Origin of the sequence: Agarivorans sp. OAG1, from assembly GCF_037076485.1 — a bacterium.
Classification (GTDB): domain Bacteria; phylum Pseudomonadota; class Gammaproteobacteria; order Enterobacterales; family Celerinatantimonadaceae; genus Agarivorans; species Agarivorans albus.
In genome coordinates this window covers 713,328-828,670 of record NZ_AP028990.1, presented here as the reverse complement: position 1 = coordinate 828,670, position 115,343 = coordinate 713,328, and the positions used below count along the sequence as shown (strand labels likewise).

Annotated in this window: 100 protein-coding genes, 2 tRNA genes and 2 pseudogenes (1 of these 104 only partly in view); 47 read left to right on the top strand and 57 right to left on the bottom strand. The window is 44.1% G+C overall.

The genetic code is table 11. The annotated features are described in order from the left end of the window. The first annotated feature begins 188 nt into the window (after positions 1 to 188). On the top strand, positions 189 to 1,781 hold the full coding sequence (locus OAG1_RS03875; protein WP_338624119.1) for a glycoside hydrolase family 16 protein: 1,593 nt from the start codon (positions 189 to 191) through the stop codon (positions 1,779 to 1,781). 77 nt (positions 1,782 to 1,858) lie between these two features. Here OAG1_RS03875 and OAG1_RS03870 read toward each other — a convergent pair whose 3' ends face one another. The 5 genes and pseudogenes from OAG1_RS03870 to OAG1_RS03850 all read right to left on the bottom strand — a co-directional run bounded on the left by OAG1_RS03870 (position 1,859) and on the right by OAG1_RS03850 (position 7,337). Beyond that, positions 1,859 to 3,910, bottom strand: a complete 2,052-nt coding sequence (locus OAG1_RS03870; RefSeq protein ID WP_338624117.1) for a glycoside hydrolase family 16 protein — start codon at positions 3,908 to 3,910, stop codon at positions 1,859 to 1,861. A gap of 459 nt (positions 3,911 to 4,369) precedes the next feature. Continuing rightward, complete coding sequence (locus tag OAG1_RS03865) at positions 4,370 to 5,734, bottom strand: glycoside hydrolase family 30 beta sandwich domain-containing protein (RefSeq protein ID WP_338624114.1); 1,365 nt, start codon at positions 5,732 to 5,734, stop codon at positions 4,370 to 4,372. Positions 5,735 to 6,052: 318 nt separating this feature from the next. Beyond that, positions 6,053 to 6,256 (bottom strand): annotated as a pseudogene (locus OAG1_RS03860) (glutathione S-transferase C-terminal domain-containing protein); the annotation flags it as partial. Between the two features lie 384 nt (positions 6,257 to 6,640). Further along, positions 6,641 to 7,015 carry an integrase arm-type DNA-binding domain-containing protein gene (locus OAG1_RS03855; protein WP_338624112.1) on the bottom strand — a complete coding sequence of 125 codons (375 nt, stop codon included), beginning with the start codon at positions 7,013 to 7,015 and terminating at the stop codon, positions 6,641 to 6,643. Positions 7,016 to 7,250: 235 nt separating this feature from the next. After that, positions 7,251 to 7,337: transfer RNA gene (locus OAG1_RS03850), tRNA-Leu, on the bottom strand. Positions 7,338 to 7,545: 208 nt separating this feature from the next. On the opposite strand from OAG1_RS03850, the gene OAG1_RS03845 reads away from it, so the two are divergent. Beyond that, positions 7,546 to 8,016 (top strand): RDD family protein, encoded by a 471-nt coding sequence (locus OAG1_RS03845; RefSeq protein ID WP_338624110.1) that lies wholly within the window; start codon positions 7,546 to 7,548, stop codon positions 8,014 to 8,016. Positions 8,017 to 8,018: 2 nt separating this feature from the next. Here the strand turns inward: OAG1_RS03845 and lptG are convergent, their stop codons facing one another. Both lptG and lptF read right to left on the bottom strand, forming a co-directional pair. Continuing rightward, on the bottom strand, positions 8,019 to 9,086 hold the full coding sequence (lptG, locus tag OAG1_RS03840) for an LPS export ABC transporter permease LptG (protein ID WP_338624107.1): 1,068 nt from the start codon (positions 9,084 to 9,086) through the stop codon (positions 8,019 to 8,021). After that, complete coding sequence (gene lptF / locus OAG1_RS03835; protein WP_152784291.1) at positions 9,070 to 10,185, bottom strand: LPS export ABC transporter permease LptF; 1,116 nt, start codon at positions 10,183 to 10,185, stop codon at positions 9,070 to 9,072. Before lptF ends, lptG begins: the two co-directional genes overlap by 17 nt. Before the next feature lie 192 nt (positions 10,186 to 10,377). Here lptF and pepA point away from each other — a divergent pair, with 192 nt between their 5' ends. The 4 genes from pepA to OAG1_RS03815 all read left to right on the top strand — a co-directional run bounded on the left by pepA (position 10,378) and on the right by OAG1_RS03815 (position 16,108). Beyond that, positions 10,378 to 11,886, top strand: a complete 1,509-nt coding sequence (pepA, locus tag OAG1_RS03830; RefSeq protein ID WP_016401647.1) for a leucyl aminopeptidase — start codon at positions 10,378 to 10,380, stop codon at positions 11,884 to 11,886. 125 nt (positions 11,887 to 12,011) lie between these two features. Further along, positions 12,012 to 12,458, top strand: a complete 447-nt coding sequence (locus tag OAG1_RS03825; RefSeq protein WP_040307119.1) for a DNA polymerase III subunit chi — start codon at positions 12,012 to 12,014, stop codon at positions 12,456 to 12,458. A gap of 14 nt (positions 12,459 to 12,472) precedes the next feature. Beyond that, positions 12,473 to 15,346: a valine--tRNA ligase gene (locus OAG1_RS03820; RefSeq protein WP_338624102.1), complete on the top strand. Its 2,874-nt coding sequence runs from the start codon at positions 12,473 to 12,475 to the stop codon at positions 15,344 to 15,346. A 60-nt stretch (positions 15,347 to 15,406) separates the two neighbouring features. After that, positions 15,407 to 16,108, top strand: a complete 702-nt coding sequence (locus OAG1_RS03815; RefSeq protein WP_338624100.1) for a DUF445 domain-containing protein — start codon at positions 15,407 to 15,409, stop codon at positions 16,106 to 16,108. Positions 16,109 to 16,285: 177 nt separating this feature from the next. Here the strand turns inward: OAG1_RS03815 and OAG1_RS03810 are convergent, their stop codons facing one another. The 10 genes from OAG1_RS03810 to nudF form a co-directional block, all read right to left on the bottom strand. Further along, the gene (locus OAG1_RS03810) at positions 16,286 to 17,032 is read right to left on the bottom strand and encodes a transporter substrate-binding domain-containing protein (protein ID WP_338624098.1); all 747 of its coding nucleotides are present in this window, start codon (positions 17,030 to 17,032) and stop codon (positions 16,286 to 16,288) included. An 84-nt stretch (positions 17,033 to 17,116) separates the two neighbouring features. Continuing rightward, on the bottom strand, positions 17,117 to 17,488 hold the full coding sequence (rraB, locus tag OAG1_RS03805) for a ribonuclease E inhibitor RraB (protein ID WP_152784283.1): 372 nt from the start codon (positions 17,486 to 17,488) through the stop codon (positions 17,117 to 17,119). Then, on the bottom strand, positions 17,485 to 18,267 hold the full coding sequence (locus OAG1_RS03800) for a 1-acylglycerol-3-phosphate O-acyltransferase (RefSeq protein ID WP_152784281.1): 783 nt from the start codon (positions 18,265 to 18,267) through the stop codon (positions 17,485 to 17,487). The genes rraB and OAG1_RS03800 overlap by 4 nt, the downstream gene beginning before the upstream one ends. Positions 18,268 to 18,341: 74 nt before the next feature. Further along, positions 18,342 to 20,633 carry a DNA topoisomerase IV subunit A gene (parC, locus tag OAG1_RS03795; RefSeq protein ID WP_338624094.1) on the bottom strand — a complete coding sequence of 764 codons (2,292 nt, stop codon included), beginning with the start codon at positions 20,631 to 20,633 and terminating at the stop codon, positions 18,342 to 18,344. A 14-nt stretch (positions 20,634 to 20,647) separates the two neighbouring features. Continuing rightward, a complete protein-coding gene (locus tag OAG1_RS03790; protein WP_016401655.1) occupies positions 20,648 to 23,050 on the bottom strand; it encodes a GGDEF domain-containing phosphodiesterase in 2,403 nt (800 codons plus the stop codon). Positions 23,051 to 23,064: 14 nt separating this feature from the next. Next, the gene (gene parE, locus OAG1_RS03785; RefSeq protein ID WP_016401656.1) at positions 23,065 to 24,957 is read right to left on the bottom strand and encodes a DNA topoisomerase IV subunit B; all 1,893 of its coding nucleotides are present in this window, start codon (positions 24,955 to 24,957) and stop codon (positions 23,065 to 23,067) included. An 11-nt stretch (positions 24,958 to 24,968) separates the two neighbouring features. Then, positions 24,969 to 25,553, bottom strand: coding sequence for an esterase YqiA (yqiA, locus tag OAG1_RS03780; protein WP_338624090.1), 585 nt, complete (start codon positions 25,551 to 25,553; stop codon positions 24,969 to 24,971). Continuing rightward, on the bottom strand, positions 25,554 to 26,378 hold the full coding sequence (gene cpdA, locus OAG1_RS03775) for a 3',5'-cyclic-AMP phosphodiesterase (protein ID WP_338624088.1): 825 nt from the start codon (positions 26,376 to 26,378) through the stop codon (positions 25,554 to 25,556). 20 nt (positions 26,379 to 26,398) lie between these two features. After that, entirely contained in the window at positions 26,399 to 26,839 is a 441-nt protein-coding gene (locus OAG1_RS03770) for a DUF1249 domain-containing protein (protein ID WP_152784276.1), read from the bottom strand. Continuing rightward, positions 26,829 to 27,479, bottom strand: coding sequence for an ADP-ribose diphosphatase (gene nudF, locus OAG1_RS03765; protein WP_338624084.1), 651 nt, complete (start codon positions 27,477 to 27,479; stop codon positions 26,829 to 26,831). Before nudF ends, OAG1_RS03770 begins: the two co-directional genes overlap by 11 nt. A 245-nt stretch (positions 27,480 to 27,724) precedes the next feature. Here nudF and tolC point away from each other — a divergent pair, with 245 nt between their 5' ends. Further along, the gene (tolC, locus tag OAG1_RS03760) at positions 27,725 to 29,050 is read left to right on the top strand and encodes an outer membrane channel protein TolC (protein ID WP_016401661.1); all 1,326 of its coding nucleotides are present in this window, start codon (positions 27,725 to 27,727) and stop codon (positions 29,048 to 29,050) included. A gap of 66 nt (positions 29,051 to 29,116) precedes the next feature. Here tolC and hldE read toward each other — a convergent pair whose 3' ends face one another. Further along, positions 29,117 to 30,550, bottom strand: coding sequence for a bifunctional D-glycero-beta-D-manno-heptose-7-phosphate kinase/D-glycero-beta-D-manno-heptose 1-phosphate adenylyltransferase HldE (gene hldE, locus OAG1_RS03755; RefSeq protein ID WP_338624080.1), 1,434 nt, complete (start codon positions 30,548 to 30,550; stop codon positions 29,117 to 29,119). A 118-nt stretch (positions 30,551 to 30,668) separates the two neighbouring features. Between hldE and lpxL the strand changes: the two genes are divergently transcribed. After that, entirely contained in the window at positions 30,669 to 31,595 is a 927-nt protein-coding gene (gene lpxL, locus OAG1_RS03750) for an LpxL/LpxP family Kdo(2)-lipid IV(A) lauroyl/palmitoleoyl acyltransferase (protein ID WP_338624077.1), read from the top strand. 65 nt (positions 31,596 to 31,660) lie between these two features. Here the strand turns inward: lpxL and glnE are convergent, their stop codons facing one another. Further along, on the bottom strand, positions 31,661 to 34,522 hold the full coding sequence (gene glnE / locus OAG1_RS03745) for a bifunctional [glutamate--ammonia ligase]-adenylyl-L-tyrosine phosphorylase/[glutamate--ammonia-ligase] adenylyltransferase (RefSeq protein ID WP_338624075.1): 2,862 nt from the start codon (positions 34,520 to 34,522) through the stop codon (positions 31,661 to 31,663). A gap of 225 nt (positions 34,523 to 34,747) precedes the next feature. On the opposite strand from glnE, the gene OAG1_RS03740 reads away from it, so the two are divergent. Next, complete coding sequence (locus OAG1_RS03740; protein WP_338624073.1) at positions 34,748 to 35,494, top strand: potassium channel family protein; 747 nt, start codon at positions 34,748 to 34,750, stop codon at positions 35,492 to 35,494. 12 nt (positions 35,495 to 35,506) lie between these two features. Here OAG1_RS03740 and OAG1_RS03735 read toward each other — a convergent pair whose 3' ends face one another. Continuing rightward, positions 35,507 to 36,271 (bottom strand): ElyC/SanA/YdcF family protein, encoded by a 765-nt coding sequence (locus OAG1_RS03735; RefSeq protein ID WP_338624071.1) that lies wholly within the window; start codon positions 36,269 to 36,271, stop codon positions 35,507 to 35,509. 3 nt (positions 36,272 to 36,274) lie between these two features. After that, complete coding sequence (locus OAG1_RS03730; RefSeq protein ID WP_338624069.1) at positions 36,275 to 37,762, bottom strand: CYTH domain-containing protein; 1,488 nt, start codon at positions 37,760 to 37,762, stop codon at positions 36,275 to 36,277. A gap of 183 nt (positions 37,763 to 37,945) precedes the next feature. On the opposite strand from OAG1_RS03730, the gene OAG1_RS03725 reads away from it, so the two are divergent. The 3 genes from OAG1_RS03725 to OAG1_RS03715 all read left to right on the top strand — a co-directional run bounded on the left by OAG1_RS03725 (position 37,946) and on the right by OAG1_RS03715 (position 40,637). Then, on the top strand, positions 37,946 to 38,623 hold the full coding sequence (locus OAG1_RS03725) for a TIGR00153 family protein (protein WP_016401668.1): 678 nt from the start codon (positions 37,946 to 37,948) through the stop codon (positions 38,621 to 38,623). A 26-nt stretch (positions 38,624 to 38,649) separates the two neighbouring features. Continuing rightward, complete coding sequence (locus OAG1_RS03720; RefSeq protein WP_016401669.1) at positions 38,650 to 39,915, top strand: inorganic phosphate transporter; 1,266 nt, start codon at positions 38,650 to 38,652, stop codon at positions 39,913 to 39,915. 110 nt (positions 39,916 to 40,025) lie between these two features. After that, positions 40,026 to 40,637, top strand: a complete 612-nt coding sequence (locus OAG1_RS03715; protein WP_338624064.1) for a TIGR04211 family SH3 domain-containing protein — start codon at positions 40,026 to 40,028, stop codon at positions 40,635 to 40,637. A gap of 64 nt (positions 40,638 to 40,701) precedes the next feature. Here the strand turns inward: OAG1_RS03715 and OAG1_RS03710 are convergent, their stop codons facing one another. Then, complete coding sequence (locus OAG1_RS03710) at positions 40,702 to 41,514, bottom strand: general secretion pathway protein GspB (protein ID WP_338624062.1); 813 nt, start codon at positions 41,512 to 41,514, stop codon at positions 40,702 to 40,704. After that, positions 41,514 to 43,136 (bottom strand): AAA family ATPase, encoded by a 1,623-nt coding sequence (locus OAG1_RS03705; protein WP_338624059.1) that lies wholly within the window; start codon positions 43,134 to 43,136, stop codon positions 41,514 to 41,516. Before OAG1_RS03705 ends, OAG1_RS03710 begins: the two co-directional genes overlap by 1 nt. Before the next feature lie 134 nt (positions 43,137 to 43,270). Here OAG1_RS03705 and OAG1_RS03700 point away from each other — a divergent pair, with 134 nt between their 5' ends. After that, positions 43,271 to 44,512, top strand: coding sequence for a multifunctional CCA addition/repair protein (locus OAG1_RS03700; RefSeq protein WP_338624057.1), 1,242 nt, complete (start codon positions 43,271 to 43,273; stop codon positions 44,510 to 44,512). Between the two features lie 90 nt (positions 44,513 to 44,602). Here the strand turns inward: OAG1_RS03700 and OAG1_RS03695 are convergent, their stop codons facing one another. The 3 genes from OAG1_RS03695 to folB are packed head-to-tail and all read right to left on the bottom strand — an operon-like array spanning position 44,603 to position 46,281. Next, a complete protein-coding gene (locus OAG1_RS03695) occupies positions 44,603 to 45,403 on the bottom strand; it encodes an undecaprenyl-diphosphate phosphatase (RefSeq protein WP_338624054.1) in 801 nt (266 codons plus the stop codon). Between the two features lie 24 nt (positions 45,404 to 45,427). Beyond that, complete coding sequence (folK, locus tag OAG1_RS03690) at positions 45,428 to 45,916, bottom strand: 2-amino-4-hydroxy-6-hydroxymethyldihydropteridine diphosphokinase (RefSeq protein ID WP_016403349.1); 489 nt, start codon at positions 45,914 to 45,916, stop codon at positions 45,428 to 45,430. Beyond that, entirely contained in the window at positions 45,916 to 46,281 is a 366-nt protein-coding gene (gene folB, locus OAG1_RS03685) for a dihydroneopterin aldolase (RefSeq protein WP_338624051.1), read from the bottom strand. The genes folK and folB overlap by 1 nt, the downstream gene beginning before the upstream one ends. Before the next feature lie 123 nt (positions 46,282 to 46,404). On the opposite strand from folB, the gene plsY reads away from it, so the two are divergent. Continuing rightward, a complete protein-coding gene (plsY, locus tag OAG1_RS03680; protein ID WP_338624049.1) occupies positions 46,405 to 46,998 on the top strand; it encodes a glycerol-3-phosphate 1-O-acyltransferase PlsY in 594 nt (197 codons plus the stop codon). A 33-nt stretch (positions 46,999 to 47,031) separates the two neighbouring features. Here the strand turns inward: plsY and tsaD are convergent, their stop codons facing one another. Continuing rightward, on the bottom strand, positions 47,032 to 48,054 hold the full coding sequence (tsaD, locus tag OAG1_RS03675) for a tRNA (adenosine(37)-N6)-threonylcarbamoyltransferase complex transferase subunit TsaD (RefSeq protein ID WP_338624047.1): 1,023 nt from the start codon (positions 48,052 to 48,054) through the stop codon (positions 47,032 to 47,034). A gap of 221 nt (positions 48,055 to 48,275) precedes the next feature. On the opposite strand from tsaD, the gene rpsU reads away from it, so the two are divergent. The 6 genes from rpsU to OAG1_RS03645 all read left to right on the top strand — a co-directional run bounded on the left by rpsU (position 48,276) and on the right by OAG1_RS03645 (position 53,442). Beyond that, the gene (gene rpsU, locus OAG1_RS03670) at positions 48,276 to 48,491 is read left to right on the top strand and encodes a 30S ribosomal protein S21 (RefSeq protein WP_016403353.1); all 216 of its coding nucleotides are present in this window, start codon (positions 48,276 to 48,278) and stop codon (positions 48,489 to 48,491) included. Positions 48,492 to 48,507: 16 nt separating this feature from the next. Further along, positions 48,508 to 48,951, top strand: coding sequence for a GatB/YqeY domain-containing protein (locus OAG1_RS03665; protein WP_016403354.1), 444 nt, complete (start codon positions 48,508 to 48,510; stop codon positions 48,949 to 48,951). A gap of 87 nt (positions 48,952 to 49,038) precedes the next feature. Then, complete coding sequence (dnaG, locus tag OAG1_RS03660) at positions 49,039 to 50,799, top strand: DNA primase (RefSeq protein ID WP_338624042.1); 1,761 nt, start codon at positions 49,039 to 49,041, stop codon at positions 50,797 to 50,799. A gap of 147 nt (positions 50,800 to 50,946) precedes the next feature. Then, complete coding sequence (rpoD, locus tag OAG1_RS03655) at positions 50,947 to 52,770, top strand: RNA polymerase sigma factor RpoD (RefSeq protein ID WP_016403356.1); 1,824 nt, start codon at positions 50,947 to 50,949, stop codon at positions 52,768 to 52,770. Between the two features lie 112 nt (positions 52,771 to 52,882). Next, positions 52,883 to 52,959: transfer RNA gene (locus OAG1_RS03650), tRNA-Ile, on the top strand. A gap of 258 nt (positions 52,960 to 53,217) precedes the next feature. Then, positions 53,218 to 53,442, top strand: a complete 225-nt coding sequence (locus OAG1_RS03645) for a helix-turn-helix domain-containing protein (protein WP_338624039.1) — start codon at positions 53,218 to 53,220, stop codon at positions 53,440 to 53,442. Between the two features lie 1,166 nt (positions 53,443 to 54,608). Here OAG1_RS03645 and OAG1_RS03640 read toward each other — a convergent pair. From OAG1_RS03640 to OAG1_RS03630, 3 genes are all read right to left on the bottom strand, one after another. Beyond that, on the bottom strand, positions 54,609 to 55,850 hold the full coding sequence (locus OAG1_RS03640; RefSeq protein WP_338624037.1) for a type II toxin-antitoxin system HipA family toxin: 1,242 nt from the start codon (positions 55,848 to 55,850) through the stop codon (positions 54,609 to 54,611). Further along, the gene (locus OAG1_RS03635; protein WP_338624035.1) at positions 55,843 to 56,118 is read right to left on the bottom strand and encodes a helix-turn-helix transcriptional regulator; all 276 of its coding nucleotides are present in this window, start codon (positions 56,116 to 56,118) and stop codon (positions 55,843 to 55,845) included. The genes OAG1_RS03640 and OAG1_RS03635 overlap by 8 nt, the downstream gene beginning before the upstream one ends. 311 nt (positions 56,119 to 56,429) lie before the next feature. Continuing rightward, entirely contained in the window at positions 56,430 to 56,819 is a 390-nt protein-coding gene (locus OAG1_RS03630; RefSeq protein WP_338624033.1) for a helix-turn-helix transcriptional regulator, read from the bottom strand. Positions 56,820 to 57,267: 448 nt separating this feature from the next. Here OAG1_RS03630 and OAG1_RS03625 point away from each other — a divergent pair. Further along, a pseudogene (locus tag OAG1_RS03625) lies at positions 57,268 to 57,852 on the top strand (recombinase family protein). Between the two features lie 137 nt (positions 57,853 to 57,989). Here the strand turns inward: OAG1_RS03625 and OAG1_RS03620 are convergent. The 6 genes from OAG1_RS03620 to dpdA (OAG1_RS03595) form a co-directional block, all read right to left on the bottom strand. Next, entirely contained in the window at positions 57,990 to 58,190 is a 201-nt protein-coding gene (locus OAG1_RS03620; RefSeq protein ID WP_338624031.1) for a hypothetical protein, read from the bottom strand. A 156-nt stretch (positions 58,191 to 58,346) separates the two neighbouring features. Beyond that, on the bottom strand, positions 58,347 to 58,976 hold the full coding sequence (gene folE / locus OAG1_RS03615) for a GTP cyclohydrolase I FolE (protein ID WP_338624029.1): 630 nt from the start codon (positions 58,974 to 58,976) through the stop codon (positions 58,347 to 58,349). Between the two features lie 5 nt (positions 58,977 to 58,981). Then, on the bottom strand, positions 58,982 to 59,665 hold the full coding sequence (gene queC, locus OAG1_RS03610; protein ID WP_338624027.1) for a 7-cyano-7-deazaguanine synthase QueC: 684 nt from the start codon (positions 59,663 to 59,665) through the stop codon (positions 58,982 to 58,984). A 9-nt stretch (positions 59,666 to 59,674) separates the two neighbouring features. Beyond that, positions 59,675 to 60,340, bottom strand: coding sequence for a 7-carboxy-7-deazaguanine synthase QueE (gene queE / locus OAG1_RS03605; protein ID WP_338624025.1), 666 nt, complete (start codon positions 60,338 to 60,340; stop codon positions 59,675 to 59,677). After that, positions 60,327 to 61,439: a DGQHR domain-containing protein DpdB gene (gene dbpB, locus OAG1_RS03600; RefSeq protein ID WP_338624022.1), complete on the bottom strand. Its 1,113-nt coding sequence runs from the start codon at positions 61,437 to 61,439 to the stop codon at positions 60,327 to 60,329. Before dbpB ends, queE begins: the two co-directional genes overlap by 14 nt. Next, positions 61,436 to 62,653, bottom strand: a complete 1,218-nt coding sequence (gene dpdA / locus OAG1_RS03595) for a tRNA-guanine transglycosylase DpdA (RefSeq protein ID WP_338624020.1) — start codon at positions 62,651 to 62,653, stop codon at positions 61,436 to 61,438. Before dpdA (OAG1_RS03595) ends, dbpB begins: the two co-directional genes overlap by 4 nt. Before the next feature lie 114 nt (positions 62,654 to 62,767). Between dpdA (OAG1_RS03595) and OAG1_RS03590 the strand changes: the two genes are divergently transcribed. The 4 genes from OAG1_RS03590 (at position 62,768) to OAG1_RS03575 (ending at position 67,433) form a co-directional block, all read left to right on the top strand. Beyond that, positions 62,768 to 63,700 carry a DUF6884 domain-containing protein gene (locus OAG1_RS03590; RefSeq protein ID WP_338624018.1) on the top strand — a complete coding sequence of 311 codons (933 nt, stop codon included), beginning with the start codon at positions 62,768 to 62,770 and terminating at the stop codon, positions 63,698 to 63,700. Continuing rightward, the gene (gene dpdA, locus OAG1_RS03585) at positions 63,693 to 65,093 is read left to right on the top strand and encodes a tRNA-guanine transglycosylase DpdA (RefSeq protein ID WP_338624016.1); all 1,401 of its coding nucleotides are present in this window, start codon (positions 63,693 to 63,695) and stop codon (positions 65,091 to 65,093) included. The genes OAG1_RS03590 and dpdA (OAG1_RS03585) overlap by 8 nt, the downstream gene beginning before the upstream one ends. Positions 65,094 to 65,098: 5 nt before the next feature. Further along, complete coding sequence (locus tag OAG1_RS03580) at positions 65,099 to 66,298, top strand: DGQHR domain-containing protein (RefSeq protein ID WP_338624014.1); 1,200 nt, start codon at positions 65,099 to 65,101, stop codon at positions 66,296 to 66,298. 250 nt (positions 66,299 to 66,548) lie between these two features. Then, positions 66,549 to 67,433, top strand: coding sequence for a 6-carboxytetrahydropterin synthase (locus OAG1_RS03575; RefSeq protein ID WP_338624012.1), 885 nt, complete (start codon positions 66,549 to 66,551; stop codon positions 67,431 to 67,433). Positions 67,434 to 67,491: 58 nt separating this feature from the next. On the opposite strand, the gene OAG1_RS03570 is transcribed toward OAG1_RS03575, so the two are convergent. Both OAG1_RS03570 and OAG1_RS03565 read right to left on the bottom strand, forming a co-directional pair. Next, positions 67,492 to 67,857, bottom strand: a complete 366-nt coding sequence (locus tag OAG1_RS03570; protein WP_338624010.1) for an Arm DNA-binding domain-containing protein — start codon at positions 67,855 to 67,857, stop codon at positions 67,492 to 67,494. A 373-nt stretch (positions 67,858 to 68,230) separates the two neighbouring features. After that, positions 68,231 to 68,680, bottom strand: coding sequence for an Lrp/AsnC family transcriptional regulator (locus tag OAG1_RS03565; protein ID WP_016403387.1), 450 nt, complete (start codon positions 68,678 to 68,680; stop codon positions 68,231 to 68,233). Between the two features lie 141 nt (positions 68,681 to 68,821). Between OAG1_RS03565 and OAG1_RS03560 the strand changes: the two genes are divergently transcribed. Both OAG1_RS03560 and OAG1_RS03555 read left to right on the top strand, forming a co-directional pair. After that, positions 68,822 to 69,793, top strand: a complete 972-nt coding sequence (locus tag OAG1_RS03560) for a DMT family transporter (protein WP_338624007.1) — start codon at positions 68,822 to 68,824, stop codon at positions 69,791 to 69,793. A 2-nt stretch (positions 69,794 to 69,795) separates the two neighbouring features. Beyond that, on the top strand, positions 69,796 to 70,980 hold the full coding sequence (locus OAG1_RS03555; RefSeq protein WP_338624005.1) for an amino acid aminotransferase: 1,185 nt from the start codon (positions 69,796 to 69,798) through the stop codon (positions 70,978 to 70,980). Positions 70,981 to 71,061: 81 nt separating this feature from the next. Here the strand turns inward: OAG1_RS03555 and OAG1_RS03550 are convergent, their stop codons facing one another. After that, the gene (locus OAG1_RS03550; protein WP_338624003.1) at positions 71,062 to 72,867 is read right to left on the bottom strand and encodes a hypothetical protein; all 1,806 of its coding nucleotides are present in this window, start codon (positions 72,865 to 72,867) and stop codon (positions 71,062 to 71,064) included. 341 nt (positions 72,868 to 73,208) lie between these two features. Here OAG1_RS03550 and OAG1_RS03545 point away from each other — a divergent pair, with 341 nt between their 5' ends. Both OAG1_RS03545 and OAG1_RS03540 read left to right on the top strand, forming a co-directional pair. Continuing rightward, the gene (locus OAG1_RS03545; RefSeq protein ID WP_338624001.1) at positions 73,209 to 74,423 is read left to right on the top strand and encodes a hypothetical protein; all 1,215 of its coding nucleotides are present in this window, start codon (positions 73,209 to 73,211) and stop codon (positions 74,421 to 74,423) included. A 163-nt stretch (positions 74,424 to 74,586) separates the two neighbouring features. After that, entirely contained in the window at positions 74,587 to 76,479 is a 1,893-nt protein-coding gene (locus OAG1_RS03540) for a RimK/LysX family protein (protein WP_338623999.1), read from the top strand. Between the two features lie 44 nt (positions 76,480 to 76,523). Here OAG1_RS03540 and OAG1_RS03535 read toward each other — a convergent pair whose 3' ends face one another. Beyond that, a complete protein-coding gene (locus OAG1_RS03535; RefSeq protein ID WP_338623997.1) occupies positions 76,524 to 78,287 on the bottom strand; it encodes a phospholipase D-like domain-containing protein in 1,764 nt (587 codons plus the stop codon). Between the two features lie 204 nt (positions 78,288 to 78,491). Between OAG1_RS03535 and OAG1_RS03530 the strand changes: the two genes are divergently transcribed. After that, on the top strand, positions 78,492 to 79,220 hold the full coding sequence (locus tag OAG1_RS03530) for a transporter substrate-binding domain-containing protein (RefSeq protein ID WP_338623995.1): 729 nt from the start codon (positions 78,492 to 78,494) through the stop codon (positions 79,218 to 79,220). 25 nt (positions 79,221 to 79,245) lie between these two features. On the opposite strand, the gene OAG1_RS03525 is transcribed toward OAG1_RS03530, so the two are convergent. The 6 genes from OAG1_RS03525 to focA all read right to left on the bottom strand — a co-directional run bounded on the left by OAG1_RS03525 (position 79,246) and on the right by focA (position 88,538). Then, positions 79,246 to 80,517 carry a sodium:proton antiporter gene (locus OAG1_RS03525; RefSeq protein WP_338623993.1) on the bottom strand — a complete coding sequence of 424 codons (1,272 nt, stop codon included), beginning with the start codon at positions 80,515 to 80,517 and terminating at the stop codon, positions 79,246 to 79,248. A gap of 222 nt (positions 80,518 to 80,739) precedes the next feature. Then, a complete protein-coding gene (locus OAG1_RS03520; protein WP_338623991.1) occupies positions 80,740 to 81,924 on the bottom strand; it encodes an AGE family epimerase/isomerase in 1,185 nt (394 codons plus the stop codon). Positions 81,925 to 81,926: 2 nt separating this feature from the next. Further along, entirely contained in the window at positions 81,927 to 82,913 is a 987-nt protein-coding gene (locus OAG1_RS03515; protein ID WP_338623988.1) for a carbohydrate kinase, read from the bottom strand. Between the two features lie 152 nt (positions 82,914 to 83,065). Continuing rightward, positions 83,066 to 83,479, bottom strand: a complete 414-nt coding sequence (gene arfB, locus OAG1_RS03510) for an alternative ribosome rescue aminoacyl-tRNA hydrolase ArfB (RefSeq protein WP_338623986.1) — start codon at positions 83,477 to 83,479, stop codon at positions 83,066 to 83,068. A gap of 106 nt (positions 83,480 to 83,585) precedes the next feature. Further along, the gene (locus OAG1_RS03505; RefSeq protein ID WP_338623984.1) at positions 83,586 to 86,033 is read right to left on the bottom strand and encodes an EAL domain-containing protein; all 2,448 of its coding nucleotides are present in this window, start codon (positions 86,031 to 86,033) and stop codon (positions 83,586 to 83,588) included. A gap of 981 nt (positions 86,034 to 87,014) precedes the next feature. Beyond that, positions 87,015 to 88,538: a formate transporter FocA gene (gene focA / locus OAG1_RS03500; RefSeq protein WP_338623982.1), complete on the bottom strand. Its 1,524-nt coding sequence runs from the start codon at positions 88,536 to 88,538 to the stop codon at positions 87,015 to 87,017. Positions 88,539 to 88,726: 188 nt separating this feature from the next. On the opposite strand from focA, the gene OAG1_RS03495 reads away from it, so the two are divergent. Then, positions 88,727 to 89,632, top strand: coding sequence for a LysR substrate-binding domain-containing protein (locus tag OAG1_RS03495; RefSeq protein ID WP_016403401.1), 906 nt, complete (start codon positions 88,727 to 88,729; stop codon positions 89,630 to 89,632). Positions 89,633 to 89,984: 352 nt separating this feature from the next. Here OAG1_RS03495 and OAG1_RS03490 read toward each other — a convergent pair whose 3' ends face one another. Further along, the gene (locus OAG1_RS03490) at positions 89,985 to 91,040 is read right to left on the bottom strand and encodes a glycosyltransferase family 4 protein (protein ID WP_338623979.1); all 1,056 of its coding nucleotides are present in this window, start codon (positions 91,038 to 91,040) and stop codon (positions 89,985 to 89,987) included. A gap of 149 nt (positions 91,041 to 91,189) precedes the next feature. Here OAG1_RS03490 and OAG1_RS03485 point away from each other — a divergent pair, with 149 nt between their 5' ends. Both OAG1_RS03485 and OAG1_RS03480 read left to right on the top strand, forming a co-directional pair. Then, positions 91,190 to 92,287: a glycosyltransferase family 4 protein gene (locus OAG1_RS03485; RefSeq protein ID WP_338623977.1), complete on the top strand. Its 1,098-nt coding sequence runs from the start codon at positions 91,190 to 91,192 to the stop codon at positions 92,285 to 92,287. Positions 92,288 to 92,298: 11 nt separating this feature from the next. Next, entirely contained in the window at positions 92,299 to 93,303 is a 1,005-nt protein-coding gene (locus OAG1_RS03480) for a hypothetical protein (RefSeq protein WP_152784182.1), read from the top strand. 44 nt (positions 93,304 to 93,347) lie between these two features. Here OAG1_RS03480 and OAG1_RS03475 read toward each other — a convergent pair whose 3' ends face one another. The 3 genes from OAG1_RS03475 to OAG1_RS03465 form a co-directional block, all read right to left on the bottom strand. Beyond that, entirely contained in the window at positions 93,348 to 93,683 is a 336-nt protein-coding gene (locus tag OAG1_RS03475; protein ID WP_016403508.1) for a DUF3634 family protein, read from the bottom strand. Between the two features lie 336 nt (positions 93,684 to 94,019). Then, positions 94,020 to 94,598, bottom strand: a complete 579-nt coding sequence (locus OAG1_RS03470) for a YceI family protein (protein WP_338623974.1) — start codon at positions 94,596 to 94,598, stop codon at positions 94,020 to 94,022. Positions 94,599 to 94,614: 16 nt separating this feature from the next. Then, positions 94,615 to 95,166 carry a cytochrome b gene (locus tag OAG1_RS03465; protein ID WP_220718969.1) on the bottom strand — a complete coding sequence of 184 codons (552 nt, stop codon included), beginning with the start codon at positions 95,164 to 95,166 and terminating at the stop codon, positions 94,615 to 94,617. Positions 95,167 to 95,615: 449 nt separating this feature from the next. Between OAG1_RS03465 and OAG1_RS03460 the strand changes: the two genes are divergently transcribed. Together OAG1_RS03460 and OAG1_RS03455 are read left to right on the top strand one after the other, a co-directional pair. After that, positions 95,616 to 95,783, top strand: coding sequence for a hypothetical protein (locus tag OAG1_RS03460; protein ID WP_016403511.1), 168 nt, complete (start codon positions 95,616 to 95,618; stop codon positions 95,781 to 95,783). A gap of 72 nt (positions 95,784 to 95,855) precedes the next feature. Further along, positions 95,856 to 96,269 (top strand): VOC family protein, encoded by a 414-nt coding sequence (locus OAG1_RS03455; RefSeq protein ID WP_016403512.1) that lies wholly within the window; start codon positions 95,856 to 95,858, stop codon positions 96,267 to 96,269. 17 nt (positions 96,270 to 96,286) lie between these two features. Here OAG1_RS03455 and OAG1_RS03450 read toward each other — a convergent pair whose 3' ends face one another. Continuing rightward, a complete protein-coding gene (locus OAG1_RS03450) occupies positions 96,287 to 96,718 on the bottom strand; it encodes a DUF3859 domain-containing protein (protein ID WP_338623969.1) in 432 nt (143 codons plus the stop codon). Positions 96,719 to 96,889: 171 nt separating this feature from the next. On the opposite strand from OAG1_RS03450, the gene OAG1_RS03445 reads away from it, so the two are divergent. Next, positions 96,890 to 97,333: a DUF2059 domain-containing protein gene (locus OAG1_RS03445; protein WP_016403514.1), complete on the top strand. Its 444-nt coding sequence runs from the start codon at positions 96,890 to 96,892 to the stop codon at positions 97,331 to 97,333. A 59-nt stretch (positions 97,334 to 97,392) separates the two neighbouring features. Here the strand turns inward: OAG1_RS03445 and OAG1_RS03440 are convergent, their stop codons facing one another. Beyond that, positions 97,393 to 98,046, bottom strand: coding sequence for a 7-cyano-7-deazaguanine/7-aminomethyl-7-deazaguanine transporter (locus OAG1_RS03440; RefSeq protein ID WP_016403515.1), 654 nt, complete (start codon positions 98,044 to 98,046; stop codon positions 97,393 to 97,395). 311 nt (positions 98,047 to 98,357) lie between these two features. Here OAG1_RS03440 and OAG1_RS03435 point away from each other — a divergent pair, with 311 nt between their 5' ends. The 5 genes from OAG1_RS03435 (at position 98,358) to OAG1_RS03415 (ending at position 105,835) form a co-directional block, all read left to right on the top strand. Further along, positions 98,358 to 102,077 carry an ATP-binding protein gene (locus OAG1_RS03435; protein ID WP_338623966.1) on the top strand — a complete coding sequence of 1,240 codons (3,720 nt, stop codon included), beginning with the start codon at positions 98,358 to 98,360 and terminating at the stop codon, positions 102,075 to 102,077. Further along, positions 102,074 to 102,733, top strand: coding sequence for a hypothetical protein (locus OAG1_RS03430; RefSeq protein WP_152784175.1), 660 nt, complete (start codon positions 102,074 to 102,076; stop codon positions 102,731 to 102,733). The genes OAG1_RS03435 and OAG1_RS03430 overlap by 4 nt, the downstream gene beginning before the upstream one ends. After that, positions 102,730 to 103,944, top strand: a complete 1,215-nt coding sequence (locus tag OAG1_RS03425; RefSeq protein ID WP_338623963.1) for a phosphoenolpyruvate carboxylase — start codon at positions 102,730 to 102,732, stop codon at positions 103,942 to 103,944. Before OAG1_RS03430 ends, OAG1_RS03425 begins: the two co-directional genes overlap by 4 nt. A 169-nt stretch (positions 103,945 to 104,113) precedes the next feature. Next, positions 104,114 to 104,794 carry a MaoC family dehydratase gene (locus OAG1_RS03420; protein ID WP_016403519.1) on the top strand — a complete coding sequence of 227 codons (681 nt, stop codon included), beginning with the start codon at positions 104,114 to 104,116 and terminating at the stop codon, positions 104,792 to 104,794. Between the two features lie 54 nt (positions 104,795 to 104,848). Then, positions 104,849 to 105,835, top strand: a complete 987-nt coding sequence (locus OAG1_RS03415) for an alpha/beta hydrolase-fold protein (protein ID WP_338623961.1) — start codon at positions 104,849 to 104,851, stop codon at positions 105,833 to 105,835. A 4-nt stretch (positions 105,836 to 105,839) separates the two neighbouring features. Here the strand turns inward: OAG1_RS03415 and OAG1_RS03410 are convergent, their stop codons facing one another. After that, positions 105,840 to 106,181: a hypothetical protein gene (locus OAG1_RS03410; RefSeq protein ID WP_040307593.1), complete on the bottom strand. Its 342-nt coding sequence runs from the start codon at positions 106,179 to 106,181 to the stop codon at positions 105,840 to 105,842. A 183-nt stretch (positions 106,182 to 106,364) separates the two neighbouring features. Here OAG1_RS03410 and OAG1_RS03405 point away from each other — a divergent pair, with 183 nt between their 5' ends. Further along, on the top strand, positions 106,365 to 106,970 hold the full coding sequence (locus OAG1_RS03405) for a GPR1/FUN34/YaaH family transporter (RefSeq protein ID WP_040307594.1): 606 nt from the start codon (positions 106,365 to 106,367) through the stop codon (positions 106,968 to 106,970). Here the strand turns inward: OAG1_RS03405 and OAG1_RS03400 are convergent. Beyond that, on the bottom strand, positions 106,903 to 107,853 hold the full coding sequence (locus OAG1_RS03400) for a DUF6279 family lipoprotein (protein ID WP_152784173.1): 951 nt from the start codon (positions 107,851 to 107,853) through the stop codon (positions 106,903 to 106,905). The genes OAG1_RS03405 and OAG1_RS03400 overlap by 68 nt on opposite strands. Positions 107,854 to 108,005: 152 nt before the next feature. Between OAG1_RS03400 and OAG1_RS03395 the strand changes: the two genes are divergently transcribed. From OAG1_RS03395 to OAG1_RS03385, 3 genes are read left to right on the top strand one after another with little or no spacing between them, the layout of a single operon-like run. Next, positions 108,006 to 108,461, top strand: coding sequence for a hypothetical protein (locus tag OAG1_RS03395; RefSeq protein ID WP_338623954.1), 456 nt, complete (start codon positions 108,006 to 108,008; stop codon positions 108,459 to 108,461). After that, positions 108,458 to 109,069: an SCO family protein gene (locus OAG1_RS03390; protein ID WP_338623952.1), complete on the top strand. Its 612-nt coding sequence runs from the start codon at positions 108,458 to 108,460 to the stop codon at positions 109,067 to 109,069. The genes OAG1_RS03395 and OAG1_RS03390 overlap by 4 nt, the downstream gene beginning before the upstream one ends. Before the next feature lie 14 nt (positions 109,070 to 109,083). Beyond that, complete coding sequence (locus tag OAG1_RS03385) at positions 109,084 to 109,530, top strand: copper chaperone PCu(A)C (protein ID WP_152784167.1); 447 nt, start codon at positions 109,084 to 109,086, stop codon at positions 109,528 to 109,530. Positions 109,531 to 109,593: 63 nt separating this feature from the next. Here the strand turns inward: OAG1_RS03385 and OAG1_RS03380 are convergent, their stop codons facing one another. Together OAG1_RS03380 and OAG1_RS03375 are read right to left on the bottom strand one after the other, a co-directional pair. Beyond that, positions 109,594 to 110,787 carry an HD-GYP domain-containing protein gene (locus tag OAG1_RS03380; protein ID WP_338623947.1) on the bottom strand — a complete coding sequence of 398 codons (1,194 nt, stop codon included), beginning with the start codon at positions 110,785 to 110,787 and terminating at the stop codon, positions 109,594 to 109,596. Positions 110,788 to 110,940: 153 nt separating this feature from the next. Next, complete coding sequence (locus tag OAG1_RS03375) at positions 110,941 to 111,363, bottom strand: GAF domain-containing protein (protein ID WP_016403527.1); 423 nt, start codon at positions 111,361 to 111,363, stop codon at positions 110,941 to 110,943. 99 nt (positions 111,364 to 111,462) lie between these two features. Between OAG1_RS03375 and OAG1_RS03370 the strand changes: the two genes are divergently transcribed. Together OAG1_RS03370 and OAG1_RS03365 are read left to right on the top strand one after the other, a co-directional pair. Next, positions 111,463 to 112,260, top strand: a complete 798-nt coding sequence (locus tag OAG1_RS03370; protein ID WP_338623945.1) for a sterol desaturase family protein — start codon at positions 111,463 to 111,465, stop codon at positions 112,258 to 112,260. Between the two features lie 147 nt (positions 112,261 to 112,407). Beyond that, positions 112,408 to 113,316 carry a lysine exporter LysO family protein gene (locus OAG1_RS03365; RefSeq protein WP_227981511.1) on the top strand — a complete coding sequence of 303 codons (909 nt, stop codon included), beginning with the start codon at positions 112,408 to 112,410 and terminating at the stop codon, positions 113,314 to 113,316. On the opposite strand, the gene arcB is transcribed toward OAG1_RS03365, so the two are convergent. Then, on the bottom strand, positions 113,313 to 115,343 hold the 3' portion of the coding sequence (gene arcB / locus OAG1_RS03360) for an aerobic respiration two-component sensor histidine kinase ArcB (protein WP_338623942.1). Its footprint extends 312 nt past the window's final position; only the last 2,031 of its 2,343 coding nucleotides appear in the window; its start codon lies off the right edge, out of view; its stop codon occupies positions 113,313 to 113,315. The two genes, OAG1_RS03365 and arcB, sit on opposite strands and share 4 nt — an antisense overlap.

The following is a 115,343-nucleotide window of genomic DNA, read 5'->3' as shown; positions in this document are numbered from 1 at the left end:
AACTAAGCAAGCAAAACCAACACTATGCCAAACTCGCCCAAAACCCCTTTAAACACTAGGTTTTGTGAAGCGATACGCAAATATGAATGACAATTAAGCAGATCCCAAACGACGATATTTAAAGCAATACACACAAATGCTATAAAGAAAGCGCTTACAAAATGATTTTAGCTTAGCAAGGAAGAATAATGATGATTAAGCCGAGTTCTGTTGGAAAACTCTCAGCACTAGCGCTAGCCACCACACTTACAGCTTGTGGTTCCACTTCGTCTTCTTCAGACGGAAGTAGTGGCTTGGTTCAAACTAAACCAGCCAAACAAATTACTGGCGAGCCAGTCACTCCAAGCGACAAATGGAAACTAATTTGGAGTGACGAATTTGACGGTGACGAAATTGATACCCGCAAATGGGGCTTTGAAGAAAACTGTTGGGGTGGTGGTAATAACGAGCAGCAGTGTTATACCAACCGCAAGGTAAATGCCTTTGTTGAAGATGGCAAACTTAACATTGTTGCCAAGAAAGGAAACTTCACTGGTCCAGACAATCCCGACGGTAAAAAAGGCTTAAACAAAACCCTTCCATTCACTTCTGCCCGTTTACGCACCCTAAACAAGAAAGAATGGAAATACGGTCGCTTTGAGATCCGTGCTAAGTTGCCATCGGGTCAAGGGACTTGGCCAGCTATTTGGATGTTACCGTCCGACTGGGTATATGGCGGCTGGGCTGCATCGGGTGAAATTGACATCATGGAAGCAGTAAACCTAAAAGCTAAATCTGATGAAACGGGCGCTATTGGCGAGCCTGAATCACGCATTCACGGCACCCTACACTTTGGTAAAAAGTGGCCCGATAACGCCCACGTAGGCCAAGGTGTAAAATTGCCGAATGGTGCTAACCCAGCAGATGATTACCATACCTATGCTATTGAGTGGGAAGAAGGTGAAATTCGCTGGTACGTTGATAACTACCACTACGCAACACAAACTCACGAGGGCTGGTATAGCCAATATGAGAAAGATGGCATGCTGGTTAATGCAGAATCAGAAGCGCCGTTTAACCAAAAATTCCACTTACTGCTTAACCTCGCCGTAGGCGGTAACTGGGCAGCTAAGGCCAATGAAGGCGGCATTGATGAATCAATCTTCCCTCAAACCTTCTCGATTGATTCAGTAAAAGTATATCGCTGTACCGTGGACCGCTGGAAAGGCAAAGGTTGTGCTGCAAGATCTGACGATGCAGTGTTAGTTGCTGGCGTAAAACCACCAGCTATTTTGGCAGTAGATGATGCCTATGCAGATGGCCCACTATTAGACATTTACAGCGATAGTCTAAACAAGTCTCTAGCCTTTGAAAGCTACAACCCGGTAGACACAGTTAAGTATTCGGAAGTTGACGAAGCGAGTCGCGGTAAAGTGATTAAAGTGAGTAAGAGCAGTGGAGCCGGCAATATTTACTTTAGAGCACCTCTTACCGATTTAAGCCACTGGCTAGAAAGCGGCCAACTCATCTTTGATATTAAAGTTGAAGAGCAAGCCAGCAACGCCAAACTACTGGTGAAACTCGATAGCGGTTGGCCCCACACCAGTGATGTTGAAGTACCATTACCAGCAGAGGGTGAATGGAAAGAAGTTCGCTTAAATATTAAAGATATTCTCGCTGGCGGAAATAGCCATGCAGCAGGTAAGAAAGCTGATATTGCTGCAATCAGCAATCTATTGGTATTTGAACCAAGCGACAAAATGACCTTCAAATTAGATAACATTCGATTTGAGAAAAAATAGCCATGTAAACTGGCACAAAAAAGGGGGGAGAAGCTTAGGCTTCTCCCCCCTTTTTACTTAATAGCATTCAAGCAATGTTAGCTGCCTACCTTGAGTTGATCCCAGTAGAAAACTTGTTCTCCAGCTTCTGCTCCGCGTACACCGTAGTTAAAAAATAAAGTCACTTTGTTGTAGCGAGTATCACTCTGCCAACTTGGCGTGGCTTGGCTAAAGTCAAATATTAGCTGCTCCCACTGCCCTTGGCTTTGAGTAAGCACTTCAACTTCGGCAAAACTATCTGGCTGCTTACTGTCGGTTATCTTTAACCTTACTGGGGTTGCTGCAGCAGGAGAGTACACCCACAGGCTCATGGTTGGCTTAAGCTCATCTAATTGGATAGCCTGGCTAAAACCGGCTCCCTCTCCCAAGCTGGTTCCTGCCCAACCTGCTGCATTGGCTGATTTACGAGTAAGCGCCACACGGCTACGCTGCTTGCTAGGATCTTGGATTAGTTGACTATTATTGCCGCCGAAATCTGAGAAGTAGTAAGCCAAGCCACGTTGGCCAAAGTTAAAGGGCAAACTTGCTTCAGGGTACTCAAAGCGTAGTTTGTCAATTTGCAGATCCATACTGGCTGTTGGCTCGATAACAAACAGATTAACCACTTTGGTCAAATCTACCGACTTGCCAGACACTAAGCTGTTTCCACGAGCGGCTAGATCTGCCACGTTTATCCTCACTTCAGTCCACGTATCTAGCGCTGGTAACTCTACTTCATAATCGCTAGCATTAGGCCAGCCGCTATCCATTTTCACCAACAATTTAGCGCCTTTAGCATGACTAAGTAGCTTTAAATCAAAGATGAGTTGTCCACCCTCCTGCCAATGGTTCATGTTGGTTTCAGGTGCGGTCAAATGCACATTACCGGCTTTGCCTGCTTTACTAATCTCAATCACCTGCCCGCGGTAAGGATCGGCAGTTAGTCGATAGCGCATCGCATTTCTTGGGTCATAACTGTTCAACATTAAGCTGTAGTCCAGTTCATCATCAAATAAGCTAAATCGAGGCCCTTCTGCAAATTGCGTATCCACAGCTACTGTAATCGGAGGCCTAAAGCCTTCAACTAGGTTTGCTTCTTGCGGTACGCTATTGCAACCTTTGCCACTACTTCGCTCCACAGTGCACTGATATACCCGCACATAGTCCACTTCTAATGCCTGCGGAAAAATATCACCATCTACACCTGTGGCATTAGCGTTTTCAGCCCAAGAGCCGCCAATATCGAGATTCAAGCCTAAGTAAAATGCTTGGTCAAAAGGAGCAGCTCCTTCGGCGGTAACCAAGTGACCATTGTTGAGGTATTGGCTATACCACTCATCCTGTCGCTGAGTTGCATAGTGCACATTATCAATAAACCAGCGGATCTCTCCTTCTTCCCACTCCACTGTGTATGTGTGAAAACCATCAGCCGGGTTAATGCCATTAGGCAACTGATAGTCTTTTCCAGAACGTAAATTTTCAGGCACCGCTCGTCCATAATGCAAACTGCCATACAAACGGTCCTCTAAAGCAGAGCTATCAACTCCCTTAGCATCGCTAGGCGTTTTTAAGTTTACTGCCTCTACAATATCAATCTCGCCAGATGCGGGCCATTGTCCGTACTTTTCTTCAGAGGGTAACATCCAGATGGCAGGCCAAGTACCTTGTCCTTGTGGAAGTTTTGCGCGCACTTCAACTCGACCATAACGCCAATCGACCTTACCTTTAGTGCTCAATTTTGCCGAGGTATAAGCTTGTGTTCTTGTAATTCGTTTATCACCACTGGGTAAGCTAGGCCCAGTAAAACTGCCCTTTTTTGCCAGCAGTTTTAAGCTACCGTCAGACACCTGTATATTGGCTTTTCGTTTGGTATAACATTGCTGGCTAGCGCCTCCACCACCCCAGCAATGTTCTTCTACATTCCATTTACGCTGGTCAATCTCATCGGCATCAAACTCATCATTCCATACCAATTGCCAATAGGCTGCCGGGCTGCCTATTGGCTGTGGTAAAGCCTCTGCCGATTGCTTAGCTTGCTCTGTAGATCCACAGGCAAGCAACAATAACGGCACAGGAAGCGCCGCCACCTTACAACAAAACTTAACATTCATTTTGTCATCCTTGTCTTGTTAATTTTGAAAGCGCTTTCTTTATAGCATTGTTGATATCGGCTTAAAACCATACAATCAACACTAGCCTAACCTCTCTGCATATATGCGAACAAACTCACATTTAACAACAACTTGAACAAAATACCGCCTTCCTAAAATAGAACAAACAAGAAAGAAGAAACTAACAATCTAGGCGAGGAAAAATAGAAAGCGCTTACTAAAATAAGTAAATATTGCTTTAGTAACAGTGAGTAAATTGCAGGTGTATCGGTATATTCCTACTCGTTGTTGACTGACAACTATCAGAACGCACTGGCGTAGAGGATAAATAGAATATTGAAAAATCAATTACTTGCTTAAGTACAAAACGCCCGAATTACATCGAGCGTTTTAGTCAATCAAGTGCCAATTAGTATCCGGATGCATCTCAGCGATAAAGCTCACTAACCCAACAAGTGACTATGCTTTTAACACAAAAGTGCTGATCGAGTTATTCGCTAAAGACAGCTCCGCACCTAAGCCATCCACCACCAAAGTAAGCTTGGCCACATGCCCTTCATTTTGCACTACGACGACTCGATCTCCATTGCCATTTTCAAAACTCACCGCATGCAAATTTTCGCCGATCACTTGAGTTTTAATTCGCCTAGCGCCAATCTCAACATAGCGAGATAAATGGCCAATGTAGTAGTATGAGTTATTATAAATCAGTGACTTAGCCTGGCGATTATACATAATGGGAGCCTCGCAGAAGTTCTCTACGTGATTTGGACCACCCTGTTCATTTAACAACAAATTCCAGTCAATCCAACCTTCAGAATAATTATTAAAATCTCCAATTATGTTTCTGCCATAACGCTCACCATTACCCCAAGCGCCTAAGTAGCCACTTTTGTCATTCTTATCTACTGAGGTATCGGTTAGCTCCACACAACCTTCGGTAAAGATAATATGAGTATCTGGGTAAAGGTGATGCACCATAGAAAGGTTTTCGAAATCTTCACTCACATACCAATGATTGCCCACGCCCCATACATATTTAGCGGCCTCTGGGTCACTTAATACAATGGCTGTTCGCTGAACCATAACATCACGATTATGATCCCAAATGACAATCGCTTTATCTTGGTAGCCTGCAGCATGCATAGTTGGGCCTAGGTAATCTTTTATAAAATCGCGCTCTTCCTCTGCGGTATAAAAACATGAGTCCCAGATTTGGTCGGCTTCTGGCTCATTTTGAATACTAATGCCCCAAATAGGTACGCCACGCAGCTCCATTTGCTCGATGAATTTGGTGTAATAATTCGCCCAAGACTGCTGATATTCGGCCAACAGTTTTCCTCCGTAATTCATTTCACCGTTAGATTTCATAAATGCCGGCGGACTCCAAGGCGATGCCAACATAGTGATCGGCTCACCAGCCTGTTCAGCCGCCCTCTTAATCATGGGAATAACCCATTGCTCTTCGTGAGAAAGATCAAAGCTATTAAGCTCACTATCCCCTTCTTCGATATAGGTATAGTTGCCTAAGGCAAAGTCGCAGGAATGAATAGCCACGCGCCCTAATACGTAACCCAAGCCATGTTCTTTATCAAAGTAAGCCTTAATAAATTCCTCTTGTAAGGCCTCTGGCATCTCATAGAAAGTGCTGGCAGCCGCCTCAGTAAATGCGCCACCAAAACCGATATGGCTTTGAAATTTTTCTTTCGAGTTAACCGCAATCATCGATTGCTGCACTTTATAATGAGGCTTAAATTGCACTGGCGCCTGTTCTGCCCAACGCTCTCCTGTGCGCTCAAGTGTTCTATAGTGTGTTGCTTTCATTTACTCACTCAACCTTGTTTATCTAAACTGAGCACAGGTTACAATGAAAGCGCTTTCTTTTTCAATCTACCTAAATCACAAAATAAGAAAACCCAAAAGAAAGAAAAACCACCCGAAAAGCCATTTAAATAAAGGGTCTTTATACAACAGTTATGAGTATATTTTTATATTACCCCTGTATTTTAGCCACAACATAAAAGGAAGCGCTTACAAAATAGGTGTGTATAAATCCTGCTCAGTTTAAGCAATAACACTAGGCTAATGCCGCCATCATGCGATCAATATGCGCAGGCCCTATTGGCCGCACACCAGAAGGATTTAAAGCCTTAATCGAATAATATGGTCGATACTCACCGCCTCAGCCACACCAGGAATGGCTAATATTCGCTGCATATACGCTGTTAACTTGGGGTAATCGGCAACTTGTTTGCGATTGGTTTTAAACAAACCGTAATAAGCAACATCAAAGCGTATTAGCGTTACAAAAGTGCGAATATCGGTTTCGCTAAGCATATCCCCAACTAAGTATTGCTGCTTTACTAGCCTTTTCTCGAGCTCCTCTAATACTTCAAATACCCGTTTACCGTCTGTTAATTAGTACACTTTTCACGATTCTAACTTTAACAACAGTAATCAACATACTGATTATATTTAATTATTTACCTAGTGCAGTTTGCCCAACTCAAACAATAGAGCTCTGTAAGAGGCTGAGCCAATCATTTTAGACTTTCCCTTTTTTTTCAAATGACACTCAATTGAAAAAAACAAAAAGTAGATTGATGTTAGCTGTGCGTCAAATAGTGATTAATTGAGGAAAAGTGAAATTCAATTGCAGAAACTGGATAGGTTGATGACGCGTAATTGAACTCATAACGTTGAGAATCAATTCGGGGAGCTAGTGTATATCTATAGAAGGATTATGAGTATTGTGAATACATGTAACTCTAATAAGCGCCACGCTTTGTTAGCCGTAAGCTCTCCAATGCATTTTTGCTGCTTCCAACGTTCAAACCAGTGTTTAGCAACCACCTTTAGAGTGTGGTTATATTCCTGTTCTGCCTCTTTTCTCATATGTTGACTATGAACTTTAGGATCTCCCCCTGCCGCCGCCAATGCTCTTGCTTCCGCTACTTTCCGGCGGGCATCTGCAAGTGAAACTTCGGGATACTGACCAAAACTAATTATAAAGCGTTTGCCACTGACTGGTGCAACATAATCAAAAAACCACCATTTACTGCCATTGGGTCGTATTCGCAATGGCAAACCACCTCCGTCCGCCAAGGAATACTCTTACTTCTTGGCTTTGGCTTGCTTAGCTTGAGTGTTAGTTAGGGGGTACAGCTGTTCTGGCCATTCGTTCAAGTCTCCATTGACATGGGGTTCCTTGGAATTTATCAGGGGTTACATAAAGATCTGGATTTAACAAGACGACAAAAACGTCTCGGGACTAATAACGGAGGTAAACGTTGATTTTAAAACGCAAAAAAGCCGTCACTAGGACGGCTTTTTCTAAATATGGTACCAGAGGCCGGACTTGAACCGGCACGCTATCACTAGCGGGGGATTTTGAATCCCCTATGTCTACCAATTTCATCACTCTGGCATTTTTTTACCCGCCTTGGCAAGTGATTGGCATTATAAGCTGCGTTTTTAGATTGGCAAGCGCTTTTTGTTTTAAAGCCCACTAAGTGTTTAAGAATTGTGCTAGCAGCCTGTTAGTTAAAGAAAGTCGATGATTTTGCTGCTCAGACTAATTCTCAGCCAGCGCAGATTTGCTACCATACAAGAAATTTCTTAGGGGCAACAAAACCATGGCTAACGCTAGCGCTACCACTTCACTGCCAACCGCAGGTTTCTTTCGTCGTTTAGGGGCTTATATTTACGATGCTTTAATGGCCATTGCTATTGGCATGGTAGCCACCATGCTTGGTTTAGCTGCAGTAGCCATAGGTACCAGCATAGGACTTATTAAGCTTCCTGAAGGGGTTGAACACTCTACTTACCTAGTTGGTCAAATTTGGTTTCAGGGCTTAATTTGGGGCAGCATAATCATGTTTTATATTTGGTTTTGGCATAACCATGGCCAAACCATTGGAATGCGAGCTTGGCGTTTACGGGTGCAAAATAAAGACGGCTCGAACATTTCTTACACCCAAGCACTTATTCGTTTATTCACTTCGGCACTTGGGGTAGGAAATTTGATGGTAATAGTCACCAAAGACAATACTGCTTTCCAAGATATTTGGGGCAGATGCCAAGTGGTGACCTTGCCTAAAAAGTAACGCTAGGTTCTACGATTAATCAAAAAGAAGGCAATACCTAGTACGAGTACACTAGGTATTGAAGCACTGATGTAAGGATGTACCCCGTAAACTAGGCTCATTGAACCAAGCACCTGATCTAAGATGTAATAGCTAAAACCAGCCACCACACCCAACATGATTTTTGCTCCCATACTCGAGCTACGCAGTGGGCCAAATACAAACGACAAAGCCAATAGCATCATAATACCGGTAAGTACCGGCATCATTAACTTACGCGCCAATGCTAGCTCGTACCGTGCTGGATCTTGGCGGTTTTGCTTTAAGTAGCCAATGTAAGAGTACATGCCAGAGATAGACAGATCGTGAGGTTTAACGGTTACTACACTCAGTTTATCGGGAGTTAAGGTGCTGCTCCAAGGGTAGTTCTCATAGCGAGTCTCAATTACCCCATCATCACTAAAGTCGATAACTTTGGCGTCTTTAATCAACCACCGGTTGGTATCATAAACCGCCTGGTCACCTTCAACCTGCTGGTACAACTCTGCATCATCATTAAAGCGATAAATGGTGATGTTAAATAGCTCTTTACTCTCTTGTACTTCGCCAATATTTACAAAGCTTTCACCATCTTTAGCCCACACACCACGCTGCACTGCAACCATGGCTCCGCCCGACATTTTACTGGAGCGCAACTCTTTAGCGGCCATGTCTGCGCGAGGAGCGACGTACTCACCCAGCAACATCATCACAATCATCATTGGTACTGCAGTTTTTAGAACTGCTACCGCAATATTAAACCGTGATAAACCCGAGCTTTGCATGACCACTAATTCACTAGTGCTAGCTAAAGAGCCTAAGCCAATCAATGAGCCAAGCAGCGCCGCCATGGGGAAGAAGATTTCAAGCTCGCGAGGCACGCTAAGTAATACATACCAAAGGGCATCGGCAATTTGGTAATCGCCTTGCCCCACGCTACCCAGCTGCTCAACAAATTTCACGATCATGCTCAAGCTTTGCAAAGTCACAAGAACTAGCAAGCTAGACATGATGATGGTGCGGCCTATATACCAATCAAGAATCCGAAACACAGGCCTTTCCTTTAACTTTTCCGCGAACTTTCAAATAATACTCACTGCGTATAAACAAATAGCTGAGCGAAATAAACAACATCAAGGCATGTACCGACCACAAACCGACTTCTGGCGGTATTTTACCTTCTTCTAGCGCACTTCTTGCAGCGCTCAGCATTAGGTAATAACTTAGGTACAACAAAATAGCAGGCAGCAATTTGGCATAACGGCCTTGGCGTGGGTTCACTGCCGCTAAGGGCACTACCATTAAGGTTAAAATAGGAATAGTAAGCGGCAGAGAAATACGCCATTGCAACTCGGCAATTTGGGTTAAGTCCTCAGAGCCAATTAACTGTTTTGTGGGTAAAGACCACAAGCGGCGCTGCGATTGATTACCTTCTTGTTCGCGTAAATACACTCGATAACGTTCGAAGTGTAGGATGCTGTAATCCAGTTCCTCCGGTGCTTGCTCATAACGTTTACCATTGCTTAGCACCATCCATTGAGAGCCATCGGTTCGCCGCTCAATGCCTCCTTCTTCCGCCATAACCACTGAAGGGCGAGTATCGCTGCCCTCGGCAGGCGTATGCGCTACAAATACTTTTTCAAGATGTTGGCCTTTGTTTTCAATTTGCTCCACAAAGGTCACCACCCCGCCGCCCAAAGACTCAAAGCGCCCTTGAACCAACACCGATATGCCAGCTTCAGCATCCATTTGGTCAAATAGCTGTTGCTCTAACTCGTTGGTATATGGGCTTAAATACAAGGTGTTAAAACCTGCGGCCGCAGTAGACAGCAAACCCAGCACCATAGTATCGCGCAGCAACTGGGCGGTACTATAACCACAGGCTTGTAGCACCACCATTTCACTGTCTGCGTATAAACGGCCATGAGCCACCAAAACGCCGATAAACATACTTATTGGTAGGATAAGAATCAAAAAGGCAGGCATGTTCAATAACATGACCTTGGCGATAATTTCACCCGCAACGTTGCCTTCGGCAGCTTGAGATAAGACTCGAACAAACTTTTGCGAGGTAAAAATCAATAACAAAACAGCCAACACCGCCAGTTGGGTTTTTGCTGTTTCTCTAAATAAGTAACGGAATATTAGCACTCAGTCATTCACTTCAAACATAGAACTTTGCTGGTAATAGCAAAAAATTCAGATAAACTTTCTATTTTTTACAGTTTCACATAGCAATATGTGCCTGTATAGCTCATATTTATTTAAACAGTAGATAGAATCGGCCACCCGTTCTAGCAGGTTAGCTATCTTAACCCAGTTTTGGAGATTGTAGGAGTATTCATGGAGTTTAGCGTAAAAAGCGGTAGCCCGGAAAAGCAACGTAGTGCGTGTATAGTTGTAGGTGTGTACGAACCACGTCGTTTATCGCCCGTTGCCGAACAACTCGACAAAATTAGCGACGGCTATATTAGCGCTTTATTACGTCGCGGCGATTTAGAAGGCAAAGCCGGCCAAGTACTGTTGTTGCATCATGTACCTAACGTATTAAGCGAGCGGGTATTATTAGTTGGCTGTGGTAAAGAGCGCGAACTAAACGAGCGTCAGTACCGTCAAATTATTACCAAAACCATTAATACCCTAAACGAAACGGGTTCTATGGAAGCAGTATGTTTCTTACCAGAGTTGCATGTTAAGTCTCGCAACACCTACTGGAAAGTTCGCCAAGCAGTAGAAACCACTCAAGAAACGCTCTACAGCTTTGATATGCTGAAAAGCAATCGCGAAGAAACCCGTCGCCCACTGCGCAAAATTGTATTTAATGTGCCTACCCGCCGTGAGCTCACCATTGGTGAAAGCGCCGTTCAACACGGTTTAGCAGTAGCTCAAGGGGTTAAACACGCTAAAGACCTAGCCAACTTACCCCCCAACATTTGTAACCCTGCTTATTTAGCCGAACAAGCTAAAGAGTTACAAAGCAACTACGACAACGTAAAAGTAACCACCTTAGGTGAAGCGCAAATGGCGGCACTTAAAATGGACTCATACTTGGCTGTAGGTCGTGGTTCAGATAACGAATCAATCATGAGTGTGATTGAGTACTGCGCACCAGGCTGCGAAGACCAAAAACCAATTGTATTGGTGGGTAAAGGGCTTACTTTTGACTCAGGCGGTATTTCACTAAAACCAGGCGCAGGCATGGATGAAATGAAATACGACATGGGCGGTGCTGCAGGTGTTTATGGCACCATGAAAGCGCTGGCCGAATTACAGTTACCGCTTAAAGTTACCGGCATTCTTGCCGGTTGTGAAAACATGCCTGGCGGCAACGCCTATCGCCCAGGTGATGTTATCACCACTATGTCGGGCATTACTGTAGAAGTGCTAAATACCGACGCTGAAGGCCGCATGGTATTGTGTGATGTGCTCACCTATGTAGAACGTTACGAGCCAGAGCTAGTGATTGATGTAGCCACCCTAACCGGTGCCTGTGTCATTGCGCTAGGCCATCACACTACTGGTTTAATGACGCCGCACAACCCACTTGCACACGACTTACTTAATTGTGCTGAGCAAAGTGGTGACAAAACCTGGCGACTACCTTTAGGCGAAGAGTATCAAGAGCAGCTAAACAGTAACTTTGCCGACATGGCCAATATTGGTGGTAAAACCGCAGGCTCTATCACTGCAGCTTGTTTCTTGTCGCGCTTTACTAAAAAGTACAACTGGGCTCACCTAGATATTGCCGGTACAGCTTGGAAGAGCGGCGGCGAAAAAGGCGCAACTGGTCGCCCAGTACCATTGCTTACTCAATTCTTAATTAGCAAAACTGATCAAGAAATAGAAGAATAAGCCAATACGCTTATTCACTAGAAGGGAGCATTTGCTCCCTCTTTTCTTTTCAGAGCAAAATTTCTTGCTCAAAGGCCTAAAACTAAGCATTGCCGTGCATATTTCAAACAAGTAGTCTCTAGCGTATGAAAGCGAAATTTTATATCATGCCCGATTCTGTCATCACTGACAGCGAAGCGTTCGATAAAATAGTGTGCGATGTGCTTGCACAATACTATCGAAACGGGGAGCGCATACAGGTGTATACCTCTTCCAAGCAGCATGCAGAGCGGATTGACGAAGTGCTTTGGCAATTTGAAGCCGAGCAATTTGTGCCGCACAACCTCAGTGGTGAAGGCCCCCAAGGAGGGGCGCCTGTCGAAATATCGTGGCAGGCACCTAGGCAACGTCGCCAGTGTTTAGTGAACCTCACTGAAACGGCACCAGATTTTGCTAGAAATTTTCAACATATTATCGATTTTGTGCCAGCAGATGAAACCGGCAAGGCTGCGGCTAGAGAACGTTATCGAGTGTATCGCCAACAGGGTCTACAATTAGACACCGCAGCGTACACAAACCCAGAAATTATATAGAGTCAGTACATCCAATGGAAAAGACCTACAACCCAAGCGCAATTGAACAAGCGCTATATCAAGAATGGGAACAACAAGGCCACTTTAAGCCGCATGGCGATACCACTAAAGACGCCTACAGCATTATGATCCCACCGCCAAACGTCACTGGCAGCTTGCATATGGGACATGCGTTTCAAGACACCATTATGGATACCTTGATCCGCTACCAACGCATGCAAGGTAAAAACACCTTGTGGCAAGTGGGTACTGACCACGCCGGCATTGCAACCCAAATGGTGGTAGAGCGTAAAATTGCCGCGGAAGAAGACAAAACCAAACACGACTATGGTCGTGAGGCTTTCATCGACAAAATTTGGGATTGGAAGGCAGAATCTGGCGGCACAATTACTAAGCAACTACGCCGTTTAGGTGCCTCGGTCGATTGGGAGCGAGAGCGCTTCACCATGGACGACGGCATGTCTAAAGCCGTAGAAGAAGCCTTTGTACGCCTTTACGAAGACGATCTTATTTACCGCGGTAAACGCCTAGTTAACTGGGATCCAAAACTGCACACTGCTATTTCTGATCTTGAAGTTGAAAACAAAGAAAAGAAAGGCCACATGTGGCACCTGCGCTACCCGCTAGCCGATGGTGAAACCACCAGTGAAGGTAAAGATTATTTGGTGGTTGCCACTACTCGTCCAGAAACCATGTTAGGTGATACGGGTGTTGCGGTTAACCCAGAAGATCCTCGCTACAACGCCCTTATTGGCAAGTTCATCGAGCTACCATTAGTCGGTCGCCGTATTCCTATCGTAGGTGACGAACACGCCGATATGGAAAAAGGTACTGGTTGTGTAAAAATCACTCCCGCTCACGACTTTAATGACTGTGAAGTTGGCAAGCGCCACAAACTTCCAATGATCAACATTCTTACCTTGAATGCAGACATTCGCGACGCAGCCGAAGTATTCACTAGCAATGGTGAGCCATCTGAAGTTTATTCAACGGATATTCCGGCAGAGTTCCAAGGTTTAGAGCGCTTTGCTGCACGTAAAGCCATTGTGGCCAAGTTTGACGAGTTAGGCCTGTTACAAGAAGTAGCCGACCACAACAACACTGTACCTTACGGTGACCGAGGCGGCGTAGTAATTGAGCCAATGCTGACCGACCAATGGTATGTACGTGCCGCGCCGCTAGCTAAAACCGCTACCGAAGCAGTAGAAAATGGCGACATCAAATTTGTGCCACAACAATACGAGAATATGTACTTCTCTTGGATGCGAGACATTCAAGATTGGTGTATTTCACGCCAACTTTGGTGGGGCCACCGCATTCCCGCTTGGTACGATGAAAGCGGCAAAGTGTATGTTGGTCGTAACGAAGCAGAAGTGCGTAGCAAACACAGCTTAGGTGATGAAGTAAATCTACGCCAAGATGACGACGTACTAGATACCTGGTTCTCTTCAGGTTTATGGACATTTGCTACTCAAGGTTGGCCAGAGAAAACGCCAAACCTTGCTACCTTCCACCCTAGTGACGTATTGGTAACCGGGTTTGACATCATCTTCTTCTGGGTAGCCAGAATGATCATGATGACAATGTACTTCATCAAAGACGAAAACAACAAGCCTCAAGTACCTTTTAAAACGGTATACGTAACGGGGCTTATTCGTGATGAAAATGGCGACAAGATGTCGAAGTCTAAAGGCAACGTACTTGACCCTCTAGACATGATCGACGGTATCGATTTAGAAAGCCTAGTGACTAAGCGCTGTGGCAACATGATGCAGCCACAACTTGCTAAAAAGATTGAAAAAGATACCCGTAAAACTTTCGAAAACGGCATTGAAGCCCACGGTACCGACGCCTTACGTTTCACCCTAGCCGCTATGGCGACCACCGGTCGTGATATTAACTGGGACATGAACCGCCTTGAAGGTTACCGGAACTTCTGTAACAAGTTATGGAATGCCAGCCGCTACGTATTAATGAATACCGAAGAGCAAGACTGCGGCCTCTCTTCACAAGAGCAGGGCGGAGAAATGGAATTTTCTCTAGCAGACCGCTGGATCGAAGGCCAATATCAGCAAACCATCAAAGCTTACCGTGAAGCATTAGATACTTACCGCTTCGACATTGCTGCCCAGCTAATTTACGAGTTCACCTGGAACCAGTTCTGTGGTTGGTACTTAGAACTAACTAAGCCAGTGCTGTTTAAAGGCAACGAAGTGCAGCAACGTGGTACTCGCTTTACTTTGCTAAACATTTTAGAAAGCTTACTGCGTTTAATGCACCCAATCACGCCTTACATTACCGAAACTATTTGGCGTCAAGTTGCGCCATTGGCCGGTAAAGCACAGGCCAGTGATAGCATTATGCTGCAAAGCATTCCAGAGTTTGATGCCTCGCGTATTGATGAAGCAGCGGTAGCCGATTTAGAGTGGCTTAAACAATTTATTTTGGCGATTCGAAATATTCGCGGTGAGATGGACATTAGCCCTAACAAACCGCTTAACGTTCTATTGAAAAACGCCTCAAGCGAAGACTTGCGCCGCTTAAACGATAATGCACCGTTCTTGGCTTCTCTAGCTAAACTAGAAAGCACCACCGCATTGGCAGAAGGCGAAGCGGCTCCGGCCTCAGCAACTGCAATTTTAGGCGACATGGAGATACTTATCCCTATGGCTGGCTTAATCGATAAAGATGCAGAGCTAGCACGTATTGGCAAGCAACTTGAGAAACTAGAAAAAGAGCTAGCAAAAGTGTCTGGCAAGCTATCAAATCAAAAGTTTGTCGCCAATGCACCTGAGCAAGTTATTGCTAAAGAACGTGCCAAACTAGACGAAATGGAAAGTGCTAAGGCTAAGTTAGTGGCCCAGCAAGGGACCATCGCCGCCCTTTAGTTTGTAACTTATGACAAAGTCCTCCAGTGGAGGACTTTTTTATTTGTGAAAGGATAAACAATGAACAAGAGTTTACTCACTAACTTAGCCACTTTGCTACTGGTAGCTGTAGGCTATTTTACTGCCAATGACTTAATCTTCTCGATTGGTTTGTTTGCTCTATCCGGCGCATTTACCAACTGGATAGCGGTGCATATGTTGTTTGAAAAAGTGCCCGGTTTATATGGCTCTGGAGTTATTCCTGCGCGCTTTGATGACTTTAAAGCAGGCATTAAACAGTTAATGTTGACCCAGTTTTTTACTGCAGAAAACATCGACCGTTTTCTTTCTGATGCGAGTGGAAAAGCGGTGCAATTAAATCTGCGCCCAGTGATTGATAAAACTGACTTTAGCCCCGCTTATCATGCCTTGGTAGATACTATCGAAAACTCATCTTTTGGCGGAATGCTAGCGATGGTTGGTGGCAAAGAGGCACTCACTCCACTTGAGCAGCCTTTTGTAGAAAAACTCAAAGATGCTGTTATTGAAATTAGCCAAGATGAGCAGTTTAGCGAAGCACTCAGAGAAGAATTAGAGCAACCTGAACACCTAGGTGATGTGCAACAAAAAATCACCTTAATCATCGAGCAGCGGCTTGCTGAGCTCACTCCGCAATTGGTTAAACAAATCATCCAAGAGATGATTCGCAAGCACCTAGGCTGGCTGGTCGTTTGGGGCGGTGTTTTTGGTGGAATGTTTGGCCTAATACATGGCTTAGTGTAAGTTGTAATAGCAATCACCCTAAGTAAGTGACCAGAAACAACGCAGGAAAAATACTCGAGAATAAGGGCGGATTTTTCGACAAGTAGTTATTCTACAGTCAAAAATTCTAACGCAGTTATCGAGTATTGTAACCAAATAGAATGAACAGTTACTTAGTATGATTGGTGTACCATCCAGCTAGTTGCTGCCAGCTAGCTGTTTTCCTGCTATCAAGGCGTCTATCTCTCCACTATCTAACATCGCTTGCAGTAAGTTTGAGATTTCTTGCTGACGCTCAACTAAGGGTGACAGCTTTGAGATAGCCAAATAAACAGGGCGCTGTGTTTGCTGGCGATAATCAGCATGTTTAAACCATGAAGCAATGCCCTGCTCTTTTAAGAAATAATCCCCTTCCACGCAAGACATCACCACGGCATCAACTCGCTGACCTTTGAGTAAACGAAACGCCGACAGGTCATCAATAACCTCATGTTTGCTCAGCCCTTGGTCTTGGTCGAAACGCTTGAAATAAGCCACCTTGCTTTGTACCGCGATAGTCAAGGAGTACAAGTCTTGATAGCTATTTAGATCAAATTGGCTGTCACGCTTCAAGTAAAAACAATTACTTTGAAAGCTTCGATAAGCAGGCTCCACAAACGTCATATACTGTTCGCGCTCAGCATTTCTATAAAGTCCGGTCATTACGTCGCTTTCGCCCATCAGCATGTGCTTTAAGCAACGCTTCCAGCCACACCCTTTGGTATTTAATTGTAAATCCAGACGCGCACTTAAAACCTTAAGCAGCTCTATTTCTATCCCAGTCAAGCTACCGTCGGATTCAATGGTTCGCCATGGCGGCCAATGCGCATTTGCGGTAGTGAGGGTTTGTTGTGCCCAAGCTGGGTAGCTAAGCAGCAAACACAGAAAAATGCGCAACCAAGTCACAGCTAGTCCTTTAAGCTTATGTTGTTAATAGTGTAGTCAAAAAAAAGGCGCTAAATGCGCCTTTTAATAATGAATAGTTAAAGCTTATTGCTCGTCTTCTTCACCAGATTCGAAGTAGGTACCCCAACCATCGTAAATCACTTTATGTTTGTCAGCGATTTTGGCTAAGGTTTCTATATCTTCTTTAATCCCATCGGCTTCAAGAGAGGCTTCAACAATCACGTCGAAACACCATACTTTTCCGCCATCTTCTAATTCAGCTTCTTCGGCATCACTTACTTCAAAACCTGCTTTAAAAACGTCTACAGCAGCTTTTTCAAGCACTTTAAAGTCTTTACTAGCGATGTGATGCTCAATGGTATATTCGGCGTCAGGATCGCTGCCATCGGCCAACAACTCTTGGATAATCAGATCGGTTTCTTCTTGCCAATCACTGATAATTTGCTGCATGCTCATGCTTGCTCTCCCACCGCGGCTTGATTTAAATCGACTTGTTTTTTATGAACTTCTTGGTAATCGGCGGCTTCGCCACGCGCTTCCATGGTCAGCTCATAGATGCGTTGTTCCATAGTATCGTGCAACTGGCTAATTTCGGCACGTAAATTGTCTTTCCATTGGCTCACATCTATCGGCTTACCCACTTCTACAATCACTTTACCGTTATTCCAACGGTTCAGCTTTACTTGGCCATGAGTAGACGAGCAGCAAATCGGTAACATTGGTACCTTAGCTTGCATGGCAAGATGAAAAGCGCCGGTTTTAAAGGCTTGTAAACCGCGACCGTAGCTACGTGTCCCCTCAGGGAACATCCATACCGAAAGATGGCGTTTATCGATAGCTTCGGCGGCTTGTTTAATCGTATCAGCGGCTTTGCTACGGCGGTCACGGTCAATAAGAATGTTACCGGTGATCCAGTAAATTTGGCCAAAAAATGGAATTTTAGCCAAACTCTTCTTACCAATCGATACTACCCCTTTGCGCAAGGCAAAAGGCAGAGTGAACATGTCGTAGCTGTTTTGATGGTTGGCGATCCACACTGCTTTATCGGGAATATCATCGCTTAAATATCTAAGCTCTACTTCAATACCCACAAAGCGACCACATTTTGCGATAAGTACACCAATTTGATGCACTAAGTCGGGATGGCGAGGCCGCGTTAAACAGTACAAAATCACAAACGGAAATGCCGTCAGCATTACCAAGGCAATAAACAAAATTCGAATTACGGCTAACATGGCACCCCCATTAAAACAGCCCGCAGTATACGCGCTGTCATTTAGGTGAACAAGTGTAAGCTGAAAAACTTAATCTAAGCGTCATCTGTTGTTGGCTCGTCATTTTCTAAGGCAATGGCCTCAATTTCAATGCCATCAACACGTTGCAAACCACGCGGCAGTTTATTACCACGACGACCTCGCTCGCCACGGTAATGATCTAAATCGCTAGGTTTTAGGGTAAGTTTACGTTTACCGGCAAACAAGGTGACCGATGCATCGGCGGGCACCACTTGCAACAGGGTGACGTATTCTTCGCGATTTTTAACCCGCGCCGTTGGAATGCTTATTAGTTTATTACCTTTACCTTTTGCTAGCTCTGGCAGGCTGGTAAGTGGGAAGACTAACATGCGCCCTTCGTTGGAAATGGCTAAGCAGCTATCGGTATCGTAACTGCGCACTTCAATCGGCGCGAGTACCTTGCTGCCCGCTGGCAGATTTAGGTAAGCCTTACCGTTTTTGTTTTTGCTAAGCATGTCGGCATATTTGCCAATAAAGCCATAACCAGCATCCGAGGCAATTAAATAGCGCTGTTCATCATCGGCCATCACCACATGGCTAAACATTTCACCAGGTGCAGGATTAAAGCGCCCAGTTAAAGGTTCGCCCTGGCTACGTGCAGACGGCAGAGTATGTGAATCTAATGCGTAACTTCGCCCTGCGGTATCGAAGAATACCGCTTGTTGGTTACTTCGCCCACTAGCACTACCAAGGAAGCTATCGCCCGCTTTGTAGCTTAGGCCCTGCGCATCTACGTCGTGACCTTTAGCAGCTCTTGCCCAGCCTTTTTCCGATAAGACCACGGTAATGGCTTCGTTAGGCATGAGTTCTTTTTCGCTTAAGGCTTTAGCTTCTGAGCGTTCCACTAAAGGTGAACGACGCTCATCACCATAGGTTTCAGCATCGGCTATGAGTTCTTTCTTAAGCAATGTGCTCATACGACGCTCACTGCCTAATAGCTTTTCAAGCTTATCACGCTCTTCAGCAAGTTCGGCTTGTTCGCCGCGAATTTTGATTTCTTCAAGTTTGGCAAGTTGGCGCAACTTGATTTCAAGAATCGCTTCCGCTTGTTTATTAGATAAACCAAAGCGTTCCATTAAGGCGGCTTTAGGTTCATCTTCGGTACGAATTATTTCAATCACTTCATCAATATTAAGGAAGGCAATCAACAAGCCATCCAAAATATGTAAGCGTGCCAGCACTTTATCTAAACGATACTGGAGGCGGCGGCGCACTACATCACGGCGGTAGCGTAGCCACTCACTTAATATTTGCACTAAACCTTTCACTTGTGGGCGATTATCTAAGCCCAGCATGTTGAGGTTAACTCGGTAATTACGCTCCAGATCTGTAGAAGCAAACAAGTGATTCATCAGCTGATCAACATCTACTCGGTTTGAGCGAGGAACCACTACGATACGGGTGGGGTTTTCGTGATCTGATTCATCACGTAAGTCCACCACCATTGGCAGCTTTTTAGCCTGCATTTGCGCGGCGACTTGCTCCAAGACTTTGGCACCAGACACTTGGTGTGGCAGTGCCGTAATCACTACCTCACCATCTTCGGTATGAAATACTGCACGCATCTTCACCGAACCACGACCAGTTTCGTAGATTTTACGAATGTCTTTGGCTGGCGTGATAATCTCAGCTTCGGTGGGGTAATCAGGTGCTTGAACGTGCTCTAGTAAGTCTTCAAGTTGCGCTTTTGGATTATCTAGCAAATGCACACAAGCATTAGCGACTTCTTTCACATTATGTGGCGGAATATCGGTAGCCATGCCCACCGCAATGCCGGTAACACCATTTAGCAAAATGTGTGGCAAGCGCGCTGGCAGCGTCTTAGGCTCATTCATTGTGCCGTCAAAGTTAGGGATCCAATCACAAGTTCCCTGACCTAACTCGCTCAGTAATACTTCTGAGAACTTAGATAGCTTGGCTTCGGTATAACGCATTGCCGCGAAGGATTTTGGGTCATCTGGCGCACCCCAGTTACCTTGCCCATCCACCAGAGGGTGGCGATAGGAGAATGGCTGAGCCATTAATACCATGGCTTCGTAACAGGCCGAGTCACCGTGTGGGTGATACTTACCCAGTACATCACCCACGGTACGTGCCGACTTTTTGTATTTCGCATTGGCCGATAAACCTAGCTCCGACATAGCGTAAATAATGCGTCGTTGCACCGGTTTTAAGCCGTCACCAATATGCGGTAAGGCGCGATCCATGATGACGTACATGGAATAGTTTAAATACGCCTGCTCAGTGAAGTTACTCATTGATAGGCGTTCTACGCCCTCTAAACTGAGTTCATTGGCATCACTCATGCTTTAATAACCTTTTATGTTCCTTGCAAAGCTAGCACTGCTGATGCTTTGTCAAATTGCCAGAAATAGCGTGCGCTAGCTGGTTTACCGATGTAATAGCCTTGCGAGTAATCCACTCCCAAGTTGATAAGTTCGTTGTTTAATGCTTCCGACTCTACAAACTCGGCTACCGTTTTATGGCCAAGCTGATTGGCAATATCAACCAGGGCTTGAATAAATACTTTGTCTTCATTCTGATTAAGAATTTCACGGACAAATGAGCCGTCGATTTTTAGGTAATCAAAGGGCAAATGCTTCAACGAATGAAAAGATGAATAGCCGACACCAAAGTCGTCCAGCGCGATGGCGCAGCCTAAAGCTTTAAGACGACGAATATGCTCTTCTGCTTGCTTCATGTTTGGCAGCGCGGCGGTTTCGGTAATTTCGAAGATAATCATATCACCAGCGATATTGCGGCTAACAAACTCGCGAGCAATGCGCGCAATCACCTTTTCGCTACAGAAAGAGCGTGCCGACAAGTTAATTGCAAGTTTATCGGTAAAGCCGTTACGCAGGTTAGTTTCCATTTGTTGCAGGGCCTGCTGTACAACCCACAAATCAATTTTGTCAATTTGGCCGTTTTTCTCAGCAGCCAAAATAAGTTGATAAGGCGAATGCAATTGCTCGTTTTCATCACGCACTCGCAATAGCACTTCGTAGTGTTCAACCTTGTTCAGCTTGTTATTCATGATTGGCTGATAGTGCAGCTCTAGGCGGTCACGCTCAATGGCGTTTTGTGCTAAGTCTAACCAGTAATGTTTTTTAGCCAGTTCTGTATCACTGTTTTCTGCTTGGAAGGTAACCACACAGTTTTTACCTAGCTCTTTTGCTTGGTTGTTACAAATATCTGCCTTGGCCATTAAGTCTTCAAAGCCGTTACCATGTTCAGGGAAGGCAACGATGCCCACACAGGCCGACGCGGTATGAATAATGTTATGTCCTGGTACACTCACCTGCGCCAACATGCTAATGATTCGCTGAGCCACCACTTCGGAATAGGCAAGGCTGGTGCCTTCCAAATAAATTGCAAACTCGTCACCACTAATACGCGCCAATAAAGTATCGTTTGGCAATAAGCGCTCCAAGCTTGAAGATACTTGGCGCAGCATTTCATCACCCGCGCCGTGACCACTGATGTCATTTACATATTTGAAATTATCAAGATCCACCATCAACAAACAGCCGTAGCGCTTCTCTTTAACCATTTGGGTAATGACTCGCTCAAATTTACGGCGGTTAGGTAAATCGGTTAAGTTATCGTAATTGGCTACCCACTCTAGTTCTTCGGCGCGGCTTTTAAGCTGCTGCTCCAAAGCTTCTAGCTGGTAGGAAAGACGAATTAAGGTGTGATTAAGCTCGTCAGATTCATCTTGTAAGAAACGCTTGCTGTTGCTTTCTAGGTTTCGACGGAAAAGGTTATGTGACGAGCGAGCTAATAAGGGCAGATTATCAATGGTGCGGCGGATCCGCCTAAGTGATGGACTCAGTGCAAATACAACAATCGCGCCGGCAAAAAACAACGCGCCAATACCAAACAGTAGGTTGTTGTAATCGGCACGCTTAAGCTGATTTAGCTGAGTATTTATGTCGTTCACAATGGCGTAGTAAACAGGTTTTTGCTGACTGGTATTATTTACCTTAAAAGCATGCAGCTCGGTAAGGCCCATCTCAGTATTAAACTGCTCCACCCCATGTATTATATTTTCAGCGTTTAAACCTACTAATAAGTCTTGAACCATTTCACGAAAAGCCGACTCTGCGTAAAGTAATTCAAGGCTGTTATCGTCGTTAAGCTCAACTAAAAAGTGATGGCTGCCTTGGCTTGCCGGGAAAAGCTCCAGCAATCGTAAGGAGTCGATACTGTAGAAAATTCGATAGCTGCCCTGCTCTTCCATTTTATCTAGGTCAGTTGCGATGATAATGCGACAGCTTAAGGGACAATCGAGTATCCATTTTGCTTGCACGTCGTCGGGATCTTTTAGCATCCACTCTAGCGCTTTCTCGCTATGGGCAATGTAACCAAATTCGTATTTTAAACCCTCTAGAGGGTCTACCACTGCAATGCTACGCACTGGTAGCTCGGTATTAGCCCGTAGGTCTTGCCAGAAAGAATCGAATATCGCAGGGAGGTTTTCTTGTTGGTAAGAATCAAAACGGTAAGACTGGCTTGAGGTTACGCCTTGTAAGCGCGCAAACACATCGCGGTAGTATTTTTGCAACTGGTATTGTTGGTTGTCGATAACTTGCGCACGGCCAAGCTGGAAAAAGCTTTTTAAGTTGTCATGGTTAAAGCTGATTAAGCCCACCAAGGTCACTAACAAAACACCGCATAACAGCAGCAATGCTTTACTGGCTAAACCTAATCGCAAATCGCGCATGCTCAATCTGTTCCCTATACCAAGTCTGAGGCCATATCGCCTTTGGTCTCTAGCCATTGTTTACGATCGCCCGAGCGCTTCTTGGCTAACAACATGTCCATCAGCTGCACAGTAGCTTCTTCCTCTTCAACGGTAAGTTGAACTAGGCGGCGAGTATTTGGATCCATGGTGGTTTCACGCAGTTGCAAAGGGTTCATTTCACCCAAACCTTTAAAGCGCTGTACATTAACTTTACCGCGTTTTTTCTCGGCCTCAATGCGATCTAGTATGCCTTGTTTCTCATCTTCATCGAGTGCATAGAAAACTTCCTTACCCACATCAATTCGGTACAAAGGCGGCATAGCAACGTATATATGCCCCTGCTCAACCAACGGTCGGAAGTGCATCATAAACAAGGCGCACAGCAGCGTGGCAATGTGTAAGCCATCGGAGTCAGCATCCGCCAAAATACAGATTTTGCCGTAACGTAATCCACTTAAGTCATTACTGTCTGGGTCAATACCAATAGCAACCGAGATATCGTGAACTTCTTGTGAACCCAATACTTCTGTCGCATCAACTTCCCAAGTGTTTAGAATTTTTCCGCGCAGTGGCATAACAGCCTGAAACTCACGTTCTCGAGCCTGCTTAGCACTACCGCCCGCAGAATCACCCTCCACTAAAAACAGTTCACCAGTTAACGGGTCTTGACTCGTACAATCGGTGAGCTTGCCGGGTAATGCCGGGCCAGAAGTGACCTTTTTACGAGCAATCTTTTTAGTTGAGCGAAGTCGGCGCTGGGCATTACTAATAAACACTTCGGCCAATAGCTCTGCTTGATCGGTATGGGTATTCAGCCACAAACTAAAGGCATCTTTAACAATCCCTGACACAAAGGCTGCTGATTGGCGCGAAGATAATCGCTCTTTAGTTTGTCCGGCAAATTGTGGATCTTGCATTTTTACCGACAACACATAACAACAGCGATCCCATATATCATCAGGCGTTAGTTTTAAGCCTCGCGGTAAAATATTACGAAACTCACAGAACTCACGCATGGCATCGAGTAAACCTTGGCGTAAGCCGTTTACATGCGTACCGCCTTGCGCTGTAGGAATAAGGTTTACATAGCTTTCGGTAATGCTTTCGCCACCTTCTGGCAACCAGCTTACTGCCCAGTCTACAGCTTCGTCCTTACTCGAAAATGCACCAGTGAAAGGATCTTCTGGCAGGCTTATGTAGTCTTTAAATGATTGGCTTAAATAGTCTTTTAGGCCGTCTTCAAAAAACCACTCGTCGTTTTGTTTGTTAACTTTGTCGACAAACTTAATGTTTAAGCCAGGACAAAGTACCGCTTTAGCGCGCAGTAAATGACGTAAACGAGAGACTGAAAATTTAGGGCTATCAAAGTAGCTGGCTGTTGGCCAAAAACGTACTCGCGTTCCGGTATTGCGCTTGCCTACCGTACCCGTGACCGTTAGTTCTTGAACCTTATCGCCGTTTTCAAAGGCCATTTCAAATAGCTGGCTATCGCGGCGCACTTGAACTTCAACTCTTGAAGACAAGGCATTCACCACGGAAATACCCACACCATGCAAACCACCAGAAAACTGGTAGTTATCGTTAGTAAACTTACCACCAGCATGTAATCGGGTGAAAATAAGCTCTACCCCGCTTACTTTTTCTTCTGGGTGAACATCGGTAGGCATACCACGGCCATCATCAATAACTTCGATGGACTGGTCTTCAAATAAGGTAACGGTAATAGCACGCGCATGGCCAGCTAAGGCTTCATCGACACTGTTGTCGATAACTTCTTGGGCTAAGTGGTTGGGGCGAGTGGTATCGGTATACATGCCAGGACGGCGCTTAACCGGGTCTAAACCACTTAATACTTCAATAGAGTCTGAATTATATTGATCAGCCATGATAGAAATTGTTACCTAAGTGCCAAAAAGTCGAGAATGGCAGCACAGTGATTTTCAAATCCTTGAAAACTGTGGTCGCCGCCTTCTTCAATGGTGAAAGTTGCTCCCTTATATTCTGTGACTGCTAAATTAAAGTCCAGCACTTCATCTGCGGTTTGTAGCATCACCCAAAGTCGCTGCTGACAACTTAATTGGCTTACTTCTAATTGCTTTAACTGCTCGATGTGCTGTTGTTCTAGTTGATAATGCTGCTGAGTATAAGGGTTTTGTTGCTCGCCTAAATAGTCTTTTAGCAGTTCATAGGGTTTAACTGCTGGATTAACCAGCACCGCTTTAGCTGTAGTTTGCTGAGCCACTCGGGTTGCTAAAAAGCCGCCCAAAGAGCTGCCCACTACACCGAGTTTTTTGCCACGGTGTTGATTGAGAATGTCTTCAATCTGCTGCCAAGCATCGTTGGGATAACAAGCAAGTTGCGGGCATACCAGCTGAATTTGATCTTGATATGGTTCAAGATATTGGGCCATTGCTTGCGCTTTAGCCGAATTAGGAGAGCTATTAAATCCGTGTAAATACAATAATACTGAAGGTGGCTCCACTCAATAACCTTTCGATTTAGGATCAGGAAGAAAACTGCGCTCAGATAGACGCCGCAAGCGAGTAGCAATGCGTCCTTCAGCTGTTAATTGCAAGTAACGCCAACCAGGTTGCTGATGATCTAAGGCAAAATTAGCCGATAAAGGCAAAAACTGAATACAAGTGCTGGGCGTTGCGATAAAAGCAATACCGTCGAACTGGAACTCATAGTTTTGATGAACGTGACCAAAGATCACCCCACGAACATTTGGAAAATCAGCAATAACCGCAAAAAACTCATCAGCATTTTTAAGGTTATGTTGATCTAACCATTTGCTGCCCACCGGAATCGCTTGATGGTGCATAGCAATCAACACATGTTTGTCGGGATACTCAGCCAAGGCTTCAGCTAGGTTATCTAACTGACGTTGACTCATAATTCCGTGAGGCTCACCTTCTAGCTGGGTATCCAACATAATGATTTGCCAATGCTCACTCACCAATTGCTTTGCAGCCAGCACCCCATGCTGCTCAAGCGTCAGCATGTTTTCTTGCATGTCATGATTACCCGGTAACCAAACACAAGGACGTTCTAACTCGGCAATTCGTTCGGCAAAACGTTGATAAGAGCGCTTGGTGTGATCTTGAGATAAGTCACCCGTTGCAAGAATATAATCGAAGGGGATATTGTCACTTTTAATGTTTTCTATGACTGCACCGAAACTGTCGTTGGTATTAACCCCCAACAAGCCTGTTTGCTCATCGGCAAACAAATGCGTATCGGTAACCTGCAATAAGTGCACACTTCCGTCTGGTGCTGTGTTTATGTTTAATTTATTAAATGCCACAATTTTTTCTTGTAGTTTGCTTAAGCAAACTCAACTTTAATCCGCTGTTTTAAACAAAATACTAACCAGTCATTAAGAAACTGATTTGTTTGATGCTTTTCATCTTGATGATGCATCTTTTTATTCGGGTAATCATACCTTGGTTTAAGCTTATAAATCTGCTGACTAGCACACACTTCCGCCAACCGTGCATCGTGATACAAACGCACCAACAGCTGCGGCTGCAGGTAATTATAGGCTTGAGCACTGGCTTGCCTTATCTCGTAAAGCGCCGTGTAGCGAGTAAGTTCTTTGCTTTCCAGTAAATAATCTTCACCCAATTTGGGGATCAAACGTAAAATTTGTCCCACTTCAAGTGGCCCTGGAAATAAACGCGTCATCAAGCTGTAATTGGCAGCATATAGCTGCATCAATTCGTCGAGATTGACTCGATAACGGGTGGGGCCAGTATTACTGGGCATCACCATCGCCATCATTTTGCCACTGCTGGCGTACCTTCTGCAAATTCAACTGCAACCACTGAATAGCAATAACCGCTGCTGCATTGTCGATAATACCTTGCTGCACCCACTCAAAGGCCTGCTCACGACTCACCACTTTAACCAATATGTCTTCGTTTTCTTTATCTAGACCATGAACACCGCCCGCTTGGCTGGCATCCACTTCACCTATGTACAAATGAATACGTTCACTTAAGCCACCAGCGCCCGGCAAAAAACTGTTGCAAGAAAATACCCGATTTACGCTTAAGCCCGCCTCTTCTTCGGCTTCGCGCACTGCCACCTCTAAAGGTGGTTGGCCGCTGTCTAGCATGCCGGCAACAATTTCCAGTAACCAAGGGCTAGCACCAGTTTCAATAGCGCCAATTCTAAACTGCTCCACCAACACCACTTGATCTAGCTTAGGGTCAAATAACAAAATACCGGCAGCGTGACCACGGTCCATCATTTCACGCTGAATCCAGTTACTCCAACCGCCTTGATACAAACGATGGCGCAGAGTATAGCGCTGCATCTTAAAGAAGCCTTGATATACATCTTCTACATCTTTGATTTCCACATCTTGATGAGAGAATTGACTACTATTGTGCAACTTTGTCATATTGACCAAGACTCCTTTTTGTAACGGTTGGTATAAAAATTGTCAGAACTTATTGATCAAACACAAGATTGACCGTAAATTTATGCTTTTTCTTTGTTATCTAGGTCTTACTCTAGAAATAAAGCTGGTATAGACTAGCATTAATTAAACTGTGGTAGTTTTAAACTATTAAGATTTAGTCTACACAAAGTAAATATCTATTCCCGAAATAACCTCGCTAACACAGCGACCAAAGGAAAGGCGTAATGAAGCTGAAAATCAAATCGTTAATATTAGCTTGTGGAATGAGCTCTTTAGCATTCCAAGCCCAAGCTGATGATTTATTGCAAATTTATCAACTCGCTCAAGAAAAAGATCCTGTAATTTTGCAAAGTAAAGCTCAGCGTGACATCGCCTTTGAGCAAATTACCGAATCTCGTGCATCACTGCTTCCACAAATTGGTTTTGGTGCCGGTGCTAAATACACTACTACCAGTAACGACACCATCGACAGCATTACCAACACCAATGCATCGGTTGGCCTTAGCCAGTCGCTTTACTCTAAAACCAACTGGACCAGCTTAAGTATCTCTGAAAAGAATGCGACACGTTCTGAAGCCGTATATGGTAATGACGTACAAAGCTTGATTATTCGTGTAAGTAATGCCTACTTCAATGTACTACGCGCCATGGATAACGTTACTTTTGTTGAAGCTAACAAAACAGCCGTTGGTCGTCAGTTAGAGCAAACTAAACAACGCTTTAACGTTGGTCTTACTGCGATTACCGATGTACACGAAGCCCAAGCTGAGTATGACCGTACCCTTGCCCAAGAAATTCAAGCACGTAACGACTTGTCTAACAGCTACGAAGACTTACGAGAGCTAACCGGTTTAGAGCACCGCGAGCTTAACATTCTTAATACCCAGCGTTTTGAGCCAAACCCACTTGAGCAAGGCTCAGACTTTTGGTTAGCTACTGCGACCGACCGCAACCTAGAGCTAAACGCTCAGCGCATTAGTAAAGAGATTGCTCAAGAGCAAATCGAATTAGCACAAAGTGGTCACTTACCAACCTTAGACCTAACTGCAGGTATTGGTTATGACAATAACCAATACGGTAACGACGCCTATGATTCGCTTCAAGGTGGTAGTTCAAATGCTGGTAATATTGGTCTTGAGTTCAACTGGCCTATCTACTTAGGTGGCAGCATTGATTCACAAGTACGACAAGCGCAGTTTAGCTACATCGCCTCTTCAGAAGCGCTAGAGCAAACCTTCCGCACAGTGCAAAGCACGGTTAACTCGGTAGTGAATAACGTAAGTGCCAGTATTGGTTCGGTTAAAGCCTTTGAGCAGACAGTAGTGTCTTCACAAAGCGCACTAGAAGCCACCGAAGCAGGCTTTGAAGTAGGTACTCGTACCATTGTTGACGTACAAGACGCCACACGTAACCTGTACTCTGCAAAAAGTGATTTAGCTAACGCCCGTTATGATTACATTCTTAACATGCTAGCGCTTAAACAAGCAGCCGGCACCTTAACTGAAGAAGACGTAGCACTGGTTAACTCTGGCTTAATGCCTCCCCAGTAATACCGTTGGTAAAGATTTGAAATAAAAAAGGCGCCAATTGGCGCCTTTTTTGAATCAACGACAAAACTAGTCGATTTGATTTTGACGAATAGACTTAATGATTTCTGAAGTTGAACAACCATCTTCGAAGTTAAGCACTCGCACTTCACCGCCATTGGCAATCACTTCTTGCCCACCAGCAATCTCTTCTGGCTTGTAATCGCCGCCTTTCACCAATAAGTCTGGCAATAAGTTGGCAATTAAACGCTGTGGCGTATCTTCACTAAAATCAACCACCCAATCAACCGCACCTAAACCAGCAAGCACCGCCATACGGCGATCTACACTATTTACTGGGCGCCCTTCACCTTTTAGGCGCTTCACAGAATCATCATTGTTTACTGCAACAATTAAACGGTCACCCAAAGTGCGTGCGTGATTAAGGTAAGACACATGACCGGCATGCAAAATATCGAAACAACCGTTGGTCATCACCACCGTTTCGCCGCGACGCTTAGCAGCCTCCAAAGAAAACTTAAGCTGTTGTTCACTTAACACGCCAAAGCCAGTTTCCTGCGAACCATATACTGCGTTGGCAAGTTCAATGGTAGACACCGTAGACGTACCTAGTTTTCCAACCACAATGCCCGCAGCGGCATTGGCTAAGGCACAAGCATCATCTAAGCTCGAGCCAGCCGCTAGTGAGCTAGCTAAAGTAGAAATCACCGTATCACCAGCACCGGTTACATCGTAAACCTCTTGTGCTAGCGCGGCTAAATGCAACTCTGGTTGGCCCTTACGGATAAGCGTCATACCATGTTCACTGCGTGTCACAAGCAATGCTTCAAGGTCTAACTGCTCGATTAGCGCTTCGCCTTTGCTAATAATTTCGTCTTCATCTTTACAGTGACCAACCACCGCTTCAAACTCAGAAAAGTTAGGCGTGAGCAAAGTTGCACCGCGATACTTATCAAACGCGCTGCCTTTTGGGTCAACCAATACAGGAACACCGGCATCGCGTGCCAGAGCAATTAAATCGCCAACTTGGTTTAATGCGCCTTTGTTGTAGTCAGATAAAATAACCACTTGATGCTGCTTCACCTGTTCAGCAAAACTAGCGCTTAAGTCTTTACTATCTACTTCATGAAAATTTTCTTCAAAATCTAAACGAATTAATTGCTGGTGACGGCTTAGTACCCGTAGCTTTGTAATTGTTGGGTAATCAGCAAACTTAGTAAATTGGCACTCTACACCAACCGCTGCCAACTTATTTTCTAAGGCTATGCCTGCTTCGTCTTCGCCGCTCATACCTAATAACGTAGAGCCTGCACCTAAGGCCACGGCGTTTAAGGCTACGTTAGCCGCGCCGCCAGGGCGTTCTTCAATTTGTTCAACTTTAACCACTGGAACCGGGGCTTCAGGCGAGATGCGCCCGGTAGGTCCATGCCAATAGCGGTCTAACATTACATCGCCAACTACTAACACCTTAGCTTGGGCAAACTCAGGGAGGGTTATTCTCATTGTTCACTCTCATCGAAAAATAATTATTAACAGTTTATCATAGTTAAACTTATGGTCTGCGGCATAATCTCTTGATATCCAGTAGACTTTACACATTATTACAGTGACAAAGTAAAATATGGCGAAAATTTCATCACCCAAGCTTAACGCACAATCTTTTCACCCAAAGAACTGGGGGGCCTGGGTATTAATTGGCTTTATGTTCAGCATCAGTTTGCTGCCTTATCGCGTTCAGCATTACTTGGGTTTAGGAATCGGCCGCTTAGGCCGAGCATTGATGAAATCACGCGTACATATTACCCGCCGCAATTTGGAAATCTGTTTTCCAGACAAAAGTGAAGCAGAGCTAGAGCAACTGGTTGAAGGCTGTTTTCGGCATTTAGGGCATTCGGTAGTGGATACCGCCAATGCTTGGTTTTGGCCACAATGGCGCTTTGCAAAACACTTTAAAGTAGAAGGCCTTGAACACCTTAAAAAAGCGCGTGAGCAACAAGGGGGGATTTTATTAGTAAGTGCCCACTTTTGGACCTTAGAAAGCCATGCTCGCGCTTATGGCACCTTGGATCCTGGTGTTGGGATCTACCGTCCTAACAAAAACTCGGTTTATGAGTACTATCAATATCACGGTCGCACTAAGTCTAATAAATACTTAGTAGATCGCACCGATGTGCGCGGTATGATTAAAGCTCTGCGCCAAGACAATGCGGTGTGGTACGCACCTGATCATGACTACGGTACCCACGCCGCGGTATTTGTACCGTTTTTTGCTCAAGATAAAGCTGCCACTATTACCGGTACCGCCACCTTAGCTAAAGTGAAAAACGTGCAAGTATTGCCAACCTATGCACTACGTAATGAAGATGGCTCAGGCTTTACTTTGGTTATTGAACCAGCCCTAGATAACTACCCGCAAGGTGATGATGAACAAGATGCACACACCATCAACCAAGTGGTAGAAAAAGCTATTCTACGCGCGCCCGAGCAATATATGTGGATCCACCGCCGCTTTAAATCTCGCCCAGAAGGTGAACAAGGCGTTTACTAATAAAAAGGCGCTGACTTTAACTTAAACGCAGCGCCTTTTTTAAGCCTTAAAACTGTTGTTTAGTACTAAGTAAACAGCTGTTGCCAAGTATCGGTCACTACACTTAAATCTTGCTTAAACTCGGCTTTGTTGGCCAAACGTGGCAAACCTTGCAGACCACAGCGATGACACTCATCACGAATATCCAAATAGCTTTGGCTTAGCCCCTGCGCTTGTTCAGGCTTTAACAAATCAAGCTCGGCACAGCTTTCAAATATTCTTACGTTGTCAGTCCATTTACTTAGCTGAGGATATTCTTGGGTATGCAGTAATACTAGGTATTGAGCAATGAACTCAATGTCTACCATACCGCCAGGAGATTGCTTGAGATCCAGAACGTCTTCTGTTTCTCGGCTTAAGTGTCCCTGCATTTTGCTACGCATCTCTTGCACTTGTTTGGCCAGCTCTGCAGCTTGGCGTGGCTGAGCCAAAATTTTATGGCGAACTTGGGCGAAACTCTCAGCGAGTTCTGCATCGCCATAAATTACTCTGGCGCGCACTAGCGCTTGGTGCTCCCAGGTCCACGCTTCCTTCACTTGATATTGCTCAAAAGCTTCAATGGCGGAAACCAATAAACCAGAAGCACCGGAAGGTCGTAAGCGCATATCCAATTCATACAGTACACCTGAGGCGGTGCGTGTATTAAACAGGTGCATAATTCGCTGTGCAAGCTTTAGATAAAACTGCTTACTGTCGATTTGCTTTGGGCCATTGGTATAGGTGCTACTGTCGCTATTGTGCAAAAAGACCAAATCTAGATCGGAGCTATAACCTGTTTCAATACCACCAATTTTGCCGTAACCCACTACCGCAAAACCACGTTGTTGTTCACCTAAATGCTCTGGGTAACCATGGCGCTCAACCATCTGGATCCAGGCTTGCTCAACCACCGCGTTTACTATCACTTCGGCTACCGCGGTTAAGTGATCACTCACTTTCATTAGCGGCAATGCACCAGCAATATCGGCAGCAGTAATACGTAACTGCTGAATTTGTTTGAACTGACGCAGCGCCTCCATTTGCTGTTCCATGTCATCGGGTGGAATACGCAACATAAACTCACGGAGCTGCTGGGCGTAACTGTCTTCGCTGGCCGGGTTGTACAGTAGCTTAGGATCGAGTAATTCATCCAAAAGAATAGGAAAGCTCGCCAGCTTTTGCGCCAACATGGCGCTGCCTGCGCAAAGCCTTAATAGTTGCTGCAACGAAGCTGGGTTTTCGGCTAACAGCTCTAGGTAAGCGGTTCTTGATAGAATCCGCTCAAGCAATACCATTACCCGCGGCAATACCAAACTGGTTTGAGGATGCTCAAACAGTTGCTGCAGTAAACTTGGCATCATCCGCTCTAGGGTTTGGCGACCGCGCTGACCAATTTGGCGCTTCTCTACGGCGTGCATAAAGTGGTACATGGTTTCTACGCGGGCTTTTTGTTCTTCCTCGCTACAAACATGTTTACTCATCAAGCTAGCAAGGGCTTCTCTATCAGCGCCGCAATGCCACAAATCATCATATTCTTGGCCTGCTTGGTGCTCTTCTTGTTCCTCTTCACCAATGGCAGATTGGAAGCAGGCGTTTACCTGAGTAAGTCCTTGCTGCAATTGTTGGTAGAAACTCTCCCAATTGTCATGACCCATTACCCAAGCAACGCGCTGCTGGTCACCGCTTGTATCCGGTAGGGTTTGAGTTTGCTGATCATCTATTTGCTGCAGAATGTTTTCCACTTGGCGTAAATACAAATAGTGTTCGCGCAGCATCTTGGTTTGAGCTTCACTCAACTCACCGTGCTCACTTAACTGCGACAAAGCCTGTAGTAGTGAACGGGTTTGTAGCACCGGCTCGCGCCCACCACGAATAAGCTGGAAAGTTTGTACAATAAACTCAATTTCGCGAATGCCACCCGAGCCCAGTTTGATATTGTCGCGCAAGCCTTTACGACGGATTTCAGAGTTAATCATAGCCTTCATCGAGCGCAGTGCTTGAATAGCACTAAAGTCGATGTAGCGACGATAAACATAGGGCTTAAGCATGGCCTGAATATCTTGGTCAAAGCGCAAGTCTTGGTTAATCACTCGCGCCTTAACCATGGCGTAGCGCTCCCAATCTCGGCCATGATGTTGATAGTAATCTTCAAAGGCTGCGTAACTAACCGCCAAGGGACCAGACTCACCAAATGGCCGCAAGCGCATGTCTACCCGAAATACAAAGCCATCTACAGTGGTTTGATCAATCAGTTGAATAAGCCGCTGCCCCATGCGAATAAAGAACTGCTGATTGGCAATACTACGGCGGCCACCTTGGGTTTCTCCGTTCTCGGGAAAACAAAAAATCAAATCGATATCGGATGAAAAATTTAGCTCTCGCCCGCCCAGCTTGCCCATGCCAATTACCACTAATGGCTGCGCATTTCCTTCGGCATCACTGGGTGTACCAGACTCACTGCAACAGCGTTTGTATAACCATTGATTAGCACAATCTACGCAGCTATCAGCCACAGCCGACACTTGGGCAAAGCTGTCTGTTACGGCTTGCTTTAGAAGCAAATCACGCCAAGCAATAAGCACCATTTGCATGCGGCGGAACTGACGCAGTACCTTTTTGGCACCGTCGTCGGTAATTTGCTCGGCCAACGTGGCACTTAACTGCTCACGCATTTGCTGTTCGTTTAAAGGCTGCTCTAACAATTGCTGTTGCCAAATATCAGAGAGAAGACCTGGCTGGCTAATGCAGCTTCGGGCGATAAAATCACTCAAAGCAAAGGCGGTTTTACTCTGCAACTGTTGTTGGGGATCTAGTTGCTCTAATAAATTTGGCGCTAACTCGATAAGGCGCTCCCAAGATTGCTCAGCAATAGTAGAAAGCTCGCTAGGGACAGGAAGAGTACTTGGCATGATGAAGAAAACCCGAATCCAAAATTTGGCTTAATATCATCATGATTCATGCTTAAGCACAAGCTGGATCGCAGGGAGTGTAAGCCATATCAAACTGGTGATTAGCTGATAGCAAAAAACCAAGCAAAAATTGACTTCATCTGCCATTTTTAAGCACCAAAAACCGTTGTTTGATAAAACTGGCGTATAGTAAAATCAGCCGTTCTTATCCTTCGGAATTAATAAATGAAAACGCACATCAATGCCTTCGACTTAGTGATGCTGTCTCTGTCGCTAATAGCCATTGTGATTGTTAGCAGCTTGTTCTTTTACCCTGCAGATTCTCAACTTAAAGCCTTACTGATCAATCTAGATACGCTTATTTGCGTTGTATTTATTGCGCACTTTATTGTGAGTGCTGCTCGCAGCAAATCTCCACTTGCTTATTGCAAACATCATTGGATAGACCTACTAGCGAGCATTCCTATGGTGGAAGCGCTACGCCTATTGCGCTTTTTCCATGCAATAAAACTGATTAAAGCCTTAAGCGAGCAGCGCCATTTGTTAGCGAGCTTAAAACATCGTCGAGTAGAATCCGCCGCGGCAACCGTTTTGTTCAGCTTGCTGGTGATAATTCTGCTGGGTTCTATTGGCATACTGCTGGCCGAGCAAGACCAAGCAGGCAGCCAAATAAGCAGCGCAGGCGAAGCCTTGTGGTGGGCAATCGTTACAATTTCTACCGTAGGTTATGGTGATTTTGTACCGGTTACAGATGCCGGTCGCATTATTGCTGGAGTGATGATTTTAACCGGCGTTGGCTTTTTTGGTGCGATATCAGGTTTGATGTCTACTTTTTTACTTCGTGGAAAATCTAATTCAGAGCATCAAATTCAGCAGTTGATCGTAGAGCAACAAAAAGAGCATCAGCAACTCAAACAACAGTTGAGCAATATTCAGCAACAGTTGAGTGAACTACAAAAGAAGTCTCATTGAAGCGCGGTCTAATTAATTACCTCGCAGCTTAAGCCAAACATGAGCTAGCGCTTCGTATGCCGCGGTATCAGCCTTGCCTATATGGCTAAGCCGCGGAATAAAGCTTTGCCAGGTAAAGCCTGCATGCCAGTTTTTCACCTGATAATAAGTAGGAGCGGCAGTAGGATAAAGCCCCTGCATGGCAAATAGGCGCATCGCTCTTGGCATATGAGAAGCTTGAGTAACTAAGGTTAATTGAGTATTCGGGTAAAGCTTGGCAATGTTAGCAGCTTCTTCAGCAGTGTCTTTAAGCTTATAACTACGAATTAATCGAGACTCAGGCACCCCTAAAGACAAGGCCAGTTTGGCAAGCATATCGGCATGCTGTACTCCACTGCCTTCATTATCACCACCCGATAATAATATTTTCACTTGCGGTTGTTGGCGCCATAAACGAGCCGCTTCCACAACTTTAACTGCGCCACAAGGCAGCACTTGACTAGATAGCGGCTGATTTTCATCTTGATAATGCAAACAGCCCAACACCACAATTATTTGCGTATCTGGTGGTAGAGAATGTAATCCGTTGTATTGTTTTTCCCAATGATAAAGAAGTGCACCGCTTACCGGATACAAGCTTAAACAAAACATCAGCAACAAACTAATTACGGCGCAGCTGCGGGCTAGTAGCTTATGACCGCGCAGTCCAAAAAAGAGAGCCAACAACAACAGCAGCCATAGTGAGGTACTAGGCATAGCCAGCACGGTGAGTAGTTTTTTTAAAGCAAAGCCGTCCACGACTTACCAATACACCGCTTGTTGCAGCGCTTGCTGGCGAGAAAACTCTAAGGCATCCAGTAAGGAGCGCTCTTTACGCTGCACCCATTTTTCAATGGCTTGCTGTAACTCAGCATCCAGCTCGGGCAATAGTTCTCGCATAGGTTTAAACAAACTCAGTTCTTCAATGCCCGATAAAATATCTACCCAAGGCAAGCGGAATTCTTGGCGCAGCTCTTGATCAAACAATTCACCAACACACATGCCCACCAGCAGGTTACGTCGCAGCTTAGTGGCCTGTTTCATATAAGCATTACAATCAAGCTGGGGCTCAGCCAAAGGCGATTGTTGCAAGTAATCCCAACTAGTTTGCAACATAGCTTTGGCTAAATGCTGAATATTCTCTTGTTGCAGAGCTTGGCTGTGCTGCCATTTAGCTTGATAAAGCCAACGGGTTATTTTTAACATCAAACTACAATAGCGGGCGCTATGCATTAATTGATAAACATCATCAGGTTGCGGCAAATCATGCTGACGCTGTTGCAGGGTTTTCAACAAAGAGCGTTGCTGAGGTAACTTCTTAATCAATGCACCTCGTTCAGCAGTCAGTTTATTTAAACTGGCAGCTTGGGTTAACCACGCAAACTGTCGGCGCAGCCAACGTAATTCATTAAGCCAAGCGCATTCTACTAAATCGCGCTCACTAAACATTTTGCAGGCTTGAAACAACATTTGCACCGCTAGAGAGACTTGCTCCAAAGCGGCAAAACTTCGCTGCTCCACAAATAGCTGTTCGTGGTATTGCCAATGTTCGAGTGCACCAGCAAAAATTCGATTTAAGCATTCACTAGTACTATCAGCATCACTAAGTTTAACTGCGCTTAGGGTTTTAACTTGTTGTACGTGAGCGGTAGCCAGCATATATCCACGCTGAGCTTTGCTAATGTTTGCTAAGCGTAAACCTTCTATTGAAGCAATGTCGCTGGCGAGTTCGAAAAGCTGACTAATGTCACCTTTCACAAACTCCAGCTCAATTTCGCATATGGCTTCGTGCTCGCTTCCTGCGGTAAGCGAACCTTGATCGAAAGCTACTTCAATTAGGGTATCGTTAGGTAAATCAACCAACCAAGTTTGTCTATCAAAGGTGGTAGTAAATAAAGGGCTTAGCTGATTATTAAGACTGGAAAGTTCGGCGCCGGCTGGCCATTCAACTTCTTCAAATAAGGCTAATTGTGGTTGGTTAGATTGAAGCACACAATTGTATTCGGGACGCTGGTGTAAACCGCCTACACTTAATCCATCGGTTTTAATGGTTTGAACATTGTCGCCATCGCCACTGCGAATACGTAAGCCCATACCCCAACGCATCAGTTGGCGGTCATCAGTATCAAAATAAACACTGGTGAGGGTTTTCACTTCGGTTTGCAGCACACTATACTGATTGAGCCGAGCCAATAACACCGACGCGCATTGAGGTGTAGCTAAGAGCTTGATTTCAATTTCATTGTTCATGGTTTATCCATGTAGGCTGATGCAGCGACCTGCTCCCTCTGTTCAGTTTTCATACAAAACCTTTGATTCAGCTCAAGTAAAAAGCAACAAATTGTAAGATAAATGCTTGCACTTAAGCTCCGCTACGTTACCATGCGCCTCGCAAAAAATATATCCTTTGCATAGCTAATTGGAACAGAGATTATGTCCGGAAATACAATTCTAGGTTTGTTCGCTAAATCGCCGATTAAACCTCTAGAAGAGCATATCAATGTAGTACACGAATGCTGTGAAGGTCTTGTACCTTTTTTTGAAGCAGTACTTAATAAAGATTGGAAAACTGCGGCAAAACGTCGTAGAGACATTTCAAACTTAGAAAAAGAAGCTGATCGCATGAAGCGTGAAATTCGCCTGAATCTACCTGGTGGTATTTTCATGCCAGTTGAACGTTCAGACGTACTCGAGCTGCTTACTCACCAAGATCGAATTGCCAATAAAGCAAAAGACATTTCAGGTCGCATGTTAGGCCGAAAGATGGAGTTACCACCTAAACTTGCTGAAATGTTCATGACTTACTTAGCACGTTGTTTAGATGCAACCGGTAAAGCTAAAGAAGTGATCAACGAACTGGAAGATCTACTAGAAACAGGCTTTAAAGGCCGTGAAGTAGACCTAGTGAAAAAAATGGTACACGAACTCGATATCATCGAAGACGATACCGACGCACAGCAAATCAAAATTCGTCGAAAATTACAAAAGCTAGAGAAGAAACTAGATCCTATCGACGCAATGTTCCTATATTTCATCATTGAAGCTATCGGCGAATTAGCCGACCAAGCGCAGCGCGTTGGTGCTCGCTTAGAACTGATGATCTATCGCTAAACAAAGAAAATACTTAGGTAACTCCAATGGAAATTCTTGCAACTTACGGCACTACGCTGATTATTATTGCGGCCGTTTTTGGCTTTGTTATGGCGTGGGGTATTGGTGCCAACGACGTAGCCAACGCTATGGGTACATCGGTAGGCTCTAACGCTATTACCATTAAACAAGCGATTATTATCGCGATGATCTTTGAATTTGCCGGTGCTTATTTGGCCGGTGGTGCGGTAACCAATACCGTACGTAAAGGTATCATTGATTCTGGCGCGTTTGTTAACACTCCCGAGCTATTAGTATTCGGTATGATTGCCGCGCTGCTTGCTGCTGGTACGTGGCTATTAATTGCCTCTTACAACGGCTGGCCGGTATCAACCACTCACTCTATTATTGGTGCCATTGTTGGTTTCGCCGCAGTAGGTGTAGGCACAGAAGCTGTAGAATGGGCCAAAGTGGGCGGCATTGTAGGTAGCTGGATTATCACTCCGGCTATTTCAGGTGTATTTGCTTACTTAATCTTTGTGAGCGCCCAGAAGCTTATTTTTGAACACGATAACCCACTAGAAGCCGCTAAGCGCTACGTGCCAGGTTACATGTTCTTAGCTGGCTTTATGATGGCGCTAGTAACCATCAAAAAGGGTCTTAAACACATTGGTTTAGAGCTAAGCAGTGTTGAAGGTTACGTTTGGGCAGTAGCCGTTGGCGTATTGGTTGCTATTGTAGGTAAAGTGATTATTAGCCGCCTAAAAATCGACCCTAAAGCCGACCGTCAAATGCACTACACCAACGTAGAAAAAGTATTTGCGGTACTAATGGTAATCACCGCTTGTTGTATGGCTTTTGCTCACGGTTCAAACGACGTAGCAAATGCTATCGGTCCATTGGCGGCAGTAGTTAGCGTAGTAAATAACAACGGTGAAATTGCCGCTAAAGCCTCACTAGCATGGTGGATTTTACCACTAGGTGGTTTAGGTATTGTGGCCGGTTTAGCCCTGTTTGGTCACCGTGTAATTGCCACTATTGGTAAAGGTATTACCCACCTTACACCTAGCCGTGGTTTTGCTGCTGAACTGGCTGCTGCAACAACAGTAGTAGTAGCCTCGGGTACTGGCTTGCCAATCTCTACCACACAAACCCTAGTAGGTGCGGTGTTAGGTGTGGGTATGGCACGTGGTATTGCCGCGCTTAACCTCGGTGTAGTACGTAGTATTGTAGTATCTTGGGTAGTAACACTACCTGCTGGTGCAGCACTGTCTATCGTGTTTTACTACATTATGTTGGCTATTTTTAACTAGTTACCCACTAAACTAGTTAACTTTACTCACATTAACAACGTTGCTGGTTGAGACTAGCAACGTTGTTTCGTACACTAACGGCGAAACTATTCTAAATAAAGAGATACGCCGTGATTGTCAGAACATTATCTGCTGCTTTTTTGTCGCTTGCCCTCGCCTTCCCTGCTCTTGCTCAAACTCGTTACATCTCTGACGACTTATATGTCTTCATGCATTCAGGTCCTAGCAACCAATTTCGAATTGTGGGTAGCGTTAACGCAGGTACTAAAATCAATCAGGTTGAATTCAACCAAGAAAACAAATACGCCAAAATTGTTTTAGAGAATGGCCGCGAAGGCTGGGTAGAAGCTAAATACCTTAATCGCTCTCCAGGCTTAGCTGCTCAATTAGAACAAGTGAAAAGCCAGTTAGAAAAAAGCCAAACTGCGCTTAAGCAGCAACAGCAAGACAGCGGCGCAGCCTCTGCCGAACAAGCTGAGCAAATTGATGCCCAGCAACAGCAAATTGAACAACTTCAGCTTACTAACGATCAATTGAACGAACAGCTTACTCAAATTAGCCAGCAAAATAATGCCATCCAACATGAGCTAGACACCAAAGATGAAGCGGTGCAAATGCAGTGGTTTATGCGAGGCGCAGGTGTAGCGGGTATTGGTTTAATTCTAGGTATATTGCTGCCAATGATCCCTCGTCGTAAAAAGCGCGATAATCAGTGGATGTAATCGCTGTTATTTTCCCATTAAAAAAGGCGCTTAGTGCGCCTTTTTTGTTAGCCCCACTTTTTTGTTAACCCCAATCTGACAAAGCATTCAGTCGACATAAGTTACCGGCAACCCGCAGCACAATGTCATCAAGACGAATCGCCACCAACTCGATGTTCTTGGTAACAAAATCCCCTTCAACCAACTCTTTATCATTAAGGGTGACATAACGACGGTTCGGATCTGACGAAAATACGTGCGAGTTAAAGGTAATGGCTGGTACCAATTTTTGCACCTCTGGGTCGAGCGCACCAACCATGGGTGCGTCGTCATAAGTACTAGGGTCAAGCTCAGCGTCCCAGCTTAAGGTATTGGTTGCTTGCACAGCCGCAGCAAAGCGTTGCTCTAAGCCCTTTTCCTCTGCCGAGCTAGGCTTGGCAGGTGTTGAATGCTGCACTGGCGCAGGCTTACTGGCCACCACAGTAGAGCGGTCGTTTGGCGTAGCCACTGGCTCTGGCGCTTGATACTGCGGAATAGGTGCATTTAATAAGGTTTCAAACTGCTTTTGGCGTAGCGCTAGCAAATCAACCTTTTCTAGTCCTTCTAATTGAGGCAAAGGCAACAGCTCAATCTCTAACTTAGGCTCAACCACCCGAGAGACCCGCATTATAGGTTTAGTTTCTAGCTCTTTAGTTACAGGCTGAACCGCAGCCTCCACTTTAGCCGGCGCGGTATCCTTGTTTGATTGCTGCCACAGCCAAAAACCACCAGCGCCTAAAGATAAGGTGAGAACCGAACTTAGCACTGCGGTTAATACTGGATTAACTGACGAGGGCGCAACTAAAGCAACAGCTTCGTTTGGCTGACTGCGGCGCTGTGCGTCTAAAATACTGGACATTAGTTCAACTCCTGCAAGCGCGGTTGATCAACGTAAATCTGTTGGTTAAGACGTAATAAAGTAAACACACCAGCTATGCCATCGGCACTTAGGCGATTTTGCTGCTGGAACTGCTGCACTTGGCGGCTTAACTGGGCATCAAAATTAAAGGTTTTGCGTGGACGCTGCCCTTGAATTAACGACAAGCTTTGTTCCAACCAATAAACGGCTTCGCCTTGGTTGCCCTGTTTAAGCACCCCAGTAAAGCCTGGGGGTTGCTTCCAGAGAACTTGAAACTCACCGTTCCAACGTTGGCCAAACCAAGATCGACTAACCATAATTGCGCGATCACCCATCCACAGTTCCAATTTAGGCCCCCAATGGCGCACCACCGCATAAAAGTAATGACCGTCTTCTTCTAGCTCAACTACCGCGGGAAGGTTCACTTCTCGCAAAGCCCGCTCGCCGCCTGTAAGGTTTAAACAATATAAATCTAAGCTTGTTACTAGGTTGCAGTTTGCTTGCGCATTCGCCACATCGTAACCCCAAGTACGCAACAATAATTGCCAAGAGCGCGCTGGCAAACTGTTGTTCGCTCGTAGTTGCTGCCACTCTTGCTTAATTGCTTGAATGTCATCTTCGCTTTGTTCCAACACTGGAGCAGGTTCTACAGCAACAATCTCGGCTGGGCGCTCAACAACTGGCGCAGCTATCGGCTGGTTGTCTATTTCAACTGCTGGCGTTTGCTGCAAGATAAACCAAGCCGCCACAATCAAGCAGCCTAATAAAGCACCACTCAATACATAGTTAAGGTTAAAGCCTTGAGACTTAGGCTCGCCCAAGGCCACTTCTTCAATCGCTTGGTTAAGCGCTTTTTTGTCTACCTGCATTTGGTCGCGGCCGTAGGCGGCTAACAGCGCACGGTCGCATAACAAGTTAATCACTCGCGGAATACCGTCAGCGGCCTTAAACAACTGCTTAATCACCGAGGGAGCAAATAGAGGGCGCTCACACCCCGCCACCATTAAGCGATGGCGCACGTAGGCTTCTACTTCATTTACGGTTAATGGCAGCAAGTGATAGCGAGCGGTAATACGCTGAGCCAATTGGCGTAAAACAGGTTGCTTAAGCTTTTGCTGCAGTTCGGGTTGGCCAATTAATACCACCCGCAATAACTTGCGTGTATCGGTTTCAAAATTGGTTAATAGCCGTAATTGTTCGAGGACTTCTACCGACAAGTGCTGCGCTTCATCAATCAGCAGCATAGTATTGCCGCCTTGGAAGTGGTTTTCTAACAAGCGCTGGCGAATCGCGTCACCAAAATCTTTTACGCTAAAAGAGTCACGGTCATATTCTATACTTAGCTCGTCACACACTGTGGCTAACAACTCTAGTTCGGTAAGGCTTGGGTTTAACACCAAGGCCACTTGGGTGTTTTCGGGCACTTGTTTAAGCAAGGCGCGCGACACCGTGGTTTTGCCGGTACCTACCTCACCAGTAAGCAATACAAAGCCACCAGTCTCGCCCAAACCAAAGGTAAGGTGAGCCAAGGCTTCTTTATGACGCTCGCTCATAAACAAGAAATCAGGGTTTGGCGCTATCGAAAAGGGACTTTCCTTTAAGCCAAAGTAATCCAAATACATTAAACCGCTATCCTTTCACCGATTATGGCTGCCACTTATATTACAAGTCGCAATCCAAGCCCTATTGAGCATTGATAGGTGTATAATACCCCCACGCAAGGCGTTTGTGGATATTAGTTAACGAGGAGTGATAAGTGGAAACCTATTTAGTCGGCGGAGCAGTACGAGATCAACTACTAGGTTTACAAGTAAAAGACCGCGATCACGTTGTGGTTGGCGCAACTCCCGAACAAATGCTGCATCTTGGCTACAGCCAAGTAGGCAAAGATTTCCCAGTATTTTTGCATCCTCACAGCCAAGAAGAATATGCATTGGCGCGCACCGAGCGTAAACAAGGCACAGGCTACACCGGCTTTAGTTGTGATTTTTCCGATGATATTCGCTTAGAAGACGACCTCTTACGACGCGACCTTACCGTAAATGCCATTGCCCGCGCAGAAAATGGTGAGCTAATTGACCCTTACGATGGCCAACGCGACTTAGACGCGAAGCTACTACGCCATGTATCGCCCGCCTTTGTAGAAGATCCGCTGCGAGTATTACGAGTAGCCCGCTTTGCCGCGCGTTTCCATCACCTAGGATTTAAAGTTGCCGATGAAACCATCGAGTTAATGCGAGAAATTGCTCACTCGGGCGAATTAGCGAGCTTAACCCCAGAGCGTATTTGGCGAGAACTAGAAAAAGCGCTTGGCAGCCAATCACCACAAGTATTTTTTGCGGTATTGCGAGAAGCGGACGCACTGGCGGCCTTAATACCAGAACTGGATGACTTATTTGGAGTACCAGCCAGTCCCAAATGGCACCCAGAAATAGACACCGGTATTCACACCTTAATGGTAATAGAGCAAAGTGCTAAACATGGCTATAGCGACCTAGTGCGCTTTGCAGCCTTGTGCCACGACTTTGGCAAAGCCTTAACCCCTGAAGAAAAGCTACCTTCTCATCCAGGCCACGGACCTAAGGGTGTAAAGTTAATCAAAGCCTTTTGCCAACGCATCAAAGTACCTAACGAGTACCGAGATTTAGCGCTACTTGTCGCTGAGCACCACATTACCATTCACAGCGCTTTGGAACTTCGTCCCGAAACCGTATTAAAGCTGTTTAACCGCTGCGATGCTTGGCGCAAGCCAGAACGTTTTACCCAAATATTAGAAGCTGGCGTGGCCGATATTCGTGGTCGTTTAGGTTTTGAACAAAACGATTACCCTGCTTACAACTATTTGCTATCGCAACTCGAGGTAGCCAACAGTGTGAACATTCAAGCCATTGTGCAACAAGGTTATAAAGGTGAAGAGATTCGCGAACAGGTGCACCTAGCGCGGCTTAAGCTGATTAAGCAAGAAAAACAGCGTTATTTACAGCATCTTGAGCAATAAGCTGATTGAACAGTAACCAAGCCAAGCAATTCATTACAATAAAAAAGCACGCCCATTGGCGTGCTTTTTTTTGTTCGAACTAAAGGTCGTTTAACTTAAGGCTAAAAAGGCAAACAAAGTAATACCCAGTAGCATTCGGTAGATAACAAACGGCTTCATACCTACCTTGTTAACCCACTTAATAAACAAGTGAATACAAGAATAAGCACTGATAAACGACACCAATATACCCAGCGACATCGCCGACCAATCAATATCCACCGGATTATCAGCCATGTCTTTGCCCATAAGAACACAAGCGCCAACAATTACTGGAATAGACATTAAAAATGAAAAACGCGCCGCGGCTTCGCGGGTTAGGCCCAACATTAAGCCTGCTGTAATTGTTATACCACTCCGCGAAGTACCAGGAATAATCGCTATGGCTTGTGCAACACCCACAAACAGCGCTTGTTTCCAGCCAATTTTGTACTCGTCGTGCACTAACTTAGCTTGCGAATCGGCCCACCATAACAAAGCACCAAATACGATGGTGGTTGTCGCAATCACATACGCAGAGCGCAAGTACTCTTCAATCAACGATTTAAACAAGCCGCCAAACAGTACCGCAGGAATAGTGGCTAAGATAATTAACCAAGCAAGCACAGCCTCGGGGCTGCGGTTACCAGTAAACGAGCTTAGCCACGCTTTAAGCATGGCCCATACTTCTTTTCTAAAGTAACCCAATACGGCAAACAAACTACCTACATGCACCGCAACATCAAAGGCAATCCCCTGATCATCCCAACCAAATATCTGCGAGGGCAAAATTAAATGGGCAGAACTGGAAATAGGTAAAAACTCGGTCAAACCTTGGATCAAAGCCAAAAAAATGGTCTCAAATGTACTCATTCTTGGTTCCTTGCTGCTAAAAAATTAAAAGTTGAAACTCTCTACAAGAGTGAGCACTTGGCTACTATGATCAAAATCTTGCCATAGTTGCGTGTAAGTTTGATGAAGTGTTGGATGTACCAACTCGCCAGCAATATCTGCCAGCGGCTTTAATACAAAAGCACTTTTACTTATCTCGGCTCTGGGTAATACACAGGGTGAATCTACCACTAAGTGGTTATATAAAAGAATATCGATATCTAAGGTGCGTGACGAGTACTTTTGCGCATCCATTGCCCGCCCGTGTTCAAATTCTATCCGTTTAATCGCTTCAAACACCGCTTGTAAGGATAAAGGGCTAGTAAATTTAGCCACCAAATTGTAGAACTCGGGCCCATCAAAACCCAAGGCTGGGCTTTCATAAACTGGGCTTAAAGTTAACTCGCCAAATTGTGCGCGTAATGCAGCCACACCTTGTTGGATGTATTGCTCACGTTCAATGTTACTGCCAATGCCTACAAAAATATCGGCCATTACGAAGCGTAATCCTTTTGCTCACGTTCAATCTGCACACCCACGTTGCTAGCAAATGGAACGGCTCCGGGTTTATTGATAGTGACCTTAATCCACGGCACAGAAAACTGCTGAATCACTAAGCTCGCCACTTTTTCAGCCACGGTTTCTACTAACTCGTGAGCTTGCCCAGTAACGAGATCACTCACCGCTTGACTCACCGAGGCGTAATCGAGCGCTAGCGATAAATCATCATTTTGGGCGGCAGGTTTGTTATCCCACGCCATTTCTAAATCGATAAGCAACTTTTGCTTAATCTCTTTTTCCCACTCGTAAGCACCGATGGTGGCTAATACGGTGAGATCTTTAATAAATACTTTATCCATAGTTCTGGCTGCTGTGCTGCAAACGTGCTTATTAGCCTTAGCTAAAAAAACAGCGTATGATTTGACCTTTGAGAGAGCGCGATAATACCGCAATTCGGCAATTGGTGGAATGCTTCTAAGCTAATGGGTTTACTCGGTTTATTTTTTATTACGGCAGCTTATTTGCTGGGTTCTATATCCAGTGCCGTACTAATATGTCGAATTTATCGCTTACCCGACCCTCGCCAACATGGCTCAAACAACCCAGGCGCCACCAACGTTTACCGCATCGGTGGCAAAATTCCTGCAGCATTAGTATTAATATGTGACCTATTAAAAGGCATGGTGCCGGTTTGGGTGGGTTACTACGCAGGGCTAGCGCCAGTAGTATTAGGATTTGTGGGTATAGCTGCATGCTTAGGCCACATGTACCCCATCTTCTTTCATTTTGAAGGTGGCAAAGGTGTCGCAACAGCCTTAGGTGGCGTACTGCCAATTGGCTTAGACTTAGCAGCTTTACTGATAGTAACTTGGATTATTACCTTAAAACTGCGCGGCTATTCATCGTTAGCCGCTATTGTGAGTGTGAGTTTAGCGCCTTTATACACTTGGTTAATCAAACCTGAATACACTCTCCCCGTTGCGATGCTAGCCTGCCTTATTATTATTCGCCACCAAGGCAACATTACTCGTCTGCGCAATCACACCGAAAGCAAAGTAGTCAATAAAGACCAATAAAAAAGCGCCTATTTAAGGCGCTTTTTTTAACATCTAAATCACTTTAGCGGGCGGTAATTCATCAAGCGGCCAACGAGGCATCGCTTTTACTGATAAACCTTCGGTTTGCCCTGCTTTAAAACGCTGCATACCTGCGTAAGCAATCATAGCGCCATTGTCGGTACAAAATGCTGGCCGCGGGTAATACACTTTACCCCCACGCGATTCTAGTAACTCACCGAGCTGCTCACGCAATGATTTATTGGCGCTTACACCACCGGCAATCACTAAGCGTTTTAAGCCAGTTTGCTTTAAGGCGCGACGGCACTTAATGATTAAGGTTTCAACCAAGGCTTGTTGAAATGCTAAGGCAATATCTGCTTGGGTTTGTTCATCTTTACCTTCAGCATCGATGGTATTTTTAGCAAAGGTTTTAAGGCCTGAAAAGCTCATATCTAAACCAGGACGATCAGTCATTGGTCTAGGAAAAGTAAAGCGGCCTGGTGTGCCCTTTTCAGCCAAACGGCTTAGAGCTGGGCCACCTGGATAATCTAAACCTAATAACTTGGCGGTTTTATCAAAGGCTTCACCGGCTGCATCATCAATAGATTCACCAAGAATTTGATATTCGCCAATGCCGTCCACTTCTACTAATAGCGTGTGGCCACCGGAAACCAGCAAGGCTAAAAAAGGAAACTCTGGCGGATTGTCTTCTAGCATTGGGGCTAACAAATGCCCTTCCATATGGTGCACTGGCACAGCAGGTTTGTTCCACGCCATCGCAATACTGCGCGCTGTTAGCGAGCCAACCAATAAAGCCCCTACTAAACCTGGGCCTGCGGTGTATGTTACTGCATCAATATCATCTGCCGTGCAGTTGGCATTCGCCATCGCTTCTTTTATAAGAGGAATGGTTTTACGAATGTGGTCGCGCGAGGCCAATTCTGGCACTACTCCACCATAATCGGCATGTAATTTAACCTGGCTGTAAAGAACGTCGGCCAATAAACCTTGTTGGTCATCATAAATGGCCACGCCCGTTTCATCACACGACGTTTCAATACCTAGTACACGCATAATCTTGCTTTTCCTGCTTAGTTACTGGCTTAAAAATTGGTGTTTTTAATGCTTAAGCCCGCTTAAAATCGCAGCTATATTACTTGCTAGCGGCTTATTTCACCAGAGGATTACAAATAGGCTTTACATTGCCCCCTAGTTCGGCTTAAAATTCCGCACCATTTTTAAACACTCAGGCTGATTTTTGTTCGGCCGTTAATAAACCGGAAGGTGATAGGCATATGCCAATCGTTAAAGTACGTGAAAACGAACCATTTGACGTAGCTCTACGTCGTTTCAAGCGCTCTTGCGAGAAAGCAGGTATTCTTTCTGAAGTTCGCCGTCGCGAGTTTTATGAAAAACCAACTACAGCTCGTAAACGTGCTAAAGCGTCTGCTGTTAAACGTCACGCTAAGAAATTGGCTCGTGAAAACGCACGTCGCGTTCGCTTGTACTAAGCGCTGTTAATAACCTATGTCATTAAAAGCAACCTTACAAGATGAGCAAAAAGCAGCAATGCGCGCCAAAGACAAGTTTCGTCTTGGCACACTGCGTATGTTGCTTGCGGCTGTTAAACAGGTAGAAATTGACGAGCGCATTACTTTAGATGATGACCAGATCCTGAGCATCATTGTTAAACAAGTAAAACAGCGTAAAGACGCAGCTGAACAATTTACAGCTGCCGAACGTCAAGACTTAGCTGATAAAGAACTTGCCGAGATTGAAATCTTGGAAGCGTTCCTTCCTCAAGCGCTTAGCGAACAAGAAGTAGCCTCGTTAATCGAAGCTGCTATTGCTCAAACAGGCGCTGCTGGAATGCAAGATATGGGTAAAGTGATGGGCATCCTGAAACCTCAGGTACAAGGCCGTGCAGACATGGGTGCTATTAGCGCCGCTGTCCGCAGTAAACTAGCCTAAGCTCGTCCCTTAGAATACTCGAACAAGCCGTGTTCTCATTGAGTTCACGGCTTGTTTGTTTTTAATTTTCGCTGAAGATGGTAGTGAATGGCTGGAAGAATACCGCAACAGTTTATCGATGATTTATTGGCTCGTACCGATATCGTAAGCCTTATCGACCAACGTGTGCGTTTAAAAAAAGCCGGCAAAAACTACTCAGCGTGCTGTCCTTTTCATAATGAAAAATCCCCCTCTTTTACCGTAAGCCAAGACAAACAGTTTTATCACTGCTTTGGTTGTGGTGCCCACGGCAATGCCATCAGCTTTTTAATGGAATACGACAAACTGGAGTTTGTAGATGCCATTGAAGACTTGGCCAGCCAAATGGGTGTGGAAGTAGAGCGAGAAAACAGCAACAACAGTAAATTTGATAAAGAAAAAAGCCAACAACAACGCCAAGCCAGTAAAGACTTATACGAACTGATTGGCCACGCCAGCCGCTTTTTTCAGCAGCAACTACGTACTAACCCCAACAAACTACAGGTTATCGACTACCTAAAAAGCCGTGGCTTAAGTGGCGAGGTGGTACAACGCTTCTCCATTGGTTATGCGCCCGATGAGTGGGATGCGCTAGGTAAAGCCCTTGGTGGCTCTAAGCAGGCCAGCCAACAACTTGTCGATGCCGGATTATCGATAGAAAACGACAAAGGCCGCCGCTACGATCGTTTTCGCGATAGAGTGATGTTTCCAATTCGTGATAAACGTGGTCGTTATATTGGCTTTGGCGGGCGAGTATTTGGCGACGGCACACCAAAGTATCTAAACTCACCAGAGACCAGCGTATTTCATAAAGGGCGTGAACTCTACGGCCTTTACGAAGTGCGCCAAGCGCATAAGCAAATACCACAAATATTGGTAGTAGAAGGCTATATGGATGTGGTGTCATTAGCCCAGTTTGAGATTGACTACGCAGTTGCCTCACTAGGTACCTCTACCACCCCAGAGCACCTACAAACGCTATTTAGAACCAGCAACCAAATTATCTGTTGCTACGATGGCGACCGTGCAGGCCGCGACGCAGCATGGCGCGCCCTAGAAAATGCCCTACCGCATTTACGCGACAACGTAGAACTTAAGTTTATGTTTTTACCCGACGGGGAAGATCCAGACACTTTGGTTCGCCAAGAAGGTAAAGACGGCTTTGAACAACGCATGCGCGACGCCATGCCGCTATCGCGCTTCTTGTTTGAGCGCTTAAGCCAAGAAATCGACGTCACTACAGATGCGGGAAAAAGCCATTTAGCAGCCCGCGCTTCTGAGCTAATTAAGCCGGTTCAAGCTGAATTTTATCGCGAAATGCTCAAGGGCGAATTGGCCAAATGGTTGCGCTGGGATAGTAACCGCTTAACCAAGTTTTTTGCCGCAAGCGACCCCAAGCCCCAAAATACGCAGGCCAACACACTCAAAATCACCCCAATGCGAAAAGCTATTGCGATGATTTTGCAACGGCCTGATATTGCTAACGAATTGCCGCCTTCAGAGCAGCTTAAGCAAGTTAACATTAAAGGCATGCCACTGTTATTAGCGCTCATTGGCGAAATACACAAAAAACCCGAGATAACCACTGGCCAGCTAATCGAACGCTGGCGCGAACAGCCTGAGCAAAAACATTTGAGTGCACTGGCAGGCTATAATTTAGAAATTGACGAATCAGGCTACCCAGACGAGCTGCAAGATATTATTGCCAGTTTTGTGGAGCAACTGCTGTTGCAGCGTTACGAGCAACTCAATGTTAAGTCACTGCAAGGTACACTTAGCGTAGAAGAGAAATACGAAATGCAGCAATTGGTAGTGGAATTAAAGCCTTAATTGGCTTGTTTAAGGAATAAACAAAAAGTTTTTGGTTAAATGCCCTTGATATAGAAATTTTAACCCATACTTGATATAATTCTTCGTTTGCGCTTGCAGCGCTTACGTTTATGGTTTTGCTAGCTTAATCTACTTCGGATGACATCTATGGAACAAACCCCACAGTCTCAACTCAAACTCCTTCTCGCAAAAGGTAAAGAGCAAGGCTACTTAACTTATGCAGAGGTAAACGACCATTTACCTGCTGATATCGTAGATTCCGATCAAGTTGAAGATATCATTCAAATGATCAACGACATGGGTATTCAGGTACATGAAAATGCACCCGATGCCGATGACTTATTGTTGGCCGAAAATACTACCGACGAAGACGCCGCCGAAGCGGCAGCCCAAGCACTTGCTACGGTAGAATCAGAATTAGGCCGCACCACCGACCCAGTGCGTATGTACATGCGTGAAATGGGTACCGTTGAACTACTTACCCGCGAAGGCGAAATCGACATTGCCAAGCGCATTGAAGAAGGTATTAACGAAGTTCAACGCAGTGTTTCTGAGTATCCAGAAACCATTTCTATCTTGCTTGAAATGTACGACCAGTACCAAGCAGAAGAACTAAAAATTAGCGATATTGTAAACAGCTTCATCGACGAAGACGAAGTAGCCGAAGCCGCACCAACTGCGACGCACATCGGCTCAGAGCTTGAAGAAAAAGATCTTGAAGACGAAGACGAAGATGAAGACGAGGAAGAAGAAGACACTGGTCTTGACCCAGAATTGGTAAAAGAGCGCTTCGACACCTTACGTGAGCAGTACGAAAAAACTCACGCAGCTATCGAAAAGCACGGCCGTATGTCTGCCCGTGCCACTAAAGAGATTTTTGAGCTAAGCGAAATTTTCCATACTTTCCGCCTAGTACCAAAACTGTTCGACAAGCTAGTAGCCAGCATGCGTACCATGATGGAACGTGTGCGTACTCAAGAACGCCTAATTCTTAAGCTGTGTGTAGAGCAAGGCAAAATGCCAAAACAAGCATTTGTAAAAGCCTTCTCTAAAGACGAAACCAGTGAAGAATGGTTTAACGAGCACAAAACCTCTGCTAAAGATTACGCTCCGGCGTTAATGGAAGTAGACGAAGAAGTGCGCCGTTGTATCTTCAAACTAAAAAGTGTTGAAGAAGAAACCGGCCTAACCATTAACAACATCAAAGACATCAACCGTCGCATGAGCATTGGTGAAGCAAAAGCTCGCCGTGCTAAGAAAGAAATGGTTGAAGCTAACCTACGTTTGGTAATTTCTATTGCGAAGAAATACACCAACCGTGGTTTGCAATTTCTAGACCTTATCCAAGAAGGTAACATTGGCCTAATGAAGGCCGTAGATAAATTTGAATACCGTCGTGGTTACAAATTCTCTACTTACGCGACTTGGTGGATCCGTCAGGCTATTACTCGTTCTATTGCGGACCAGGCACGTACTATTCGTATTCCGGTTCACATGATCGAAACCATTAACAAGCTAAACCGTATTAGCCGTCAAATGCTTCAGGAAATGGGTCGCGAACCTACTCCAGAAGAGTTGGCAGAGCGCATGTTAATGCCAGAAGACAAGATCCGTAAGGTACTTAAAATTGCTAAAGAGCCAATCTCCATGGAAACACCAATTGGTGATGATGAAGATTCGCACTTAGGTGACTTTATTGAGGATACCACCCTGTCGATGCCAGTAGATGCAGCAACAGGCGAAAACCTCAAGTTTGCCACTCAAGAAGTACTAGCAGGCCTAACCCCGCGTGAAGCTAAAGTACTGCGCATGCGTTTTGGTATCGGTATGAACACCGACCATACTCTTGAAGAAGTTGGCAAACAGTTTGACGTAACCCGTGAGCGTATTCGTCAGATTGAAGCCAAAGCACTGCGTAAGCTTCGTCACCCTTCTCGTTCTGAGCAGCTACGCAGCTTCTTAGACGAATAGGCGAGCTAAACGGCGAATAAATAAGCGCTTAGTTTCAAACGCATAGACAAGGCTGATATGATTTTTTATAATCCAGCCTCGTTGTTTGAGCTAAGCTCTCAACACCCAATTTGGCCCTTTAGCTCAGTTGGTTAGAGCACACGACTCATAATCGTTAGGTCCACAGTTCAAGTCTGTGAAGGGCCACCATATACAAAGGCGTAGAAGGTTAGTAACCACTACGCCTTTTTTCTGTGCCGGCCCTGTGCCGTACATCACCCGTAAAGACCTATTCTCAATACCAATACCCTAGTGAGATCATAGAGAGATTTTCCTTATTTTTCACTCGAAAAGCTCAAAACAAATACTTTCAACCTCTAGGCTAAAGTGTGATCAAAGTCACACTGTGTGCCAGATGAATTTACCCTTTTCATAAGCAAATCTTAAAAATCTATTGGAGAATTTGTTTTGAAAGAAAAATCATTCGGTACTCAAATATTGGCTAAAGCCGGTTATTCAGCTGGCGAAAAACTAACACCCTCACAGACTGCTGACATCTTATCTTTACAAGTGAGCACATTAGCAACTTGGCGCTGCAACAAACGTTATACGTTGCAGTACATGAAAGTTGGCGGACGCATCTACTACCCTGCAGAAGCGGTCATTGCTTATCTTGATAGCCAAATTAGGTAAGATTAATACCCAGGAGGGCTTATAGAGTTGATACGGCTCTATAAGCTTTATTTGCATTATTCCATTCAAGCCTAGATACACTAACCACCTCAGCAAAAACTAGTTAAGCCTGCGCTTCCACTAAATAAGCCAAAATAGTAAACAAACCAAAATTGTGATCAGTGTCACACCGAAGAACCCAAAACATTACCCCATGAGTTTTGACCTTATAAAAACAACCTAAGGACCACCCATGGAAAATAATACTTTCGGTACAAATGCATTACTCTCGGCAGGCTTTCATTCAGGAGACATTCTCACCCCCGCGCAGGCAGCTAGGGTTTTATCGGTTCGCATAAGCACCTTAGCCAATTGGCGATGTGCAAAACGCTATGACTTGCACTACTTAAAAGTGGGTTCGCGGATCTATTATCCCGCTGATGCATTGATCGCATTTCTGGATAGGCAAACTCGAGGAAAGACGCATAAAATCTATCGAGCTTTTAGCTCGATAGATTTTATTCATTGAAGTATCACCCTGAGCACAATCTATCGATTCAAACTGTTTCTTGGCTTAATTCGAATAATTTTTTTTTGGGGCCTTGAAAAAGATAAATTTCCAGCTGAAAAATAGCCCTGCACAATCCCCCTGCACAATCCCCCCCAGGATTTAACTTGAGCACATTTTTCTCATTACTTGGGACTAATTTGACTGTGTTTTTCTCATGGGTGTGCAGGGGGGATTGTGCAAATCGGTTAGAACAGCGATAAAACTGTCGTCTATTTTTGTATCCAAAATCGATAAGGAATTTGCAGACAAAAAAGCTCGTTCAACAGATTAACGCTATTCAACGATTTACATGTGTTAGAGTTTGATTGTTGCTGTAAAAAGCTTTTTACTTAGAACTAAATCGTTCAATCGATATCAGTTCAATTTTCTAAATAATGAGATTTTAGTTAGTAATTGCGCGACTAAAAACTCAACTATTCGTATACCAGAATCAAAGCCTATTAGCGCAAACTGAATCCGTTATACTTTTTAATCTGATTTGCAAAACAGGCATAACATACTTTTGGACAAAAGCTTGTTACGAACTTTATATTACAAAGTTAGCTCGAATAACCTCGGCTACTGTACCCGCCCCCTCAAAATCGGCCCCAAAGCCATGGCAGATATGATTTATCCACTACACTGATAGCGCTTTAAATTTTTCTAACATATCCTTATCAATCTCTTTGATTAGATTAGGTGACAAGCCCAAATGTTTGGCCTCATGACTAAACGAACGTGTTGTTTCAAATATTTCCTCAGCCATAACCATAATTGCTTTCTTTGAAGATAATCCCGACTGAGCAGCTAACTGGTCTAATGCGCTCTTTGGCGTTCGCCCATTACCACCGAATGCCGTCATATGCTCTTTGTAAGAGTTAGGGCTGTAAACAATGTCGTAGAAAGGCGATAGAGTCCAGCTATCGGTGTCACTGGCAAGGAAGCTGAAGTTCTTGCTGTGATCATCTTGGTTAACAGTTAAATAGTTAAACATGCAGCGCTTAATGAGCTTCTGAGATTCAGTGACACTACACATGATGCGCGTAGCTTTAAGTAAATCCACATAGTCCAAAGAAGGCTCTCGAAACGGTGCATCTAACAACCCACACGCAGAAATCATATGGACTCGACCGTCTTGCTCGGTGCAATCAAATCGTTCCTGTTCTAGCCAAAATCGTCCATTACCCACATCTATCAAATCAAAGTTAGGAACTTCAATGCCGACGTCGCGGGCCATCTGCATGTAGCAATATTCGACTAATGATTCAGAGTGCTTCAAGTCAAACTTTTCAGATGTAAGCTTTACGATAAGCTTTGTTCCTGGTGAGTCATCTAATGTTGAATATTGCCCATTGAATAAACGTGTAACGTTCATTTTGGGCCTAGCACCACCCGAACCACCAGTCTTCATCAAGTGTTCAAGCAAAGCAGATTCGGTACCTTCAAACTCTTCAATCGCAGCTCGTCCAAGGGTAATGATATCAATCGACTGCTTTAACTCATCAAGTAAATCTAATTCTGGCTCATAGCTCAACGCCCCCATACATCTGTCCCCTAGGTAAGCCAAACGCTCTAGGGCGGTGACTTCCTTTGGGTTATGATCGTTCTTTCTAAATACACGATCCATGAGATAAAGGCCCCAACCATCAGGAAGACTATCCCCAAAAACTCCATGAATACCGTAATGCGGCCCTCTAGGCGCAACTTGCAGGCTTGTATCAGCCTTTAAATTGAATGGAGCCAAGGAGGTTGAGTGATTACTTAAATAAGACTCATCAAACTGAAAGAAGCTTTGCGTACTATTTTCAACGAGCTTTCCGACCAGTACCTTTTCACCTGTGCTAAGTGTTCGTTTTACGGTTAGGGCAGATTTAAGCATGTCGAAGCACATCCTCAATTGACTTAAATTCAGGCTCGGACGGTTTGGTCAGCTCTTTCACTTTTTTCAAGTCTCCGACTGCCTCATAAAGCATGAGGAACTGACGTAGTGAGATGTTGCCAGATGACTCAAACTTTCGGATCGTCGCGTAAGGTACGCCTGAGAGATCGGCCATCTTTTGAACACTGAGTTTATCTTTCTTCCGAGCAGACTTGATAAACTCTTTTAGCTCCATCTGCAAATCATAAGCGGTATAAAGAGATAACACACACACCTCAAAATTGTCACAATAATAGCAATTATAGCAAAATACATGACTTATTTGCTATCCTTGTAACAAACTAAAAGCACTAGTAGTCATTAATTCAGTAACACGAAGGATAAAAGCCAACAGATGGGCATTTATAGCTACCATAATGACAATTAAACATTGTTTTGGCATTAATTGCTATCATGGTAGCAAATCAATAAAGGCTGACATCCTTCAGATATACGTACTTTCCACAGCACTAATAGACTCCCTAATGATGCAATAGCAGATATGCTACAAGTCCCAGCCTTTCATGTTTACATTTAGTATCAGTCTTTTGGCTTGTATTTATTTGAAGGCGTAAGCAAGGCGTCGCGCAGAACATCCTGATGACGAGGGATAATCCCAACCTGTAGCCCCACCGGCCTAAACACTTTATTAAGGATCGAAAAAGAGAAATTCCCTTTATCATTTTCTATTTGCGATAGCACCTTACGACTCACCCCAACCATACTAGCGTATTGTTCTTGCTTTAGATTAAGCACCCTAAGGCGCAATTCTTTTAAAGCCTGTCCTTGGGTTAGATGTCCCTCTAACAAACCGGAAGTCACTTGTTTGAGAAAAAGATCACGCCCAGCGGCATCAACTTCAGGTCTACCTTTAGTAGGCTTAACACGTTCTGAAGTAATCTTTGCTTTTTTAATCTGAGTGTTTGCCATTACATACTCCTATCAAAAACTAACTTGGAACAATTCAACTGTTAACTCTTCCCCGGTCATATGTAATAAACCACATTAATGAGTCTATATTGGCCACATTAATCAAAAAAACCCACATTAACGTACCTTATATTACACATAAATTAACTCAGGTTTATTTGCAAATTCGCGCGTCTAAAATGCAAAGCGATACATTGGAGAGTACTCCCTCGAATGAAAGTATCAAAAATCAAAGGAGCTATATAAGGCAGCCTATGCAAGTGGCTAAATTATCCGGTAGAACAACATTTGTTTGCTCTAATCTGTTCCTAAACATTCACCTTAAAAGCCTATCACTTGGGCATGGTCTTAGAAGAGAACACCAGAAAGCTATCATATGACTCATTAGTCAGCCTAAAAGATAGGATTATCATATAAGCCCCTAAATGATAGATCTGGAGTACCTGCGATGAAGTACATTTATGCTAGAACCTCTACAAAGGAACAAAATGTTGACCAACAAGCGGAACACTTACTAACACTTCACGGAGATGCTGAAGTATTTAAAGAGAAGACGAGTGGAAAAACTCTCGATAGGCCAATACTCAATAAACTCACTAACAAAGTCTCGGCCGGAGATATCATCATTGTTTTGTCGGTGAGCCGACTTGGTCGTAATACTGAAGAAATGTTGGCTTTCATCTGATTAATGAAAACTAAGAGTGTATCAGTGCTTGTGGAAGACTTAGGCGGTATTGATGTTACCAGCTCAATGGGCAAGCTAGTACTAACTACGCTTGCTGCAGTGGCTGAAATGCAACGTGAAGATACCCTTGATAAACAACGCATCGGTATTGATCGCGCTAAAGCTGAGGGTAAATACAAAGGCAAACAGCAATCATTAGAAACGATTCAAAAGTGTAAAGAAGCAATTACCTATGTTGAAAAAGGACTAAGTAAAGAAAAAGCAGCTAAGGCTGTGGGGATTGGTGTTGCAACGCTGTATAGGCATATTAAACAAGGAAATAGTACTGGAATGAATAACTCTGATTAAATGTACTTAATTCTCACAATGCCCGCGCGGAGACAAATACACGGCAACCTTAATGAACTAAAGTGGAAACTATCTAGTTTTCAAGTAGAGTTATCAGATCTAGTCAAAACCAATAAACTGAAACGATCAGAAGAGGATTAATCTCCTAGCAAAGCGACAATTCTTTGAATATCGTGCTCACTAATGCTATTCATCATCTCTCTCAAGTCATTGTGTTGAAAATCAATACCAAGTGCACTTTTTGCTATATTGCAAGCTTCTTGCTTACAACCATGATGATCATTCTCAAGTGTCAGTATAATTTTTATCAATACTTCCTTTATATTTTGCTCATACATAATGATCTCCTTACCAAGGTTAACTTTCTCCGCCCATTAAATTTAAAAGTCTTTATACTCTATCTATATACACTTATCCGACTAATTAAGGTAGAGACTAACTCAGTAACTTTCTCCGAACAAGGCTATATTGAAATGCTGCCGCTCCCCCAACAATTATATATTTGAAGGTTCCAATTTAAACCTTCCCCCTGACTTCACTGTAGTCGTCAAACTAGTTGAATCTTGTATGCCTCTACTTTTTACACAATAGTGCGTTGCTTTTAATTTCACATAAATATCGTCCACATCGAGTAGCGCTCTTAATGCAACGTGAATTTGGGCTGTTAACCTCTCTTGTACTTGAGGTCTTTGCGCAAAAAACTGTACGAGACGATTTATCTTAGATAACCCAATCACCTTAACCCCCGGTACATAACCAACTGTTGCCATGCCATCGATGACAACCATGTGATGTTCACAGGTACTAGTGAATGAGATGTCTTTCACCACAATTGGTTCGTCGATATTCATCTTATTTTCAATCGTTGTTATTTTGGGAAAGTTCACATAGTTCAAACCAGAAAAAATTTCATCTACGTACATTTTAGCAATTCGGTTTGGCGTCCCAGCGAGGCTGTCATCATTTAAGTCCAGTGACAAAGTAGTCAGTATATCTCTAGTTGCATTGGCTATAGTAGCTAGCTGGTCACTGCGTTTTATATTTTGCGCATTAATAGGCGTTTCGATACCTTGTTCTTTTAGGGCTCGCATAACAGTGCGGGCTTCGTCAGAAAGTGTGACCATAATACTTACTGACCTAACCTAAGTGATTCTAAGTAATGTTCTTTATTGTTTAGGTACTGCGCCAAGCCAGCACTTCTTAGTTTACAAGACGGGCAGTCTCCACAACCGCTGCCAATTACCCCGTTGTAGCAAGTTAGTGTTTTATTCTTAACAAACTCTAACTTACCGTATTGATCCGCAAGACCCCATGTTTGCGCTTTGTCTAACCACATTAACGGCGTTACTATCTTTTGTTCGCAATCCATACCTAGCTTTACAGCCTCTTGCATAGCTTTAATAAAATCGTTTCTACAATCGGGGTAGCCTGAAAAGTCAGTTTCACACACGCCAGTAATTACCGCGGTTGCACCGATTTGATAAGCATAGATACTCGCTAGCGTAAGAAACAGAATATTGCGGCCGGGCACGAACGAGTTTGGCAAGCCGTTACTTTGTAGTTGATGTGATACTGGAATTTCATCTCTTGTGAGTGAACTAATGGCTAATTCATTGAGTAAAGAGACGTCCATTACTTTGTGAGTCACAATGCCAAGATCTTTGCAAAGCGATTTTGCCACTTCAATCTCGAGCCTGTGACGCTGGCCGTAATCAAAAGTTATAGCATGTACTTCATTGTACTGAGTTAACGCTTGCACTAAACACGTAGTCGAATCCTGACCTCCACTGAAAACCACAACAGCTTTTTCCATGTTGACTCCTTAAGCAATATGTAAATATTTATGAGTTTGAACTGACAAACGCCAATTATTTTTGATACAGGCGTCTATACACAACTTTGTCGCTCTTTGTTTCTGACTAATAGGTTGAAGACCAACAATAAGACCTTCGCTAGTTGCAAAATCATCTAATAATTCAATGAGGTCAACGATATCTTTTTGAGTTCCCACAGGATGCTTAATTTCATTAGCGCGCACAATAGCTTGTGCCTTCAAACCATATCCACCTTTCATCCCCACTTTAGGAGATACTGTTACCCAGGTATTGTCACTCGCTTTAACTTCGAATGTACCACTTGTTTCAATTTGGCACTTAAACCCTTCTCTTTCTAAAGCAGTCGTCAAAGAAGTTAAATCGTACATACAGGGTTCGCCGCCAGTAATCACAACATGCTTGGCCTTGTATCGATTAAGACACTCCTCTATGACCTCATCCGTCAATGTTGTGCTCCATTGCTCACTATCAGTCAATTTCGCTTTCACTGTTTCGAATGATACCTGATGCTCTAAGTTAATATCCCATGTATGCTTTGTGTCACACCACGCGCAACCAACAGGGCAACCTTGCAATCTCAAAAAGATTGATGGAACTCCTGTAAATACACCTTCACCTTGTATCGTTTCGAAAATCTCATTAATCCTTAACAATCGCTCCTCCCCTTTCTAATTTGTCGTATATTGAGACCAAATAACGAGTCACCATCGATATATCTTGACTTAAGTTCTGCAATTGGTTCCATTTTCGTACCACTCTTTCTCCATCTGAATCGGTCATAAACTCCCAATAACCATTGCTCCATGAGCAGTATGGTTTTATACGGAACAATTGTTTAACGCAATACTCAAAAAACACATCCTGATGCTTGATTCTCTTATAGGAATAATGAATCTCATCAAAGAGTTGCCCCAAAGCAATGATTCCAACACCATGAAATAAACGCGACTCTTTAGGTTTTTTCCCCCAATCATCATAAAAGACCTCTCGAACAGCTCTAAAAAATAGACTCAATAACTCGACTGCTTTTTCGCAATGAATGGTATAGCGTGCATCCTCTTTTATCTCACAAACATCATACAATGCTCCCTCTCTAAGACTATTATCAATCATCTTCATTAGAGAATTATCAGCAATTAATCCTTCTGGATTAGTTGTTAATTTAACTAAGCCATTTAGCGAAGAGCTTGGTTCATAGTTCAGTAGTTGAGTTATCAACGATGGTAAACGTTTCCTTGTGAGCTCTTCATTAAATACGCCGCTTGCATGGGGAAGTAATTCGTAAATAAGGCTACGAGATAGCGGTTTGGCGGAGTTAATCAACAAAAATTGCTGTCGTTCAAACTCTGTATCCCTAGAAGCTAAAATACAGACTGAATAGTAAAAGTCTTGTCGCCCTGATTGCTTCAATGCAGCTACTCGTTGTTGTCCATCAACCAGCACCGCACTATTAGACTCATTGGGAATCATTAATTCATATGAACCATTGCTTTTTAGTTTGACCTCCGTTCTTGACCTAAGGCACATAATAATTGAATTAGGAATCACTGAATTATCAGACTCAATGTACGCGGTTATATTATCTACGTGCTGACTTAGTTCTGGTCGCTGATACCCCCCTAGTGAGTTATCCTCTGTTCGGAATATTCTTGAAATGGTACAAATTGACTCTATTTCAGTTATATTCATAGTCGTAACAAATAAGGAAACATCACTGCCTTGCTCTACTTTTAACGCTATCTTCTTGATCATTGAGTATTCCTAAGTAGATTGTTATAAAAGTCATAAAGATTATGAAATCCTCGGCGTTTATTTCTTTCCGCCCCCCTATAGATCATAACTTCAATCCCAAGTGTCTGGCATATAGCACACCTACATAACCTCCAAGGCTTTTCCTTTAATGTTCTTTTGTATTCAGAATAGGACGTTTCTCGGTGGTTCATTAATAGACTTTCATATGTCAATACTCTTTTTAGAGTCGTCTCTATATCAATACTATTCATATCGTAATCACGTAAAGCTTGCATTGCTTGCTTTTCTAGAGCTCTGACCTGTAGTTGATCGAGTCGACCAGATGAAATTGCGCGTTTGACCATCTGGTTGCCACTCGATTGGGGGACACGCAATGCGCTGTATGTTTTAGCGCCCATCCGGTAGTTTTTCTTTCGATTCATAAAGGCTTGCTTAAGTGGTGTTGTGGTATCAATGCTAAACACATTCAATGATTTCAACTTATTTACCAACTCAAGCCTACCGATACCCAATAAATGGATTTTCGTGTCACGCTTTAAGTAGATGTTAATCTGTTCTAACAACATACAGATTTGTGTGGATTCAAGAGTAACTAAACCACCAAGGGTAATGAATTTATAGCCAATTTTTTGCAAACCGATAACGGAACTAACATAACTATTTATGTCCCACCCTTGTGCAACTCCATAAGGTGTAAAGTTTTGCCCTTTGGCATACTTATTAAAAATGTACGCATTTTCTAGGGTCATTTCGACACGCGCTTCCTTATCTTTCGGTAGAGACTTTTTATCCCTACTATTTTCATCGCGATACCCAAATACTACATGGTCAAGGGAAACTCCCTGGCTAACCTCTGCTTTTACATAGAATTCAATCAGATCATCTACCGAGTATGGAGGCTCTGCCTCTTTAAAATAAGAAAATGCTCCGCTATCTCCCATAACTTGGTAACTACTACCCATGCGGAAAAAACTATGTGCACCTTCGCGAAAAAGCCGATACTTTTGGCCCTCGCTATACTTAGCAGTATTAGGCTGGCCAGGTATTCCTTCCACGATAGCTTTTGAAATTAATAATCCATCATAAGGACGTTTAAAAATTTCATGTGCGTACAGGTCATCTCGCTGCCTCACATGACAACTGTTTTTGCTTTCTGAAACAAAATCGAATGTTGGATTTACGAAATCTTGACTATCTGGAAAGAAAAGCTTCATATGAGCACCCCCGAATCTAAAGCATATACGAATTCACCACCATCAGCTAGTCGCGTTAGAGTGGAGAATAGAGCGAGCAGAAGATAGAATTCCGTTTGCTAGTAGGAGAGACTCATGCCAGACATACATTTATTGGTGCCTTGTAGTGCACAAAAAACTAACCCAGCATCGAAGAAGATGTGTATCAGTACCCATAAGACTCCTGATTTAAATCAGTCTCTTAATGCTTGGTCAATAGCATTCAACCAAACTCCTGAGAGGTACTCATCTTCTAGTCTATACACTGGTCAGGCATTCAAGTTTGCCAAAAAACTTGCCAAAGAAAATGAATTCAAGCTAAGTATTTTATCCGCAGGGTTCGGGTTGGTAGAAAGTAACACCAACTTGCCCTGTTATAATGCTACATTCGCATCGAACGTCAACCGAGTTCCTAGCCCTCATCCTGTTTGGTGGTCTTCGGTGTGTGACACCCATTTACCAGGGATATCCATTAGCAAATATGTGGCAGCCCACCCTGAAGAGCGATTTGTGTTTTGTCTCAGTAAAGAGTACATAAATGCGGTTCAAGAAGATTTGAGACATACCTTAGATAGTCAGGCCTTAAATAGTGAAAAAATCATTATTATTACCTCTAGCATACCTAGGACACTACAACCGTTTAAGTCTCAGTTTGTTAAAGTATCTCGAAACATACTGAACCATCCCAAAGCTAAAGAATGTGGTCTAGCATTGACTGACAGAAACATTATTTACATTGCAACCTATTTGTTTGTTGAGCAATTAAGACTTACAAAAGCTTCTTTCAATGGTATTATCCAGACCCTAACTAAAGATTTACGCAGTTTGTCCGCTCCGAAGCGTCCAATTCGAGTCAAACGTGATAATAGCTTCATCCTTACATTTATTGAAAAAGAACTCGATAAGCACCATGACGCCAGTCAAACTCTTCTATTCAAACTCTATAAAGAAGAAGGCAACGCTTGTGCTGATACCCGCTTTCGTTCTCTTTACCACAAAATAAAACTAACAAAGGCTCAACGTGACTAAGTTCCGCTTTTACTTTCCCGACAATAAAGATTTCGTTGACCCAAACTTCGACGGTCGCTCAAACAATCGCACAAAGTATCATCGCCAGTATGATGATGATCACTACCCACATCAGATTCTGGCCGAACTTCCTTATGATGGTATGCTTGTCTCGCTTGCTGGCGTGGGTACAATGCAAAAACGTGGTAAATACTACGATCAAGAATTGACCGAGGACTTCTACTTCAGCGGCGCACGTAAATTCCTTCGTCTCGATTCTTCAGAATATGAAAGGATAAGACTAATGGGCGATTGTGGTGCTTTCGACTACCACAATGAATACGAACCACCTTTTACAGTCGACGAACTTATAGAATTCTATGATAGAGGTGGATTTGATTACGGTATTTCGCTTGACCACATCGTTTTCCCATATTTTAAAGATGAAGAAGCAAAGGATGTTGCGGCTGAGAAATGTGACCTGCACGAGTTGATTGCAGAAAGCGAACGTCGCATTGACATCACCTTGAAAAATGCAAAAGAGTTTTATGTAAAATCCCAAAATTATCAATTTGAGGCTTATGGTGTTGCGCATGGGTATGACAAGAATTCATTTATTCGTTCAGTCAAAGAGTTGCAAGAAATAGGATACCGACGAATAACCATCGGCGGAATGATAAAATCTAAGACAGATGAGTTACTCGAACTCCTTGAGTGCTTAAACAGAATCCGAGAATCTGACACGCAGTTTCACTTACTTGGTATATGCCGTTTTGAAAACATTCCAGCTTACATAAATGCCGGAGTGACAAGTGCGGATAGTACCTCACCGCTTATGCAAGGGCTGAAGGCAGGTAAGTACTATTCAGTCAATCCAAACTCTATTCGTTTTAGTGAATCTTTGATGATCCGAGTCAGACAGTATGATCATGATAATGTCCAAAAGCACATCGATAAGTATAGAGATGAGTTACGTCAGTACATCTCTGAACTTCAAGACAACAACGGTTTTGATATTGACCTATCAAGTGCGGCATTATCGGTGAATGAATGTGTTAAACGATTAGAAATAGACTGCCTTAAAAAACTTCAACAATATGATGAAACCGGGCTTGATCTTGATGTAACCTTAAAAGCATTAATTGCCTACGAAAGAGTAACGAACGAAAATTATCTTCCGTCCAAATCAACAGAATCTAAGCAAATGCAGTTAAAACGCAATGAAGATAAATACCATCAGTTTCTTTTGGCAAGAGAGTGGCGCCAATGCACCTGTGGAATTTGTAAAGGTGGATTGATGAACATCATATTTCGTTCGAACCAATCTAATCGACGCCGAGGTATACACAACTTGGCTATCGTTACTAAACATAAAAACAATGTGCTAAAAAGCATCAACCCTGCAGCTAAGTAGAAACTATGTCAGAAGTTTTAAAAATTAAAGCTATTCAAGAAGTCGTAAATGGTGTGACTGTATACACTGGTTGGGTGGAAGGGAAAAAGGTCCGAGACATAGCAAAGATTGTACACATTACTCGGGATGGTGAATATATTCACGGATACCAACGCAACGAATTACCTAAACACATAGATTCCATAACTGATTATGTTGAATCAAAAAACTCGACAATTTTGGCAAACTTAGTTATTGGATTCAATAAGTCGGTGAGGTTTGAGCCAATAATGCCAGGCTCAGAGTTTGGCTACTTGCAAGTACCCTACGATCCAGAGAAACCATCCAGTGAACTGCCTGGCGCTATTGTAGATGGTCAACAACGTTCAGGAGGTGTAAAGAACTGTCATCATAAGAGTTACCCACTACCTGTTACTGTTTTCATATCGGAAAATCAAGCTGACTATATTCAGCAATTCTTGATCTTGAACTTAGGTAAACCGCTCACATCAGTGCAACTCAATGCTTTAGCCTTATATGATGATATCTATAAGCCTCCAGCTTTGGCCGAGAAAGCCTTCCCTCTTTCAATGTGCGAAGAGTTAGGCTTTCGTAATCCTAACTCCCCCCTATTTGGACTCATCAAATCCAACGGCAATAAAGATGGTATTATTGCTGAGTCATCCATGACAGAATTTGTAACCAACGTACGGCGCCAAATTCTAAGTACCCTCGACGTGCGTGTTTATCAAGACTTGGATGACAAGACAAGGGTAGAGTTTATACAGATCCTTAATAACTTTTGGCAAGCAGTTTCAGAAGTTTTTAAAGTCGATTGGGCGAATAAGTCTCGTGACATGAAACGTTCTTACATTACTCACGGTACCTCTATTATCGGTCTATCTTACTTATGCCGTCACATGTTACGTGTATTTCAAACCGAAACTAGAAAAATAAGGAATAATTCTAATCCTTCAGAAAGACTCCCTTCGCCTGATTTCTTTGTCAACGAGCTGTTGCTTGTTAAAGATCATTGCCACTTCAATAACGGGTATTGGACTCTAGGTCTAGCCCGCAATCCTGATGTCAAAGACTTACCTTACAGTAGGCGTTGGAATGATTTCCAAAACACCACTTCTGAGAAGCAGTTATTTGCTACTAATATATTGCGTCTATATGAAATTCAGAAAGGTTGGCGTAAGGATTACCCAATCTACATTGACTAAATAAAAGAGAAGTCTTTTTCTCTTTTCTTTATTAGATTTTAAACGATATATCAACAAGATGAAGGCTGAATGTGCTTAGCTATGATAATAGACTGATACCCCCAACCGCATCGTGGATAAGCAAATGACTACTGACTTGGTTAGCAACGCCCTGATAAATTTCGAGAGTTAGCCTATTCTTCATGCATGTTTATAAGGTTTGAGTATAATGTCTTTTAAAAATGATAATTAATACCATTAAGGTTTTATTTTGAATCTATTTGTCAAAGCACTAACCGTCATCGATGCTTCGTATCTATCAGATAAACGTGGGATGGTGGGGGAAAGTTGGATTTTAGATGTGGCCCTTTCTGGCCAACTTAATGAAATGAGTATGGTTCTCGATTTTGGTAGGGTTAAATCAAAAATCAAGAATCTTGTTGACCAATTTCTCGACCATCGGTTACTTGTTCCAAAACGCAATCCACAAATCCGCTCAGCAACAACTAAACCTGGCTACACCAGTGTAGATTTGATGCGCGGAGATAAAAGCCTCCACTTAAACTGTCCAGATGAAGCGTACTGTTTTATAAATACCGATGAAGTCACGATACAAAGTGTAACAGAGCATCTTTATCTTCTGCTCAGAGGACATTTACCAGAAAATATCGAAGGGTTAGATCTTACACTTCGCACTGAAAAAATTGACGGCGCGTATTACCACTATTCGCACGGCTTGAAAAAGCATGATGGGAATTGCCAGCGTATAGCTCACGGACACCGCTCATCAATTGAGTTGATTATTGATGGTAAACGAGATCACGTACGTGAACATGCTTTTGCTAAGCGATGGGAAGACATTTATCTCGCTTCATTAGAAGACAAAATAGAAATAGGGAACTTAGCACTGAGTCAACATTCAAACGCAATCACAGATGAAACTCATTGTGGGTTCAGTTATGTTTCGGAACAAGGTAAATTCGAACTCGCTATTGCTCAAGCAGAAACAGAGATCATAGACTCCGATACGACAGTAGAATTGTTGGCAAATCACATAGCAAATGAAGTTCTAAAGACACTTAGCAGTGCACAAACCTTGAAAGTAGTTGCCTATGAAGGTGTTGGAAAAGGTGCGGTAGCCCACCGCACTATGTAAGCGCTAGTTGCAAAATATATAAAGAAATTATACACACTGTTCTGTTATTACAGCATCATTATACAGTACGCGCTTGAATTTTTCCTTCTCTGCATTCTAGATAATGGTCTAACGCCTCTTGCAGAGTTACGCCTAAAGACGCTTGCTTGCGCTTTTCATTATTTGGGTTAACTCCAGTAGCTAACTGCCCTAAAATAATGCTTGCTTGCGATTTAGCCTGCTCGGGTGAGAGCTCTGGATAGCGGCCCAAAGTAACAGTGACATCTTTGCCATGAAGATTTTTTCGCACTCGAAAAATAGACATGCCAGTTGGCATTTTCTCTAAAATAAGTCCATTTACCGACTTATCTCGATATCGTGTGCGACGCTTAGGTCTCTCTAAGTTATCAATCGTACGTTTGGTAAACTTAATATATTCGCTCATGGGGAAAATCCTGTGCCGTATTGGCCATCAAAAACAGGGTATAAGCATCTATTTTGAATTGCACGAGAGTGAAGACAAGCGTCGATAAAATACTATAAAATCATATAATTAAGTATGTTCATCAAACTTTATCAAAGTTGTCCGGCTTGCCCTCATAATCGTTAGGTCCACAGTTCAAGTCTGTGAAGGGCCACCATATACAAAGGCGTAGAAGGTAAATACCTTCTGCGCCTTTTTTGTAAGGTCTGTTCAGCACACAACAAGCTATTGATAGTAGCTGTTAACTATCACGCCCAAACTTAAGCGTAATAGTGTAGCCTTGTGGTGTTAGTTATTATCTAGGATTACAAACAATCAGCCATCTTACAGAGCTTTAAACCGGCAAAGGCTGATGATTTTTTACTTCGCGTATAGCAAAGCTACTATCTAGCTGGCTTACCATAGTTAAGCGTTGTAGCTCCCTCACCCACTTTTCATAGGCCGCTAAGTCTGCGGTTAATACTTGAAGCAAGTAATCAAAAGCGCCTGAGACAGTATGGCAACTGACCACTTCCGGCATGTCTTTTACTGCCGCTTCAAAGGCCATTACCGGTGCATCTTGGTGCTCCTTTAAACGCACGTGCACAAAGGTGGTAATTTGCAGGCCTAGCTTGGCCTTGTTGAGGTGAGCGCGATAAGCCTCAATATAGCCTTGCTGCTCAAGTAAGCGTAAACGCCTAGCTACCGGAGACGCCGACAAGCCTACCTGTTCCGCCAATTCTGCTGTGGTAAGCCGACAGTCTCGCTGAATCAAATGTAATAACTCTCGATCAACTTTATTCATCCCACACCACCAGTATTAAAAACCAACATTTTCTTAAAGATTAGCAATCTGAGCTAACAATAAGGCCAAACTTCATTTATTAAGCCTCCTTTAACTAGCCATCATTAGCAACAATACCTTATCTCCATAAGGATATGAATCATGGCTACAACAAGCACCCCAGCAGGCTTAGCTAATTTGCAGGTTATTCCACTCTTATGCTCCCGCCAACAAAGGCGCTCAGGCTTTATTGCAGCAATTACCACCATTGTTATTTGGTCCACTTACTTTCTATCTTTGCGCAGTAGTGCTTTGTCACCGCTTAGCGTGCTTGAAATAAGCTTGTTTCGTTATGTCATTCCAGCAATCCTACTATGCCCACTGTTGATAAAACGTTGGTCTAAAATCACTGGGGTAGCTTGGCCTTATTTGTTGGGAATGATTGCCGGAGCTGGATTGCCATTTTTCTTGTGCTCCGCCGTTGCGATGTCTTATACGCCGGTAGCTCAAGGCAGCACACTTGTGCCAGGTGTTGCTCCACTTTTTGTTACCGCCATTGCGGTATTGGTATTTAAGCAGCCCTTTGAGCGTTATAAGAAAATGGGTTTAACCGCCATCTTTGTTGGAGTATTGCTGCTGTTAGCTAACAGCTTTAGCCAATCCAGCAACCAGCAGCTGCTTGGACAAGCAATGTTTTTATGCGCGAGCTTGTTGTGGGCAATTTTTACTTTGTCTGCCCGCCAAAGTGGTCTTAGCCCACTAGAGACAGCAGCGGTAATTACCGTTCCTAATGCCCTCATACTTATAATTTATACTTGGCTCACCCTAAACCATAACTGGGGTGCAGGCCACGTTCCTATTGCCGAATTGCTCAGTCACATGCTGATTCAAGGTATTATTGTTGGGCTACTAGCAAGCTGTTGTTATAGCTTTGCCATTAGCCGCTTAGGTGCAGAATTAAGTTCGGCCTTGGGCTCACTCACCCCAGTATTAGCATCGCTGCTGGCCTTTTGGCTGTTTGCTGAAAACCTCGACCCACTAACAATATTCGGTATTATAAGCACTGTCATTGGCGTTGTGATTGCCAGTGGATATAAGCCAAGCAAAGCGCCTGCTTTACACCTTAAGGAATAACCATGTTTGCTAATCTTCCAGCCGCAAAAGATGATCCTATTTTGTCATTAGGCTTAGCCTTTAAAGATGACCCTCGCAGCGACAAAATTGATCTAGGCATCGGAGTTTACCGTAACGAACACGGCGCTACGCCGGTAATGAAAGCGGTAAGTATTGCTCAGCAACGTTTATTGGATCAGCAAACCACTCAGGCCTATATTGGCTTAGCGGGGAATGCCAGTTACAACCAAGCCATGTTAGGCTTATTGCTCAAGGGCTCCGACGCTTTTTCACGGGCGATAGCCATGCAAACCCCAGGGGCCAGTGGCGCATTACGTTTACTGGCCGATCTTATCGCCAGTGCCAAACCGAACGCCAAAGTATGGCTGTCTAACCCCAGCTATGTGAACCACCAACCCATAATGCAAGCAGCAGGTTTGGATGTGGGCTTTTACCCCTATTTTGACCCTGACAGCAAGCAAGTTGACGAGCCAGCTATGTTAGAGCAAATCGCTAAGCTAGGGCCTGATGACGTATTGCTATTGCATGGCTGCTGTCACAACCCCACTGGCGCTGACATCTCTTTTTCTGCTTGGCAAAGCATTACTGAACTTGCACTCAAAAATGGCTTTTTGCCTTTTGTTGATTTGGCTTACCAAGGCTTTGGCCAAGGTTTAATCGAAGATATCCAAGGCTTACAACATCTCGCTCAACAAGTTCCAGAGCTGCTGATTGCCAGCTCAAACTCAAAAAGCTTTGGTTTGTATCGTGAACGCAGTGGTGTAGCCATAGTAGTGGGAGAAACCTTACAACAAGCCACCAATGCCCGCGGAAAACTATTTGAGCTTGCACGTCGCAGCTACACCATGCCACCCAACTGGGGCGCAGCTATTGTTGCCGAGATCCTAAACGATGCTCAGCTAAGCCAACAATGGCAGCAAGAGCTAAATCAAATGAGCCAACGCATGCGTGATTTACGCCAATGCTTAGCGCAGGAGTTTGCCCTGCAATCGGGCAGCGAGCGCTTTAGTTATCTAACCCAGCATCAAGGCATGTTTTCATTAACCGGCTTTAACCAACTACAACTTGAGCAACTGCGCGAGCAGCACGCTATTTACATAGTGAGTGGTGGCAGAATAAACGTGGCAGGTTTAGCCAAAACCTTTATCCCGCGTTTAGTGGAGTCCTGTTTAGCGGTGGGTGTTTAAGGCTTTAGCAAACAGCGAATATCCACCAGCTATAAACGAAAAAGGCTAGCAAATTGCTAGCCTTTTTTATAAAGCAAAAAACTAAGCGGGAGATTTAGCCTTGGCTTTTAAAGCTAACTCCAACTTGTCATTGAGTGTTACGTTCGCTTGGCTAAGTTGACTAATATCTTGGTGCGCTTCAGCTATTTCTCGTTGTAGCTGACGATTAGCTAACTCACCGGCTTTTAGCTTGTCTTCCAACTCGTTTAATTGGCCCTGCAAGTTGCCGCTGTCAATTTGAGCATCAAGGATTTGTTCATCTAACTGGCTCAAGGCTTGTTTAGTTAATGAGTGTCCCTGCTGCTCTTTACGGTAGTTAGATTCGAGCGTCACCAATTGCAGCTTAAGCTCTTTAAGTTGATGTTCCTTGTCCAGTAAGCGGCTATCGGTATCAGCCATGCTATTGCTTAACTCAAGCTGAGAGTTAGCTGCTGCAAGTTGCTTACGAATTTGATCTAACTCGGAAGTAGCTTCTAGGTATTTTGATTCTACTTTTTCTACTCGCTCACGCAGCTCTTGTTCTTGTTGCTGCGTTTTCTCTAGTTCTGGAAGTACTTGCTCTAGCTGAGCTTCTGCGCTTCGGCTCACAGTATCTAAAGCCTGTTTATCACCACGCAACTCTTCTAGCTCTTGGTTCACAATCTGTTGTTGCAGAGTTAACTCTTGAATTGTTTGGGCATCTTCTAAACAACGCTGCTCTAATGCAATCAGCTTTTGAGAAAGCTCTTCTTCACGTTCCGCTGCGGCTGCTAATTCACTGCCATCGGCAGCTTGTTCTTGCAGCTCAGAATGAGCTTGCTTAGCTGCGGCTAACTCTTGGCTTAGTTGCTCGACTTGTTCAGTTAGTTGCTGCTGCTCTTTACGCTGTTGGTCACTTTGCTGCTGTAATGTTTGGCTTTGCGTATCCTGCTCTTTCAATTCTTTCTGTTGTTGCTCAAGCCTTGTTTGTAGCTCTTGATTAGTCGCCTCTAAGCCTTGCTTAGTTTTCACCAAGCTAGTCATTCGTTCACTTACATCACAGTGTTCTTCGGTAAGCTGTTTGGTTAGCGCTAACTCTTTGTCTAGAGCTTCACTCATTTCTCCCAATTGCTTGCGCAAAGCCTGTTCCACTTCAGTTTGCTGTTGCTGGGCTTCTTTACCATTTTGCTGGTAAGCCTCTAGCTCTTGTTGATTCTCTTGTAGCTGCTGCTCAAGTTCTAGCTTTGCTACCTGCAAGGTCTGTAAGGTTTGTTGGTCATTTTCTGCTACTTGTAGCTCAGCTTGAAGGCTTTGAACTTGTTGCTCAAGCTGTTGATACTGCTCCTGGTAGCTTTGAGTGCTTTGTTCACTATCATGTAGGGCTCGCTGCGCGTCTTTAAGCTGCTGAACCTGCTCTTCACTTTGTTGTTTAGATTTATCTAGCTCACCAAAAAGCTCGCTAGTTTTGGCTGCCGCTTGCTCTAATTTTGCTCTTAGCTCTTGGCATTCTTGCTCGGCACTTGTTTGTAGCTTTGCCGCTTCATCAAGTTGCTGGCGGTGCGCAACAATAAGAGCCTCACGGCCTTCTTCCCAGCCTTGCTGTTTTTCTTGAGTAAGCCGCTCGATTCTTGCTTCTGTGGATTGCGCCAACTGCACAAACCAATCATTTAGGGAATTAGCGAAACCGTTCGGCAATTGCGCAATGGCATGTTGCTGCTGATAAGTTTTAGTGAGCTGTTTTTGAGCACTGGCTTTAGCCTGCTCAATAAGCTGCTGAGAGGGGGGCTCTCCATTATGCTCGGTTAAAAAATCCACCAAGAATGCTTCATCAAATGAGCCGCCTTCAGCGAGCATTTGGTGAACCAAGAAATCTATATTTTCAGCGTCCATGACCTTTCCCTTTGAGCTTGTTCGCAACAAACCCAACACTGCTATGTTGGTGGCAATCATAACCACCTATCACTATTGATTAGCGGCACTATACCAATCAGCCAATCTAAGGTGCAATCAACAGGCATTAAAACAGTTAAGGTAATCATACTATTGTGGTACTAACTGAGCTAAATCATGCTCAACCCGCAAAAAGCACGCCTTCAAAACAACTTAAAAGCGCAGCAATTATTTGTATTTACAAATCCATCACCTAATATTTAAGCTGAAAGGTTTATATTGAGTTATTCATTTAGAAATAAGATCAACAGTTAAGCTAAAGGTGACTCTATGGTGTTGGTATGACTGATAAAGATCTCATAAAGCAATTACAGGGCTTTCCTCTCGCCTGGCACTGGATTCGAAACAGCAGCCAAGTACATTGCGATAGACCTTTAATTGATGCCTTAGCTTACCCCAGCGAACAGCAATTAAGCTTAAAACAGCTAATTAGCCGTTTAGAAGCCGAGCAAATCACTTATTTGCAGCGGGCGATTTTTGATTCTCAGAACCAGCAACAAACTTTAGAGCTAAACCTGATTTTTAACATCAAAGGTAAACGCTATATTGGCCAAGTATTAATTTGGCGAGAACAAATAAACCAAGTAAACGGCTCCATCGAATTTATTCTGCCGTTACTGAGTAAAGCTGAAGAACGAGAACTAGTTCAAGAACACTTAAGCGCAGAACTCATTCCGGCGGTTATCTGCAATCAAAATGATACGATCATTTGGCTCAATCAAGCTGCTTGCACCTCGTTACAACAAACCAGTTACCAATTGCTTGCTAGTAAAGTGATTCACTCCGATGCCGATGAAAACGGCAAGGTTAAGCACTACATTAAAAGCCTTGGTGGCCAGCGAGTACCGCTAGATGCTCGTTTAAAAAGCATCCATACTAATGCCCCTAAAAGACGCTTTACCCTTTATCAACTGGTTGCCGAATTAGCCCCTCAACAACAGCAGGTTTGGAATAGCGAAGCTAAATTTGCTCAACAACTGGCACTGGCTCAAAAGAAACTATCAAGGCAAGAAACGTTAATCGTTTTTGCGCTAAAACTAGAACATCAAAATGAAGAAGCAAGCCTACGCCTTAAACAGCTATTGCTGGGTAATTTAAAAAAACTCAACCAAGCCATATCAATAGGTTTTTTAGGCAAAGGAGCCATTTCTGGCTTCTTAAGTGCGCCCAAAAAGCTACAACTTATTCAGCAACGTTTAAATCAAGCTATCACCCAATTGTTGAAACCCAACGATCAAGCCAGCTTGGGGGCTATGCAAAGCCAAATGGGGGTATCGGTAATGGGTATCGATGCCAGCAATAGCCAACAGGCTATCAATCATGCACAAAAAGCAATGATAAACGCCGAGCCAAAACCGCTAGACCAACTTGCCCAACAAGCCAGCTTTTTTGACTCACGCCTAAACCAAGCTCGAGACAAGCTCAATCAATCTGCAATTCCGAAGAATAGTAAGCCAAGTAATAAAGGCGACCTATACATCGATCTCAGCGACTAATCTTAGCCGCTCGCACTCTACTTTTGATGATCCTGAACCTACCAAGTAGTTTGCTATCTAAATACGGCAACTTATTAAAAAAACTCACTTTATTTGCTACATGGCGCTATGATTAAAGACATTAAGTGCTATAACAAATATAACTTTATTGAAAGAAAGGCCAATGATGAAATTTATTTCCAGAACTCTCATCTCTTTGCTGTGTATATTCGCCACTCAATCTCACAGCTTAGCTACCTCTCTAGAACAAAGTCCTTTCTACAATAATGGACCGCATTACCATCTAGACAACAAACTGGTAATGGGTCGAATCGAGTTCATTTACTATGCTAATGTTGACTCACTCAAGGGAGTGGGAGTACCCGCTAAAATTGACACAGGTGCCGATACCACCTCGATTCACGCACTTAACATTAGCATTCAAAGTAGCAACCCCAAATTTGCCGATTTAGAAGGCGAAGCCTTACTTAAAAGTATCGCAGAAAGCTTTGGCGATCCAGATAGCGAATGGTGGCTAGACAGTTTTGATACGCCTGAGCGCAATATCAATGCCACAGTAAAGTTTGATTTAATTCACCCGTATACTGGTGAAGCAATTACTTTAGAGCGACCACTTGCTAGGCTCAGTGGTATTCAAGGGCGCGGAGACCACGGCATACTCTACCGCCCAGTAGTTGAGCTTGCTTTGTCGTCGGGTGATATTACGGTAAACACAGCGGTAAACCTTACCGATCGCAGCGCCTTCTCCTACCCCATCTTAATTGGCAAAACCTTTTTGCGAGAGCAAGCTTGGGTGGACTCGAGTTATGACTACTTGCAGCAAGAACCTGAAGCAAAAATCATCAGCAATAAAGAAACCGCCTATTTAGACGACCTTCCTTTAGCAATAAGTGTATCTTTGGCTAATCGACGCACCAGCCTAAATGCCGCGAGTATAAAGGTAGATAAAGACAAGATGCAGGTGAGTTTTGAGGCAATAAGCAAAAACAATAAATCCAAAGCTTATACGCTACCACTACTTAAAATGTTGAAAATTGGCGATAAACATCATCCAATGGTGAACATGCCTATTAGTATTGGCCAAGAACTAAAACATATAGAGTTATTGCTGCGTGATCGTTCTAAACGCTCTACTCAGCTGCGTCTTGGTACCGAAGCACTAAACCAGTACTTCCTCATTGATTTAAGTGCTGAGTTTTTAGCTGACAAAGCGCTTAAATCTGCCATGGACTTTGCAAATAAGCCACCTTTAATGATGAGCCCAGAAGAGCGGATCACCATTGATGATGTTACTTTTAAAGCCGAACCCTCTTTTGCTGTTAATACTTCTCTAATGAGGGTGAAAAGCTTAAAAACGCTAGAACGAAGCGAGCAAAATAAACCAATAGCAGCGTTTTCAGCCACTGACATCTACAACAAGGTTTATGTATTTGAACAGCCCATTGACCGTAACATTGTTGTTGGTGAAGTTACTCGCCCAGTGATCACTCCCAAAATTGCCCTAGCAGGCAAAAACTACCAAACTGACATTGCACTAGAGCTAGCCAGTAAAGACGATCCTGAAGAGCTGCTCATCGGCGAGAGTTTTGCTGATGGCCCGGTATGGGTGAATACACGTACCAACAATATTTTTGATAAAAGAGCGGTAATTCGCGCTGGTTATGTAGAACAAGCCAAAGTAGAAGACTTATCGATTTCAGTAAAACTGGATACCGGTGCAGATGTCAGTTCGATGCATGCTGAGCAAATAAAACGCTTTGAAAAAAATGGCAAACCCATGGTGACGTTCACCTATCGCAATAGCGACGGTTTAGAGCAGGAGTTCACCCGAGAAGTGGTTGACGAAATGACCATTAAGGCGCGAGTAGGCGAAAAAGCCAACTCTCGTCCGGTTGTAATGATGGAAGTTAAACTAGGAAACGTAACAGAGACAGTACGGGTTAACTTGCAAAACCGAGAGAACTTTAGCTATAGCATGATTTTAGGTAAGAACTACTTACGTAATGGCTTTGTAGTAAGCAGCGACGGCCGTTTTATTCTTACCAAACAGCCATAATTTGCAGATTAAAAACGGCCCTTGGGGCCGTTTTTTTGTTTCAACTAAAACTGATACTTGAGGCCAGTTTTATCCAAGGTTTTATAAATACCTCGCTGGCCTTTGGTGGTGGTTCCTTTCATTCCACCTTGGTCTCGTAGCTTCTGGCGAATTTCAAGCCATTCACTACTTCCCCAACGAGAAGACTGCGACTTAAGTAGCTCAAACTCTTGATTTAAACGCTCTATCAATTCTTCGCCCTGGAAGAAAAAGCCCACTTCGTTATTGTAAAGTAACGAACGGAAATCAAGGTTGGTGGTTCCTACAAAAGCTGACTCATCAACTACAATAAACTTCGCATGCAATTTGCCGTAATAAGTATCGCCCCCCAAAGACACCGCATCAGGTTTACCTAATTGATAAAAGAAAATTCGAGGGTGATTAACTAAGGCTTGCCATTCTGCCGAGGCGATAAACTCTGGATTATTTTCGTGTAAATCTAAATCAGACTCTAACCAGGTTTGGCGCATCTCTTCACTCATTAAAATAGACGGCACAGTGTGCATATCAATCACAGCTTGAGTGAAGAAATTATCACTACTTAGAACCGAGTTAGTAATGATTTCAATTTTGCGCTCAGGATCTTTATTCAGCCACTCTAAGGCCGTATTTACATCTTCTTCTAACACCCCTTCATCTTTCAACAGATCAGACTGCAAAAACAGGTAGGGGGACACTACACGAATAGTCGTTAAGTCATTATCACCGTATGCTGCGCGCGCCAAGATACCACTAATTGAATTAGCATTAGCCTTTTTGTTGCTACTGTAGTTGCTCACTAAATCCGTTGAGCTTAAGTTATCAAGTTCATGAGCAAAACGAGTATCAACCGGAGAGAATCCTTCCTGTAAATATTGGTCGATGGTTTGGTAGGCCGCCGCAAACTCGACGTTCCCTTTAAGCTCTGCTAGCGAATCTAAAGACTGCTGCATCCTCGCGCTATAAGGAAATGTAATTGATAGCCGTTTATTGCCAGGCTTTGAGAACAGCACCGAGTAATAATACTCGCTTAGTTGTGCAGGAGAATTCTTTATATGGGCGTCGGCTAACGGACGAATAAGCACTTCTAAATCTTTAAAAGCATTAGGGTCAAGCTCACCATGATGGTCTAAACCGTAGTAATGCAACGACACATTACGGCCACCGGTCATTACCCAAGCTTTATCTGGATAAGCACCATCAGCAATGAGTAGTTTGTCATGAGAACGACGATTTGCATCTGAACCAAACTGGGTAAGAGCATTAAACACTACCGCCTGAACACGTGCTCGATTGATGGTAACTTCACCATTGCGGGCCTTTACAAAACCAGCACTTTTAGCACACTCAATCAGGCCTTTTAGATCGCCATGTTCCATACTTAGCGAGCCCAAACTGTCGACCATAATGCGCACATCAACACCGCGCTTTACGGCCTCACATAGCGCTCCTAAAATGGCATCGCCAGAAAGATCAGGAGTAAATATGTAGTAAGCAAGGTCTACACTATGCTGCGCTTGTTCAATCAGGTGGATTTTAATGGCTAAACTTTGAATGGCCTCTTCGGTCGTGGAGCCAACAACTTTCACTGTTGCCGGTTGGCTAGGTAACTCAGATTCTGAGGCGAGTTTTAAATAGTCTTTTTCTAGCTCATCTGCTGCACGCCAGCGCCTATCTTCTAGTTGTTGGCTTGTCCACGAGTCTTCAATCGCATAACCTGGAGCGGTAATTTGAGCCGAGCAGGCCTGCAGCATAAGTGCTACAAGTACCAAACATCCCTTTTTAGTCATTAGCAACATCCTGTTGTATCAAAACTTCAATTTAGCTAGCAAAAGCCGCGTTAACTCGCTTAGCAAGATTATACCCTAGTCAGGCAACTTAGCACTGGCAGCTTCATCGCTTTAAAGAATACATAGAGCCTTAATAACTCGCTGTTTTTAAAAGCATAGGCTATTTTTATAAGAACATTTTTTAATCTTGAGAGACACCAATTAATGCGCCTTATGCTGGCATTGTTGCTATTGTTTAAAATCTTGCAAAGCCACAGCCTGCAGGCCGCTACCTATACTGTTTACAGCATCGATGCCCCTCCACTAACCATGCTTGATGCGAAACAAGCTGGCATAGTAGGAGATGTGGTTATCGAAGCATTCACCCGCTTAGGACACCAAGTTTTACTGCAAGAAGTCCCCTGGAAACGTGCCCAACGGATTACCCGCGAAGGCGAAAACATATTTATCATGCCTCTGGCTTTGCTACCTAGCCGCGAAGAGCACTTTACTTGGGTAGCTTATATAATGGATTTAGAGCGTAGCTTTGCCACCACTAAGCTGCGTATTAATGACTACCAACAAGCCAAAAAAACACTTAACAAGGTAGGGGTGGGTTTAGGTTCGGCTCAAGCTCAAATACTTAAAAACAAAAATTTTTTAGATAGCCAAATAGTCGAACTTAAAATAGGGCCAAGCACCGCCAAGATGCTGCAACTAGGCCGCATTGATGCTTGGTTTAATGGCACACCCGAGTCTATTTGGTATTGGAACCAGCAATTTCCCGAGCAGCCACTCATTATTGGCGATCCCGTTGTCACTAACTTGTTATTTTTAGCCGCTTCCAAAAATACCGATGTTAAGCTGGTTCAGCAAATCGCCATCCAGATCCAACTTTTACACGACGAAGGTTTTGTTGAAAAAACCAAACAGCGTTACTTAGCCCCACAGTAAGCAACAGCAATAAATGCTGCGCCACTTAAGGCTCATAAGATTTAGACTTATTGATCAAAGGAACAATGCTAGCTCCTTGTACCAATATAGAAAAAACCACTACTGCATAGGTCATCACCAAAATCATCTCACGTACATCAATGTTCTTTTCCGGTAATACCATTACGCCTGCAGGCACAGACATGGCCATAGCCAAAGCCAAACCACCACGTAATCCGCCCCAGGTTAAAATTGGTAGTGACATGGGGTTGTACTTTTTAAACAGTGAAAAACCTAAATAAGGAAGGGCAACGCTCACTAAACGGCTTAGCAATACCAAAGGGATGGCCAATAGCATTAACCACAAATCTTCTAGATGAAAAACAAAGCTGATCAACACTAAGCCAATCATCAAAAACAATAGGTTATTCAAGAACTCTTCGAGTACATGCCATAGGTGGTCAAAGCTTTGTTTGCTGGCTTGAGTAAAATGCTGCTCGCGGGTGATATTGCCAATATAGATGCCCGCCACAACCATTGCTAAGGCGCCAGACACGCCCAATTGCTCAGCAAATACAAAGCCAGCAGTGGGAATAGCCAAACTCACCAAGAGCTCCAATGAATCATCGTCGGTATGTTTAATTAAATAATTGGCAACTAAACCCAAAACAAAACCATAAATTATGCCGCCACCCGCTTCTTGCAAAAACAGCCAAGATATAGCGGGAACACTCAAGGCTTCATGGGAGAAGGCAATGCCAAATACCGACACAAACATCACTAAACCAAAGCCATCGTTAAACAAGGACTCACCCTCCACCTGAATCGCGATTTGCTGAGGCGCATGCATTTTCTTCACAATAGCCAGCACTGCGATGGGATCGGTGGGCGAAATAAGCGCGCCAAACAACAAACAATAAATAAAATCCAAGGGTAAACCGATGTAAGGCAATAAGTACCACAACAAGCCAGCCACTAAGAAACTCGATAACAAGGTTGAAAATAGCGCCAAAACAGCAATCTCCACGCCTTGGCTCGCTAAGTGTTTTAAGTTTATGCCCAAGCCACCAGCAAATAGCAGAAATCCCAACATGCCATGCAGCAACAGGTTCTGAAAGTTAATCGCATTAATAGACGCTATAAGCTGCGGAAAGCTTTTTAGTACACCAGTTTCTCCCAGCAAAATCATTATCAAAGACAGGACAATAGAAGCAGCGGTTATAGTAATGGTTGATTGCACCGACCCCACTCGGCTATTGATATAAGCAATCAGCATAGCCAAGGCAGCCAAGTAACAAAGACTGTAATAGGTTTCCAAGACTTAAGTCCCTTTAGCGGAGCAGTGAGTACTGCCAAGAAGATGTGCCTTTAGTATAGGCAACACCGCTACTAAACGAGCAACGGTTTCCCCATGCGCAGCTACGCAAACAAAAGCTCTAACAGACGAAGCAATATTTCGAGAAATGAAAATATCCAGAGGTGAATGCCAATAGCCAACCAAAGGGTGTTGGCTATTGAAGTTTGAGCGGATTGCCTAGGGTTAAGCTTGCATGGCACGTAGTACTTCTAAGCAAGCGCCTATGGTGTGGTAGTCAATCTTTGCTCCGGGCCTTGCAACAAGAGGATCTTGTACCTGCCCCTCTCTACTTAATACTCGCCACCAAGGCTTATGTTGAGCCTCGCAGAAAAACTGCCAGCTATACTTCCACAGGCTGTCATAAGCGCTCCAATACTCCTGCTTGCCGGTTGCTGTTGCTAACAGCGCGGCGGCGGCAAAAGATTCAGCTTGAACCCAAAAGTATTTTTCATCATCACAAACACTGCCGTCTGGGGCTATGCCGTAATATAAGCCACCATATTGGTGATCCCAGGCTTTCTCCATGGCAAAGCCAAACAGTTTCTCTGCACAAGGGAGTAACCACCCAGCCTTATGATGACGAGATAACATCACCAACAATTTTGCCCACTCGGTTTGGTGGCCAGGCTGGAAGCCCCAAGGGCGATAAAGGTTTTTAGGATCGTCGCGATTAAAGTCCCAATCCACCTGCCAATCTGCTTGATAGTGCTCCCAAATCAAACCGTCTGTGGTGTAGCCTTGGCGTAAACAAATGTTTTGTGCAATCGTGATAGCGCGATGCAAATAACGCTGTTCTTGAGTAGCCTCATACGCAGCAATCATCGCTTCACAAGCATGCATATTGGCATTTTGGCCACGATAATCGCTTAATTCGCGCCAATCGGCACTGGCTTCATCGGCGTACAAGCCCCATTCAGCTTGCCAAAAGCGCTGTTCCATCAAATCAAAGGTAGCGGCTAACTGTTGTTTGGCACCTGCTCGTCCCAGCTTCACGGCGGCTGAGTACATCAGCACTACAAATGCCAAACCATAACAAAGGTTACTTTTATCTATTGGGCTATCACCATCAAGTACCCAATTGTAAGCTTGGCGTTGTGAGTCAAAATGCTGTTGCTCAACAAACTTAAAGCCATGTTCTGCCAGCTGCAAATACTCGGTATTATTATCCAATAAACCAACATGGGCGAATATGTAAGCGAGTCGTGTTGAGCTCACCAACTGCTTAAGGCCTTTTTCTTCGGCTTCCCCATTAGCGGCAATGGCTTGAAAATATCCGCCTTGCGGGTCAATGGCATGCTGCTGATAAAACTGACTAAGCGCACTTACATGCTGCTCTAAAAACTGAGAACTACGAAAAACCGGAAGCATGACTACTCCTTGCTTTGAATGAATGCGTGAATGTCTGCAGCGCTGGGTAAGGCGCTCCATGCACCGCGTTTGGTAACGGCTAGCGCCCCTGCGACCACTGCCGCTTGTAAGGCATCTAGCAGTGGAATTTGTGATTCAATGGCCTGTGCTAACGACTCCTGCTTACAAATGTTTTGCTGCATAAGTGAAGCCAGCCAAGCCCCGGTAAAGGCATCCCCAGCCCCGGTGGTATCAACCACAGTAACCTTGGGTGTAACAAGGCTTGTCTGCCAATTAGCCGTTAGGAGCTGCACATCTTCGGCACCATCGGTTAACAGGATAAGGCTTACCCCTCGCTCAAAAAGAAATGCTGCTAAATCATCTACCTGGCCAAGTTTACTAAGGTAATCCCACTCTTCTTGACTGAGCTTAAGCATATCGCTAGCCGCGGCCGTATCTATCACCCGCTGAAAAAGTTGCTCGGTGCTTGCCCAAAGCGGCAAGCGTATATTCACATCAAAGCTTATAAGCAAACCAGCTTGTTTAGCTGCAGACAAAATATTAGAGGTAGTTTCTGCGATGTCATTTTCGGTAAGGGTATTAGAGCAAACATGTAAAATACCCTCCTCTTCTAGTACCTGTTGTGGGAAATCATTTAGGCGCACTTTTAGATCTGCAGTCTCACTGCGTTGAAAGCTAAAGCTGCGCTCCCCTTCTGCGTCCAAACTCACAAAGGCCATAGGAGTGGCGTAGAGTTTGCTGCTTAACAGGTAGTCACAATTTACCGCTTGGCGTACTAGGCAATCTCGCAGGTAGTGGCCTGCGGCATCGTCTCCCACTTGCCCTAGCATTAAGGCTTGATGGCCTAAGCCTGCAACGGCCACTGCTACATTGGCTGGCGCGCCACCAGGATATTGCCCATAAATAGGAATATCTATTTTACCTTGGCGTTGAAACTCCAAAGGGATCCAATCCACCAATACTTCACCAAAAGCGAGTAAGCGCGGCATAGTGTGTCCTCGATAAGAATGGCTAGATAACGTTACACATAAAAACTGCAGACGTCAGCCGCTAAGGAAAAGATTGTGGCTGTTTCCCAAGATTTTCCGAGCGAGGTCACGAGCTGAAAAAACTCAAGAAATGAAATAGCAGAAATGCGCGTTTAGTAAGAAATTTTCCCACGTAGCTGCTTGGTTTGGCCACGCTGCGTTTTTTTATCCATGCGGCGACGCTGAGAGCCATAAGTAGCCTTGGTGGGACGGCGTTTTTTTTGTACAACCCCCGCGCTTAGGATCAACTCTTTTAAACGTTGTAAGGCATCTTCTTTATTACGTTCTTGAGTACGATGACTTTGCGCCTTAATGATTAATACACCGTCTTTGCTTATGCGCTGATCGTTGAGTTTAAGCAAGCGTTCTTTATAAAATGCAGGCAAGCTTGAATGGGGAATATCAAAGCGCAAATGTACCGCGCTAGAGACTTTATTTACGTTTTGCCCGCCAGCACCTTGAGCGCGAATCGCGCTAAGCTCAATTTCCCATTCACCTAAACTAACGGTATTAGATATTTCCAGCATAATTTATTAGTAGCCTGTGCGCCTAGAAGTGGTCATTGTAACAAACTGCCGTAAAGGGCAATACCAAAGTCTCAAGCCTTAATGGCCACCAAATGTTGAACGGCTATTAACGCTTTTGTGGCAGCAAACAAGCCGAGCTTTCACTAAGCATGAGTTCAAACTCTTCATGAGGCAAGGGCTTAGCAAACCAGTAACCTTGGGCAAAATCACATCCGGCTTCACGCAGTAAGTTAGCTTGGTGCTCTGTTTCAATACCTTCTGCAATAACATGAATGCCCAGTTTATGCGCCATCACCACAATCGCTTTACACACAATTAAGTCATCACCGTCTTGCTCAAGGTTATGAATGAACATGCGATCAATCTTGAGATATTCAATATCAAATTTTTGCAGGTAAGCCAGTGAAGAATAACCGGTACCAAAGTCGTCTAAGGCTACCTCAACGCCAGCCTTGCTAAAGGCTAATAGCTTTTCATTCACTACAGGGCTGTTTTCCATCAGCAAACCTTCGGTAATTTCCATTACAACATCGGCGCTAGATAAACCCGCTTCCGCCAATTCATTTAGCCACTGATTAACATCGCACTCAGCTTCATAGTATTGTTTGGGAGAGGTATTGATACTTAGTTGAATTGGACTTAAGCCGCGTTCTTTCCAGGCTTTTAGTTGAGCAACCGCGGTGCTAAATACCCAATTGCCGATTTCTACTACCACTCCAGTTTCTTCAGCGACATGAATAAAGTCACTAGGGCTAATCCAGCCTTGGCTAGGGTGTAACCAGCGTACTAGGACTTCTGCCTTAAGCAGCTCACCGGTATTCAAGTCCACAATGGGTTGGTAGTGTAAATGCAGCTGCTTTTTAGCGACCGCTTGGCGTAAATCGTTTGCTAACAAACGGCGAACTTGAGCCTGCTCCTGCAAGGATGCAGTGAAGTAACTTAAACGGTTACGCCCTTCTTGTTTGGCCACATACATTGCTTGGTCGGCATGTTTTAGAAGGTCATCAATTTTCTCGCCATCATTTGGCGAAAACGCCACACCGATGCTGGTTGAAATATACACCCGCTCAATGCCCAGCTGGAACGGTGTGCTCAAGGTCTTAAGTACCGCATCACCCAATTCCGCTACCCTGCTACCGTCACCGGATTCTTTGAGCAAGATAATAAACTCGTCACCACCTAAGCGGGCGACATGTTCACCTTGCAATATACAATGCTGAATACGCTGAGCAGCAATTTGCAGCAACATATCGCCCATGTCGTGACCCAGAGTATCGTTAATGCCTTTAAATTGGTCTAAATCCAACAGCATTAAACTCACACGTTCGGTTTCTAAACGCGTGGCTAAGGCATCACTAAGAAGCCGATTGAGCATACGCCGATTAGGTAAGCCGGTAAGTGGGTCAAAGTTTGCCTGCTGCCATACTTGTTCTTCGGCCTTTTTACGCACCGCCACTTCTTTACTCAGTGCCGCAGTGCGCTGTTTAACCCGCTGTTCCAACAAGGTCCTGCTGGTATAAACCTCACCAGCCATGGCATTAAATTTGGCAATCAATGCGGCAATCTCAACCGGTATAAACCAACGTTTAGGGTTTACAAACTTGCCCATTTCACCATGAGAAATACCTTGGGCAGTATCTACCACTTGGCTAATTGGCCGCACAATCATACAGGCCAAATACCAGCTAATTACGCCCACCACAAATACACAAAGCAGGCTGACAAAAAATGCATAGCGCTGCAGTTTTAACGAGTAGGCCTGAAGCTCGGTGAGGGGTTGAGGAACAATAATCCCCCAGCCAGTATTTTCGACCTTGGCATAACCAGCGATCATGTCGGCTTGCAATGCGGGTGAATAAAACTCGCTCACACCAAAGTTGTTATCGCGCATCAACACAACTGGCGCTAAGCCAGAAAGATCTTTCGCTCGAATACTCCACTGCTCGTTAGGGTGCGCTAAAACTCGCCCGTATTGATCAAAAATAGCCACATGTCCTAGCTCACCAAATCGCACTTCAGACTGACTTTCTAGTAGGTATTGGGTGCCCAAAGCGCCCATCAAGAAACGATCTTGGCCTTGGTAAACGGCTAAAAAGATGGTCGGCTGAGGCACCCCTTCTACCACTACCCCACTAAAATACACTTGGTTTTTGTTTGCTCGAGCTTGCTCCATAGCCACTTGAACCTGCGCTGGCACACTGTTGAAAATGCTTAAGGTTGATTCGCCATAATAGAAGCGTTGGCCTCGCCCTTGCTGCCACTCAAACAAAGCGTATAAGTTTATTTCTTTAAGTAGTGGTGATAAGTCATTATGAAAATGTTCAAGACTGATTTGCTGGTTAGCACTGCTAAAAATAGCTGCTGTATCGTTGGCATAACGAGCCAGTGCAGTACTTAGATTGCGCGCGATAAGTAAGTGCTTTTCATGCACTGTGGCGGTTTCATTTTGTTGAACTTGATGCTGAACCCAAGAGCTAACCATTAAGGTCGGCAGCAAAGCCGCAAACATGCAGATAACAAACAAAATATAACGTAGAGAGATCCGCCGATTCATCCTTGAGCCAGATATGTTAAAAAAACAAACGCCGATTTTACATGATATTCATCCATATATGAGTTAATTTTTGCAAAAACAACGCTTAATTGAGCAAGCACTTTTAGCGCTATGTATTTATGCTCAACTTAAGTAGCTCACAGCCCAAAGGTTTAAGGCACTTATTTAGTCTTTTGCAGATAAAATTTGGTTAAAACTATTCGCAGCTATGTGGCATCAAGCACCTCAAATAGCACCCTACATATGAATCAATAAATCTGATACATATCGAAAGCTTAACCAAAGTGCGTTTATTAGCTAATTGAAACCAAGCTAAGTATTTTAAAACGGCTTACATTCAGCCAAATTCCCCCCATTCATTGCTTAACAAAGCCTTTTGGGGGCTAAGCTAAACCGCAATAGCAGCCCTTAGGGCAAACCAGCACTTGCTCAAACACTGCTTCAATCAAACATGAGAATACTTAAGCCAAGAGCCTAACCCTTAGCAATAGAAAATAATTCTCACAAAAACAAAAAGTTAGATACATCATCATTTTTTATGATACCAATATAAATAGCTCCATACTGGCAGCACAATCGAAACAATCAGCCTACCTAGCGAACACTGATGTCGCCACAAAGCTCGCCAAAGCAAGCTTTACCGGCTAGCCAAAATCCAGTTAAGCCATTGTTTTTACTAAAAATAGCTTCTATTCCTTAGTTACCTCTATTGGAAAATAGCAAATTCAGTTTTAAGGTCTTACTTGTTAGCTAGGTAAGTGATAACTCAGTTTGTAAAAGATAGTTAAAGAAGTAGGCTCTACGAGCAAAGCAGCATGAGTATAGGACTGTAGTTGCTTTAACTATTTGTAAAATGATGATTAAAGCTTGTTCTAAAAGCTAGATTTGTTGATTTCCGTCCATAAAAAAGCAGCTGCGTAAGGGCAGCTGCTCATAAGAGTAATTTATATCAAGCTAGCATCACTAGCCTACCAATATAGCTTACGCGACTGATTCAGCCACCTCAGCTTGTGGCTCTTCTAACTTTACCGGGGCTCCTAAAGCTGGGCGTAGGGCTTTAAGTACTTGGTGACGTGTAACCACACCAACGAGTTTGCCACTATCTACTACTGGGAAAATCTTAGGACGGTAAACACTACTGTTACGTAGACGCTCTTCTAAAGGTTGGTGAGTAGAGCTTAGCAAAACACCTGACTCAGATACTGGGTAAACTTGGGCAACATCAACACTCATGTACTCAGCTAATTTTAATAAGTTGTGATTAGGTGCCACGGTCATAATATCCTTTTGCATAATGCTTGCTACGGTTGTTGTACTTGGTTTGCTGTAATCTTCTAGCCACAGTTTTCTTAAGATTTCTAACTCTGAAACAAAGCCTTGTAGCTCGTTGTTTTCGTTTACCACAACCGCTCCAGATAACTCTTGAGCTACCAGCGCGTCACAAGCACTTGCAATGGTCATGTCAGGGCTAAGTGCATTGTCGGCAGGAGACATGATGTCAGCGACTGTAATTGTTTTTAAGTTTTGCATAGTAGGTTCTCCAACAGGACCAGAATATTGATTTGATAAAACAGAAAATTTAGGACGTACAGGCTCAAGCTGACTACCGCGGCTATATACCGACCAGTAACCCAAGCCTACAATCACTGCGCCGCCAATAATGTTGCCGATAGTGACTGGTATTAAATTGTGTGAGGCAAAATTTGCCCAAGTTAGGTGATCAAATGCACTAGCTTGAACGCCAACTTGTGCCCAAAAGCTAGGTTCAGCCCAGGCTTTAATTGCAATGCCGAGTGGCACCATGAACATGTTTGCCACTACGTGTTCGAAGCCGGTGCTAACAAACATGGCGACAGGCAATATCACCAAGGCAGCTTTAGCGGCACTGGTTTTAGCGCTAAAGGTCATCCATACGGCTAAGCACACCAATAAGTTACATAACATGCCCAGCATCACCGCTTGCATAAAGCTATGTTCCAATTTGTGTTGCGCTATAGATAAAGCATTAAGCCCCCACTGACCGTGATCTAGCTGGTAAAGCTTTGCACCACTCACCACCAGTACTAGCAGTAAGGCGCCAACAAAGTTTCCTAGGTATACTTTGCTCCAGTTGGCTAGCATGGCGCGTGTATTAAGCTGCCCATTGGCCCGCGGAATAATTGACAACACGCTACTAGTGAATAGCTCACCGCCACATACCACCAACATCACTAAACCTAAGCTAAAAGCCAAGCCACCAAGTAGGCGACTAACTCCCCAGCCCACTCCTGAAGATCCAGTAGTTACCGTGATGTAAAAAACAAAAGCTAAACCAATAAACACGCCAGCACTAAGCGCTAAACTCAAGGTTTTAGCAGTAGTATTAGTTGCCTTTTTATAAGCATACTGCTCGGCAAACTGGGTCATTTGATCGGGGCTTAGCGCGGCGGATGAAAGGCTCTCTTTAGGCTTTTCACTGCTTACTACTGTAGGAGCTGGCAATCGCTCCACTTGAATATGATTCATCTACACTAAAACCTGTAATAACAAGCAACTAGAGTCGCTAATGACTGAACGTGTTATTACAATATCGAGAAAGCATTGGGCTGGTAAGCGGATAATTTTTATGAGCTATATCAAAACTTCTTATAGCACCTATGTTTACTATACTTAGCAGCTAATAAAGCCTCTTAAAAACATTTCTGGAGTAAGCGATGCGCTATTCTTTAAAGCAACTTACCGTATTTGAAGCCGTTGCAACCCACGGCAGCGTAAGTGCAGCCGCCGACAAGCTCGCGCTCACTCAATCTGCCGCGAGCATGTCGTTGGCTCAACTTGAAAAACTATTAGGAAAACCACTGTTTGATAGGCGTGGCAAGCGGATGGTGCTCAGCCAGTGGGGCCTGTGGCTGCGGCCAAAGGCCAAACAGTTACTGTTAGACGCCATGCAAATTGAAGAAGGGTTTGCCGAACAGCAGCTAGTAAGTGGCGAACTGCAGCTTTGCGCTAGCCAAACCGCGGCTGAACACTTAATCCCGGATCTCATCAGTAATATTGATAATAACTTCCCTCAGCTACGCATTAGCTTTTCCGTAGAAAATACCGCTGAAGTGATTAACGGCTTAATTAACTACGATTACCAGTTAGGAGTGATTGAAGGACGCTGTGACGATGACCGAATTGCCCACCAAGTATGGTGTAACGACCACTTGGTGATTGTTGCCGCCGCCCACCACCCTTATGCAAAATTAGAGCGAGTGAGTATTGCCCAGCTTGAGCAGGCTCGTTGGGTACTGCGCGAGCAAGGAGCAGGCACCCGAAGAGTATTTGATAGCGCTATTCAAGGCACCATTGACTCGCTAAAGGTTCACCGGGAATACGAGCACGTGCCGGTGCTGCGTTCCTTAGTGGCCAACAATAGCTATTTAAGCTGCCTGCCTTACCTAGACGTAATAAAAGCTCTAGAGTTAGGTGAGCTGGTTAGGCTAAACGTACCTGAGCTAAACATTGAACGGTCTTTATCATTTGTATGGCGTAACGACACCCCGGAAAACCCACTTCGCGACTTAGTGATTACTGAAGCGAAGCGCATGTTCAAAGTCCACCATCGCGATATGTAACTAAAAGGCTTGCATATAAAAACAAAAGCACCTAGATTAAATGATAATGATTATCATTTAATCTAGGTGCTTTATGAATCGCTTATGTCTTTTATCTAGCTTACTTAGCAGCAGTGCCATAGCAAATACAGTTTCCAGCTCTGAGAGCCTAAACCAATGGGAATCGCTGGCCGTGGCTTTATCACTGCTCGCTACTGCAGTATTTTGCTTATGGGTAATCCGCAAAATAAAAAAGGCGCTAAGCGCGCCCTCACCAAATAGCTTGCCTAGCCATTGGCCAACAGAGCCAGTTGCTAGAAAAACACCAATAACAATAGTATCGAGTTAGGCCAATAGCTTAAATTAGCCAATGCTATACGCTAGTACCAAAATCCTCATAAATCTTCTGATATTGCTGCTGGGTGCGCTGCAAAGAAAATTCGTCCAAAACCCGTTGCCGCCCTGCGCGGCCAAATTCAATGAGTCGCTGCGGTTCAGCGAGTGCAGTTTGGATGATCTCTGCCAGCTTTTGGCTATCATCAAAATCGAATAACCAACCATTTTGCTGCTCTTGCACCAGCACTCCATTTCCGCCCACCTTGCTGGCAACCACTGCCCGCTTGTAGGCCAATGCCTCCATAATGGCCAAAGACATACCTTCGGTTCTTGACGTCATCGCCAGCAATTCGAAACAGTTATAGATTTTGCTGCGATCGCTTACCATGCCATGGAAAACAACTTCGGCATTAGCCAAATGCTGTTGGGTAAACTCTTGCAGCGGAGCCAACTGGTCGCCGGTGCCAAAAAAGTGCACTTCAACCTTTTGTTGTATATCACTAGGCAATAAGCGGATTGCTTCAAGCAAACTAATTTGGTGTTTAAGGCTTACTAAGCGCCCAACTGAGCCAATACGCAAACGCCCATCTTGCGGATGAGGAACAATATCTTTCTCCTCCGGCATCGCAATACCGTTATCAATTACCGAAGAATCTACATGCTCCCAACCGTGCTCTTCGTGAAAGATTTGCTGACCCTCTTCCGAAACAAAACAAATGCTGTCGATAAATCGGCGGGCAAAGCGGTGCACTTTACGCCAACGATTAGTCGCTAATCGCGCTGCACCATGGCGGGTATAAACAATTTTACGCTCTAAACAAAAAGGCAAGATAGGTAGGGACAACATAACTGCAGAAGGAGAATGCATGTGAATAATTGGGTGACGCCGATAAGCTTGCCACAAGCGCAATTGCACAAGGCCTTTCATGCCGCGTATTACCGTCACTTTAATATTAAGCTCTTCAGCAACCGCCACAAGAGGGTCATCATGATGCCCCAGGGATATAATTTCAGGCTCCATTCCCTGAGCACGCTGTTCTACACATAAATCAATAACAAAGCGTTCTGCTCCTCCCACCTGTAAACTACTCACAACATGAGATATCTTTTTACTTAACGCGCTATTCACAATATCATTACTTATTTGACTATCCTTAGTGGCATTATGATAAGCCAGTTAGGGGTGAAGGATCACTCTCTAACTCAAAGAATTTGTTAATTTTTATCAAAGGGTTTAACAGAATGGATTCTTCATTGCGAGTACTTGAGGTGGTACAAAGCCTCGAGCGAGGCGGTCGCACAGTTAGATTCATTACCACCGTAGCTGGATTAAGAGACAACGGTGTGTTTGTGCTGCCGGTAAGTTTTAAAACGCCTCACAGTAGCGATCAACAACCCGACCAGCTAGAAGTGCTGCATACTAAGGCCTTTGACGGCCCTTGTATTTTTTACAACTTAGTCAGATTGATTAAAAAACACCGAATTAACTTAGTTCATTGCCACTGCGACCGCAGTATGATTTGGGCAGGTTTGGCAGCCAAAGTGTGCAATGTGCCTACTGTACTTACTTTTCATCGTTCAATTTTACGCTACTACCAAGAAAATCGAATAAATCGCATTTTAAGGCGCTTAGCCAACTGCTTTGTTGCAGTTTCCGAGCAACGCAGGCAGTTGCTTATGCAAAACCTGGGTTTAAGCGAACAACGCTGCTTAGCGAATCATGCGGGAGTCGATACCCAAATTGCTCCTTTGCAACCTGCTCAAGCGCGCAAAAACCTGCAGCTTCCCGAAAATCAGATTATTTTGTTTAGTGCCGGTCACTTAGGGCGAATTAAAGGCCATCAAGATACGCTGAAGGCATTTAAGCTGTTGCCACAGCAGCAGAACTGCCAGTTATTTATAGCGGGTAGTGGCTCTAAAAAAGAGAGCAAAGCGCTGCTACGCTATCGCGATAAATTAGGGCTGCAAGAACGGGTGCATTTCCTTGGGCAAATTAACAACACTGCTGAATGGATGGAGGCTGCAGACATTTTTGTGCAACCTTCGTTAGAAGAAGCCTTTGGTCTAGTATTTATCGAAGCGGGCTTGCGCCATACTCCTGTAGTAGCAACTCAGGTTGGCGGCATCCCCGATATTGTAATAGATGGTGAAACCGGCTTTTTAGTACCGGCGGCAAAGCCAGAACAATTAGCAGCCACCATTTCTAAACTAATTGATTCTGAAGCATTGCGCGAAAAACTTGGTGAGGCAGCGGAGCAGCGTGTTCGCTCACAGTTCGATACCCAGCATATGATTAATAATTATTTAGGTATTTTTAACCAACTTCTCAAGGAAGCTTAAGCGAGAGCAGCATGGACAAGAACTCGATAACCGTTGTAATTACCCCGCGAGACCGTTACTCAGGCATTATTAATTGTATTCGCAATTTATACCTATGCACCGAACAACGCTTTGAGCTAAAAGTCATCGACTTAGATTATCCGTCTTCACTTAAGCAAAAAATCGAAAAAGAGCTAGCTCAACACCATAATGCCGAACTGCTTAGCTATGGTTTAATCTCGCCAATTCAAGCAATGCAAAAAGTGAGACCTCTTATCGAAACAGAATACGTAATGTTTCTTGATAATGACTCAAACGTAACGGCCAATTGGCTTCCACCGCTATTAGAGATAGCCAACAGCGATCCACAAATTGCGGTGGTAAACCCGGTAACACTCGAGAAAGAAGGTGTTGATAAAGGCGCGGAGTTACGTAATCACCTATTCACAAATGCAGTTCATACCATTGATTATCAAGGTGAAGATTACCTTATTGAACATAAGTCTTTTCGCCGCTCATTACCTGAGGAGCTTCCTCAAGGTATCCAAGAAAGTGAAATGTTCGAGCTACATGGCGTGCTGTTTAGCACTAAAGCCTTAAAAGACATTGAACTGCCAGATATGGTGATTCGCGAACACATCGATATAGGCATTCAACTTCGTCAAAAGGCTTACAAAATTGTCACTCAGCCTGAATCAATCATTATTTTTGATAATCTAGGCACCAGAATGGCTTGGTACGACATGAAGTTCTTCTTCTTCCGTTGGCACCCCAAATATACCGAAGCCTCCTCGCGCCTTTTTGAACAGCGCTGGGGATACCGCTTCTATTCCGAACAAGCGATGTACTTATGGGTATTTAGACGTAAGGTATTTTTATTTGCCCGTTGGTTATACGTTCCGGTGAATGGGGCAAATATGGCAGTGCGTATTGCCGCTAAGCTTCGCTCGTATATAAAGCCTGTGTGGGATCCCATCAAAGGAGTGGAGCAAAAAGCCTCCCCCGCTCCACTCAGTATGTTTTCTAAAGCCAAATAAAAAAAGCCCGGCATACACCGGGCTTTTTTCTTTTTTGTAAATTCTTAGTCTAAAGAGACACTACCGTTTATATCCGAAGATTTGCTGTCATACAGTTTATGAGGAAATTGTTTTTCCAAATAGATTTGGTCAGACTGAGCAATAGAAGAAGAAAAGCGCAGCTTCATTTTTCCGTCACTGTTAATACCTTTAACCAAGCCAACAACCTTGCGGCCGCGCATCATTTGACGACAATCGTGAACGAATGAACTTGGCACATGACCTTTAACCACGGTGACTTTTCCGGAACGCAATTCACACACAAAGGTGTAATGAATATGCCTCAAACGGTACACCAAAACTGCTAAAGCAATAAAGCCAATCACTATGCTGATAGTCAAACGAACACTCCCTGTGTTTAGTTGCTAGCCGAGTAAAATCAAGGCGTTATTGAGCCTTGAAGTGAATAAACTCAACAAGGGTAATATTATGCGCTTCGCTTGACTAGGTTTAAGTTCAAAATTTTGATAGCAATCAGTAATTTATGCTTGTTTTGATAGCTTGATCAACAAAATGTTTACAAACAACAACTTGAAAACATTTTCAATAATTTGACAAAAGCGAACAATAGTTAACTAGATAAATAAGTTAAACGTACAGAAAACCAGCTCATTAAGAGTGAAAAATAGGCGGGAGGAAAAGACTCGCTGCCATAGCTGACAGCGAGAACCTTAAACTTACTTCTTAATACCTTCGATCACTAAGTCCATTGCTACGGTAGTAGATTTAGGACCAAGGTTGGTAGGAATACCAAAGTCTTTCATCACTAATTCTGTTGAGCCAACAAAGCCAGCACGATAACCGCCCCATGGGTCTTTACCTTCACCCACTTTAGTCACATCAATCACGATGTCTTTCGTCACGCCACGCAGCGTAAGCTGACCATAAAGCTTGCCACCTTCGTCACCATTCGCTTCATATTTGTTGCTTGTAAAGCTTGCCTCTGGGTATTGGTCTACCGCTAGGAAGTCTTTACTGCGAATGTGCTTGTCACGCTCAGCGTGATTAGAGTTCACCGAAGTAGCATCAATTTTAACGCTAACGGTAGTCGCCTCTGGCGCCGCTTGGTCGTAACTAAAGTCACCACTAAAGGTATCAAAGCGGCCTACTACAAAGCTGTAACCTAAATGGTTAACTTTAAAGTTAATTGAAGCATGTGCACCGCGAGTATCAATGGTGTAATCGGCAGCGCTAGCCGGTAAGGTTAAGCCCATAGTACTGGCTAACAATAATGCGGCTTTAAGTTGTGTTTTCATTGTCTGTCCCTTTAGGTTATTTAGTCGACTTAAGCATTCGAACTAAGGTGTTATCTTTATCTATAAAGTGATGTTTTAGAGCAGCAAAGGCATGACCTGCAGCCAATACAATTAGTGCCCAAGCTAAAATCTCATGAATATCACCAGCCAGCTCTTCTTGCTGAGCAATACCGGTAATAGTGGCGGGAACCTCAAACCATTCAAACACTACAATGGCACGTCCATCAGCGGTAGAAATTAGGTAACCCGAAATCATTAAACAAAATAGTAGTGCGTAAAGCAGCCAATGGCCGACTTTAGCTCCCTGCCTTTCCCAAGCTTTATGGTTAGCTGGAGACTCTGGATGTGGATTCAACATTCTCCAAATCAGCCGGAATAGCATCAACATAAACAACAATATCCCAACACTTTTATGGATCATCGGGGCGGTTTGGTACCAACTAGAGTAATAGTTTAAATCAACCATAAATAACCCTAGCCCAAACAAAGCAAAAACACTTAATGCCACCAACCAATGGATAACAATGGCTACCCATCCATAAGTCTGTTTGGTATTGCGAATACTCACTCGGTCCCCTTAAATATCTTCTGATATTACGTCGATGAAACTAGCATCGCTTAAATCCACAATGAAAAAAATTGAATTTTATGTGAAAAATCATTCGAACAATTAGAAAGAAAACCGCTCAAAGTTTTACTTCTCTCTCAAAAAAGCAACAAAACATCAGCAAAAGATCTTAGTTTATTTGTACTTTTAGTCTTAAAGCATAGTGCTAAATAAAGCTTAAAAGCGCCTTAAAAACCAAGATTTAATCGGCCAAGTGGAAAGTTGCCTATGCGCTATGGCATAGCTTGTTTGCGGCAGGCTAACGTCACATTACAGTAATAAAATATTCATTTTACCTACTATACTTTTTACTGCACATTTTGCGTGTCTCGCAGCCGCGAGAAGAAATCACATTGGGCACAAAACACTAGGTATGTTGGGCCCAATAAAGTAAGGCTTGGAGTAGGCTTATGAAACGATCACGCTTTGATGATATGGATGAATGGGATGAAGAAGACCTGGTCCATAACGCAAAAAGTCATAAAAACCAGCGGGACAAAGCACGTGCTCGTCGCCGCATCGACGAATACAACGAGCGGAAACAATTAGAACGCTACATAGACGAAGACTATAACTAGTCACAGTAATCGCGAAGGGGGAAGTGTTGGCACTTCCCCCTTTCTATTACCATCACAACAAGGTATTTAGCTATGCAAGCCATTATTCCCTACCTTAATTTTTCAGGTAAAGCCGAACAAGCTTTAGCTTTTTATCAGCACTGCTTTAAAGGCGACGTTATTGCATTAATGCGCTTTAGCGATAATCAAACCGACATGCCAATTCCCGATGAGTTATTGAATAAAGTGATGCATTGTCACTTCAAAGCCGGAGAACTGGAGTTTATGGCATCCGATGGCATGCCCGGAGAGCAGCTAAAAAGCGCGGGTAATATCGAGCTCAACTTAAACTTTTCAGACTTGGCCGAACAACAACAAGTGTTCGAAAAACTCTCTGAAAACGGCAGCATCACCATGGGTTTACAAGATACCTTTTGGCAAGCGCGTTTTGCTAGAGTGTGCGACCAGTTTGGCATCAACTGGATGCTAAATTGCCCTCTCAACTAAGAAGTTGATGATGTTACTTACATGCCACGTTTGCGGAAAAACTGGGCGGGGTCACCGGAGCTCTCTTGGTACAACTCAAATGACTTCTCAGCAATTATCTCTCCAGCTAATTCAATGGTCATGCGCCAAGTTCCTAGCTTATTGCTAATAGGAGCCCAAATGGTGTCACCTAAATAAAAATCCCAATCGTTGCTGCGAATGTACTCTTCACCATCAAAAGGCGCCATAACCTCGCCATCTTCATCAGGGATATTGGGGTGGTAGATGCAATAGCGAACCTTCTGGCCTTTGGCTTTCTTAATATTAATAATCAAGCCGAATTCAACATCTATTTGAGCTTCAACTTGAGTGGTAAATTGGCTAACCTGCGGCAGTGCTTTAGCATCGCTATCCCATTTATTGTAAATACCGTAACTGTGTAACTTAACTTGGGGTTTTGCCTTTGCCATTGCTGTAAAACTCGCCTAATAGAATATCTAAACTCTCTATTTTACCTTAGACCTAGCTTTAGCTGCCATTACAATCCTTTCCCCCGCTTTACTTAAGGTGTAGGCTAAAAGCATAAATGAATCATAGCTTGGCCTTTAAGCCACCAGCTAAATTTTCTCAAGGATGAACCTATGAAAAAGCTACTGACAGCAGCCCTTGTTTTTGCCAGTTGTTCACTGCAAGCAGCACCCATTAATGAATTATTGGAGCTCAACGACAGTGAATTGCAAATGCAGATAATTCGTAACAACCTCAATCAAGCGCTAATTCGTCAAAACCCTCCTTTAGAGAACTTTCGACCAGTACTGGACGAGTGGGCAAACACCTATCTGACTTGGGAAGAGATGAAACCAAAGATTGCTGAGGTTTATCTAAAGCACTTTACTGATGAAGAGCTAGAGCAGTTAGTCGCATTTTATAAAACCCCGGTTGGCAAAAAGAGCCAAGAGCTAAACGCTACATTAATTCGTGAAAGCGCGCTGGCTAGCGCTTTAGTGGCTAAGGGGCATCACAAAAAACTTGAGGAAATGTTGCAGCAAGCCGCAGCCAAACAAAAACAACAAACGGGTAACTAAGCTACGGCGTATCTCGTTGTAATGCCAGCATCAACAAACTGGCATTACAATAGCAAGCTTTACGCTAGTGCTTTATTAGCTTTTAAACGGCTTTGCAAAAAGTGTAACAACATGCCGTACAGCGGAACAAACAAAGCAAGATTAACCGCAAGTTTAAAGCCATAATCTACCCACGCTATCTCTACCCAATGTTCAGCCATAAACGCGTCGCTGCTGGCATAAAAGGCCACCGCAAAGAATAAGAAAGTATCCACCAAGTTACCAAACACACTTGATCCCGCAGGCGCTACCCACCAGTGCTTAAGCTGGCGTAAACGGTCAAACACTTTTACATCCAATAATTGACCTACCGAATAAGCCAAAAAGCTCGCCAAAGCGATACGCGCAACAAATGCGTTCCAGGCTAACAAGCCGGCTAAACCTTGATATTCACCTTGGTAAAACAGTACCGACACAATGTAGCTCACCACTAGAGCTGGCAACATTGCAGTGAAAATAATTTTTCTAGCTCTGCTTGCACCAAACAAGCGAACTGTAAGGTCAGTGGCTAGAAATATAAATGGGAAAGTAAACGCGCCCCAAGTGGTATGAAAACCAAATATGGTGAAGGGCAATTGCACTAAATAATTACTAGCGGCAATAGTAACGATATGAAATAAAGCGAGAATAATAACACTGCGGCGCTCGGCTTCAGTTAATTGTAAAAACCACATTATAGAACTACCTATCTTTTTGTTAATTGGGGGTGAGAGAACCCAAGGGCGGCGGAGTATTCCACAACTATAAGCTAACTGCAATAGCTAAACGATTAGTCAAGAAATCATCGCTATTTGATTTTTTTGGTGATAACTAACAGTTTTTAAGCAAACACACCTCTCAAGGCTTCGCTCGCTGTCCGTTCTTAGTTAAACTGAGCTATTGCCCTGCCCGCGTTCAAGCCCACCTGTGGTTTGTTGTTTGATTATGGCAGCAGCACTTGCTTCAGTGGTGGGTGCTACGTTTAGTTAATTTAAAAGGATGCACTTTGTCTGGCTTATTGCGGATCATCTTGATCGATACTCACCTAAAAGGTGTGGTAGAACTTAAACTCGACCAACACAGCAATATATGTGGAACTAACGCCTCAGGTAAAACCACATTACAGCGTCTTATTCCGGTATTTTATGGCGAATACCCCAGCCGCGTAGTGCCAAGTACCCGCGACAGTTTCGAGCGCTGGTACCTACCACGAGAAGCCAGCTACATTATCTACGAGTACCAGCAATACAATGGCCAAGTTGCCCAAGTAGTCTTGTCATCGGGTCGCGAAGACCAAGGGGTAAAATACCGCTTTATTGGTAAGCCTTTTGAACTAGAAGATTTTATCGACAAACAAGACGAGCAAGGTACTTGGTTTTTGGCTCCCGCTAAACTAGGCCAAAAACTCAAGAAGCAAGAGTTCAACGGCGCTGCCCTAGCCACTACCCGCTTTCTTAATACCAGAGAATTTCGTGCCATTATTCAAAACGATCGCAGCTTACAAAATGCCGGCGACAGCGATTTAAAAGCTTTTGCTCGTCAGTTTTCTATGTGCGATCCAAAGCATGGCCTGCGCCACATTGAAAAATTGGCCAAAGCAGTGCACTCCAAAGAAGGCAAAATGGAAACCATCAAATCGATGATTGCCGCCATTTTGGAAGAAGAAGGCGTTACCTTAAAACCAACTTGGGTAGACGCTAACAAAGCGCAAGCCTGGATCCAAGAAACTCGATTGATTCAGCAGTTTGAAGCGATTCGCCCTAAGTTCGTAAAACTAGAGCAAATCAACCAACAACTGCTTAGCAGCGAAGATCAGTTAAACCAGCTAGATAAAAACCTGCAAAACGATGAAGCGGAACTATTTTCCCAAAGTGAACATAGCCAACGCCAGCTTAACCAATTAAAACAACAGTTAAGTGAACTAGAGCAAGAGTGGCAGAATCAACGCGAACAGCTTAACCAAGCTGTCTCTAGTGCTAATGCCGATGTTTCTAGTTTCGACAAGCAACTTAATCACATCGAAGACGACTACCAAGCTTGGCAAGATAAAAACATCGAGCAAGCACTTAGCGCGGTTGAGCAGTTACCACTTTGGCGTGAGCAAGTGCGAGAAGTTAGCGAACGCCACCAGCTGCTCACCGAGCAACACAGCGATATTGAAGCTCATTTCAACCAACGCAAAAGCGAAATCAACGAGCAGCTAAACTCGGCATTAAACAAGCTGCATAAAAACAAAGATCAGCTGCAGCAACAGCTCAACCAAGAGAAACAACAGCAACAAGCTGAGCTAAATAACGAACAACAGCAGCAACAAAAACAAATTAACCAGGTTGAGCAAAGCTTCCAACAACAGCAGCATAAAAATCAGCTAGAACTGGCGCAGCTAGAGGCCGGCACCCTACAAATGGGCTATACCGAAGAAGAAAGCCGCCAGCTTAATATCATGGATAATCGCCTCGACGAGGCCAACCAGCAGCAACAGTTGTTATCTGCGCAAGTTCGCCAACACAACGAACAATTGCACAGCCTAAAGCAGCAGCGCCAACAAGCCGACCAAACCTTAGCCAACGCCAGCCAACAATCTCGCCAGCTAGAACAAAAGCTAAGTGGGCTAAAAGACAGCCTGCAACCGGCCGATGGCAGCCTACTGGCGCACCTACGTAGCGAGCACCCACAGTGGGAGCAAAGCATTGGTAAGTTAATTAACCCTGAGCTGCTCAATCGTCGTGATTTAAAACCTCATAGCGAAACCAACCATCAAAGCGTATTTGGCTTAGCCTTAGACTTAAAAGCCATCGATGCTCCAGAATGTGCCGCCACCGAAGAGCAAATCAAACAGCAAATTGAGCAAATTCAGCAAAGCTTTAACGAAGCGCAGAAACAGCTTAAACAAGCTGAACTTGACTTAAGTGACGCCAACAAAGCCGTGCAGCAGCAAGATTTGTCAGTTGCCGAAGCCACAGCAGCTCACCACAACAGTGAAGATCAACTCAAACGTCTACAAGAAGAAAAACAGCTACTCAAAGAGAGCTTTTCTAGCGCGCTTAAACAGCGCCAAAGCGTGGGACTAGAAAAACAAACTAAGCTGAAAACCTATTTAGACAATGCGCAAACACAGCATCAAGAATACCTAGACGAGTTACGCGAACAACACCAAGAAGCCAAGCTAGAAAAAATGGCCTGGTGGGAAGAAAAGATTGATGCACTAGCCTTGCAACTAAGCCAAGCTCAAGACGCCATTAGCAATCGCCAGAAACAAGCGAAAGAAGCGCTAAAACAGTCGGAACAATGGTATCGCGGCGAGTTGCAGGCACAGGGCTTAGATGACCAGCTAATTGTTGATTTAGCCAAGCAAAAGCGCCAACTTAATCAACAAATTCAAGACGCCGAGCAGTACCGTGATGAAGTAAGCGAATACAAAATTTGGCATCAACAAGTGTGGCTAAACCAAAAACCACAACTTAACGATGCCCTTGCCAATGCTCGCCAAGCACAAAGCAGTGCTAAACAAGCCCTTAACGAGCAACTGGCTCACTTCAAACAGCAGCGCGATAGCCAGCAAGCTGAGCTCAGCAAGCTTAAACAAGAGCTAGAACAGCTACAGCAACAATACAGCCAAACTCAAAACCTGTTGCGAAAAATCAAACAATTGGCTTTACCCAAACAAAACCAAGCAGACCAAACAGCAGAAGCTGCCGGTACACCCGCCGAGCGAGCCCGCCAAGCCGAGCAGCAAATTGTGCAGCGTAACCAGCAGCTTGAGCAAGTAAATGAATCGGTTCGCCATTTTGATAGCTTATTAGCGCAACAAGCTGGCTCAGACTTAAGCGAAACTTGGGAGCGTTCGCGTGCCGCATGCCGGCGCACCAACGAAGAAGGAGAAAGCACCCTCGCCTATCGTGAGTTAGTGCCACACCTATCTGAACTGTTAAACGGTTTAGTGCCGCAAAAAGTGCAAGGCCTAATCGACCACGGTCGCAACCTAGGCATGAGCATTAGCAGCTTCTACCAAAACTTAAGCGACATCGACCAACGAATTTTGAGCCAAAGCCGCCGCATTACCCGCGAAATTGGTGAAGACTTAAGCCTAGATGGCGTATCTGATTCAGCAGTAAAAATTCGCTCTAAGATTAGCGAACTAGAGTTTTGGGATGAACTAAAAGCCTTTGTAGATAACTTCCAAGCTTGGCAGCAGCAAGGCTTTAATCAATTGCCCGACGAAGACTACGCCACCAGCATGCGGGTAGCCCTAGATATTATTGGTCGCAGCGCACTTAAAGAAGGGGTATCTCGGTTATTGCTGATTGAGCTAACCCTGCGCGAGGGCAATAGCGACCTAGTGATCCGCACCGACCGCCAGCTTAATGAATCCAGTAGCCACGGCATGGCCTACTTAATTTTGTGTAAGTTCTTATTGGCCTTTACCCGCCTATTGCGTGGTAATGCCGATACTTACATTCACTGGCCAATTGATGAATTAGGCACCTTGCACCAAAGCAATGTGAAAAAGATCTTTGATGCCTGTGACCATAACCAAATTCGCATACTGGGGGCTTTTCCTAACCCAGAATCTGAAGTATTGGACTTGTTCACCCACCGCTACATCATCAACCGTGACAAGCGCCAACTGCAAGTTGTGCAGCCGCGAATTAATCCTTTACAAGAAAAGCTAAAAGCAGCCCAAGCGGCAAAAGCCAGTACTAAACAAGCGGAGGCTGAGCTATGAGTAAATTAAGCGCCACCGGCATGAGCGAAACCGGGCGGATTTTAGAAGCCCTGTTAAGTGGCCAATTTATCTGCCAAGTGAGTGACGAAGATGGTTTTCACTTTTTAGCCGAAGAAGCTAACCGCGAGCGCATCGACAGCCACTTACATGTGCTTAATCGTCGCCTTGCCAGTGCTTGTGAAGGCGAACTGTATTTTTGTGCCTATCGCGAGCTAGGCGACAATGAACACAAAGTGATAAGCCAGCAATTTAGCGAAATAGCAGGTAGCTTACTGCCGCTCACCGAGTGGTTAATCCTCAGCCAAGAAGCACAAGGCCAAGATAGCCCCATTAGTGCCGGAGTGGCGCTGCGTTTAAGCGAGTTGCAAACCGTGGTGGAAGACACCCCAGCGCTGCGTGAACAACTGGCAAAAATATCTCAATACAAGTTGTTTGGCTCAACCAGTAGCCAAGTAGATGGTCAACTTAAGCAAGTGTTTAAGCGCCTCTGTGAACAAGGCTATTTAGTTCGACCAAACCAAGAAAAACAGATCTACATTGCCACAGCAAAAGTGGACTACATTTTTGAAGTGATTAGCTTTATTGACGAAGCAGAAGGTCTAGGTTTAGAACAACAAGCCATGGATGCCATTGGCCAGCAGGAGCCCTTACTGTGAACCAACATTTGCAACAGGCTGGCTTAAAGCTATTTAAGCTGCTTGCGCGTCACGGCGAAAACCTGATGCATGCTTACGTTAACGGCAAGCTAGATGAAAGTAAGCTAGACAGTAAACAGATTGATGCCTTACTCAAAGCTGGCGTTATTTGGCGCCCATCCGCCGACGAAGGTTTGCATTTAAGCTCTAACCTGCGCTCATTATTGGAAGAAGCCTTAAGTGATACTCGTAATCGGCAAATTGATTCTAATGTTGGCTCGCGCTTAGAAACTATTAAAACCTTGGCAGCACACTACAAAGAAGCCTTACATATTGGCGATTTAGCTGCAGCCGACGTTTATCTCAGCGATTTAAGCGAACACAGCTACAGCCTCACCGAAAGCCTGCACCATAGCTCGCGGGTATTGTGGAGCCGAATTAACAATGAATTTGGTTATGTGCCCAGCTTAAGCGCCAAAATCCGTGAAAATGAATTAGCTCAGCAGCAAGTGAGCGAACTGCTCAATAACCTCGCCTTATTAAACTTTGATACTTTGAGCCAAATAGCTGGCGATATTCGCGAGCTTCGCCGGATCTTGGTGTTGAACCTAAGCCAAGCGGTTTACGACTGCACCCAAGAGCTGGCCGTTGTGCAAACGCGCCTACTCACTTTGCTCGGCCGTTTTCGCGAGTTACGTGGTAAGTCTCGCCTGCTTAAAGGTTTGCAGCTATTTCATGCTCAGCATCCCGACTTCAGCCCGAAAGACCCAACGCAACAACTCGATGTAGCAAGCTTATTTAACCAAGCCCCTGCACTGCTATCCAAGGCCAGTGTTGATATTCACAACAGCGAACATGAACACGACTTATTGCTATCGCTTAGCCAGCTCAAGTTGCAACGTCACACTAAAGTTAGCGAAACCGACACCGAACATGCGGTATCTCTAGAAGGCGCCGAAGAGTTTGCCCTGCAAGAGCAAAAGATTAAACAAGATGTAGAGAACTACCTGTTGGGCGTAATAGAAAGTGCTGCGGGCCAAACGGCCTTAGAGTACTATCAAGAACAGCACTTAGAATGGGATGCCGAAGCCTGGTTATACCAAGTATGGGGCAGCTACCATGCTCTGCCAGAAGAGCAGCGTGACTACTTTGCGCTAGATCCCATTGAAGACCCACACCCAATTTTTAGCGGCAACCGGATTGTTCGCGATTTACAAGTATGGTTGCGTTAATTCAGCCAACAAATGTGCTTAGCTAACTAAGCACATTCTTGCCGACTAAATAAGCAGTGCCTATATTTAATTACAAGCACTTACGTTTTACCTATAGAAATATTTGACTGACTAATTCATTATTTTAGAATATGCCAGTTGTTGGGCCGGTACGCATTAGAGAGTAAATATGAAAGTAGTTGATTTTATTAAGAAAAAGCGTGAAATGCTAGCCCAAAACCCATTTGAATTGAAAGATTGGCTATCGCCTGCAATTCGCGATCACTGGATCGAGTTTCTAAATAAAGCTCATGATAGTCAATTAGTTAACTGGGTAAGAGAACACCAATTAAGCTCCAATGGTGAGCAACAAGCCAGTTTTAAAGAAACCATAGAGTTACATCCAAAAGCTGAAGCCTTATTAGAAGAGCTGTCGATGCAACTGGGTGAAGAAATTCACATTGGTGATTGGCTCAATGTCACCCAAGAGCGAATTAATCAATTTGCCGATGTCACGAAAGATCACCAGTGGTTACACACCGATCCGCAGCGCGCCGCAGAAGAGTCACCGTTTAAAACCACTATTGCTCATGGTTTTTTAACCTTGTCCTTGCTGCCAGCACTTACCGAAAGTGTTGACCCAGACAAACCGCTTTATCCATCAGCAAAAATGATGGTGAATTACGGTATTAACCAAGTTCGTTTTCCTTACCCGGTTAAGGTAAATAATCGAATTAGAGCCCGTACCCGCTTAACCAAGGTTGTACCAATTAAGCGAGGTTTAGAGCTAGTAAAAGAAATTACCGTAGAAATTGAAGGCTGTCGCCGCCCAGCTTGTGTGGTGGAATCGGTAGTTCGTCTCTATTTTTAGTCGCCACAACTCGCTATGATGGTTCACGTTAGGGTTTAGTTAAAGGAGCTTAACGTGAACACAGCGCATTCTCATTCCATCTCTGTTCAGCAGCATACTCATCAAAATAAACCTTCCTACCAGTATTTGCTGAGTCAGCCTAGCTCGCTAGATAGCGCTAAACATTACCCTTTAGTCCTGTTTCTGCATGGTCGTGGGGAAATAGGCGGTGAGATTGAAAAGCTACTCAATTTTGGCCCCAATAGCTACTTACAACAACATCACCTAGACGCTATTTGTATTAGCCCACATGTGCCGGAAGGTCGCGACGGTTGGGCCATCGCAGAGCTGATCAGCTTGCTCGACCAAATAGAACAGCAGTTTTCCATCGATAAACAGCGAATATATTTAACGGGTTTAAGCATGGGCGGTTTTGGCGTTACCAATTTAGCCTTAGCACAGCCACAGCGCTTTGCTGCCTTAAGTATATTGGCGGCGGGAGATCCTAATCGCTTAGCGCCGTGGTCATTAAACTTGCCAGCTCGCCCCGTTTGCGAAGAGCTATACCAACGACTTAACCAGCTACCAATTTGGTTAGCTCATGGCTTAAAAGACGAAGTAATCCCAGCAGAGTTTTCTGTAGAACTAGCGCATAAGCTTGGTCAAATGGAGCGGCAAGCTCAGCTACAAAGCACGTGGTACCCGCAACATGAGCACAATATTTGGGACGACTTTTACGCCACTAGCAGTTTTTGGATCTGGCTATTTGAACAAACGAATCCAAACCCAAAAAGTGAACGGCAAAGTCTTCAAAATTTAAGTCATCTTGCTGGTGACTACGGTAATCAGCATGACTATGTCAGCATTAGTTATTGTGAAAAACAAGGGCTTAAGCTGCTTTGTAAAGACCTACAAGACAACGAGCTCAGCTTCACTCTTTATCCGGTGACCAAAGATCTACTGTTTTGTGAAATAGGTTGCTTACGCTTTATCGAGCAAGCCAAGCACACTCAGCTAGCCCTTACTCGCCTCACCCTACTAGATAAATTTGAGTTAGGTTAAACCGCTAACTAATTCGTTTTATGTAGCTCTCGCGCTGAATATCTAACACTTCAGCGCTAATACTTTTTACCATGGGCAATTCTGCACCGAGTCCCTCTACTAGCGCAGTGGTTAAGGCTAGCTTTTGCTCAGTCGTTCTTCCGGAAAGAATGTGCAAACGCAGATGTAAGAAGCTGTGATCGTCTAAACCACTTAATACATCTTGATAAGCAATGGCTCGTAGCTTAATTGCCGCGGGCTCAAATTCACCGCTATTTTTCAGTAAATTAAAAGCCTTAGCTAAAACCTCACTAATAGTAATTTGCTCACTCAAGTCTTGAGAATATTCAACAATACAATGCGGCATTTTCGGTACTTTACACTTGCTAAAAATTTAAGCTTTACGATAGAAAAATTTATTTAGTAATACAATTTATAAAAACCAAGGTTTTGTTGATCTAGATCACACCTATCAAGTATGCTCGCTCAGATAATGCACGGCCCTTGGAGCACTGTGCTTTTTTTAACCTTTTACTTGGAATCATCGACTATGAGCAATACTACTACCGCTAACCCAGCCCCACTTGGATTGATGGGTTTCGGTATGACTACCGTGTTACTAAACATTCACAATGCCGGATTTTTTCCAATTGATGCAATGATTTTGGCTATGGGCATTTTCTACGGTGGTTTATCTCAAGTAATTGTAGGGATTATGTGCTTCAAACGCGGTGATACTTTTGGTACTACTGCCTTTACCTCTTACGGCTTATTCTGGTTAACTCTAGTCGGTTTGTTGGTACTACCTAAAATGGGCTTAGCCGAGCCTAGCCCTCACACCTTTATGGGTTGGTACTTAGCACTTTGGGGCTTGTTCACTGCGTTCATGTTTGTGGGGTCATTACGTTACCCAACAGCTAAACAAGTAGTATTCGGCAGCTTGACCATTTTGTTTGCGCTATTGGCAATTCGCGATTTCACTGGCAGTGAATTGATTGGCACTATTGCTGGCTACGAAGGCATCTTCTGTGGTCTGTCAGCTATCTATTTTGCAATGGCCCAAGTACTTAATGCTGAATACGGCCGTACTATTTTGCCTGTTGGTCGTCCAATGAAGTTTGAAGACAACAGTGCGCCACTAAAAGTGGCTGCGTAAGCCTTAATTGCTTAACTAGCTTTGCCACCACATCTGGCTTTGCAGGTTGTGGATTGTCTTCTATAAGTGATTGAAGATCTTCAATATAAGCGTCTATCTTAGCTAAGATATGACGCTTTTGTTGTTTATTGGCCAGCGCTAATACTTCGCTCATGCCTTGTGCCCACAATTGCCGATTATGATAGAAACGTTCAGCTAAGCCCGGCGGCCAGAGTGATTCTGAATTCACCATCAATACATAAAATTCTTGCTCAAAATTTTCCGACTGATTTTGTCCACTTAAAGAATAAGCCAGATATTGCTGCCAGCGACTTTGCACGTTGTGCCAATCGGCGCGAGTATCAATTAGCTGCTTAGCCAGCTGCTCTATTACCAGCTGTTGTTTGGGAGATACATCGCCAAGCCATCGCTCAACACTGTTAGAAATGTGTTCAATACGGTAATCATAATGGCTTTGTTGGCGGTCGCTATCTTCGCGTTGCTCGGCTAGCTTAGCCATAAAGTCTGATAGTTGCTGCGAAGAAGCAGTTTGTGCGAGCTGCGCTACATCAAGATACACATGACCAGCCAATACTCGATAATGCTCTTGCCAAGCGTCAACTTGCTCTAATAATTGTTGTTGGCTAATACCACTATTGATTTGAGCGTGAAACAGCTGAAGCTGAGCCAAGTATACCGGCAACTGTTCATTCCTGTGCCATACCAGCCAGCTTTTTAACATGGGCTTAAAAGCTGCTTTTTGCTCGCTGTTCATTTCAATGTAATCATCGATGTACCAGTAAGCCAGCCAGTTAAGGTTGTTATACACAAAGCGCATACCACAAGCGCTCAGTAAGCCGCTGAGTATCAATATCAGTATCCATCTAAAAGGCTTCGTTTGCATAACACCTCCTTTAATAAACAGACCCAAAGAACCGGAAATAGTTCTCACTCTGCAGCTATTTAATTATTAAGGCTTGTGAGATTAATTCAAGCGGAGTAGATTAGCCCTACTTGCAATGGTGGCGTGAAACCAAGCACGCAATGGATGGTTAATTGGTTGGTTTAACTAAGAAATTATTACTGGTATTAGCAGTTATTGCTGGCGCTTTTGGACTTGGCATCGGTGTAAGTTATTGGCAGCAACAACAGCTTGAAGCACTAGACTTTGAGCACTGCCAACAATTGCATAATGGTCGCTGTGAGTGGCAAGTTGATGAGCAAACATGGCAATTAACTTTACCTAGTGACCAACTTCCCGCCATGTTAAGCCAGCATCTTGAGTTAAACACCAACCAGGAAAACCCTCCAACCCTAGAACTCCGTTTACAAGGGATAGAAATGTACATGGGGGAAATCAAGCTGCAGCTCGAGCCCAACGAACATGGCCACTATCAATCGGATATTTTGCTGCCGATTTGTAACACTGGAAAAATGCGCTGGCGAGCAGAAATTGTTTCTTTAGATCCCACCCAACCTGTTGCTCTTAGTTTTGAGGTAGATAGCCAATGAAATACCTAGCATGGATTGCTCTAATTATTGTTAGTGGATTAGCCGGAGTTATGAGTTTTCAATGGTTTTCTGCAGACTCTAGCCCTAAACAAGCGGCGGTAAGCAATAAAGTGATTGCTACAGTGCCCACAAACTTGTTCAAAATTACCAGTAGTGATGGGCGCTTTACTGAACTGAATAACGATAAACAACTCTATATTGCTTACTTTGGTTTTACCCACTGCCCAGACGTTTGCCCAACGTCTTTAGCGGTACTTAGCGCAGCACTGCAGGGAATATCAGAGCCACAACGTCAGCAACTGCAAAGCTTGTTTGTGAGTGTTGACCCAAAACGTGATGACCCAGAAACGGTTTCCACCTACGCAGGTTATTTTCACCCAGATATCGTTGGCTTAAGCCCGCAGGAAGGTCAGCTATTAGGCTTAACCCAAAGCTTGGGAGTATATTATAAGTATGTAGATATTCCCGACTCACAACTGGAATACAGCGTTGACCACAACTCATTTTTTTATTTCTTAAATGCTCAAGGCGAGTTACTGGCAAAAGTACCACACACTATAGACCCAGAGCCTTTAGTCACCAAAATTCAACAATTGCTTCCTCAATAAAATAAGGATTAACCATGCGCTCAATCTTGCTCGCTCTCAGTCTTTTATTTAGCGTTCACCTAGCAGCCAATGATGCCGCTATTACCGTTAACGACGCCTATGCGAGAGCCACTCCACCTAATGCGCCCACCAGCGCTATCTTCATGCAAATGAACAACAACAGTGAGCAAACGGTTAGCCTAGTATCGGCCAGCACGCCAGCAGCAGGTCGTGTGGAATTACACACCATGCTGATGGACGGTGATGTTATGCAAATGCGTCAAGTGGAAAAGATCGAGGTTCCAGCGGGTAAACAGGTAGAGTTAAAGCCGGGCGGTTTGCATTTAATGCTATTTGATTTAGCGAACAAATTCGCCGAAGGTGAAGAAGTGGAATTAACGCTGGTGTTTTCCGATGGCAGTCAGCAACAGCTCACAGTGCCAGTTAAAAAGGTGATGCACAAAATGAAGCACCATCACTAAAATTTCGACTATTTAAAGAGATTTTTGGGATTAAGTCTGCGCTTAATCCCGTTTAATATTTGGCTATTCAGACAAGTATCTGTCTAAGGATATTCCGTAGTCACGCGCAGATACCGCACTTTCTATTTCTTCATGCGCATACTTACTTAGGTCTATTAACTTAACCTCAGTATGGGTGTTGGTTAGGGTATTAAACACTTGCTTAATCACAGGCTGTAGAGGCTTAAGTTCATTACGCTCAACCACTACGCCCAACTTACCCGATTTTAGTTTGACCAAGGTGCCGACAGGGTAGACGCCCATGCAACGGATAAACTTTTCAACCAAGGCTTTATCAAACTGAGTGCCAACTCCCGATAACAATATTCGGAACGCAGCCGTAGGCGGCATACCACTTTTGTACACTCGGTCGGCGGTTAGCGCATCGTAACAATCCACAATGTTGGCCATACGGGTATAAGCCGATAACTCATCGCCTTTTAACTGGTTGGGATAGCCCAAGCCATCCAAACGTTCGTGGTGATTACTGGCAATTTCAAGCATGATCTTGCTAATGCCTTCTTGCTCTTTAAGAATATTGTGGCTGTGCACCACATGCTCTCGCATAATCACAAACTCGTCGTCAGTTAACCGGCCAGGTTTGTGCAAGATCTCATCGGGAGTATTGATCTTACCTATATCATGTAACATTCCGCCCATTAGCAATTGCTTTTGCTTAGTTCGGTTCATACCAAGCGAACGGCCAAAATATGCCAGTAGCATTCCCACGTTAAGAGAGTGCTCCATCAAATACTTATCTTTGGCGCGAATTTTGGCTAAACACAACATGGCGTTGCTTTGGTTTTCTAGGGAGTCAATTAAACCTTCAGCGGCTTTTTCCATTGGTTCAATGTCAATGGGTTCGCCTTGTTGTAGCTGCTTAAAGTATTTGGTTTGTAAGCTTTTAGCTTCGTTAAACAACTTTTTAGCGGCTTGCTTTTCGCTTTCACCGCTACGCTTCTTCGGCTTGCTACTTGAGCTGCTTATTTCGGTAGATTTTTGTTCCGAGTCCTGTTCTGCAAACACGCTTCTGGACCAATCTACATTTACAACTTTTACCCCTTTATTCTTTAGAACTGTAACTTGCTTAGACTGAGTAATACGCCCAGATTGAGCAATGCTGGTTTTGCCGGTTTGGCTGGTGATGGATACAACAAACATACCTTCTTTTAGGGCATCAATGTTGATGGTTCTTATATCGGCTTTAGGGCTTGTCATACGGCTTGGCAATCACTCATCCAAATTACGGCTAAAGGTAGAAAAACACTGCTTGAATAATACTAAAGCAATCAAAAAAAATAGCCTTCCTTAGAAGTGTAGAATGTTATCGCTATCAAAAAAGGGAAACGAAATGTAAATTTTTTCGAAAGTTTAATCAACTGCTAAATCTGCCAGTTCTAAGTATTCATTGGCTAGCACTTGAATTTTTTCCATATCTTTATCTGAGAACCCTTGTTTCTTTGGTTCTAAAGAGGAGAAATTAAGTGTTCCTATAATTTCGCCATGCTTGACTAAAGGAATGCCAATATAGCTTTCTAAATGCATAGCCTGATAACAAGGGTGTAAGCACATTTCGGTCATGGCGCCCACTTGGTGATAAGCTAATACCTTCTCCTGGCTTATCACATCAGCGCAATAGGTCATATCTACCGGAAACTCATCGCCAGCACGCACTAAATCAAGGCTAGAATAGGCCGCCAGCACTACGTAACGATTATCTTGGATATTGCTGATAATCCCTAGTTGCATATCAAAGGCTTGAGCTGCATCCTTCAACCACTGTTGCACGTCCATCGCTCACTCCAAACAATTTCAAAAAAAGCTTATTAACAATAAGCTAATCTTAGCTTAGATTTGGTTGTTGTTTTAACAATGCTTAGTATACTTTGGTCCATGCAAACACTCGAGTTTTGGCGTTTAGGGATATTTGTTGGGCTGCTGGCCCTTTTTATGCTGCTAGAAATAGCTTGGCCACGGCACAAACGTACTATCCCCCGCTCCCAGCGCTGGCCTGCCAACTTAGGGTTAATCCTAGTAAATGGCTTGTGTTTAAAGCTGCTATTTCCTATCACCACTTTAGCGCTTGCTAGTTGGGCGCAACATCAGCAATGGGGCTTGTTTAATCAGCTAAACCTTAGCGCAGCCATTGCCGTACCTTTGTGTGTAATTTTGCTCGATCTGGCAATTTATTGGCAACATAGGTTATTTCACTCGCTGCCTTGGCTGTGGCGAATTCACCGTATGCATCATATTGACCCAGACTATGATGTAAGCCTTGGATTACGTTTCCACCCTATCGAAATAGCCTTATCGATGCTGATAAAACTAGGCTTAATTACATTGCTTGGCGTGCCGGTATTGGCGGTGTTTTTATTTGAGGTGATACTAAATGGCATGGCGATGTTCAATCACAGCAATCTAAAGCTACCCTTAAAACTAGATGCATTTTTAAGAAAGTTGCTTGTCACTCCTGATATGCACCGAGTACATCATTCGCAAAGATACCATGAACATAATGCCAACTACGGCTTTAATTTGGCGGTTTGGGATAGATTGTTTCATAGTTATGTCGCTCAACCGCAAGATGGACATAGCCAGCTAAAATTTGGCCTCAGTCACTGGCCTAATGCTAAAGATAACCGCCAACTCAAAGGTTTACTAAGCCTGCCGTTTCGCTCACCAAGCAAATAAGAAAGCCAATCAATAACAGCCTAATCAAGCCAAATTAACGGCTCCTACATACCCAAAACTTCAACAAAAACCTTTTTACAAAACTCCACTTGGTGAGAGTCTCGGTTCCTTGCTATATTTCAGCTCCGCGCGAATTAGGAAATAGAGATGTATAGCAGCTTATTGATGATTTTAGGGGCATTAGTTGTCGGTTACATGATTCCCGTAAAACATCCCTCGGCCTTGCTTGCTATTCGCCGACTAAGCAGCTGGATGCTATATCTGATTCTATTTCTGATGGGGTATGGCTTGGCCTTTATTGATAACCTTAGCCAAAACATTATTCAGCTATTTAGCCAAAGCGCAGTATTAGTGAGTTTATTGCTCACCTTCAACCTAAGTGCCTTGTACTTTGTGGGGCGCTATTTGGCGATGCCAGCCGCGGAACCTATCCACAAAAAAAGCAATAACAAGCTCGCGATGTTTAAAGAGCCTGCGTTGCTTATCGCGCTGTTGATAATCGGTTTAGTTTCGGGCTTGGCTTACCAGCAACAATTACCCGCTCAGTCAGTATTGGCCGAATACGCTCTTATTCTGCTAATTTTTTGTATTGGCATAGAGCTGCGAAGTGCCGGTATTAGTGTTCGCCAGATGCTACTTAATCGACGCGGCCTAATTATTGCTGTGGTGATGGTGCTTAGCTCCCTACCTGCAGGAGCTATTACTGCTTACTTGTTCGACTTACCGCTAAACCTAGGTTTAGCCATGAGCAGCGGCTTTGGTTGGTATTCACTATCGGGCGCCTTGTTAAGTAAAGCAGCAACACCTTTAATTGGTAGTACTGCCTTTTTTGCCGATTTAAGCCGCGAACTAATTATACTGCTATTAATTCCAGTCTTAATGCAGCGCTCACCCGCCGCCACTATTGGTTATGCCGGCGCAACTGCCATGGACTTCTCCTTGCCTATGCTGCAGCGTGCTGGCGGCAACCAACTAGTGCCGGTAGCCATTGCCAGCGGCTTTATTCTTAGCCTACTTTGTCCAGTAATGATTTTACTACTAGTCAACTTAGCCTAGTGATTGTTATTAAAGTCGGCAATGGCCTTGTCTAATAGCTTCAAATCTTCTGGGTAATCGTGACTAAGTTGGTGGATCCAGTCTTCAACATTATCCCACCACGCCGGTAGTTCTGGCGATTGAATTTTGTTGGCTAAACGCTGGATCCTCGCTAAACCTATCGAGCCCGCAGCACCCTTGATTTTATGCGCCTCAGAGGCAATGCCATCCTGGTCTTTTGCAAACAAGTTACTCTCGAGTACTTTCATGTAATCAGGCATCACTTGCTTGAACAAATTGATGCTATCGTTAAGCACTTTTACCCCAATGGTCTCGCAAAACTGCTCAACTAAATCTAAATCTAAGATCGGCATAGAGCTGCGACTTAATGCCTGTTTAGGGTTTACTACAGGCTCTGCTTCTGGCTCTTCACCTATCGCAAACACACTATTAAAACAATGTACTACCGCATTGCGATTAATCGGTTTATGAATAACATCAACCATGCCCGCTTTAGCAAATTCGCTTTTGCTGTTTACCACATTGGCGGTAAGGGCCACCAACGGTGGCAAATGCTGCTCGGCGAACTGCTCCTGCCAACGTTTGGCAATATCAAAGCCCGTCATATCCGGTAGCTGAATGTCTAATAAAACCAGGTCGAAATTATCTGGGTCAAATACTTCTAACGCCTGCTCACCGCTCATCGCCACCTCAACATAGTGACCCAATTTTTCGAGAAGCGCTTTAGCTATGGTGACGTTTAGCTCTACGTCTTCAACCAGCAGAATATCTAATGGAGGATGATCAATTTGTTCTGCTTCATCTGGAATAGCATCTAAGGTGACCTTTAGGGTAACGGTAAAACATGAGCCTTCACCCTCTTTGCTGCTCACGCTGATGTCACCACCCATTGCCCGAACTAGCTGGCGAGAGACCGACAAACCAATGCCGGTACCGGTTGCTGATTTACTACCTTCTACTTGGTAGTACATGGCAAAAATCTCTTCTAACTGATCCTGAGGAATGCCTGGTCCGGTATCTTCAATCATCAATTCAAGTTGCACTTCTTGCTCAGACAAAGGCTCGGATTTTATGGTTAAAGCAACTTCGCCCTGCTCGGTAAACTTAACCGCGTTGTGGGTTAAATTCCAAAGCACTTGGCGCAGGCGCGTTGGGTCGCCCATGATGCTATTAGGGATAGGACCAATTTGCTCGAAACGAAAATCTAAGCCCTTACTTTGTAACTGCATTTCAGTAAGCGTTTCAATGTCGGTGACTAAGGCTTTAAAGTCCATTGGCTCTAGCGATACTGCAAAGCGGCGCCGGTCTAGCTTATCTAAGTCAATAATATCGTTGAAAATATTACCTAGGGTAGTCGCACTCAATAAGATGGTATTTACGTGTTTGCGCTGGTCATCATTAAGTGGGGTGTCTAATAACATTTGGCTTAAACCCACTACCCCATTAAGTGGTGTGCGCAACTCGTGGCTCAGCGTCGAGATAAACTGAGTTTTATCTCGATTGGCCTTCTCAATATTAGCTTGATGGCGCATTCTCTCGGTAATGTCTCGACCAAAGCCTAACAGACCTAAACGGTTACCATTACGCCCATAAAATGGCACCTTACGCAGTTCAAAAAACGCTTTGCGCCCATCGGGATACTCTAACCATTGCTCGTAGGTAAGCTGTTCATCGTTATCAAATACTTGGTGGTCGGTCTCAACAATTTTATCGGCAATATCTTCCGGGTAAACATCGTAGGGAGTAAGGCCAATAAGTTGCTTTTCAGAGCGCCCAACCAACTGCTCTAACGCTAAGTTACAACCCGAGAACTGGCCTTGCTCGTTACGGTAATAAACCAAGTCGGGAGAACTATCGATAAAACTACGCAACAAGGCAGAGTGTTCTTCTAGCTCTTGCTGCGCTTGCTGGCGCTGCCTTACTTCTTGCTCTAAGTTAGCCATGGCTTGGCCACGAGCAGCTTCGGCTTTCTCGCGCTCATCAATCTCATTATTTAGCTGGCTGATGTTGGCTTTGAGCTTATTAGT

What these genes read in the sequence shown, in the direction of transcription:
- OAG1_RS03875 (WP_338624119.1), top strand. Translation starts at nt 189, where the DNA reads ATGATGATTAAGCCGAGTTCTGTTGGAAAACTCTCAGCACTAGCGCTA.
- OAG1_RS03870 (WP_338624117.1), bottom strand. Translation starts at nt 3,910, where the DNA reads ATGAATGTTAAGTTTTGTTGTAAGGTGGCGGCGCTTCCTGTGCCGTTA.
- OAG1_RS03865 (WP_338624114.1), bottom strand. Translation starts at nt 5,734, where the DNA reads ATGAAAGCAACACACTATAGAACACTTGAGCGCACAGGAGAGCGTTGG.
- OAG1_RS03845 (WP_338624110.1), top strand. Translation starts at nt 7,546, where the DNA reads ATGGCTAACGCTAGCGCTACCACTTCACTGCCAACCGCAGGTTTCTTT.
- pepA (WP_016401647.1), top strand. Translation starts at nt 10,378, where the DNA reads ATGGAGTTTAGCGTAAAAAGCGGTAGCCCGGAAAAGCAACGTAGTGCG.
- OAG1_RS03825 (WP_040307119.1), top strand. Translation starts at nt 12,012, where the DNA reads ATGAAAGCGAAATTTTATATCATGCCCGATTCTGTCATCACTGACAGC.
- OAG1_RS03820 (WP_338624102.1), top strand. Translation starts at nt 12,473, where the DNA reads ATGGAAAAGACCTACAACCCAAGCGCAATTGAACAAGCGCTATATCAA.
- OAG1_RS03815 (WP_338624100.1), top strand. Translation starts at nt 15,407, where the DNA reads ATGAACAAGAGTTTACTCACTAACTTAGCCACTTTGCTACTGGTAGCT.
- rraB (WP_152784283.1), bottom strand. Translation starts at nt 17,488, where the DNA reads ATGAGCATGCAGCAAATTATCAGTGATTGGCAAGAAGAAACCGATCTG.
- OAG1_RS03800 (WP_152784281.1), bottom strand. Translation starts at nt 18,267, where the DNA reads ATGTTAGCCGTAATTCGAATTTTGTTTATTGCCTTGGTAATGCTGACG.
- parC (WP_338624094.1), bottom strand. Translation starts at nt 20,633, where the DNA reads ATGAGTGATGCCAATGAACTCAGTTTAGAGGGCGTAGAACGCCTATCA.
- OAG1_RS03790 (WP_016401655.1), bottom strand. Translation starts at nt 23,050, where the DNA reads ATGCGCGATTTGCGATTAGGTTTAGCCAGTAAAGCATTGCTGCTGTTA.
- parE (WP_016401656.1), bottom strand. Translation starts at nt 24,957, where the DNA reads ATGGCTGATCAATATAATTCAGACTCTATTGAAGTATTAAGTGGTTTA.
- OAG1_RS03770 (WP_152784276.1), bottom strand. Translation starts at nt 26,839, where the DNA reads ATGCCCAGTAATACTGGCCCCACCCGTTATCGAGTCAATCTCGACGAA.
- nudF (WP_338624084.1), bottom strand. Translation starts at nt 27,479, where the DNA reads ATGACAAAGTTGCACAATAGTAGTCAATTCTCTCATCAAGATGTGGAA.
- tolC (WP_016401661.1), top strand. Translation starts at nt 27,725, where the DNA reads ATGAAGCTGAAAATCAAATCGTTAATATTAGCTTGTGGAATGAGCTCT.
- hldE (WP_338624080.1), bottom strand. Translation starts at nt 30,550, where the DNA reads ATGAGAATAACCCTCCCTGAGTTTGCCCAAGCTAAGGTGTTAGTAGTT.
- lpxL (WP_338624077.1), top strand. Translation starts at nt 30,669, where the DNA reads ATGGCGAAAATTTCATCACCCAAGCTTAACGCACAATCTTTTCACCCA.
- glnE (WP_338624075.1), bottom strand. Translation starts at nt 34,522, where the DNA reads ATGCCAAGTACTCTTCCTGTCCCTAGCGAGCTTTCTACTATTGCTGAG.
- OAG1_RS03740 (WP_338624073.1), top strand. Translation starts at nt 34,748, where the DNA reads ATGAAAACGCACATCAATGCCTTCGACTTAGTGATGCTGTCTCTGTCG.
- OAG1_RS03730 (WP_338624069.1), bottom strand. Translation starts at nt 37,762, where the DNA reads ATGAACAATGAAATTGAAATCAAGCTCTTAGCTACACCTCAATGCGCG.
- OAG1_RS03725 (WP_016401668.1), top strand. Translation starts at nt 37,946, where the DNA reads ATGTCCGGAAATACAATTCTAGGTTTGTTCGCTAAATCGCCGATTAAA.
- OAG1_RS03720 (WP_016401669.1), top strand. Translation starts at nt 38,650, where the DNA reads ATGGAAATTCTTGCAACTTACGGCACTACGCTGATTATTATTGCGGCC.
- OAG1_RS03710 (WP_338624062.1), bottom strand. Translation starts at nt 41,514, where the DNA reads ATGTCCAGTATTTTAGACGCACAGCGCCGCAGTCAGCCAAACGAAGCT.
- OAG1_RS03705 (WP_338624059.1), bottom strand. Translation starts at nt 43,136, where the DNA reads ATGTATTTGGATTACTTTGGCTTAAAGGAAAGTCCCTTTTCGATAGCG.
- OAG1_RS03695 (WP_338624054.1), bottom strand. Translation starts at nt 45,403, where the DNA reads ATGAGTACATTTGAGACCATTTTTTTGGCTTTGATCCAAGGTTTGACC.
- folK (WP_016403349.1), bottom strand. Translation starts at nt 45,916, where the DNA reads ATGGCCGATATTTTTGTAGGCATTGGCAGTAACATTGAACGTGAGCAA.
- folB (WP_338624051.1), bottom strand. Translation starts at nt 46,281, where the DNA reads ATGGATAAAGTATTTATTAAAGATCTCACCGTATTAGCCACCATCGGT.
- plsY (WP_338624049.1), top strand. Translation starts at nt 46,405, where the DNA reads ATGGGTTTACTCGGTTTATTTTTTATTACGGCAGCTTATTTGCTGGGT.
- tsaD (WP_338624047.1), bottom strand. Translation starts at nt 48,054, where the DNA reads ATGCGTGTACTAGGTATTGAAACGTCGTGTGATGAAACGGGCGTGGCC.
- rpsU (WP_016403353.1), top strand. Translation starts at nt 48,276, where the DNA reads ATGCCAATCGTTAAAGTACGTGAAAACGAACCATTTGACGTAGCTCTA.
- OAG1_RS03665 (WP_016403354.1), top strand. Translation starts at nt 48,508, where the DNA reads ATGTCATTAAAAGCAACCTTACAAGATGAGCAAAAAGCAGCAATGCGC.
- dnaG (WP_338624042.1), top strand. Translation starts at nt 49,039, where the DNA reads ATGGCTGGAAGAATACCGCAACAGTTTATCGATGATTTATTGGCTCGT.
- rpoD (WP_016403356.1), top strand. Translation starts at nt 50,947, where the DNA reads ATGGAACAAACCCCACAGTCTCAACTCAAACTCCTTCTCGCAAAAGGT.
- OAG1_RS03640 (WP_338624037.1), bottom strand. Translation starts at nt 55,850, where the DNA reads ATGCTTAAATCTGCCCTAACCGTAAAACGAACACTTAGCACAGGTGAA.
- OAG1_RS03630 (WP_338624033.1), bottom strand. Translation starts at nt 56,819, where the DNA reads ATGGCAAACACTCAGATTAAAAAAGCAAAGATTACTTCAGAACGTGTT.
- OAG1_RS03620 (WP_338624031.1), bottom strand. Translation starts at nt 58,190, where the DNA reads ATGTATGAGCAAAATATAAAGGAAGTATTGATAAAAATTATACTGACA.
- folE (WP_338624029.1), bottom strand. Translation starts at nt 58,976, where the DNA reads ATGGTCACACTTTCTGACGAAGCCCGCACTGTTATGCGAGCCCTAAAA.
- queC (WP_338624027.1), bottom strand. Translation starts at nt 59,665, where the DNA reads ATGGAAAAAGCTGTTGTGGTTTTCAGTGGAGGTCAGGATTCGACTACG.
- dbpB (WP_338624022.1), bottom strand. Translation starts at nt 61,439, where the DNA reads ATGATCAAGAAGATAGCGTTAAAAGTAGAGCAAGGCAGTGATGTTTCC.
- dpdA (WP_338624020.1), bottom strand. Translation starts at nt 62,653, where the DNA reads ATGAAGCTTTTCTTTCCAGATAGTCAAGATTTCGTAAATCCAACATTC.
- OAG1_RS03590 (WP_338624018.1), top strand. Translation starts at nt 62,768, where the DNA reads ATGCCAGACATACATTTATTGGTGCCTTGTAGTGCACAAAAAACTAAC.
- OAG1_RS03580 (WP_338624014.1), top strand. Translation starts at nt 65,099, where the DNA reads ATGTCAGAAGTTTTAAAAATTAAAGCTATTCAAGAAGTCGTAAATGGT.
- OAG1_RS03570 (WP_338624010.1), bottom strand. Translation starts at nt 67,857, where the DNA reads ATGAGCGAATATATTAAGTTTACCAAACGTACGATTGATAACTTAGAG.
- OAG1_RS03565 (WP_016403387.1), bottom strand. Translation starts at nt 68,680, where the DNA reads ATGAATAAAGTTGATCGAGAGTTATTACATTTGATTCAGCGAGACTGT.
- OAG1_RS03560 (WP_338624007.1), top strand. Translation starts at nt 68,822, where the DNA reads ATGGCTACAACAAGCACCCCAGCAGGCTTAGCTAATTTGCAGGTTATT.
- OAG1_RS03555 (WP_338624005.1), top strand. Translation starts at nt 69,796, where the DNA reads ATGTTTGCTAATCTTCCAGCCGCAAAAGATGATCCTATTTTGTCATTA.
- OAG1_RS03550 (WP_338624003.1), bottom strand. Translation starts at nt 72,867, where the DNA reads ATGGACGCTGAAAATATAGATTTCTTGGTTCACCAAATGCTCGCTGAA.
- OAG1_RS03545 (WP_338624001.1), top strand. Translation starts at nt 73,209, where the DNA reads ATGACTGATAAAGATCTCATAAAGCAATTACAGGGCTTTCCTCTCGCC.
- OAG1_RS03540 (WP_338623999.1), top strand. Translation starts at nt 74,587, where the DNA reads ATGATGAAATTTATTTCCAGAACTCTCATCTCTTTGCTGTGTATATTC.
- OAG1_RS03535 (WP_338623997.1), bottom strand. Translation starts at nt 78,287, where the DNA reads ATGACTAAAAAGGGATGTTTGGTACTTGTAGCACTTATGCTGCAGGCC.
- OAG1_RS03530 (WP_338623995.1), top strand. Translation starts at nt 78,492, where the DNA reads ATGCGCCTTATGCTGGCATTGTTGCTATTGTTTAAAATCTTGCAAAGC.
- OAG1_RS03520 (WP_338623991.1), bottom strand. Translation starts at nt 81,924, where the DNA reads ATGCTTCCGGTTTTTCGTAGTTCTCAGTTTTTAGAGCAGCATGTAAGT.
- OAG1_RS03515 (WP_338623988.1), bottom strand. Translation starts at nt 82,913, where the DNA reads ATGCCGCGCTTACTCGCTTTTGGTGAAGTATTGGTGGATTGGATCCCT.
- arfB (WP_338623986.1), bottom strand. Translation starts at nt 83,479, where the DNA reads ATGCTGGAAATATCTAATACCGTTAGTTTAGGTGAATGGGAAATTGAG.
- OAG1_RS03505 (WP_338623984.1), bottom strand. Translation starts at nt 86,033, where the DNA reads ATGAATCGGCGGATCTCTCTACGTTATATTTTGTTTGTTATCTGCATG.
- focA (WP_338623982.1), bottom strand. Translation starts at nt 88,538, where the DNA reads ATGAATCATATTCAAGTGGAGCGATTGCCAGCTCCTACAGTAGTAAGC.
- OAG1_RS03495 (WP_016403401.1), top strand. Translation starts at nt 88,727, where the DNA reads ATGCGCTATTCTTTAAAGCAACTTACCGTATTTGAAGCCGTTGCAACC.
- OAG1_RS03485 (WP_338623977.1), top strand. Translation starts at nt 91,190, where the DNA reads ATGGATTCTTCATTGCGAGTACTTGAGGTGGTACAAAGCCTCGAGCGA.
- OAG1_RS03480 (WP_152784182.1), top strand. Translation starts at nt 92,299, where the DNA reads ATGGACAAGAACTCGATAACCGTTGTAATTACCCCGCGAGACCGTTAC.
- OAG1_RS03470 (WP_338623974.1), bottom strand. Translation starts at nt 94,598, where the DNA reads ATGAAAACACAACTTAAAGCCGCATTATTGTTAGCCAGTACTATGGGC.
- OAG1_RS03460 (WP_016403511.1), top strand. Translation starts at nt 95,616, where the DNA reads ATGAAACGATCACGCTTTGATGATATGGATGAATGGGATGAAGAAGAC.
- OAG1_RS03455 (WP_016403512.1), top strand. Translation starts at nt 95,856, where the DNA reads ATGCAAGCCATTATTCCCTACCTTAATTTTTCAGGTAAAGCCGAACAA.
- OAG1_RS03450 (WP_338623969.1), bottom strand. Translation starts at nt 96,718, where the DNA reads ATGGCAAAGGCAAAACCCCAAGTTAAGTTACACAGTTACGGTATTTAC.
- OAG1_RS03445 (WP_016403514.1), top strand. Translation starts at nt 96,890, where the DNA reads ATGAAAAAGCTACTGACAGCAGCCCTTGTTTTTGCCAGTTGTTCACTG.
- OAG1_RS03440 (WP_016403515.1), bottom strand. Translation starts at nt 98,046, where the DNA reads ATGTGGTTTTTACAATTAACTGAAGCCGAGCGCCGCAGTGTTATTATT.
- OAG1_RS03430 (WP_152784175.1), top strand. Translation starts at nt 102,074, where the DNA reads ATGAGTAAATTAAGCGCCACCGGCATGAGCGAAACCGGGCGGATTTTA.
- OAG1_RS03420 (WP_016403519.1), top strand. Translation starts at nt 104,114, where the DNA reads ATGAAAGTAGTTGATTTTATTAAGAAAAAGCGTGAAATGCTAGCCCAA.
- OAG1_RS03410 (WP_040307593.1), bottom strand. Translation starts at nt 106,181, where the DNA reads ATGCCGCATTGTATTGTTGAATATTCTCAAGACTTGAGTGAGCAAATT.
- OAG1_RS03405 (WP_040307594.1), top strand. Translation starts at nt 106,365, where the DNA reads ATGAGCAATACTACTACCGCTAACCCAGCCCCACTTGGATTGATGGGT.
- OAG1_RS03400 (WP_152784173.1), bottom strand. Translation starts at nt 107,853, where the DNA reads ATGCAAACGAAGCCTTTTAGATGGATACTGATATTGATACTCAGCGGC.
- OAG1_RS03390 (WP_338623952.1), top strand. Translation starts at nt 108,458, where the DNA reads ATGAAATACCTAGCATGGATTGCTCTAATTATTGTTAGTGGATTAGCC.
- OAG1_RS03385 (WP_152784167.1), top strand. Translation starts at nt 109,084, where the DNA reads ATGCGCTCAATCTTGCTCGCTCTCAGTCTTTTATTTAGCGTTCACCTA.
- OAG1_RS03380 (WP_338623947.1), bottom strand. Translation starts at nt 110,787, where the DNA reads ATGACAAGCCCTAAAGCCGATATAAGAACCATCAACATTGATGCCCTA.
- OAG1_RS03375 (WP_016403527.1), bottom strand. Translation starts at nt 111,363, where the DNA reads ATGGACGTGCAACAGTGGTTGAAGGATGCAGCTCAAGCCTTTGATATG.
- OAG1_RS03370 (WP_338623945.1), top strand. Translation starts at nt 111,463, where the DNA reads ATGCAAACACTCGAGTTTTGGCGTTTAGGGATATTTGTTGGGCTGCTG.
- OAG1_RS03365 (WP_227981511.1), top strand. Translation starts at nt 112,408, where the DNA reads ATGTATAGCAGCTTATTGATGATTTTAGGGGCATTAGTTGTCGGTTAC.